Below are 115,343 nucleotides of genomic sequence, written 5' to 3'. Positions count from 1 at the left end.
TCCCGCTCCTCGGCCTCGGGGTCGGCGTCCACCCCGGCCTCGGACCGCTGCTCAGCGGTGATCGGCGTGGGCGCGCCCGTCAGCGGGTCGCCGCCCGATGCGGTCTTGGGGAAGGCGATGACCTCGCGGATGGTCGGCTGACCGGCCAGCAGCATGACGATGCGGTCCCAGCCCACGGCCAGGCCGCCGTGCGGCGGCGGGCCGAACTTGAACGCCTCCAGCAGGAAGCCGAACTTCGACTCGGCCTCGGCCTTGCTCAGACCGATGACGTCGAAGATCCGCTGCTGCATCTCGGCCCGGTGGATACGGATGGAGCCCGAGACCAGCTCGTAGCCGTTGAGCACCAGGTCGAAGGCGCGGGAGTCGGTGCTGCCCGGGTGGTCCTGGAAGTCGGCCTCGTCCTGCACCGCCGGGGCGGTGAAGGGGTGGTGCACCGGCTTCCAGGAGCCCTCCTCGTCGGCCTCCTCGAACAGGGGCATGTCGGTGATCCACAGGATCTCCCATCGGGAGGTGTCGATCAGGTCGCAGCGCCTGCCGATCTCCAGACGGGCCGCGCCCAGCAGCTCCTGGCTCGCGGTCCGGGCGCCCGCGGCGAAGAACACCGCGTCGCCCGGCGCGGCGCCGACCTGGGCGGCCAGGCCCTCGCGCTCGGCCTCGGAGAGGTTCTTGGCCACCGGGCCGCCCAGGGAGCCGTCCTCCTGGACGAGCACGTAGGCCAGGCCCTTCGCGCCGCGCGAACGCGCCCACTCCTGCCAGGCGTCCAGCTCCTTGCGGGTCTGGGAGGCGCCGCCCGGCATGACCACGGCACCCACGTAGGGGGCCTTGAAGACCCGGAAGGGGGTGTCGGCGAAGTAGGCGGTGACCTCGACCAGCTCCTGGCCGAATCGCAGGTCGGGCTTGTCGGAGCCGAAGCGGTCCATGGCCTCGGCGTAGCGCATGCGCGGGAAGCTCGCGGGCAGCTCGACCCCGCGCACCTCGCGCAGCAGGCGGGTGAACAGCTTCTCGCCGACGGCGAAGAGGTCCTCCTCGTCGACGAAGCTCATCTCCAGGTCGATCTGGGTGAACTCGGGCTGGCGGTCCGCGCGCAGGTCCTCGTCGCGGAAGCAGCGGGTGAGCTGGTAGTAGCGCTCCATGCCGCCGACCATGAGCAGCTGCTTGAACAGCTGCGGGGACTGCGGCAGCGCGTACCAGTGGCCCGGCTGGAGGCGGACCGGCACGAGGAAGTCGCGGGCGCCCTCGGGCGTGGAGCGGGTCATGTAGGGGGTCTCCACGTAGGTGAACCCCAGGTCGCGCATGACCTCGTGGGCGACGTAGGTCGCCTTTGAGCGCAGGCGCAGGTTGTCGGCCATCTCCTGGCGGCGGATGTCCAGGTAGCGGTAGCGCAGCCGGGTCTCCTCGGCCACGTCGGCGGCGCTGTCGAGCTGGAAGGGCAGCGGCGCGGCCTCGCTGAGCACCTCGATCTCGTCGGCGACGACCTCGACGGCGCCGGTGGGGATCTCGGGGTTCTCGTTGCCCTCGGGGCGGACCCGGACCGAGCCGGTGACCTTGATGCAGTACTCGGCGCGCAGGTCGTGGGCGAGGTCGTCCTCGCGGACGACGACCTGGACCACCCCGGAGGCCTCGCGCAGGTCGAGGAAGACCACCCCGCCGTGGTCGCGGCGGCGTGCCACCCACCCGGCGAGGACGACGGTCGCGCCTGCGTGCTCGGCGCGCAACGCACCTGCCTCATGCGTGCGTATCAACGGACTACTCCTTCAGCGTCTCTGTTCGTGTCAAGTGTGCCCGACCTGCGCTCGGGTGCGGGCCAGATCCTGCGCACACGGCCTCCGGGCACCCGGTGGGGGGAGGGCCGGGGGAAGGGCGTGCGAAGCCACCGGACGACCGCCCTCAGACGGCGCCGGTGCGGGTATCTCGTCCGCCGGGCGGCCGCGCGGGCGCGCTCGGGCGGCGGACGCCTCGGTGGTGTGGGGTGGTCATACGTCGTTCCCGCGGGACGGAGAGGGCGGCCTGGACACGGGGTCAGCCGGTGACGTCGCGCAGGTAGGGGTTGGTGGCGCGCTCGCGCTCGACGGTGGTGGCCGGGCCGTGGCCGGGCAGGATCTGGGTGGTGTCGGGACGGCCCAGCACGGCGCTGGCGAGGCTGCGCAGCATGGCGGCGTGGTCGCCGCCGGGGAAGTCGGTGCGTCCGATGGAACCGGCGAAGACCAGGTCCCCGGCGAACATCACGGGGACGCCGTCCTCGGTGGTCACCGTGTACACGACCGATCCGGGGGTGTGGCCGGGGGTGTGCTCGACCACGAAGTCCAGTCCGGCCAGGGTGAGGGTGTCGCCGCCGCCGACCTCGACCAGGTGCTCGGGCTCGGTGTGGGGGCCCGGGCCCAGCAGGGCGGACAGCTGCGCGGCGAAGCCGGGGTCCACCCCCGCGGCGGGCTCGGTGAGCAGACCTCGGTCCGCGGCGTGCAGGTGGACGGGCACGCCGTGGCGCGCGCACAGGTCGGCGGCCGACCACACGTGGTCGAAGTGGCCGTGGGTGAGCAGCACCGCGACGGGGGACAGCCCGTGCTCGGCCAGGACCTTGTCCACCTGTTCGGTGGCCTCCTGGCCGGGGTCGACGATGACGCAGTCGCCGCCCGGGGCCGGTGCGAGCACGTAGCAGTTCGCGGCGAGGGGCCCGGTGGGAAGTGCGGCGATGAGCACGGCGGATGTCGTCCTGTCCTCGGTCGGGTGCGCGGTCGCGGGGCGGCGGGTCCCGGTCCGGACGCAGCGTCCCCCGGGTGCAGCCTATCGAGGCGGGGCGGGGGCGGCGACTTGGTCGTCGTACCCGGGTACTCGTTTGATCACCATTCGATCACCGCGCGCGGCTGGCCTCTTTGCCAAACCGCGTGGTAATGCCATATTGGTCACCGTCCTTGGTGCACGCCGGGGCCCCGACCTGCGCCAGCGCTGGGCGGGAGGGCGGCCCGGCCCCATACCCGAGGGCGCGCGGACCCGCGTGATCTGCGCAGACGTGAATTCACGGCGCGGCGCCTCCCACCGGATCGCGGGGATATCGTGCTCAGCACGGTGGTTCCCATCGCGAACCGGCGAGGAGTGCGACGCGACGACCCGAACCCGCCCCACGGCCGGGTTCATGACAGCAGGAGGACACGGTGACCACGGACCCTTGGGGCCGCGTAGACGACGAAGGCACGGTCTACGTGCGCACGAGCGAAGGCGAGCGGGTCGTCGGATCGTGGCAGGCGGGGGCGCCGGAGGAGGCTCTGACCTTCTTCCGGCGCAAGTACGACTCCCTGGTCACCGAGGTGGAGCTGCTGGAGAACCGGCTCCGCAACACCGACCTGTCCGCCTCCGCCGCGATGTCGAACATCGACAAGCTGCGCGACGCGGTCCGGGAGGCCAACGCGGTCGGCGACCTTGAGTCGCTGATGGGGCGCCTGGACGCGCTGGCGGGCCGCGCCGAGGAGCGCAAGGTCGAGCAGAAGCAGGCCCAGGAGCAGGCGCGCGGCCAGGCCCGGGAGGTCAAGGAGCGCATCGTCGCCGAGGCCGAGCGGGTCGCGGTGGAGACGACGCACTGGAAGTCCGGCGGCGAGCGGATGCTCCAGCTCATCGAGGAGTGGAAGAAGGCCCCGCGGGCCGACCGGCCCACCGAGCAGGCGCTGTGGAAGCGCATGTCGGCGGCGCGCAACTCCTTCTCCAAGCGGCGCAAGGCCTACTTCGCCAACCTGGACCAGGAGCGCGAGTCGGTGCGCGTGGAGAAGGAGCGCATCGTGGTGGAGGCCGAGGCCCTGTCGGGCTCCACCGACTGGGGTGCCACTGCCCGCGCCTACCGCGACCTCATGCAGCGCTGGAAGCGCAGCGGCCGGGCGGACCGGGCGAGCGAGGACAAGCTGTGGACGCGATTCAAGGCCGCGCAGGACACCTTCTTCGACGCGCGCAACGCGACCTTCGCCGAGCGCGACGCCGAACTGCGGGTCAACGCCGAGGCCAAGGAGCGGATCCTGGCCGAGGCCCAGGCGGAGATCCCGAAGATCTCCGACCCGCGCCGGGCGCGTGCGCGGCTGCGCGACTTCCAGGACGCCTGGGAGGAGGCCGGTGAGCTGCCGCGCGACGTGCGCGACCAGTTGGAGGGCGCCTTCCGCCAGATCGAGGACGGCGTGCGCCGGGCCGAGGACGCCGAGTGGGAGCGCAGCAACCCCGAGGCGCGGGCCCGCGCCAGGGACACGGCCGCGCAGCTGGCGGCGGCGATCGCCGACCTGGAGGCCAAGCTCGGCAAGGCCAGGGACAGGGGCGACGAGCGCCGGGTCAGGGAGTACGAGGACGCGCTGGAGGCCCGCCGCTCGTGGCTGGCCGAGGCGGAGAAGGCCCTCGACGAGCTGAGCTGAACCCGCCGGACGGGCCGCGCCCGGGGCGCGGCCCGTCCGTTCGCGCGGCCCCGGGTCAGCCGCGCGGCCCGGCGACCGGTTCGGGCTCCTCCGCGGGCGCGTGCGCGGTCTCGGCGGGCACGGGCTCCGACCCGGACCGGGGACCGGCCTCGGGCCGTGCCCCGGTGTCGGGCACGCGTGCGGCCCCGTGCTCCCCTCCCTGGCCGCCCGCACCCGCGTCCGGTCCGGGCGCCTGGGCACCGCGCGCGGTCTCGGGGACGGGGTCGGGCGCCGCCCTGTGGACGATCAGCGTCTCCAGCACGATCCGCGGCCGGTCGGCGGTCCCCTCCGCCGCCGCGGCGGGTCCGGCCCCGGCGGGCTCCCGGGCCGCGCCCACGGTAGCCTTCTCCGATCCGCCGGCGTTCGCGCGGACGGGTGCCGTCCGCGCCTCGGGCTCCCCCTCCCGAGGGTCCCGGGTGCTGCGGTGGCGCGCCAGGCCGCCGACGCACAGCGCCACCGAGGCCGCGAAGGCGAGTCCCGTGACCACCCACACCGGCGGCACCGCCCCGTGGACGCGGTGCACGGCCGCGTCACAGGAGACCAGCACCGCTCCCGGCTCCGGGCGCGCGCAGACCGTGGCGACCGGGTGCTCTCCCCCGCCGCGGACCCCGGTGACCTCCCCGGTGAACCGCATGCTCGCGCGCTCCCCGGGCTCCAGGGACCGCGACCAGGTCACCCGCCCCTCCCCCGGCTCGGCTCCGGACGTCCCCGAGACGTAGCGCACGGTCGGGGGGAGGAACTGCACGACCTCGGCCCCGGCCACCGCCTCGTCACCGTCGTTGCGCACCTCGACCGTGTAGTGGATCCGGTCGCCCGGGCCCAGCCGCTGCGCTTCGGAGCGGGACTCCAGGGCCACGTGCAGGCTGTCCGCGCCGGGCACGACCTCCCCTCCGCCGCCTCCCGACCCGTCGGGTGCGTGGTGGGCGCCGGGCAGGGCGAGCAGGGCCGCCAGCCCCACCGCAGACACCGCCGTTGCTACGGCCATGGTCTCCTCCGCGTACGAGCACAGAAATGACATTACGTCTATACGGAATAACACGGAGTAGTCACTTCGATCGTGCGCCATGCGGAGGAACCCGGAACACGCGAAAGGGCGCGCACGGCCGGTGACGGCCGTGCGCGCCCCCAGCGCCGGGACCGGTGCCGCGGGTGCGGGTCAGGCGCCCACGAAGGAGCGCAGCGCGGCGGCGCGCTCGGTGCTCTCCCACGTGAACTCGGGCAGCTCACGGCCGAAGTGGCCGTAGGCGGCGGTGCGGGAGTAGATCGGGCGCAGCAGGTCCAGGTCGCGCACGATGGCTGCCGGACGCAGGTCGAAGACCTCCTTGACGGCCTTCTCGATCAGCTCCGGGGCGACCTTCTCGGTGCCGAAGGTCTCGATGAACACGCCGACCGGGTGCGCCTTGCCGATGGCGTAGGCCACCTGGACCTCGGCGCGCTCGGCGAGCTCGGCCGCGACGATGTTCTTGGCGACCCAGCGGGTGGCGTAGGCGGCCGAGCGGTCCACCTTCGACGGGTCCTTGCCGGAGAAGGCGCCGCCGCCGTGGCGGGCGTAGCCGCCGTAGGTGTCCACGATGATCTTGCGGCCCGTGAGGCCCGCGTCGCCCATGGGGCCGCCGATCTCGAACCGGCCGGTCGGGTTGACCAGGAGCCGGTAGTCGTCGGACTCCAGGCCGTAGGCGGCCACGACCGGCTCGATCACGTGCTCGCGGATGTCGGGGGCGAGCATCTCGTCGAGGTTGATGTCGGCCGAGTGCTGGCTGGAGACCACGACGGTGTCCAGGCGGACCGGGGTCTGGCCGTCGTACTCGACCGTGACCTGGGTCTTGCCGTCCGGGCGCAGGTAGGGCACCGTGCCGTTGCGGCGGACCCCGGCCAGGCGCTCGGAGAGGGAGTGCGCCAGCTTGATCGGCAGCGGCATGAGCTCGGGGGTCTCGCGGTTGGCGTAGCCGAACATCAGGCCCTGGTCGCCCGCGCCCTGCCGGTTGAGGGCGTCGTCCTCGTTGCCGACGCGCGCCTCGTAGGCGGTGTCGACGCCCTGGGCGATGTCGGGGGACTGCGCGTCGATGGAGACGTTGACCCCGCAGGAGTCACCGTCGAACCCCTTGGCGGAGGAGTCGTAGCCGATCTCGAGGATCTTTCCGCGCACGATGGCGGGGATGTCGACGTAGGTCTGGGTGGTGACCTCGCCCGCGATGTGGACCTGACCGGTGGTGATCAGCGTCTCGACCGCGACCCGGCTGCGCGGGTCGTGGGTGAGCATCGCGTCGAGGATCGCGTCACTGATCTGGTCGGCCATCTTGTCGGGATGGCCTTCGGTGACCGACTCGGAGGTGAAAAGGCGGCGGGACACGTTGCGTGACTCCTTGCAGCGGCTGCTGGCTGACATGTGCCGGTGCGGCACGGGCGCCCCCCGGCTGCCTGCCGGGGCGGCCAATACCGACCGACGGGGTTGGTTATCGGTCCACTGTAACGGGACTACTGGGGGCGGGCACCCCGCGGACGACCTCCCCGGTCGTCACGGGTGCACGTTGAAGTGTGACGTACTCCGCGGTGGGAATCCAGTCCTGGGAACCCGCGGTTCGGCCGGGCCCCGCCGGGCGGGCTCTTCAGCCCAGGCGCGGCAGGACCAGGTCCCAGACGCGGTCGGCGAGGTCCTCCTTGGGCCCGGTGGGCACGTCCACCGCGCTGCCGTCCGACCCCAGGATGACGGCCTGGTTGTCCTCGGTACCGAACGCGCGCCCGCCGCCGACCTGGTTGACCACGAGCAGGTCGCAGCCCTTGCGCGCCAGTTTGGCGCGGCCGTTGGCGATCACGTCGTCGGTCTCGGCGGCGAAGCCCACGACGGTCTGCGCCAGCCCCTCGGCGTCGCGGGAGGCGACCAGTCCGGCGAGGATGTCGGGGTTCTCGGCCAGCTCGATGGGCGCGGGGGCCGCGCCGGGCCTCTTCTTGATCTTGGAGGCGGCGCTGGCGACCGGACGGAAGTCGGCCACCGCGGCGCTCATCACGATCGCGTCCGCGCCGACGCGTTCGGCCTCCATGGCCTCGGCCAGCTCAACGGCCGAGCCCGCCCGCACGACGCGCACCCCGGCCGGGTCGGGCAGGGAGACGTTGGCGGCGACCAGGGTCACGTCGGCGCCTCGGGCGGCGGCGGTGCGCGCCAGGGCGTACCCCTGCTTACCCGAGGAGTGGTTGCCCAGGAAGCGGACCGGGTCGACGGCCTCGCGGGTGCCTCCGGCGGAGACCACCACGCGACGTCCGGCCAGGTCGGGGGCGGCGGTGCCGCGGCGCAGCACGAGGCGGGCGGCCTCGAACAGCTCGGAGGGCTCGGGCAGCCGCCCGCGTCCGGTGTCGGCGCCGGTCAGGCGGCCCACGGCCGGGTCGAGGACGACGGCGCCGCGCGAGCGCAGGGTGGCCACGTTGGCCTGCGTGGCGGGGTGCTCCCACATCTCGGTGTGCATCGCGGGGGCGAACACCACCGGACAGCGCGCGGTGAGCAGGGTGTTGGTGAGGAGGTCGTCGGCCAAGCCCGCGGCGGCCCGGGCCAGGATGTTGGCGGTGGCCGGGGCCACGAACACCAGGTCGGCCTCCTGGCCGATGCGCACGTGCGGGACCTCGTGGACCCCGTCCCACACGCCGGTGGCGACGGGCTGGCCGGACAGGGCGGCCCAGGTGGGCTCACCGACGAAGCGCAGGGCCTCGGCGGTGGGCACGACCCGGACCCGGTGGCCGGACTCGGTCAGGCGGCGCAGCAGTTCGCAGACCTTGTAGGCGGCGATGCCGCCGCCTACGCCGAGGACCACGCGGGGAACGTTTGTGTCACTCACAGAAAGGAGTTCTACCAGCCCCCGGCCGCCCCGCGCGCGCCAGGGGCGCGGCGGGCGGTCCCGAGCCCCGTGCGGGCTCGCGGGCACGCGGGGAAGGCGGGTCAGGAACCCTCGTAGGGCTCCGCGGTGAGCAGGCCGGACCTGACCTCGCGCAGCGCGATGGACAGCGACTTCTCCTGGACCTGGGTCTCCACCAGCGGGCCGACGTACTCCAGCAGGCCCTCGCCCAGCTGGGCGTAGTAGGCGTTGATCTGGCGGGCCCGCTTGGAGGCCATGGTGACCAGGCTGTACTTGCTGTCCACCAGCTCCAGCAGATCGTCGATCGGCGGGTTGGTGATGCCTTCGGCGACGGGCTCGGTACCAGCCACTTCATTACCCCCAGGAATGGTCCGCGGCTCGTCGCGGAGCCGCGGTGGACGGACGTTGGGGCGCCGTCGGGACGGTTCCCGGCGCGGCGCGGACGGCGCGGACCCTGCGGGCCCGGCCGCTATCACACCTTGGGCGCGGTGATCAACGCTAGCAGCTCGTCGCCCACTTCCTGCACGGACGTGTTGACGAGGGTGGTGTCGAACTCCTTCTCGGCGGCCAGCTCGACCCTGGCCACGTCAAGGCGGCGCTGGATCACCTCGTCGGACTCGGTGCCGCGTCCGGTGAGGCGGCGCACCAGCTCCTCCCAGGAGGGAGGGGCGAGGAAGACGTGCAGGGCGTCGGGCATGGACTCGCGCACCTGGCGGGCGCCCTGGAGCTCGATCTCCAGCAGGACGGGCACTCCGGCGCGCAGGCGCTCCTCGACGGGACGGCGCGGGGTGCCGTAGCGGTTGCCCGCGAACTGGGCCCACTCCAGGAGCTGGTCCTCGGCGACGAGGCGGTCGAACTCCTCGTCGGTGACGAAGTGGTACTGGACGCCGTCCTGTTCGCCCGGGCGGGGGCGGCGCGTGGTGACCGAGACCGAGAGCCACACGTCGGGGTTCTCACGGCGCAGGTGGGCCACCACCGTGCTCTTGCCCACACCCGAGGGTCCGGACAGCACGGTCAGCCGCTTCTGCGCCGGGCGGGACTGGGATCCGGGATCGGGCATGTGTGTTCGAGGCTTCCCTTCGGGCCCGCCCGCCACGGGCGGGGCCGTGGCCCTCGCGTCGCGCTCCGGCGGGCCGAAGCCGGTCCGGGCGCCGTCACCGTGCGGGCGGTCTGGTGTGCGGGGTGTCCGCGTACGGTCGCGGGAAGCTTCCTTTATACCACCGGGCAGCGGCACGGCCGACGGTCGTGACCCACCGCGCCCGGGGTAAGCCCAGGGCCGCGACACGGCCGACGGTCGCGACCCACCACGAAACCCACCGCGCCCGGGGTAAGCCCAGGGCCGCGACACGGCCGACGGTCGCGACCCACCACGAAACCCACCGCGCCCGGGGTAAACGCAGGGCCGCGGCGCGGCGGACGGTCGTGACCTGGGGCCATTCGTCCGCCGGCCGCGGCCCGGCCTGGCTCACCGGGGGTCGGCCGCTGTCGCGGCGTGGTGTGCGCCGCGACTGTGGGGGACGCGGCGGACCGGTGCACTGCGTTCAGGTGCTGCTCGGTACTGCTGGGTGTTGCGGGTACTGCCTGGTGCTACTTGGTGAGGTCGCCGAACTCGGCCTCGAGGGCGGCGCGCTGGTTGGTTCCCAGACCGCGGACACGGCGCGACTCGGCGATGTTGAGCCGCTCCATGATCTGCTTGGCCCGGACCTTGCCGACGCCGGGAAGGGATTCGAGCAGAGCCGAAACCTTCATCTTGCCGATGACGTCGTCCTTGAGGCCGTTGGAAAGGACCTCGGACAGCGAGATGCCGCCGTTCTTCAGCTTGTTCTTGACCTCCGCGCGCTCTTTTCTGGCCTTGGCGGCCTTGGCCAGAGCCGCGGTGCGCTGTTCGGGTGTCAGGGGAGGAAGGGCCACGCCGGGTCACCTCGGTTTTCTACTCGTTTGTAGAGGGCGGACGCCTGCGCAAGTTAGTAGGTCTGACCCCTGTTAGGCAACGCAAAGTGCCCTTTCAGCGGCTATTTCGTCGAACTAACTACTGAGAGTTGTTATTCGACTGCACTGCGAGACGAAAACCAGGACTTTGGTCCCGATTGAAGGCAGTGCGAAGGGTGCCACCAGCGCAGGTCACACAGGGGTGACGCGGGTCACTCTCGGCAGTGCTCGGCGAGTTTAGGACACGCCAAATTAGTGACCGACAGCGACACATAATCGGCCCTATCGAACCCCTGTGCACCGGTTCGTCTCCCCGATCCGTCGATCCCCTGCCCCAACACCTCCGGACACCGTCGAAGGGCGCCCGCGCGGCGCCCCGACCTTCGCTCCCTAGACGCGCACGCCCGCCCTGCGCACGGCCGCCGCGAGGGAGGCCGCCGCCGCCCCCGGGTCCGGCGCGCGGGTGATGGGGCGGCCGATGACCAACAGGTCCGCGCCCGCCGCCACGGCCTCCTCCGGGGTCGCCACGCGCGACTGGTCGCCCCTGTCCGCCCCCGCCGGGCGCACGCCCGGCGTGATGAGGGTGACGTCCGGCCCGACCTCGGAGCGGAGCAGGGCCACCTCCTGGGGCGAGCAGACCAGCGCGCGGGCTCCGGCGCCCACCGCCAGGACGGCCAGGCGCCGCACCGCGTCGCGGGCCGGACCGAGCAGCCCCACCTGCTCCAGGTCGCCCTCGTCCATGGAGGTGAGCACCGTCACGGCGGCGATCCTGGTCTCCGGCGCGGCCTCCACTGCGGCCCGGACCATGTCCGCCCCTCCCCCGGCGTGGACCGTCAGGATCGAGGGACGCAGGCCGGCGACGCTGCGCGCGGCGCCGGCGACCGTCGCCGGGATGTCGTGCAGCTTCAGGTCGAGGAAGACCCCCACCCGGCTGGCTCCGCGCACCGCGCTGACCACGTCGGGCCCGTAGCGCAGGTACAGCTCCAGGCCCACCTTGACCGTGCTCACGTGCGGCGCGACCGCGGAGGCCCAGGTGGCCGCGGTCTCCAGGTCCCTGGCGTCGAGCGCCACGGCGATGGGCGCGGAGGGCGCGGTGGTCTCGGTCATGTCGGTATCTCCCATCGTGTGCCGCCGACCGGGGTCGGCGCGTGCAAGGCACGGACGTACTTGCGGACGTGCTTACCGCGGCACCTGAGAATGCACGTTCGCTGTCATGTGCACACCATCAAGTGTGCGATTCCCCGGATGGGCCGCTTCATGCGCCCCATCCGTGTCACTTCCCCGTAACGGCCTCCCAGACGGCCGCAGACGGGACGTAGCGGTCAGGACAGTGGTAGAGACCAATTGCGCGTGTTTGGTCGCACAGCGCCATCTGAACGCCGTTCAGGCCGGTCAGGGCCCTTGTGCGTCGCGTGCCCGACCTGTCACGCCCCCACACCCGTCCGGTGCGCGGCGCCCACCAGGTCGGCGGCCCGCCTCAGCCCGCGGGCCTCCAGCAGCTCGGTGAACTCGCGGAGCACCCGGGCGCACGCCGAGGGGTCGGAGAAGTTGACCGTGCCGACCGCCACCGCGGAGGCCCCGGCCGCCATGAACTCCATCACGTCGGCGCCCGTGCGGACCCCGCCCATCCCGATGACGGGCACGTCCGGGAGCGCCTCGTGCACCCGGTAGACGCACCCCACCGCCAGCGGGCGGATCGCTGGCCCCGACAGTCCGCCCATCCCCCCGGCCACCGCCGGGCGCAGCGTGCGGGTGTCAACGGCCATCCCGCGCACGGTGTTGACCATGGACAGCCCGTCCGCGCGCGCCTCCACGCACGCGGCGGCCAGCTCCACCACGTCGGGGACGTCGGCGGCGAGCTTGGCCAGCACAGGCAGCCCCGAACGGGTGTGGGAGCGCACCGTGCGCACCACCGCCGCGGCCTGGGCGGTGTCGTCCACGTAACGGCGCCCGGCGGGGTCGGACGGGTCCGGGCTGGAGAGGTTGACCTCGATCGCGCTCACCCCGTCGGCGGCGGAGACGCGCCGGGCGAGTTCGCCGAACTCGGCCATGCCGGTGCCGGCCACGGAGACGATCGCCCGTCCGCCGCGGGAGAGCAGCCAGGGCAGGTCCCGTTGGAGGAACACGTCCACGCCCGGGCCCTGCATCCCCGTCGTGCTGAGCATCCCGCTGGGCGTCTCGGCCATGCGCGGGGACGGGCGCCCGGCGTGGGGCTCCAGCATCACCGACTTGGTGGTGACGGCGCCGATCGAGGCGATGTCGAAGAACTGGGCCAGCTCGCGGCCCGATCCTGCGCACCCGGCGGCGGTGACCACGGGGTTGGGCAGCTCCCAGCCGCCCAGCCGGGTCCTGAGGTCTGCGTTCAACTCTCTCACCCACTGTCTGGTGGTGGTCGGTCCCGGGGGCGGGGCCGGGCCCGTCAGGCGATGTCGCGGGCCGTCTCCGCGGCGCGGGCGGCGCTGGAGCCCTTCCAACCGGGGGCGCCCAGGGCGTCGAAGGGGATCGTGCCCACGTCGTCGAAGCGCACCTGCTCGCCCCGGAAGACCGGGCCGTCCACGCAGGAGCGGACCATGCGGGTGATCCCGTCCTCGCCCACCACCGGGATGACGCAGGTCATGCAGATCCCGGTGCCGCAGGCCATGGTCTCCTCCACCGCCACCTGGACGGGGATGCCGTGGCCGGCCGCCACGGAGGTGACCGCGCGCAGCATAGGCATGGGGCCGCAGGCGTAGACGGCGTCGGACCGGCACTCCTCGATCACCCTGCCCAGGACGTCGGTGACGCGGCCGCGGGTGCCGAAGGAGCCGTCGTCGGTGGTGAAGGCGGCCGTCTCGGCGATGCGGCGGGCGGTGATGGCGCTGAACACCCGGTCGGCGGAGGCGGCGCCCAGCACGAAGTCCACCCGGCAGCCGCGCCTGCGCAGCGACTGGGCCAGCGGGAACAGCGGGGCGCTGCCCGAGCCCCCGCCCACCAGCACGCAGTTGACCGGCTCACGGGGCAGCGGGAAGGGGCGACCCAGGGGGCCGACCACGTCCAGCAGGTCGCGCGAGCGTCGTTCGGAGAGCCAGGCGGTGCCGGTACCGCGCACCGAGAACAGGAACTCGACGGTGCCGCCGTAGTCGGGTTTGACGTCGTGGATCGCGAAGGGGCGGCGCAGCAGGGTGCTGGAGTGGTCGCCGCCGACGGCCACCGACACGAACTGCCCGGAGCGGAACCGCTCGGCTATGCCCGGGGCGACCACGGTGATGGCGTAGTAGGCGTCCACCCTGCGTACGTTCAGCACGGGGCACCTGGTCTGCACCGGTCCGTTGTCGCTCATCAGGTCGTGGCGCCCGAGCCCGGTGTCGCGGACACCGGGGCGTCGGCGCCGCCCTCCCCCCTCTGGGATTCCTGCGTCGTCCTGTGCGCCAACCGTATAGGCGGGGGCGCCGTGGACACACCGTCCACGGCGCCCCCGACCGCAGCTCCGCCACCGCCCCCGGACCGACGCGGAGCGGAGGCCCGAAGCCGAACGGCCTAAGGTCTGTTTTTCGAACCGGTCTCGGCTTGTGGGGGTCGGTTCGGGCGCCCACGGGGTCCTGGAGGCGCCGAACACGGACCGAAGCGGAGCGGAGGTCCGAAAAACACCGCCTAGGCCCGGCTGGCGGTGAGGGTGCTCGCGTGCTCCTGGAGGGAGCGCACCCCGAGGTCTCCGCGCACCCGCGCCTCGATGGCCTGGACCGCGGCGGCCAGGCCCTGCACGGTGGTCACGCTGGGCACGCCGCGCACCACGGCCGCGGTGCGGATCTCGTAGCCGTCCAGGCGCGGTCCGGCCTGTCCCGCGCTGCCGAAGGGCGTGTTGACGATGAGGTCCACGCCCCCCGAGTGGATGAGCTGCACGATGGTGGGCTCGCCCGCCGGGCCGCTGCCCTCGCTGTGCTTGCGCACCACGGTGGCGTGCACGCCGTTGCGGCGCAGGACCACGGCGGTGCCCTCGGTGGCCAGGATCTCGAAGCCGAGGTCGGCCAGGCGCTTGACCGGGAAGATCATCGAGCGCTTGTCGCGGTTGGCCACCGAGACGAACACCCGGCCCCGCTCGGGCAGGGAGTCGTTGAGGGCCAGCTGCGACTTGGCGTAGGCGGAGCCGAAGTCGGTGTCCAGGCCCATGACCTCGCCGGTGGAGCGCATCTCGGGGCCGAGGATGGTGTCGACCCCCTCGCCCTCCTTGTCGATGAAGCGGTTGAAGGGCAGCACCGCCTCCTTCACCGACACCGGGGCGTCCGCGGGCAGGTCGCCGCCGTCGCCGTGTGCGGGCAGCATGCCCTCCTCGCGCAGTTCGGCGATGGTGGCCCCGGCCATGACGCGGGCGGCGGCCTTGGCCAGCGGCACCGCGGTGGCCTTGGACACGAACGGCACGGTGCGCGAGGCGCGCGGGTTGGCCTCCAGGACGTTGAGCACGCCGGAGGCGAGCGCGTACTGGACGTTGATCAGCCCGCGCACGCCAGTGCCGCGGGCGATGGCCTCGGTCGAGTAGCGGATGCGCTCGATGTCCTCGCGGCCCAGGGTGATGGAGGGCAGGGTGCACGCCGAGTCGCCGGAGTGGATACCGGCCTCCTCGATGTGCTCCATGACCCCGCCCAGGTACAGGTCGCGGCCGTCGTAGAGGGCGTCGACGTCGATCTCGATGGCGTCGTCGAGGAAGCGGTCGATGAGCACCGGGTGCTCGGGGCTGACCTCGGCGTTGCGCTCGATGTAGTCGGCGAGCATCGTCTCGCTGTAGACGATCTCCATGCCTCGTCCGCCCAGCACGTAGGAGGGGCGGACCATGACGGGGTAGCCGATCTCGTCAGCGGCGGCCTTGGCCTCGGCGAAGGAGTGGGCGGTGCCGTACTTGGGCGCGGGCAGCCCTGCGTCGGCCAGGACCTTGCCGAACGCGCCGCGGTCCTCGGCCAGGTCGATGGCCTCGGGGCTGGTGCCGATGATGGGCACCCCGGCGTCCTTGAGGCGGCGGGCCAGGCCGAGCGGGGTCTGGCCGCCCAGCTGGACGATGACCCCGACGACCGGTCCGGCGGCCTGCTCGGCGCGCACGACCTCCAGCACGTCCTCCAGCGTGAGCGGCTCGAAGTAGAGCCGGTCGCTGGTGTCGTAGTCGGTGGAGACCGTCTCGGGGTTGCAGTTGACCATCACGGTCTCGTACCCGGCGTCGGAGAGGGCGAAGGAGGCGTGGACGCAGGAGTAGTCGAACTCCACGCCCTGGCCGATCCGGTTGGGACCCGAGCCCAGGATGACGACCTTGGGCCGGTCGCCCGTGGGGACCTCGGTCTCCTCGTCGTAGCTGGAGTACAGATAGGGCGTGCGGGCCTCGAACTCGGCGGCGCAGGTGTCCACGGTCAGGTAGACGGGGTGGACTCCCAGGGCGTGGCGCAGCTCGCGGACCACGTCCTCGCTGCGGCCGGTGATCTGGCCGATCTGGAGGTCGGAGAAGCCCAGCCCCTTGACCTGGCGCAGCAGGTCGGCGTCGAGCTTGGGGGCGTCGGCCAGGACGCGGGCCGCCTCCTCCAGGCGCAGCATCTGGTCCACGAACCAGGGGTCGATGCGGGTGGCCTCGTGGACCTCCTCGACGGTGGCCCCGGCGCGCAGGGCCTGCTGGACCTGGCGCAGGCGGTGTTCGGTGGGGGTGGCCGCCAGGCGCAGCAGCTCGTCCTTGTCGCCGGGCTCGCCCTCCCAGGTCAGGCCGACGCCCTTCTTCTCCAGGGAGCGCATGGCCTTCTGGAGGGCCTCGGGGAAGGAGCGGCCGATGGCCATGGCCTCGCCCACCGACTTCATTGTGGTGGTCAGGCCGGGGTCGGCGCCGGGGAACTTCTCGAAGGCGAAGCGGGGCACCTTGACGACCACGTAGTCGAGCGTGGGCTCGAAGCTGGCCGGGGTCTCCCGGGTGATGTCGTTGGGGATCTCGTCCAGGGTGTAGCCGACGGCGAGCTTGGCGGCGATCTTGGCGATCGGGAAGCCGGTGGCCTTGGAGGCCAGCGCCGAGGAGCGCGACACGCGCGGGTTCATCTCGATGACGATGACCCGGCCGGTGGTGGGGTGGACGGCGAACTGGATGTTGCAGCCGCCGGTGTCCACGCCGACCTCGCGGATGACGGCGATGCCGATGTCGCGCAGCTTCTGGTACTCGCGGTCGGTGAGGGTCATGGCGGGGGCGACGGTGATGGAGTCGCCGGTGTGCACGCCCATGGGGTCGAGGTTCTCGATGGAGCACACGACCACGACGTTGTCGTTGGTGTCGCGCATCAGCTCCAGCTCGTACTCCTTCCAGCCGAGGATGGACTCCTCCAGGAGCACCTCGGTGGTCGGGGAGAGCGCCAGGCCCTGCCCGGCGATGCGGCGCAGCTCGGCCGCGTCGTGGGCGAAGCCCGAGCCCGCGCCGCCCATGGTGAAGGAGGGGCGCACGACGACGGGGTAGGAGAGCTCCTCGGCCGCGGCCAGGCACTCCTCCAGGGTGTGGCAGATGCGCGAGCGGGCGGACTCGCCGCCGATGCGCTCGACGATGCCCTTGAAGCTCTCGCGGTCCTCGCCGGACTGGATGGCCTCGATGTTGGCGCCGATGAGCTCGACGCCGTACTTGGCGAGGACGCCCGCCTCGTCCAGGGCGACGGCGGCGTTGAGGGCGGTCTGCCCGCCCAGGGTGGGCAGGAGCGCGTCGGGGCGCTCCTTGGCGATGATCTTCTCGATCATCTCGGTGGTGATCGGCTCGACGTAGGTGGCGTCGGCGATCTCCGGGTCGGTCATGATCGTGGCCGGGTTGGAGTTGACCAGGATGACCCGCAGGCCCTCGGCCCGCAGAACCCGGCAGGCCTGGGTGCCCGAGTAGTCGAACTCGGCCGCCTGCCCGATCACGATCGGGCCGGAGCCGATCACGAGGACGGATGAAAGGTCACTACGGCGCGGCATGCTCTGCTTCCTCTTGCTACTTGGCAGCCGGAGCGGGCTGGGCGGACATCAGGTCGACGAACGCGTCGAAGAGTTCGGCGGCGTCGTGGGGGCCGGCGGCGGCCTCCGGGTGGAACTGGACGCTGAACGCGGGGCGGTCCAGCAGCCGCAGGCCCTCGACGACGCGGTCGTTGAGGCCGATGTGGCTGACCTCGGCCCGGCCGTAGGGGGTGTCGAAGGGCTCGTCGAGGGGGGCGTCGACGGCGAAGCCGTGGTTCTGGCTGGTGATGGCGACCCTGCCGGAGCGGGTGTCGATCACCGGCTGGTTGACGCCCCGGTGCCCGAAGGGCAGCTTGTAGGTGCCCAGGTCCAGCGCGCGGCCCAGGATCTGGTTGCCGAAGCAGATGCCGAAGAGCGGCCTGCCCGCGTCCAGGACGCCGCGCATGGCGGTGACGGGTGCGTCGGCGGTGGCGGGGTCGCCGGGGCCGTTGCTGAAGAACACCCCGTCCGGGTCCAGGGCGAGGATGTCCTCGGCGGTCGCGGTGGCGGGCAGCACCGTGACCCGGCAGCCCCGCTCGGCCAGGCGCTGGGGGGTCATGGCCTTGATGCCCAGGTCCACGGCGGCGACGTGGAAGCGGGCGGGGACGCCCTCGGGCGGCAGGACCTCGTAGGGCTCGCCGGTGCTGACCTCGGCGGCCAGGTCGGACCCGGCCATGGCGGGCTGCTGGCGCACGCGCTCCAGCAGGGCCCCCGGGTCGGTCTCGGTGGTGCTGATGGCGGCGCGCATGACGCCCTTGTCGCGCAGGTGGCGGGTGAGGGCGCGGGTGCCGGTGAGGGCGATGCCGACCACGCCCTGGCGGCGCAGCTCCTCGTCCAGGGTGCGCTCGGCCCGCCAGTTGGAGGTGATGCGGGCGGGCTCGCGCACGACGTACCCGGCGACCCAGACGCGGCCGGACTCGGGATCGTCGTCGTTGACGCCGGTGTTGCCGATGTGGGGGGCGGTCATCACCACGATCTGGCGGTGGTAGGAGGGGTCGGTGAGGGTCTCCTGGTAGCCGGTCATGCCGGTGTTGAAGACCGCCTCGCCGAAGGTCTCCCCGGTGGCGCCGAAGGATCGGCCGTGGAAGACCCGGCCGTCCTCGAGTACCAGAATCGCGGGTCCGCTCTCGGACACGTTCGCCCCCTCCTCCGCCGGGCCGTCGGCGGCCCGGGTGTTCTGTGCTGTGCTCACTGGATCTTCCCCTCCAGGACGGTCGGGGCGCCGCGCAGGAACGTGGCGCGCACCTGGCCGGGCAGGGTCATGCCCCGGAAGGGGGTGTTGCCGCTCTTGCTGACCATGGCCGCGCCGTCCACGTCGACGGCGGCGGCCGGGTCGTACAGGACCACGTTGGCGGGCTGGCCGACCGCCAGGTCACGCCCGTGGTCGTGGACGCGGCCGATGCGGGCCGGTGCCGCGGACATGCGGTCGGCGACGTCGGACCAGGTCAGCAGACCGGTGTCGACCATCGTGCGCTGCACGACCGCCAACGCCGTCTCCAGGCCGACCATTCCCATGGCGGCGGTGGACCACTCGGTCTCCTTGGCCTCCGCGGGGTGGGGGGCGTGGTCGGTGGCGACGATGTCGATCGTGCCGTCGGCCAGGCCCTCGCGCAGCGCTTGGACGTCGTCGGCGGTGCGCAGGGGCGGGTTGACCTTGTAGACGGGATCGTAGCCCTCCACCAGCTCCTCTGTCAGCAGGAGGTGGTGGGGTGTGACCTCGGCGGTGACGTCGCAGCCGCGGGCCTTGGCCCAGCGGATGATGTCGACCGAGCCCTTGGTCGAGACGTGGCACACGTGCAGGCGCGAGCCCACGTGCTGGGCGAGCAGGCAGTCGCGGGCGATGATCGCCTCCTCGGCGACCGCGGGCCAGCCGGGCAGGCCGAGGCGGTCGGAGACGCAGCCCTCGTTCATCTGGGCGCCCTGGGTCAGGCGCGGCTCCTGGGCGTGCTGGGCGATGACGCCGTCGAAGGCCTTGACGTACTCCAGGGCGCGGCGCATGAGCAGGGCGTCGGAGACGCAGATGCCGTCGTCGGAGAAGACGCGCACGCCGGCGGCGGAGTCGGCCATGGCGCCGATCTCGGAGAGGCGCTCCCCGGCCAGGCCGACGGTGACGGCGCCGACGGGGCGCACGTCGCAGTACCCCGCCTCGCGGCCCAGGCGCCAGACCTGTTCGACGACGCCGGCGGTGTCGGCGACGGGGTCGGTGTTGGCCATGGCGTGGACGGCGGTGTAGCCGCCCATGGCGGCGGAGCGGGATCCGGTGGCGACGGTCTCGGCGTCCTCGCGGCCGGGCTCGCGCAGGTGGGTGTGCAGGTCCACCAGGCCGGGCAGGGCGATCAGGCCGGTGGCGTCGACGGTCCGGACGTCCTCGGGGGCGTCCAGGTCCCGGCCGGTCGCGGCGATCCGGCCGTCGGCCAGGAGCAGGTCGACGGGGTCGCCGCCGAGGGGGCGGGCGCCGCGGATCAGGTGCGGTCCGTGGGTGTCGGGCATCGCGGTGTTGGCTTCCTCGTGTTCTGGGTCGGGGAGGGGCGGCGCGGGGTGCCGGGGCGCGCCGGTGGTCCGGGCGCCGCGGGGCCGCGGCCGCCCGGGCCCGTGGCGGGGCCTCGCGTCCCTCGGGTGCGGTGGTGCGGGCCGCGGCGGCCCGCGGCAGGGCCGTCAGGAGCCGCCGAGCAGCAGGTAGAGCACGGCCATGCGCAGGCTGACGCCGTTTGCGACCTGCTCGGTGACGGTGCAGCGGGGCGAGTCGGCGACCTCTGCGGAGATCTCCATGCCGCGGACCATCGGGCCGGGGTGCATGACGATCGCGTCCTCGGGCATGCGGGACAGGCGCTCGCCGTCCAGGCCGTAGTTGCGGCTGTACTCGCGCGTGGACGGGAAGAACGACTCGTGCATGCGCTCTGCCTGTACGCGCAGCATCATGACGACGTCGGACTTGGGCAGGACGTCGTCGAGGTCGTAGGAGACCTCGCACGGCCAGGTGTGCACCGAGACCGGCAGCAGGGTGGGCGGCGCGACCAGGGTGACGTGCGCGCCCAGGGTGGTGAGCAGCAGCACGTTGGAACGGGCGACCCGGCTGTGCAGGATGTCGCCGACGACGGCCACCCGCAGCCCCTCCAGGCGCCCCAGGCGCGAGCGCATGGTGAAGGCGTCCAGCAGGGCCTGGGTGGGGTGTTCGTGGGTGCCGTCGCCCGCGTTGAGGACGGACCCGTCCACCCAGTTGGCGAGGCGGTGGGCGGCGCCGGAGGCGCTGTGCCGGATGACGACGCCGTCGGCGCCCATGGCCTGGAGGGTCAGCGCGGTGTCCTTGAGGCTCTCGCCCTTGGAGACGCTGGAGCCCTTGGCGGAGAAGTTGATGACGTCCGCGGACAGGCGCTTGGCGGCCAGCTCGAAGGAGGTGCGGGTGCGGGTGGAGTCCTCGTAGAAGAGGTTGACCACGGTGCGTCCACGCAGGGTGGGCAGCTTCTTGACGGAGCGGTCGCCTACCTGGGCGAGTTCGGCGGCGGTGTCCAGGACGAGGGTGGCCTCGTCCCGGGAGAGGTCGCCGGTGGAGAGCAGGTGGCGCATCAGTCGTTCCCCTCGGTGGCGCCGGGGCGGGGGCGGGACGGGCCGAGCAGCACCGCGTCGTGTCCGTCGGTCTCCTCCAGGCGCACGGTGACGCTCTCGCGCAGCGAGGTGGGCAGGTTCTTGCCCACGTAGTCGGCGCGGATGGGCAGTTCGCGGTGGCCCCGGTCGACCAGGACGGCGAGCTGGACGGCGCGGGGGCGCCCCAGGTCGCCGAGGGCGTCCAGGGCGGCGCGGACGGTTCGGCCGGAGAAGAGGACGTCGTCGACGAGGACGACGACGCGGTCGTCGAGTCCGCCCTGGGGGATCTCGGTCCGGCCGAGGGCGCGGACGGGGGCGGAGCGCAGGTCGTCGCGGTACATGGTGATGTCGAGCGAGCCCGCGGGGACGGTGAGGTCCTCCACCCGTTCGATGCGCCGTGCCAGGCGGTGGGCGAGCGGGACCCCGCGCGAGGGGATGCCCAGGAGGGTGACGCCCCGGCCGCCCTTGGTGCGTTCGAGCACCTCGTGGGCGATGCGGGTCAGCGCCCGGTCGATCTCGCTGCCGTCGAGGACGGCGCGGGTGCCCTCGGGCACCTCGGGTGCGGGGGAACCGCCACCGGTGTCACCGGCCGTCGGTTTTTGCGCACGCAAAGTAGTGACTCCCTTCCCTGCCTCACTGAACAGGTCGTTAAAGGACGTCGATCGGAGCCACGCTACCAGCGGCGCTCGCGACCCCCGCGAGGCGGTCGATGACCCGAGGTCACTAATGTGACTCTGATCACACCACAAGCGAACGCTTACCCCCATAAATGTGGTCATGTCGTCACCCAGTGGATACGGCAACGAAGGGGCCGAAACCTGAAATACCCAGGAGGAACGGGCTTTTCGTGCCATCGTGACGCACGACTCGTCCTGTTCGGTCCTGACATGAGAGGTGTCTCACTTACGCACGGTTTGGCCACCGATTAGTCGCGTTTCACACCAACGGCTTGACCTGGAAGGCAGACCCCCCTACCGTCACTGTCTGTAACCACTGCCGGGTGGGGTTGCATCCCGTGACCATCCGCTGGACCGCCCAGGCGGCCCGCCGAGTTCGAGCGGACGTCCCCCCACCACGCCAGCCACTGTCACGGCCGGGAGCGACAAGAAGATGCCATCCGAATACGCGAAGTCCCTCGGTGCGCGACTGCGTGCCATCCGCACCCAGCAGGGCCTGTCCCTGCACGGGGTGGAAGAGAAGTCCCACGGCCGCTGGAAGGCCGTCGTGGTGGGCTCCTACGAGCGCGGCGACCGCGCCGTCACCGTCCAGAAGCTCGCCGAGCTGGCGGACTTCTACGGCGTGCCGATGTCGGAGCTGCTGCCGGGCGGCGCCGCTCCCACCCCGCTGGGCCCCACGCCCAAGCTGGTCATCGACCTGGAGCGCATGCAGCAGCTGCCGCAGGAGAAGGCCGGACCGCTGTCCCGCTACGTCGCCACAATCCAGAGCCAGCGGGGTGACTACAACGGGCGGGTGCTCTCCATCCGCCAGGAGGACCTGCGCTCACTCGCGGTCATCTACGACAAGTCGCCCGGGGACCTGACCGAGGAGCTCATCAACTGGGGCGTCCTCGACCCCGAGGCGCGCCGCGCGGTCGACGCCTTCTGACCGGTACCCGGACACCGGGACGACCGAACGGATCCGCACCCGCTCGACGAGAACCGGCGGCCCCGAGGGGGCGCCGGTTCTCGTCGTGTCCGCCCGGCCGGGGACTGGCCGGCGGACGGGGCCGGAACGGCGCGGCCGGACGTGGGGCTTCCCCTCCCCAACCCGACCGCGCCGCCCTCCCGCCGGAGGGGGGTCCGACGGAGTGCGTCGAACTCCTGTTCGACACGATCCAGTTAACCCCAGGCCGCCGGACCCGTCAAGGACCCCGCCCGGCGCCGCGCGCACCCCGCCCGCGCGCGAATCCGCAGGACCGCGGAAGGACCGGGGAACTACCCTTGGCCCGTGGTAGCCGATACCGAGTTGCGCGAGCTGGCCCCGCCTGCCTTCACGTACGCCGTCCCCGCGCTGCTCCAGGTGTACGAGGCCGCCATGCGGCCGCCACCGGAGCAGTTGCCCGGGCGCGCCTCCGTCATGAGGGGCCACGCCAGCAACCCGGGCTTTCGCGCGGTGGTGGCCGTGCGCGGCGGCCTCCCGGTCGGATTCGCCTACGGCTTCCACGGACGCGGCGGCCAGTGGTGGCACGACACGGTGGCGGAGGGGCTGCGCGCGGGCGCCGGGGCCCGCCGGGCGCGCCGCTGCCTGTCCGACGCGCTGGAGGTCGCCGAGGTGCACGTCCTCCCGGACGCGCAGAACCGGGGCGTGGGCCGCGCCCTGCTCCACGCCCTGTGCCGGGACAGGCCGGAGCGCACCGCGGTGCTGTCCACGCGTTCGGGACCCTCGGCGGCGCGCCACCTGTACCGCTCGTGCGGGTTCACCGAGGTGCTGGAGGACTTCCGCTTCCCCGGCAGTCCCGGTCAGCCCTTCTCGATCATGGCCGCCCGGCTCCCTCTGACGGGCTCCGGTGACCGGAGATCTCCCGGTAGATCTGCCTGGTGGCCGTGGACCGGTTCGAGGTGATGAAGTGGATGCCCGGCGCGCCCTCGGCCAGCAGCCGCTCGCACATGCGCTGGGCGTGCTCGATGCCGAAGGCCCGCACGGACTCGGCGTCGTCGCCGAAGGAGGCGAACCTCTCGGCCAGGTCGGCCGGGAAGGGGGCGCCGGAGAGCTGCTCCGAGCGCGGGATGAACGAGGTGCGCACCACCGGGAAGACCTCGGGGATGATCGGCACCTCGCAGCCGCGCGCGGCCACCCGGTCGCGCAGGCGCAGGTAGTCCTCGGGGTCGAAGAACATCTGGGTGATGGCGTAGTCGGCGCCCGCCTCGCACTTGCGCACGAAGTGGTCGGTGTCGGTCTCGACGTCGGCCGAGCGCGGGTGCTTGTAGGGGAAGGCGGCCACGCCCACGCAGAAGTCGCCGCTGTCCTTGATCAGGCGCACCAGCTCCTCGGCGTAGGTCAGCCCCTGGGGGTGGCGGATCCACTCCCCGTCCGGATCGCCGGGCGGGTCGCCCCGCACGGCGAGCATGTTGGACACGCCCGCGTCGGCGAGGCGGCCGACGAGGTGGCGCAGTTCGGCCACGGAGTGGTCGACCAGGGTCATGTGCGCGACCGGCAGCAGCGTGGTGTCGGTCGCGATGCGCTCGGTGGTCTCCACGGTCAGCCCGCGCGTGCTGCCGCCCGCGCCGTAGGTGACCGAGACGAAGGCGGGGCCGAGGGCCTCGATCTCCCTGATCGCGCGCCACAGGCGCTCCTGCGCCTGGGGCGTGCGGGGCGGGAAGAACTCGAAGGAGAACATCGGCTCGCCCGCGTCGAGGAGTTCGCGGATGTGACGCGGCCTGGGGGCCGGGCCTCGGGGCGCCACAGGGAGTGTCGGTGCAGCCAGCATGCGCACCAGCTTAGGTCAGACATCCCCGCGGCGGAGGAGTCGTCCCACCCTGTGAGACCCGTGGCGCGCGCCACTCCAGCGCGGCGCGACGTGCGGGGACACGGCATGGCCCCTCCCCCTCCCACCCTCCCCGTCCCCCGGTCGCTTCCGCTGTTCCGGGCCGCCCAGCTGCTGCGCCTCGGCCGGCTCCAGGCGCGGGCCTGCGCGTTCGCGGTGTGCATCTTCGCCGGGTTCGCGCTCTCGGCGGTGGCGCCGCCGCCCCCGCCCAGCTACGACGCCCTGCTCGTCTACGCCGCGGCGCTCACCGCCCTGATTCTGGGGCCTGCTCCTGGAGAGCGGCCGGGAGATCGCGGCGACCGCCGGCTTGCACGTGGGGGCCGGCCCTCGAGCTGTTCAGGGTGCGGATGGGCTCGCGGTCCCGCCCCGGGCCCGTCTGGACCGCGGTGTGGGGCGTACCGCTCTACAGCGGGGTCGAAAGCGAAAGAGCTCCGGCGTTGACGCCGGGATGGGTCAGTTTTCGACTCCGACTTTCTGCTTGGGCTCCGCCACGTTGAGCAACGATCGGTGGTGACGACCAAACCTCCGGGGGTGAACGTCGCCGAGGGGCGGCCGGAGACGTTAAACGCCTGTGGAGGCACGGTAAGACCGGGAACCCTGTTTCCGGCGCAGGCCGGTGAGGCAGGAACCAGCTGGTGCTGTGAGGCACGTGGCACCGCCGAGCTGCAAAGGTCGGCGGTAGTCCTCAGAGGCTTCTCTGCGGAGGACACCAAAGCGGGTTCGCGTACGCGGCTGTGAGTTTCCTTGTTCGCGCGCGTCCAGCGGTTGTCGGACCCGGGTCGGGTGGGCTGTCGTGGCGGCGATACCGTCGCCGCCACGACAGCCCGCGTCGGTTTGCTCTCCTGCTCTTCCTCGCTCGTGGGCGCTGCTGGTGACGGTGCCGTTCGTGGTGGCGGCCAATCGGACGCGGCCCGGACGGGCGGAACCGGACCGGGCCGCGTCCGACAGCCGATAACCTGCGGTCCATGGTGCCTTCCTCTTCCCCGTCCGCCTCCGCCGTCTTCGCGGTCCGCTCCGGCGTGGACCGCGAACTGACCTCCTTCTGCGCCGACCACCGGGCCCAGCTGATGGAGATCGGGGAGGAGCTGGCTCCGGCCATGGACGCGCTGGAGACGATGGTCTCCGGCGGCAAGCGCCTGCGGCCGACCTTCTGCTACTGGGGGTGGCGGGGCGCGGGCGGCGCGGCCGACGACGAGCGCGTGGTACGGGCGGCGGCCTCCCTGGAGTTCCTCCAGGCGTGCGCGCTCGTCCACGACGACGTGATCGACAACAGCGACACCCGGCGCGGCCTGCCCGCCACGCACAAGCGGCTGGCCAAGCTGCACGCCGACCAGGGGTGGAGCGGCGACAGCGAGGGCTTCGGCCAGGGCGCGGCGATCCTCATCGGCGACCTGTGCCTGGCCTGGTCGGACGAGATGTACCAGGCCAGCGGCTTCCCGACGGAGGTGCTGGGCCGGGGGCGGCGCCCCTTCGACGCGATGCGCACCGAGGTCATGGCCGGGCAGTACCTGGACACCCTGGAGCAGGTGCGGGGCACCGGCACACGCGAGGCGGCGCTGCGCGTGATGCGCTACAAGTCCGCCAAGTACACGGTGGAGCGTCCGCTGCACCTGGGCGCGGCCCTGGCGGGCCGCCACGAGGAGCTGGCCGGGGTCTACACCGGCTACGGCATCCCGCTGGGGATCGCCTTCCAGCTCCGCGACGACGTGCTGGGGGTGTTCGGCGACCCGTCCACCACCGGCAAGCCCGCCGGGGACGACCTGCGCGAGGGCAAGCGGACGCTGGTGGTGGCCGAGACCCTGGCGCGCGCCGGGGCGGCCGACGCAGAGCGGTTCCGCTCGCTGCTGGGGGCGCCGGACCTGTCGGTGTCCTCGGTGGAGTGGATGTGCTCCCTGATCGAGGGCTCGGGCGCGCTGGCCGTGTGCGAGGAGATGATCGCGGAGTACGCCGACCGGGCCGTCGCGGCCCTGGACGGCCCCGAGCTGGACGAATCCGCCCGCGAGCCGCTGCGCCAGCTGGTCGTGGCCGCCACCTCGCGCTCCTCCTGAGGGTCCTTCCCTAGGGGGCTTTCCCGGGTCCGCGCCCGCCGGGGACCTGTTGTGCCCGTCCGCCCGCTCCGGTTGAATCGCTGACACGACATATCGCGAAACCGGGGGGTCTCCCATGTCTGGGCACACCGTTTCCCGCGGTCCGGTCGGCGCGGGTGAGAGAGCCCTCGCACCGGACCTGGCGCGCGGGTTCATGCTGCTGTTCATCGCGCTCGCCAACACGGCCTGGTACCTGTGGGCGCTCCCGTCCAGCGGGGGCGGGGTCCATCCGGAGCCCGGCGGCGCGCTGGACCGGATCGCGCAGTTCACCATCGTGATGGCGGTGGACATGCGCAGCTATCCGATGTTCGCCTTCCTGTTCGGGTACGGCATGGTGCAGCTGGCCCGGCGCCAGGAGGCGGCGGGCTCGTCCGCACGGGAGGTGAACGCGCTGCTGCGCCGCCGCAACCTGTGGCTGCTCGCGTTCGGCTTCGTCCACGCCCTGCTGCTGTGGATGGGCGACATCCTGGGCGCCTACGGCCTGGCCGGGCTGCTCCTGGGCTGGCTGTTCCTGCGGCGCAGGGACGCCACGCTGCTGGTGTGGGCGGGGGTGTTCACCGGGCTGGCCGCCCTGCTCGCGGCGTTCAGCCTGCTGGGGCTGGCCTTCATGCCCGCGGACGCCCCCTCCTCCGCCGCGTTCGGCATGGACCGGACGGCCGCCAACATCGGCGACGCCTCGATCCTGGGCGCCGCGCTGGGCCGCGTCGCGGCCTGGCCGCTGATCACGCTGGGCCAGGGACTGCTGGGCATGGTCGTGCCCGCGGCGATCCTGCTCGGCTACTGGGCCGCGCGCCGCCGGATCCTCGAGGAGCCGGGCGCGCACCTGGGGCTGCTGCGCTGGACCGCGGCCCTGGGCGTCGGCGTGGGATGGCTGGGCGGGCTGCCCATGGCCCTGGCCCAGATCGGGGTCTGGGACCTGTCCCCCGCGCAGGCGGGCATGCTGACCATGCCGCACATGGTGACCGGACTGGCCGGCGGTCTGGGCTACGTGGCGCTGATCGCGCTGGCGGCGCACCGGATCCAGCGGCGCGGTCGCGCGCCGGGCGCGGTGGTCGGCGCGCTGTCGGCGACCGGCAAGCGCTCGCTGTCGGCCTACCTGGCCCAGTCGGTGCTGTGCGCGCCGCTCCTGGCGGCCTGGGGCCTGGGGCTGGGCGGCGGACTCGCCTCGTGGTCGATGGCCCTGTTCGCGGTGGGCGTGTGGCTGGTGACGGTGGCGGCGTCCTACGCGCTGGAGCGCGCGGGCAGGCGCGGACCGGCCGAGGCGCTGCTGCGCCGCCTGGCCTACCGCCGCCCGGTGGCGCGGGGCGCTCGGGAGGCGGAGGAGCCCGGGAGCGCGTCGGGTCGGACGGTCGGGCACGGACCGGCCCGGGGACCGGCGGACGGCGGGCGTCCCGCGCCCTGACCCCGGCGGCCCCGGGGGAGCCGAACCCGCCGCGCCCGACCCCGCGGCGCAAAAAGGCGCGTGCCGCTCAGCGTCCGGCACGACCTCGTAACGCAGGATGGGGTGTCATGGGCGACGATCACACGACAAACCACACCATAGGGGTGACGGGGGCGACGGGGGCGCTGGGCGGGCGGGTCGCCGCGCGGATCGCGCGGCTGGGCAGGCCCCAGCGGCTCATCGTACGCGACATCAACCGCGCTCCCGAGTACCCCGGCAGCAGCGCTGCGATGGCGGCCTACGAGGACTCCACGGGCTTCGAGCGGGCGTGCCGGGGGGTGGACACGCTGTTCCTGGTCTCGGCCACCGAGTCCGAGGACCGGATCGACGTCCACGTGAGCGCGGTGGACGCCGCGGTCAAGGCGGGGGTGTCCTGGATCGTCTACCTGTCCTTCCTGCGCGCGGGCCCGGCGTCCACCTTCACGTTCGCGCGCACGCACTTCTTCACCGAGGCGCACATCCGGTCCACGGGGGTGCGCTACACCTTCCTCAGGCCCAGCCTGTACCTGGACCTGCTGCCCGACTGGGTGGACGGCGGGGGCGCGGTGCGGGGCCCGGCCGGTGACGGCCGGATCGCGTGGGTCTCGCGCGACGACGTGGCGGACGTGGCCGCGGCCGTGCTGACCGATCCCGCGGCCGCGCGCGCCTCGCACGACACCAGCCACGACGTCACCGGCCCGGAGGCGCTGTCCCTGGGCGCGACGGCGGAGAGGCTGAGCGTGCTCACCGGTCGCTCGGTGCGCTACGTGCCGCAGACACGGGAGGAGGCGCTGGAGTCGCGCCGCGGCGACGCCCCCGACTGGGCGGTCGAGGGCTGGGTGACCTCCTACGCCGCGATCGCCGCCGGGGAGCTCGACGTGGTCTCGCCCGCCGTCCCCGACCTGACCGGCCATCCCGCCCAGTCCATCGAGGGCTTCCTGCGGCGCCACCCCAGCGCGCTGTCGCACGTCGCGGTCTGACCGCGGCCCGCCCGCGCGCCGCGCCGTGCGCCCGTGCGGGGCGGGCCCCCTGTGCCGTGGATCTCCCCCGACACCCGACCCTTGACCTCAACAAACATTGAGGTAAGAGGCTGAGCGGTGTCGGAGACAGGCAGTGCGCACCGAGGGAGAACGGCATGCGAGCGGTACAGGTCCGGGAGTTCGGCGGTCCGGAGGTCCTGGTGGTCAGGGACGTGCCCGAGCCCGAGGCGGGACCGGGACAGGCACTGGTGGAGGTCGCCGCGGCGAACGTGATGTACCTGGACACCCTGGTCCGCGGCGGCTGGGGGCTGGACTACTTCCCCGTGTCTCCCCCCTACGTCCCCGGCGCGGGCGTGGCAGGGCGGGTGGTCCGGATAGGCCCGGGCGTGGACCCGGGCTGGGAGGGGGCCGCGGTGGTCGCCGGCACCGGGCACACGGACGGGACGCCGGAAAGGCCCGCCCTGCCCGTGGACGGCTACGCCGAGCGGGCCGTGGTCCCGGAGTCGGCTCTGGTCAGGGTGCCCGAGGAGGTGGCGCCCCGGGCGGCGCTGGCCCTGCTGCACGACGGGCCGACCGCGCTGGCGCTGGAGCGGGCGGCGGGCTTCGGGCCCAGCACCGCGGTCCTGGTCGCCGCGGCCGCCGGAGGGGCGGGCAGCCTGGCCGTCCAGTTGGCCCGCAGGGCCGGGGCACGGGTCATCGGCGCGGCCAGGGGCGGGGCCAAACTGGCCCTGGTCCGCGAACTGGGCGCTCAGGAGACCGTGGACTACTCCGAGCCGGACTGGCCGGAGCGGGTGCGCGCGCTGACCGGCGGCGCCGGGGTCGACGTGGTCCTGGACGGCGCCGGGGGCGCGCTGGGCGCGGCGGCCTTCGCGACCCTGGCCGACGGCGGCCGGTTCGTCGGCTACGGCTCGGCGGGCGGAAGCTTCACGGATGTGGACGCGCGGGAGGCCGCGAGCCGCGGGATCGAGGTCCTGGGGCTGTTCGACCTCAAGAAGGCCGAGGACGACCGACGGGACGACCTGCGGCTGGTGCTGGAGATGGCCCGCATGGGCAGGATCACCCCGCACGTGGGCCTGACACTGCCGTTGGAGCGGGCCGCCGAGGCGCACGCCGCGCTGGAGGGGCGCACGGTGCTCGGCAAGGTCCTGCTGCTTCCCTAGGACCGGGCGGCACCGAACGGCCGGGCCCCGGCGGAGCGGCTCCGGCGGGCGTTCGGCGCCCGGCCGCCGGTCAGCCCCCGGCGCGGGCCGCCAGGCGCTGGCGCAGAGCGGCGGCCGCGGCCCGGGGGTCCTCCGCCTCCGTGATCGCGCGCACGACCACGACCCGGCGGGCCCCGGCGTCCAGCACGCGGTCGATGTTGTCGGCGTCGATCCCGCCGATGGCGAACCAGGGGCGGTCGGTGCCCAGCGCGGCCGCCTCCTCCACCAGCTCCAGCCCGGCGGCCGGGCGACCCGGCTTGGTGGGCGTCGCCCAGGTCGGTCCGACGCAGAAGTAGTCGCTGCCGGGCTCCTCGGCGGAGGCGGCCGCGGCGGCGACGTCGTTGTTGGAGCGGCCGATCACGGGGTCGGCGCCGATGATGTCGCGGGCCATGGGCACGGGCAGGTCCCGCTGGCCCAGGTGGAGGACGTCGGCGCGCACGGCGCGGGCGATGTCGGCGCGGTCGTTGACCGCGAGCAGGGCGCCGTACCGCTCGCACGCCTCCTTCATCACCTCCAGGGCCGCGATCTCCTCGCGCGCCTCCAAGCCCTTGTCCCGGAGCTGGATGATGTCCACTCCCCCGGCAAGGGCCGCGTCGGCGAACTCGGCCAGGTCGCCCCGGCCGGTCCGGGCGTCGGTGCACAGGTACAGAAGCGATGCGTCCAGGCGCTTGCGCAGGCTGGTTCCGTGGCTGGTCCTCACACGGTCCACCCTAGGCCCTGGCGCGTTGGGACCCAAGGGGGAGGGACGCGGCGGCGCGCCCCTCCCCAGCAGTTCACGAACGGGCCCGTGGGGCCGCGGACTAGAAGGCCAGGCTCTGGGCCCGGCGGCGCACCTCGGTGCCCCGGTTCTCGCGCATGGCCTGGATCGGCGTGCCCGGCAGGGAGTCGTCGGGGGTGAACAGCCAGCGCAGGGCCTCCTCGGAGGAGAAGCCCGCGTCGGTGAGCAGCAGCAGCGTCCCCGGCAGGCCCTTGACCAGGTCGTCGCCGTCGATGAAGGCCGCGGGGATGGAGAGTTCACCGTCGCGGACCACACCCATCATGCGGTTCTCGCGGATCAGCGTCTTGATCCGGTTCGGGCTCACGCCCAGCGGAGCGGCGGCCTCCTTGAGGGTCAGCCAGTCGCCGATCAGCGTGTCGATGTCGCGTTGTGTCACACCACCAATCTGCCACATCCGCGCACCTCCTTCCCCCCGGCACGGCGTGCGCCGGCCACGGGTCCTAGAATGGGGACGGACCCCTACATCCCGCGGGAGCCGGGTGGGACCCGGCTGAGAGGGAGGCTGTGAGCCTCCGACCGCACGAACCTGATCCGGATCATGCCGGCGAAGGGAGTGGAAGCCACAGCCGTGCGCACCTCCGACGATTCCCACCGCGACCGCGTCGTCGTGGTCGGCGGCGGCCTGGTCGGGCGGGTCACCGCCTGGCGGGCCGCCCAACGCGGACTGAGCGTCACCCTGGTCGAGTCCGACCCCGCCCGCGCCGCCTCCACCGTGGCCGCGGGCATGCTGACCCCCGCCACCGAGGCGGCGTTCGGCGAGGAGCCCCTCATGGAGCTGGGCATCCGCTCGGCCCGCATGTACGCGGACTTCGTCGCCGAACTGGAGGAGGCCAGCGGCCTGGACGTGGGCCACCGCGCCACCGGCACGCTGCTGGTCGCCTTCGACCGCGACGACCTGGCCGTCCTGACCGAACTGCACGCGCTCCAGCGGAGGCTGGGCATCGCCGCCGAGCGCCTGACCGGCCGCGAGTGCCGCCGTCTGGAGCCCATGCTCGCCCCGTCCGTGCGCGGCGGCGTCCTGGCCCCCGACGACCACTCCGTGGACCCTCGGCGGCTGCTGCGCGCCCTGGCCGCGGCGGGCGGGCGCGCGGGCGTCACCGAGGTCCGCGGGCTGGTCGGGGAGGTCCTCTCCCCCGGCCCCGGGGGCGCCCGGCTGGGCGTGCGCCTGGCCGGGGACGCCGCGGCGGGCCAGATCCTGCCCGCGCACCAGGTGGTGCTGGCCGCGGGCTGCTGGGGCAACGGCGTCGCGGTCCCCGAACCCGTGGTCCCGCCGCTGCGCCCGGTCAAGGGGCAGCTGCTGCGCGCCCGGGTGCCCGACGGGGAGCCGCCGCTCGTGGGCCGGACCGTCCGCGGCCTGGTCCGGGGATTCCCGACCTACCTGGTGCCGCGCGCCGACGGCGAGGTAGTCATCGGCGCCACCCAGGAGGAGCTGGGCCACGACACCTCGCTCACCGTCGGGGGACTCTGGCAGGTGCTGCGGGACGCGCGTGAACTCGTCCCCGGGGTGAGCGAACTGGAGGTCACCGAGACCTGCGTCGGGCTGCGCCCCGGCTCCCCCGACAACGAGCCCCTCCTGGGGCCCACCCGGGTCCCGGGACTGCACCTGGCCGCCGGGCACTTCCGGCACGGGGTCCTGCTGACCCCGGTGACCGGTGAGGCCATGGCCGGGGCCCTGACCGACGGAGACCTGCCCGAGTACGCCCGCCGTTTCACGGCACGACGCGCAAGTAGGTAGTAGCAGTGGAACTGATCATCAACGGCGACCGCCGCGAGTTCGCCGACGACACGACCGTGGAAGCGGTCGTGCGCGACCTGACCGGCGCCGAGGCGCCCGGCGGTGTCGCCGTGGCCGTCAACGACGAGGTGGTCCGCCGGACCGCGTGGGCCGCGAGCCCGCTCAACCAGGGCGACCGCGTGGACGTCCTCACCGCGGTGCAGGGAGGCTGAGGATGAACGACGACCTCGTTATCGCGGGAACCTCCTTCGGGTCCCGGCTCATCACCGGAACCGGCGGAGCCCCCTCCCTGGAGGTCCTGGAGGAGGCCCTGATCACCTCCGGCACCGAGCTGACCACCGTGGCGATGCGCCGGGTGTCCCCCGGCGCCCGGGGGTCGGTGTGGGACGTCCTGACCCGCAACAAGATCCGGGCGCTGCCCAACACCGCCGGGTGCTTCACCGCCGTCGACGCGGTGCGCACCGCCCGCCTGGGCCGCGAGGCGCTGGAGACCGACTGGGTCAAGCTGGAGGTGGTGGCGGACGAGCACACGCTGCTGCCCGACCCCGTCGAGCTGCTGGAGGCCGCCGAACAGCTGGTGGACGAGGGCTTCACCGTGCTGCCCTACACCAACGACGACCCCGTGCTGGCCCGGCGCCTGGAGCAGGTGGGCTGCGCCGCGGTGATGCCCCTGGCCGCCCCGATCGGCTCGGGGCTGGGCATCCGCAACCCGCACAACCTGGAGCTGATCGTGGAGCAGGCCGGTGTGCCGGTCATCGTGGACGCGGGGATCGGCACCGCCAGCGACGCCGCCCTGGCCATGGAGCTGGGGTGCGACGCCGTCCTGCTGGCCACGGCCGTGACCCGCGCCCAGGACCCGGTGCGCATGGCCGCCGCGATGCGCGACGCCGTGCGCGCGGGCCGCGGCGCGCGCCTGGCCGGCCGCATCCCCGTGCGGCGCTACGCCCAGGCCTCCTCGCCCTCCGTGAGTTAGGCCACCGGGCCCCGCTCCCCGTTCCGGCCCCGCCGACCGGTGCGTCCCGCCCGGGAAGTTTGGCGGCGTCCTCTACCGTGGAACGAGTGCGCGGCCCCGCAAGGGCGCATCCCGCACACCACGACAACCCAGGCGCGAGCGTCCCCACCGCCGACGGAGCGGGCCTCACCGGGAACGGGGCGACCCGACGACCGGTGGGTCACCCACCGCCGGAACCGGGAGGGCCCCGGCCGGGGCCCGTCCTCCGGGGAGACCGAACAGGCCTCCCCGGGGTCCCACCGGCCCCACCGACACCGGAACGGGACGGCGCGACCGCGAACCGCCGGGCAGACCTGGCGTGGGCTTCCGCTATCGTGTCGGTTCGACACCCGGTGTCGGGTACGCGCCACCGGCCGCGACAGCCCGCGCTCCCCGCAGCAAGGACACTACTCCGCCGTGGACATGACGACTTCCGACCCGCTCGTAGGCGCCACCCTGGACCGACGTTACTTCGTGGAGTCCAGGATCGCCGGAGGCGGGATGGCGACCGTCTACGTCGCCCACGACCTGAGGTTGGACCGACGGCTGGCCCTGAAGGTGATGCACCCTTCGCTGGCCCAGGACCCGACCTTCGTGCAGCGCTTCATCAACGAGGCGCACTCCGTCGCCAAGCTCTCCCACCCCAACGTCGTACAGGTCTTCGACCAGGGTGAGGACCAGGGGCACGTGTTCCTGGCCATGGAGTACGTACCCGGGCGCACCCTGCGCGACCTGCTCAAGTCCCGGGGCAGGCTCGGTGCCCACGACGCCCTGAACGCCATGGCCCCGGTGCTGGCCGCGCTCGGCGCCGCCCACCAGGCGGGCATGGTCCACCGCGACGTCAAGCCCGAGAACGTCCTCATCACCGAGGACGGCCGGGTCAAGGTCGCCGACTTCGGCCTGGCGCGCGCCGTGGAGCAGTCCAACCAGGGGCTGACCCGCACGGGCACCCTCATGGGCACGGCGGCCTACCTGGCCCCCGAGCAGATCGAGAGGGGCGTCGCCGACGCCCGCAGCGACGTGTACGCGGCGGGCATCATGCTCTACGAGCTGCTCACCGGCAGCCAGCCGCACACCGGCGAGACGCCCATCGCGATCGCCTACCAGCACGTCAACGAGGACGTCCCGCGCCCCTCGCACTTCCTGCCCGGCCTGCCCGCGGAGGTCGACGCGCTGGTCACCAAGGCCACCGAGCGCGACCCCAGGTACCGTCCCAGCAACGCGGGCCAGTACCTGGCCAAGGTCCTGGCGGTGCTCAACGGCCTGCCCGCGGGTCCCCCCGCCCCGGCCGCCGACCAGGCCCCGCTGACGCCCGTCGCCCCGGCGGCGGCGACCACGGCTTCGGTGACCGCGCCCCAGCTCATCGCCGGGGGCGCCGGTCCGGGCACCGAGAACGCGACCATGGTCGTGGACATGGCCTCGGCCGGGCTCGACGACGGCCGCTACGACGACTACGACCGCGGCAAGGACGGGTACGGCGGCGACGACGGGTACGACGACTACCGTGACGGCCCCGACGACCGGCGCCGCCGCAACCTGCTGGTCGGGATCGGCGCGGCGGTCCTGGCGATCGTCCTGCTCGGCGCGGGCTGGTGGTTCCTGGTCGGCCAGTACGAGAACGTCCCCGACGTGGTGGGCAGCGACCCCGAGGCCGCGAGCCAGATGATCCGCGACGAGGGCCTGCGCTACGACCTGTCCTCCGAGGCCGTCTACAGCGAGGCCGAGCCGGGCACGGTCGGCGAGACCGACCCGGAGGCGGGCGCCCGCCTGTCCCCCGACGACGTGGTCACCGTGTACCTGTCCAAGGGCCCGCAGACGGTGGAGATGCCCGACCTGGTCGAGATGGACGCCGCAAACGCCCTCAAGGAGCTGGAGGACCTCGGCTTCGACCCGGACAACATCGTCCAGGAGGACGTGAGCTCCACCGAGGTCGAGCCCGGCGCGGTGGTCTCCACCTCTCCCGAGGCGGGCGCGGAGGCCGACCGGGAGGAGCAGGTCACCATCACCGTCAGCCAGGGCATCCCGGTGCCCGCGGTGGTCGGCGAGGAGCTGGACACCGCCCGCCAGATGCTGGAGGGCGAGGGTTTGTCCGTCGAGGTGGTCGAGGAGGAGAGCGCGGACGTCGAGGAGGGCAAGGTCATCCAGCAGAGCCCCGACAGCGGCTCCAGCATCGGCTCCGGCGGTACCGTCACCCTGACCGTCTCCACCGGTCCGCCCGGCGTGGACATCCCCGACGTGGTCGGCATGCGGATCGACGAGGCGAGTGAGGCGCTGGAGGAGGCCGGTTTCAAGGTCAAGGTCGAGCGCGTCTTCGGCGGCCGCGAGGTGGCGCACCAGTCGCACACGGGCAGGGCGCCCGAGGAAACAGAGATCACGATCACCGCGACTCCGGGCGGCATCGACCTGGGCGACTTCGGCGAGGGCAACGGCAACGGCAACGGCAACGGCAACGGCGGCGACGATGACGACTGACCGGCCCGGGCGCGCGGGCTGAGCCGGAAGCGAGGGGGCGGGACCGTCGGTCCCGCCCCCTCGCCGTGTGCGGCCGCCCCGGCCGGGGGCACGGCCGCCGCCACCCGGCGGGGTCGGCGCGGCCCCTGCCCCCTTCCACCGCCTCGGTCGTCGGCCCGTGCCGTGGGCGCCGCCCGCCCGGGATAGGGTCGCCTGCATGGCGAGCGAGGCGATCCGGGTACTGGTGGTGGACGACCACCCCATGTGGCGCGACGCGGTCGCGCGCGACCTCGGCGAGGCCGGTATCGAGGTCGTGGGCACCGCGGGCGACGGCGCCAAGGCGCTGCGCATCGCTCCGGCCGCGCGCCCCACCCTGGCCGTCGTGGACCTGCACCTGCCCGACATGAGCGGAGTCGAGCTGACCGCGGGCCTGGTGGCGCTGTCCCGGCCGCCGCGGGTACTGGTGCTGTCGGCGAGCGGGGCCAGCGACGACGTCCTGGCCGCGGTGAAGGCCGGGGCCGCCGGTTACCTGGTCAAGTCGGCGGGGCGGGAGGAACTGCTGGACGCGGTGCGCCGGGTGCACGCGGGCGAGGCAGTATACACCCCGGGCCTGGCCGGACTGGTACTGGGCGAGTACCGCAGGCTCTCGTCGGCGGACCACTCCCGGGAGCCGGAGGCGCCGGAGCTGACTCCCCGTGAGACCGAGGTGCTGCGCCTGGTCGCCAAGGGGCTGGCCTACAAGCAGATCGCGCAGCGGCTGGGCATCTCCCACCGCACCGTGCAGAACCACGTGCAGAACACCCTCACCAAGCTCCACCTGCACAACAGGGTGGAGCTGGTGCGCTACGCCATCGACCGGGGCCTGGACGATTGACGCGGGGCGCGCCCTCCGCGCCGGGCGCGTTCACCGCGTATTCTCCTCCCCGGGTTGGCCCCGGATCACCGCTCCCACTATGGTCTAGACCATATGGCGCCATGCGTCGTAAAACACACAACGTCGAGGAGAATTCGTATGCGAGTCGGGGTGCTGACCGGCGGTGGGGACTGTCCTGGTCTGAACGCGGTCATCCGCGCAGTGGTCCGCAAGGGCATCAAGGACTACGGCTACGAGTTCATCGGCTTCCGGGACGGTTGGCGCGGTCCGCTTGAGGGCGACACCATGCCGCTGGACGTGACGGCCGTGCGCGGCATCCTGCCCCGGGGCGGCACGATCCTGGGCTCCTCGCGCACCAACCTCATGAAGATCGAGGGCGGCGTCGAGCGGGTCAAGGACAACATGGCCGGACTGGGCGTCGACGCCCTGGTCGCCATCGGCGGCGAGGACACCCTCGGCGTGGCCCGCCAGCTGCACGACCGCGGCGTCAACGTCGTCGGCGTGCCCAAGACCATCGACAACGACCTCAACGCGACCGACTACACCTTCGGTTTCGACACGGCCGTGAACATCGCGATGGAGGCGATCGACCGCCTGCACACCACCGCCGAGTCGCACCACCGCGCACTGGTGGTGGAGGTCATGGGCCGCCACGCCGGGTGGATCGCGCTGCACTCGGGCATGGCCGCGGGCGCCAACGTCATCCTCATCCCCGAGCGGCCCTTCGACATCGACGAGGTCGTCAAGCACGTCGAGAGCCGCTTCGAGACCCAGTACGCGCCGATCATCGTGGTCGCCGAGGGCGCGCACCCCAAGGAGGGCCAGATGGAGCTGGCCACCGGGGAGACCGACTCCTTCGGCCACGTGCGGCTGGGCGGCATCGGCCAGCGGCTGGCCGACGAGATCGAGCAGCGCACCGGCAAGGAGGCCCGATCGGTGGTCCTGGGCCACGTGCAGCGCGGCGGCACGCCCACCGCGTTCGACCGCGTGCTGGCCACCCGCCTGGGCGTGAACGCCATCGAGGCCGTGCACGACAAGGCCTTCGGCAAGATGGTCGGCCTCCAGGGCACGGACATCGTCCGCGTGAACCTGGCCGAGGCGACCGACACCCTCAAGACCGTGCCCTCCTCGCGCTACGAGGAGGCCGAGGTCTTCTTCGGCTAGGCACACCCCACGGCCCGGAGCCCGGGAACCGGATTGTCCCGGGGCTCCCCCGGAGGGACCGGCCGACGGCCACGCGCGCCGGCCCCCTCCGGAACGATCCGCGCCCCCTCCCAGCTCCCAGGGAGGGGGCGCGCCGCGTCCGGGGCGGCGGCCGTGTGCCCGCCGCCTCCCGCCCGTCCCGTCCGAAAACGGACGGAGCGGTGGACGGGATGTTCGATACTGGAGGACGGCGATGGACGCTCCCGGCCCCGTCCCGCCGCTCCCACCTCGCACCGGGACACGAAGGCATCCACCGGAGGTAGCACCATGTCCGCGTCGCTTGAGTCCGCGCCGCTCCCCGCAGCCCTGGCCGGGTCCGACGCCGGGCTCGGCGAGCTCTGCGTGCTCATGAAGCTCGGCGAGATCGTTCTCAAGGGATCCAACCGCAGGCTGTTCGAGCGGCGACTGCACAACAACATCCGCGCCTCCGTGCGCGACCTGGGCGAGATCCGCCTCTCCCAGCGCGGAGCGGGCGTGATCATCGTGCGCAAGCCCGAGGCCTCCGACCTGGAGGTCGCCGAGATCGCCGACCGCATGGCCAACGTCATGGGCGTGGTCCGGGTGCACCTGGTCCGCCGCGTGCCCAAGGACCTGGACGCCGTCACCGACATCGGCGTGCGCGTCATGGAGGGCCGCCAGGGCACCTTCGCCGTGCGCGCCCGGCGCCGCGACAAGCGCTTCGAGATGACCTCGTCGGAGCTGGCCGGGTACCTGGGCTCGAAGATCATCGAGGCACACGGCTACCAGGTCAACCTCAAGCGCCCCGACAACACCCTGTTCGTCGAGGTGGACAAGGACGAGGCGTTCGTGTTCACCGACGGCGTGCCCGGCCAGGGCGGCCTGCCCGCCGGGATGAGCGGCCGCGGCCTGGTGCTGATGTCGGGCGGGATCGACTCCCCCGTCGCCGCGCACCGGATGATCCGGCGCGGGCTCAAGGTCGACTTCCTGCACTTCTCCGGCATGCCGTTCACCGGCCCGGAGTCGATCTACAAGGCCTACAGCCTCGTCCGCCAGCTGGACCGCTACCAGGTGGGTTCGCGGCTGTTCGTCATCCCCTTCGGCAAGGCCCAGCAGCAGCTGAAGAGCTCGGGGATCGAACGCCTCCAGATCGTCGCCCAGCGCCGCCTCATGCTCAAGACCGCCGAGGCCCTGGCCGACGACCTGAACGCGGAGTGCCTGATCACCGGGGACGCGCTGGGCCAGGTGTCCAGCCAGACCATGACCAACCTGACCGCCCTGGACGACGCGGTGGACCTGCCGATCCTGCGTCCGCTCATCGGCATGGACAAGACCGAGATCATGGACCAGGCCCGCCGGATCGGGACGCTGGCCATCTCGGAGCTGCCCGACGAGGACTGCTGCACCATGCTGACCCCGCGCCAGGTGGAGACCGCCGCCAAGATCCCGGACCTGCGCCAGATCGAGAAGCGCCTGGACGCCGAGGAGCTGGCCGAGCACCTGGTCGCCACCGCACAGGTGCACAAGCCCAGTTTCCTGGGCGACGCCGCGCCCAAGCGCGTGGCGCCCGCGTCCGCTTCGGTGGCCGCCACCGCCTAGCGCGCGACGACGGCGCCCCGGCCGCTCCCCGCACGCGGGGCGGGGCCGGGGCGCCGTCGTGTTCAGCCCCGGGTCTCACAGGCCGGCCAGTTCGCGGCCCGGCGCCGGGGTCAGGGTGCGGCCCGTCAGGGCGGCCAGGGTCCCCGCCAGGTCGCGCAGCTCGCCCAGGTCCTCGTGCAGGAGGGCCTGCGGGCCGTCGCACAGGGCGTTCTCCGGGTGGGGGTGCACGTCGACGATGACGCCGTCCGCGCCGACCGCCACGGCCGCGCGCGAGAGCGGCAGCACCAGCTCGCGCTTGCCGCCCGAGTGGGACGGGTCGACGATCACCGGCAGGTGGGACAGGTTCTGGGCGACCGGGACGGCGCTGATGTCCAGGGTGTTGCGGGTGGCCTTCTCGAAGGTGCGGATGCCGCGCTCGCACAGGACGATGTCGAGGTTGCCGCGCTGGGCGATGTACTCGGCGGCCATCAGCCACTCCTCGATGGTCGCGCTCATGCCGCGCTTGAGCAGGACCGGCTTGCCCGCGTCTCCCACCGCCTGGAGGAGGGCGAAGTTCTGCATGTTGCGGGTGCCGACCTGGAGCATGTCGGCGTAGGAGGCGACCAGCTCCACGTCGGCGGCGTCCACGACCTCGGTGACGATGGGCAGGCCGGTCTCCTCGCGCACGTCGGCGAGGATCCGCAGGCCCTCCTCGCCCAGGCCCTGGAAGGCGTAGGGGGAGGTGCGGGGCTTGTAGGCGCCGCCGCGCAGCAGGGACGCCCCCGCCTCCAGCGCCATCCGGGCCGCGGCCAGGGTCTGCTCGGGGGTCTCGACGGCGCAGGGCCCGGCGATGACGGTGACGTTGTCGCCGCCGATCGGCACTCCGCGCACGCTGACGACGGTGCGGCTGTCGTGGTTCTCGCGGCTGACGAGCTTGTAGGGGGCGGAGATGCGCAGGACGTCGCTGACGCCCGGCTTGGCGGCCAGGCCCAGGTCCTGGAAGCGCTCGACGTCGCCGACGAGGCCGATGATCGTGCGGCTCACGCCGCGCGTCACGTAGGCCTCGCCTCCCGCGGAGGAGACCAGCTCGACCAGATCGTCGATGTTCTCGGGGGTGGCGTCCGGCGCCATCACGATGACCATGTGCGTTGTCCCTAGCTGCTTGTCGGTTGGGTGAACGAGCCGACCGGCGCCCGGAACGAGAAAAGCCCCGGGCTCTACCGGCCCGGGGCTCAAGTCGTCTGTGTCAGCGCAGCGCTCTACAGGCGACCGGGGTGTCGGGCCGGTAGCCATAAAAGCGCCAGAAGTTCCGCTGCATGGCTGGAACTATAGCGCACGGTCACCGCCTGTCCGCACACCCGGGGCGAGTGACCTGCCTCTCGTCGGCGCCTGACAGGATGGCCGCACGCACGTTCTCCCCACGGGGAAGGCGTTCGCGCGGCCGACCGGCCGGGCGCGCCGCGGGAGCCCACAGACGAGCAGGGGGACGGAAGTGTCCGAGGGAACGGACGAGGACGACACGGACGGGGCCCGGTCCCGGATGCCTCCCGGGCAGGCGGTGCGCCACGAGCACAAGCCGCTGCACTACGGGCCGGTGCCCGTCTTCCGCCCGCAGCGGTGGGACCTGCGGGTCACGGGGGCGACCGATGACCTGGGGGCGTACCGCTGGACGTGGGAGGAGTTCGCGCGGCTGCCGCGCACGGACTCGGTGAGCGACTTCCACTGCGTGATGCGGTTCAGCGCCCCGGACGTGCCCTGGCGCGGGGTGCGCGCCGCGGACCTGGTGGCCGCGGCCCCGCCCGCGCCGGAGGCCACGCACGTGATGGCGTGGGGCGAGTACGGATACGGCGCGAACCTGCGCATGGACGACTTCCTCGCGGAGGGTGTGCTGCTGGCGACCCACCGCGACGGCGAGCCCCTGGCCCCCGAACACGGCGCACCGCTGCGCCTGGTGGTGCCGCACCTGTACGGGTGGAAGAGCGTGAAGTGGCTGCGCGCGGTGGAGTACATGACCGCGGACCGCCGCGGTTTCTGGGAGGAGCGCGGCTACCACAACCGGGGCGACCCGTGGCGGGAGCAGCGGTTCTCCCACCAGGAGCAGGAGCAGGAGCAGGGCCGGGCTCCGCGGCGGTGAGCCGTGCGGGGCCCTCAGCGGCGCGGGACGCGCATCTCCACCTCGGTTCCCTGCCCGGGAACCGATACGTACTCGACGGTGCCGCCCAGGTCTCGCACACGGCCCAGCACCGACTGGGCCACGCCGATGCGGCCCTCGGAACGGGCCCGCTCCAAGCGGCCGGGCTCGATGCCGGGGCCCTCGTCGCGCACGGACACGGTCACCGCGTCGTCCTCGTCCTCCACCAGCACCCAGGCGCGCGCGCCCTCGGGGCAGTGCCGCTCCACGTTGTCCAGGGCGGCGAGCACGGCGGCGGTCAGTTCGGCGGCGGTGTGCGCGGGCAGGATGACGGGTGTGGCGGGCGCGGACACCGACACTCGGGCCGACTCGGCGCGGCGCAGCGGCTCGCGCAGGTCCACCGCGGCCCCGGACGCGGCCGCGCGCCCCGCGGGAGGCGGCGCCGCCGCGCCGGCTCCGTCCGCCCCGTCGGCGGTGTCCTGCGACGATCCGATCGCGACCAGCGCGCGCAGGCGCGCCTCCTGCTCACCGGCCATCCGGCCCAGTTCGGCGGCCTCTCCCCCGGCCTCGGCGCCACGCCTGCTCACCAGGGACAGCACCTGGAGCACCGAGTCGTGGATCGAGCGGGCCAGCTGCTCGCGCTCGCGGGTGCGCGCCTCCAGCGCGACCGCCTGCGCGAACCGCCGTTCGGCCCGCTCCGACATCCAGGACATGTACCCGACCGCCAGTCCGGCCAGGAGCAGCAGGACCACGCCGCGGGCGGTCGCGGCGGTCACGGCGGCGTCCATGACCGTGCGCAGGGTGAGGTCGGCGAGGCCGTAGAGCACGGCGACGGCCGCGGCGGCGCGCCCGCCCCAGATGACACTGGCCGCCAGGGCGGTGCCCGCGAACCAGTAGCCGCTCAGCGGCGGGGCCTGGGTGAGGTAGAACGGGGTGGCCGCCAGGGCGGTGGCGAACAGGCACGCGAAGGCCACCGCGAGGTCGGCGGTGAGCACGCGCCAGTCGCGCAGGTGCGGGCGGGCGTAGGCGCGGGTGGTGAACGCCGTCCACACGACCATGACCGCCAGCACCGTCCAGGCCAGCCAGGGCCGGGTCAGGTGCTCGTGGTGCTGGACGAGGAGGAACAGGGCGTAGACCAGGGACGCTGCGCGGAAGACGGCGAAGGCGCGCCAGAGGGGGAAGTCGAAGCCCAGGGGTCAGACCACCGCCCCGTTGTCGGGCCCGCCGTCTCCGGGCGGACGGGAGTCGGTCATGCGCAGGATGAGCACGACGAAGCTGACCAGGAAGGCCAGCACCGCGGCGAACATCAGCCAGTTGGGCAGGGAGACGCCGACGAACGCGGCCCCGAACACCAGCACCGGCGCGCCCAGCAGGCACAGCCAGGCCGCGATGCCCACCCGGTCGCCCTGGAGCAGGGGCGGCGGTGGCGGGGGCTCGTAGTGGCCCTCCAGGTCGGCCTCGGCCCGGCGCCGGGCCTCCTCCTCCGCCGTCTCGCGCTCCTCCCCGTCCCCGGCGCCGACGGTGCCGCCGGCCAGGATGTCGCCGCCGGAGGAGGCCTCCCCTGTCGGGGCGCTGAGGTTCTCGGCGTCGGGCCAGGCCGCGCGGCGGCGCTGTCCCCGGGCGTCGGCGTCGTCGTAGAAGCGGGCGACCAGGTCGTTCCAGACATCGTCCTCGTCCGCGGGCCGGGCGGGCGCGGCGTCGGGGTCGACGTTGTCGGGCGGGCCGTCCAGCAGGTCGCCGCCGACCGTGGCGTCGTGGGCCTCGTGCGCGGCGGCCTCCCCGCCCTCCTCGGCGTCGGCGTCGGGACGGGGCTCGCCGCGCGGCGCCAACAGGTCGGGGGGCGTCCCGTGCTGGCCGTCCAGGTCGGGCAGCTCGGTGCCCAGGACCCTCTCGGCCGCGGCCCGCTCCTCGGCGTCCACGTACAGGTGGTCGGTGGGCGGGTCGTCGGCCTGGCTGCCCGCGGGCTCCAGGACGTCCTCGTCCAGGGGCACGGCGTAGGCGGCGATGCCGCTGCGCCTGAGCGCCTCCAGCATGAGGTCGGCGTGCGGGGGCGCGAGCAGGATCAGCGGAACGTAGGCGTCGGCGAGCAGGCCGTTTCCCCGACGTTGCGTCATCGGTCGGCTCCTTCCCCGCTTCTACTGTGCTCTCGCACGAAGGCGAGGCTCCCGTCGAAGACGACGGCGGCGTCATGGTCGAGGGTCGCCACGTGGTAGCTGTCGTGGAGCAGGTGGATCGTCAGCCCGGTGTTGACCGCTCTCCTAGCGAGGATACGCAGACTGCGCGGTCCGACGACGTGGTCCTGGGTGCTCCGGTAGGCCAGGATCGGCGCTCGCAAACCGGACATGCCCTCCTGAACCTCGCGCCACAGCTTCGGGAGTGTCGCCGCGGCCGCGGTGGGGACGCGGTCGTACCCGCCCTCGGTGGTGTCGTCCTTGGAGACGTCGCAGCCCAGACCGGGCGTGGAGGGCATGATCCGCGAGACCAGGCGGCGGACGGGGGCGATGACGGGCAGGCGCCGGTCCTCCACCGCCAGGGAGGGGTTGACGAGCACGACCCCGCGCACGAGGCTGGGGTGCCTCTGGGCCAGGCGCAGGCTGAGGGCGCCGCCCATGGACAGCCCCATGACGAACACCTCCTCACAGCGCGAGGCCAGGTCCAGCAGGGCACGTTCGACCTCGGCGAACCAGTCGTCGCTGGTGGTGAGGTTCATGTCGTGCCAGACCGTGCCGTGCCCGGGCAGCAGGGGCGCCTCGACGCTGAGTCCGGCGGCGGCCAGGTGCTCGGCCCAGGGACGCATCGAGTACGGGGAGCCGGTGAAACCGTGGCAGAGCAGGACGCCCGTGCCCGACCCGCGGTGACTGAACGGCTCAGCGCCCGGGATCAGGGGAGGGGCGTCGGTCGGTCTCACGGAGCGGCTCCAGGGATCGTGCGGTGCGCGGGGGACGGGGGTCTGCGGCGACCGGAGCGGAGGCACGGGAAACCCTGGCTCCTGCCGTGAGGCTAGCCGTTCGGCGGTCCGTTCGCCATGAGTGCACACTAACGTTCCCGCCCCCGGGGAGCGGAGGCAGGCACCCGCCACGCGGGCCGACTGAGTATCCTCTTCTGCGTCGGGCCGACGGCCCGTTCGGGGGCGCTTTGGCACTCGCGCTCACACGGTGGGAGGATGGCGCACGTCAGGCGGCGGCTCCTCCCCCACTCTCCGGGCGCGAGCCCTCCTGACAATGTCGGCAGAGCGGGACGGTGAATCGTGGCAGACCCTGCCCAGTGCTCCCCGCGTGTGCAGGGGTGATCTGAGCGATGTTCTACTGGGTGGTCAAGGCGATCCTGGGGCCGGTCCTGGCCGTACTGTGGCAGCCGCGCGCCGAGGGCGTGGAGAACGTACCGCGCCGCGGTCCGGCGATCATGGTCAGCAACCACCTGTCCTTCTCCGACCACTTCTTCGGTCCGCTGCCGCTGCCGCGCAAGATCACCTTCCTGGCCAAGGCCGAGTACTTCACCGGCACGGGCGTCAAGGGGCTGCTGAGCCGGGCGTTCTTCACCGGCGTGGGGCAGATCCCCATCGACCGCTCGGGCGGCAAGGCCAGCGAGGCGGCGCTGCGCACGGGCCTGAGGGTGCTCAAGCGCGGCGACCTCCTGGGCATCTACCCCGAGGGCACCCGCTCCCCGGACGGCAAGCTCTACCGCGGCCGGACCGGTGTGGCGCGGCTGGCGCTGGAGGCCAAGGCCCCTGTGGTGCCGATGGCGATGATCAACCTGGAGAAGATCATGCCCCCCGGCCGCACGGTGCCCAAGCTGGGCGTGCGCCCCAAGGTCAAGTTCGGCAAGCCGCTGGACTTCTCCCGCTACCACGGCATGGAGAAGGACCCGCGCGTGCTGCGGGCCGTCACCGACGAGATCATGTACGCGCTGATGGAGCTGTCCGGCCAGGAGTACGTGGACCGCTACGCGCAGTCGGTCAAGGCCGAACTGGAGGCGGAGGCCAAGGAAGCCAAGCGCGAGCAGCACGCCAGCGACAAGGACCGCAGGCGGACCGAGCGCGAGCGGCGCAAGGCGGAGCGGCGGACGCGCCGCGAGGAGAAGCGGGCGGCACGCGCGAACGGGAAGGGCGGGGCCGCGGAGTCCGCGGACCCGACCGCCGCCCAGGAGTAGCCCGCGCGGCGGCCCCAGACAGACGCGGACGGCCCCCGGGGCCCCACGGTGGGGTCCTCGGGGGCCGTCCGCTCTTCGGTGGCCGGATCAGTGCCGGGCGAGGTCGCCGGCGCCGACGATGCCCGCCTCTCCGCCGAGTTCGGCCAGGCGCACATCGGCCATGCGGCGCCCGGGGCGGCCCGGGACGTTGCGCGCGAAGGCGGCGCGGACCGGGTCGAGCAGGATGGACCCGGCGTCGGAGACGCCGCCGCCCAGGACGAAGCACTCGGGGTCGAGGATGGCGGCCAGGTCTGCCAGGCCGTGCCCGGCCCACTCCCCGACCTTGGCGAAGCACTCCAGGGCGGCCCTGTCCCCTTCCAGCGCCGCCTGGGTGATGACATGGCCCTCCACCTGGTCGATGACGCCGTCGGCGAGCTTGAGCATGCGCTCGGCGGCCACGGGGTCGGTCAGCGCCAGGTCCTGGGCCTCGGCGACCAGGGCGCGGCCGCTGGCGTACTGCTCCCAGCAGCCGTGGTTGCCGCAGGCGCAGCGGCGGCCGTGCGGGACCATCCGGTAGTGCCCGACCTCCGCGGCCACGCCGTAGCGGCCGCGGTGCAGCGCGCCGTCGATGACCAGGCCGCCGCCGATGCCGGTGCCCAGGGTGATGCACACGATGTGGTCGCTGCCGCGCCCGGCGCCGAACCTGGCCTCGGCCCAGGCGGCGGCGTTGGCGTCGTTCTCGATGACCACGGGCATCCCGACGCGCTCCTGGACGTGGTCGCGGAGGGGCTCGTCGCGCAGGCCGAGGTTGACGGCGACCTGGACGGTGGCGCGGTCCTCGTCCACGAACCCCGCCACACCCACCCCGACGGCCCGGACGGCGCCGGCCTCCCGGCGGCCGCACAGCTCCCCGACGGCCCCGGCCACGACGTCGGCCAGGGCCTGCGGGTCGTTGGAGGGAGTGGGGTACTTGACCTTGTCGAGGATCTGCCCTTCGGGGTCGACGACCCCGGCGGCGACCTTGGTCCCGCCGATGTCTACGCCGATGGTCAGCATGGGGGCAGCTCCTTCGTACTTACGCCCGAACTCTGACATAAGTCTCAAGGTTCATGGCAAAGTGTTTTCAGATGATGTATGCCATCTGATTAAACCAGTCATGAGGCGACCCCCGACACCCCCGGAGTCGAACCGTGATCTCCTCCCGTTCACCCCGCGGTGACCTGGCGTTCCTCGCCTTCCGTCGCGCCTTCGCCACCCTGCGTCCGGCCCTGCGGACCGCGCCCCGCGGCGTCGTCGGCGCGGGTCTGCTCCAGGGAGCGCTCGACCAGGTCCCAGGTCCGGCCCAGGGCGCCGACGGCGGCCAGCCCGGCGCGGCCGAGGTGTCCGACGACCTCGGGGCCGGACGTGCGCACGATGTCGAGGAGCTCCTCCAGCGGGGGGCGCCGGTCGCCCGCCTCCAGGCGGATGGCCTCCTCCCACACGTCTCCCTTGCTCGGGGGCGGCGAGGTCACGGCGCCCACTCCGCGCTTGACCCCGGCCGTCAGCAGCCTGCGCTGGAGGGTGGTCACCAGCTTCAGCGCGTCGTCGATGAGGTCGGGGTCCTCGCCCCTGCCCGCACCCGGACCGCCGTTGCGACCGGTGTTCTCCGTCATGTCAGCTTCCTCCTTCGCGCCGCGTTCTGCTTCAAGGTAACCGGCCGTCCGGGCGCCGGGGAGGTTTCTCAGGGCAGGTTCAGGGGCGAATCAGGGACGCGGGCGCCACTACGGGGAGTGAGGCCAGGGGAAAGCGCAATGACCGCAAAAAAGCACAAAGGCCGCAAGATTCACATACAGTGCATAGTTCTCACAACGTGCGCAAACGCTACGCCGGGCGTATAGTCTCGCGTGCGTACGAGGGAAAGACCTGCATTCTTCCCCGCCCTCGCATCACCGCGTCCGCCGTGCCGGGCACGACCCAGGGTCACCGTTGGATACCGAACGACAACGTGTTCTACTCATGAGTAGGGTGGTGTTGTTACGGTCATCACGTCCCGTACTACCCGAACCCGTACACGTCCAGGAGCACCACGTGCGCGAATACAGCTCTCCCGCGAAGGCTGAGATCTCCGACGACGCGCGACTGACCGACACGCTCTACGCGCGCGCGACCAGCGAGCCCAACGCCGTCACCGCCCGTCGCCAGGAGTCCGGCCAGTGGCACGACGTCACCGTGGCGGAGCTGCACGCCGACATCGCCGCGTACGCCAAGGCCCTGATCGACGCGGGCATCGGGCACGGCGACCGCGTCGCCCTGATGTCGCGCACCCGCTACGAGTGGACGGTCGTCGACTACGCCATCTGGTCCGTCGGCGGCGTGACCGTCCCGATCTACGAGACCTCCTCCGCCGAGCAGATCGAGTGGATCCTCACCGACTCCGGCGCCAAGGCCGCCTTCGTGGAGAACGACGCCCACGCCGAGCGCGTCGAGTCGGTCCGCGCCCGCACCCCCGAGCTCGGCCCCGTCTGGCGGTTCGACGACCCCGGGTACGCCGAGCTGCGCTCCGCTGGCTCGGAGGTGAGCGACGAGGAGCTGGAGAAGCGCCGCACCGCGGTCAAGGCCGACGACCTCGCCACCCTCATCTACACCTCGGGCACCACCGGCCGCCCCAAGGGCTGCGAGCTCACCCACCGCAACTTCCTCTTCATCTCCCGCAACGCGCTGGAGGGCCCGGCCCGCCAGGTCCTGCGCAGCAAGGAGAACCCCTCCACGCTGCTGTTCCTGCCGCTGGCCCACGTCTTCGCCCGCTTCGTACAGGTCATGGTGGTCGAGGCCAAAGCCACCCTGGGCCACTTCCCCTCCACCGGCCCCGAGCTGATCGAGCAGTTCTCGGCCTTCAGACCCACCTTCCTGCTCGCGGTCCCCCGCGTGTTCGAGAAGGTCTACACCAAGGCCGAGCAGAAGGCCGCGGCCGAGGGCAAGGGCAAGATCTTCAACGCCGCCGCCGACACCGCCGTCGCCTACAGCAAGGCCCTGGCCACCGGCCGGATCCCCCTGAGCCTCAAGCTCAAGCACACGCTGTTCAGCAAGCTGGTCTACGGCAAGCTCCTGGCGGCCCTGGGCGGCAACGCCGAGTACGCCGTCTCAGGCGGATCCGCGCTGGGCGCGCGTCTGGGCCACTTCTTCCGCGGCATCGGCTTCACCATCATCGAGGGCTACGGCCTCACCGAGACCACCGCCCCCACCTCGGTGAACAGCCCCGAGTTCAACAAGATCGGCACCGTGGGCCAGCCGCTGCCCGGCACCACCATCAGGATCGCCGAGGACGGCGAGATCCTGCTCAAGGGCGACCACATCATGGTCGGCTACTGGAAGAACGAGAAGGCCACCAAGGAGGCCTTCACCGAGGACGGCTTCTACCGCACCGGCGACCTCGGCGCGCTGGACGACGACGGCTTCCTGAGCGTCACCGGACGCAAGAAGGAGATCATCGTGACCGCGGGCGGCAAGAACGTCGCCCCGGCCGTCCTGGAGGACCGCATCCGCGCCCACGCCCTGGTCAGCCAGTGCATGGTGGTCGGCGACAACCGCAAGTTCATCGCCGCGCTGATCACGATCGACCCCGAGTCGTTCGTCCAGTGGCGCGAGGCCAACGGCAAGAGCGGCGAGATCGCCGACCTGACCGGGGACCCGGACCTGAACGCCGCCATCCAGGAGGCCGTGGACAACGCCAACAACGCGGTGTCCAAGGCCGAGGGGATCAAGAAGTTCAAGATCCTGCCCAGCGACTTCACCGAGGAGAGCGGTCAGATGACCGCCTCCCTGAAGGTCAAGCGCCACGTGGTCAGCAAGCAGTGGAGCAAGGAGATCGACGACATCTACGCCGGCTGAGCCCTCCGCGGCCCGCACAGCACGCACGGGAGCCGACCGCCCTCGGAGTGGGGGCGGTCGGCTCCGGCGGTGTCCGGGACCCCGCTCCGCGAACACGACGGACCCGGCCGCGCCGCGGCCGGGTCCGTCACCCGCACGCGGGTGCGCTAGTGGTGGGCCGCCTCCTTCTCCGCCTCGGTGGAGGAGTGGTGCGGGTGGTGGCCGTTGAGCGCCTCCACCCCCTCCAGGGAGACGTCGTCCTTGGTGTACCAACGCGCCAGGGCCTTGCGGAGCCTGCCGCTGCCCTTGCGGGCCTCGGGGTTCTCCACACCCCTGCCGTCCGCGTCGGCGCCGTCCTTCAGCGCCGTCGAGGTGATGACCGGCTTGCTCTCCAGGACGTGCACCGTCTCCGGGGAGCTGTGCTTGTGCACCTCCACGAACTCACCGCTGGGCAGCTGCTGGATGGTGCCGCTCTCGTAGCCGTGCTCCAGGGTCTCCCGGTCACGGCGCTGCAGCCCCAGACAGATCCGCTTGGCGACGAAGAACCCCACCACCGGGCCGACGATGACCAGCACACGGAAGATGTACGTGGTCATGTACAGGCTGATCGAGAAGGTCTCCGAGATGATGTCGTTGGACCCGGACATCCACAGCACACCGTAGAAGATGATCCCGGCGACGCCCATACCGGTGCGCACCGGCGCGTTGCGCGGACGGTCGGCGACGTTGTGCGCGCGCTTGTCGCCGGTGATCCACTGCTCGATGAACGGCCACGCGCCCAGGGCGCCGAAGAGCAGGCCCATGATCCCCAGGCCGGGGACGAGCACGCCGATGATGAACGGGTAGCCCCCGATGGAGAAGTCGAACCAGTTCGGGAAGATACGCAGCGCGCCCTCCATGAAGCCCAGGTACCAGTCGGGCTGGAGCCCGGAGGTGATGGACGTCGGGCTGAAGGGCCCGAACAGGTGGATCGGGTTGATCTGCACGAACGCGCCCAGGAGCGTGATCACGGCGAAGGTGAAGAAGAAGAACCCGCCCGCCTTGACCGCGAAGGCCGGGAACATGGGTGTTCCGACCACGGTCTTGTCCGTGCGCCCGGTACCGGGGTACTGGGTGTGCTTCTGGTGCCACAGGATCATGAAGTGCGCGACGATCAGACCCAGCAGCAGCGCCGGCAGCGCCAGCACGTGCAGCATGTACAGCCGGGAGATGATGTCCTCGCCGGGGAACTCCCCGCCGAAGAGGAACATCGACAGGTAGGAACCCACCAGGGGGATCGCCAGGACCACGCCCTGGAGGACCCGCACGCCCATGCCCGAGGGCAGGTCGTCGGGCAGCGAGTAGCCGAAGAGGCCCTCGATGACGGCGATGGCGAAGATCGCGACGCCGATCAGCCAGTTGATCTCGCGCGGCTTGCGGAACGCGCCGGTGAAGAACACCCGGAGCATGTGCGCGGTCAACGCCGCGACGAAGATCAGCGCGGCCCAGTGGTGGATCTGGCGGACCAGGAGCCCGCCGCGCACCTCGAAGGTGATGTGGAGCGTGGAGGCGTAGGCCTCCGACATGGGAACGCCCTGGAGGCGTTCGTAGGAGCCGTCGTAGACGATCTCCAGCATGCTCGGCTTGAACCAGAGCGTGAGGAAGACGCCTGTGAGCAGCAGGATGATGAACGAGTACAGCGCGATCTCGCCCAGCATGAACGACCAGTGGTTCGGGAAGACCTTGCGCAGGTTCTTCTCGCCGGTCTTGGCCAGGTGGAAGCGGTCGTCGATGAAGTTGCCGACGCCGCGAAGCGCCTTGGGTGCTTGCGTGGTCTTACTCATCGGCTAGTCCTTCGCGTATTCCCAGAACGTGGGGCCCGTGGGTTCGTCGAAGTCGCCGGTCGCGATGAGGTAGCCCTCGTCGTCGACACCGATCGGCAGCTGCGGCAGCGGCCGGTGCGCCGGACCGAACACGACCTCCGCGGCGTTGGACGCGTCGAACGTCGACTGGTGGCACGGGCACAGGATGCGGTGTGTCGTGCGTTCGTACAGGGCCGCGGGGCAGCCCACGTGGGTGCAGATCTTGGAGTAGGCGACGATGCCGTTGTGCGTCCAGTTCAGGCGCGTCTGGCCGTCGGTTCCCTCGATCTCCTCGGTCATCCGCTCCTGCCAGTCCTCCTCGGGGATCTTGATCAGGATGATGACGGTCTTGGCCTGGTCGGTCAGTGAGAGGTGGTGGTGGTCGTCATCGGCGGCGGGCAGGGCCGAGACCATCGCGTTGGGGTCGTTCTCGAAGTCCTCGGGGCGGAGGGGACGGCCGGTCCCCTCCACGACGATGCGGCGACCGTGTTCCCACATCGTCTTCTTCATCAAGTCACCCGGAACCGGGCCGGTGTCGCGCAGCAGCACGATCGGCGCCAGCCCCAAGGGCAGCATCGCCAGGATGAGCGTGCGGCGCATCAGCGGACGCTTGGTGAAACCGCTCTCGTCCGCGCCCCGCATGAAGAAGGCGCTGAAGGAGCCCTTCTCCTTCTCGTCCGAGGGCAGCTCGTCGTAGGGAGAGGCCACCTCGTAGTGCGGCATCACCTGACGCGCCCACACCGTCATACCCGCACCGATGCCGAACATCGCCAGCGTCAGCGTGCCGCCCAGAAGCATGTTCGAGTACTGGGCGACCTGCGGGTCGGCGATCTCACTGGAACGGAACAGGAAGTAGGCGACCAGGAAGCCGATCCCGCCCAGGAAGGCGATCACGAACCACACCGAGGCGAGCTTCTCGCCCCGGCGCTGCGTCTCCTCCGAGCGCGTGTGCGTCTCGGAGGCCTTGTACGGACCCGTGTGCTCGTCCGCGTCGGCACCGGAGGCGTCGGAGACCAGCGGATTCCCGGCCTTGGGGGTACCGACGACGCGCTCGGGCTCGGCCCCGCCGGTCGTGGGGGTCTTGCTCACGCGCTCGGAGTGTGTGCCGTTCGTCTTCGGGGTGCCGACCACGCGCTCTGGCGTGGCCCCTCCCCCGCTGCTGTCGTTGCTGTTGTTCTCAGTCATGAGCTCGCTGCTTCGCGGTGATCCAGATCGCGCAGGCAATGATCAAAGCGAGTCCGACGACCCAGCTGATCAAACCCTCGGCGACCTGGCCGACACGGTCCAGATCGAAAATGCCACCGGCGTTGGGTTCGGCCTGGAGAGTCTTGATATAGGAGATCAACTCCTGCTTCTCCTCCGGCTCGATCACCGTGTCACTGAACATCGGCATCGCACCCGGACCACTGACCATCGCCTCATAGATCTGACGCGCGGACGCGTCATGAATCTCCGGAGCCCAACGACCATCCGTGAGCGCACCACCCCCACCAGACCAACCGTGGCAGTGCGCACAGTTGGTCAGGTACAGACGCATACCCATGTCGGTGTCGTCAGCGCCCTGGACGTAGGCCTCGTACTCGGCCTCGAACTCCTCAAGCGCGGCCTCATAAGAAGCCTCGTCCTCGAACTCCTCGCGCTCGGGCGCCTCACCCGGAACGTCATAAGGAACATCGGGACCACCGGTCCTGATCTGCGCGTCGTAGTACGCGATCAGGTCCTGCAGATCCTCCTCCGACATCGCCATCGGCTTGCGCGGCATCTGCGCGTCGGGGTTCATCGACGGCATACGCCCCGTGCTGACCTGGAAGTCAACGGCCGCCGCACCCGAGTCACGGATGTCAGGACCCCGGGTGTACTCCCCGTCCTCACCGTAGGTGCCACTGCCGTCGTAGTTGTGACAGGTCGCGCACGTCTGGTTGAAGATGTCCTCGCCGTTGGCCACATCGACCTCGTCCGCCGAGGCAGCAGCGTCAGCGGCCAGAGTCTGCGCCGGGCCTGGTCCGCGGTGGGCGCCAGAGCGGCGTACCCCACCCCGAACAGGGCTAGCGCGAGGATGACGACGACATACCCCGCCAGGGGATGCCGCCGCCGCGCGGTAATCCATTTCACGGTTTCCCCGTTTCGGGTTACTGGATGAAGTAGATGGTGAAGAACAAAGCGATCCAGACCACATCGACGAAGTGCCAGTAGTAGGACACGACGATCGCGCTGGTCGCCTGCTGGTGGGTGAAGCGCTTCGCGGCGTACGTACGTCCCAACATGATGAGGAACGCGATCAGCCCACCGATGACGTGGAGTCCGTGGAAGCCCGTGGTCAGGTAGAACATCGACCCGTAAGCGCTCGACTGAAGAGTCAGGCCCCCGTGGAAGATGAGCTCGTAGTACTCATAGGCCTGCCCAAGGACGAAGAACAGGCCCATGAAGAACGTGATGAAGAACCACATACGCAGCTTCTTGACGTCACCGCGCTCGGCGGCCCAGACGCCGGCCTGCGCGGTGAAGCTCGAAGCCACCAGGACCACGGTGATCGCCGACGCCCACGGCACGTTCAGGTGGGTGTCGGGCCACTGCCCCAGGTCGGGGTTTCCGTTGGTCACCGATCGGATCGTGAAGTACATCGCGAACAGCGCAGCGAAGAACATGAGCTCGTTGGCCAACCAAACGATGGTGCCAACGCTCACCAGGTCAGGACGCTTTGCCGCACCATGTGCTGGTGTCGGTGCTGATTTTGGGTTCGCGGTTGCTGTCGCCACGCCAGCATTATTACGGCATCCCGACAAGACCCGAATCCGCCCCCCTGTTATCGCCCCTCCGAGACGCGCCTGGGGAGCGGGACCGCCTACGCACACGGGCTTCCGGGCTCCGTGAGCCACAGAGGGAAACGGAAATTCGACACCTTCTAGGCATGAACAGCGCGCCCACTAAACACGCGTCACGCGCGCCCCAAAATTCACATAATCGTGCGCGCCAAAGGGGCGCCGCACACGAGAAAAAGAACGTCGCGGCTGGTCATCCCGCTTATGCCTCGGGCCCGTCCGGTATCGGGGAGCAGGCCCGGCGGACCTCCGGCACACGGGCGGGAGGGCTTCACGTCACACGGGCCGCGAGGAGCACCGAGACGGAACCGGTGTCGCTCACATGTCGTGCGACAACACGACGGACCCGGTCGCGGTGCGACCGGGTCCGTCGAGGAGGTGGGGGTGGGAGGCCCTAGTGGTGGGCCGCCTCCTTCTCCGCCTCGGTGGAGGAGTGGTGCGGGTGGTGGCCGTTGAGCGCCTCCACCCCCTCCAGGGACACGTAGTCCTTGGTGTACCAACGCGCCAGGGCCTTGCGGAGCCTGCCGCTGCCCTTGCGGGCCTCGGGGTTCTCCACACCCCTGCCGTCCGCGTCGGCGCCGTCCTTCAGCGCCGTCGAGGTGATGACCGGCTTGCTCTCCAGGACGTGCACCGTCTCCGGGGAGCTGTGCTTGTGCACCTCCACGAACTCACCGCTGGGCAGCTGCTGGATGGTGCCGCTCTCGTAGCCGTGCTCCAGGGTCTCCCGGTCACGGCGCTGCAGCCCCAGGCAGATCCGCTTGGTGATGAAGAAGGCCGCGATCGGACCCACGATGACCAGCACACGGAAGATGTACGTGGTCATGTACAGGCTGATCGAGAAGGTCTCCGAGATGATGTCGTTGGACCCCGCCAGCCAGAGCAGACCGTAGAAGGTGATGCCCATGACGCCCACGCCGGTGCGCACCGGCGCGTTGCGCGGACGGTCGGCGACGTTGCGCGCGCGCTTGTCGCCGGTGATCCACTGCTCGATGAACGGCCAGGCGGCCAGTCCGCCGAAGATCAGGCCCGGGATGACCAGGCCCGGCACCAGCACACCGGTCGGGATCGCGTAACCGAAGGGCGCGATGTCGAACCAGTTCGGGAAGATGCGCAGCGACCCCTCCATGAAGCCCATGTACCAGTCGGGCTGGAGCCCGGAGGTGATGGACGTCGGGGTGAAGGGTCCGAACAGGTGGATCGGGTTGATCTGCACGAACGCGCTCAGCAAGGCGATGACGGCGAAGGTGAAGAAGAAGAACCCGCCCGCCTTGACCGCGAAGGCCGGGAACATGGGTGTTCCGACCACGGTCTTGTCCGTGCGCCCGGTACCGGGGTACTGGGTGTGCTTCTGGTGCCACAGGATCATGAAGTGCGCGACGATCAGACCCAGCAGCAGAGCCGGAATCGCCAGCACGTGCAGCATGTACAGCCTCGTGATGATGTCCTCGCCGGGGAACTCCCCGCCGAAGAGGAACATCGACACGTACGGGCCGATGAGCGGCAGCGCCATCATCACGCCCTGGAGGATGCGCACGCCCATGCCCGAGGGCAGGTCGTCGGGCAGCGAGTAGCCGAAGAGGCCCTCCAGCATCGCCAGGACGAAGATCGCGACGCCGATCAGCCAGTTGATCTCGCGCGGCTTGCGGAACGCGCCGGTGAAGAACACCCGGAGCATGTGCACGACGAGCGAGGCCACGAAGATCAGCGCGGCCCAGTGGTGGATCTGGCGGACCAGGAGCCCGCCGCGCACCTCGAAGGTGATGTGGAGCGTGGAGGCGTAGGCCTCCGACATGGGAACGCCCTGGAGGCGTTCGTAGGAGCCGTCGTAGATGACCTCCAGCATGCTCGGCTTGAACCAGAGCGTGAGGAAGACGCCTGTGAGCAGCAGGATGATGAACGAGTACAGCGCGATCTCGCCCAGCATGAACGACCAGTGGTTCGGGAAGACCTTGCGCAGGTTCTTCTCGCCGGTCTTGGCCAGGTGGAAGCGGTCGTCGATGAAGTTGCCGACGCCGCGAAGCGCCTTGGGTGCTTGCGTGGTCTTACTCATCGGCTAGTCCTTCGCGTAGTCCCAGAACGTCGGACCGGGCGGCGCGACGAAGTCGCCGGTCGCGATGAGGTAGCCCTCGTCGTCGACACCGATCGGCAGCTGCGGCAGCGGCCGGTGCGCCGGACCGAACACGACCTCCGCGGCGTTGGACGCGTCGAACGTCGACTGGTGGCACGGGCACAGGATGCGGTGCGTCGTGCGTTCGTACAGGGCCGCGGGGCAGCCCACGTGGGTGCAGATCTTGGAGTAGGCGACGATGCCGTTGTGCGTCCAGTTCAGACGCGTCTGGCCGTCGGCGCCCTCGACCTCCTCGGTCATCCGCTCCTGCCAGTCCTCCTCGGGGACCTTGATCAGGAGGATGACGGACTTGGCCTGGTCGTTGAGGCTGATCCCGTGCGGGTAGTGGTCGTCGTCGATCGCGGGCAGGGCCGAGATCATCCCGTTGGGGTCGTTCTCGAAGTCCTCCGCGCGAATGGCGCGGTGGGTGCCCTCGACGTACATCCGACGGCCGTTCTCCCACGGCGTGGTCTTGAGCTTGTCGCCGGGCAGCGGGCCGGTGTCGCGCAGCAGCACGATCGGCGCCAGCCCCAAGGGCAGCATCGCCAGGATGAGCGTGCGGCGCATCAGCGGACGCTTGGTGAAACCGCTCTCGTCCGCGCCCCGCATGAAGAAGGCGCTGAAGGAGCCCTTCTCCTTCTCGTCCGAGGGCAGCTCGTCGTAGGGAGAGGCCACCTCGTAGTGCGGCATCACCTGACGCGCCCACACCGTCATACCCGCACCGATGCCGAACATCGCCAGCGTCAGCATGGCGCCCAGAAGCATGTTCGAGTACTGGGCGATCTGCGGGTCGGCGATCCGGCTCGGACCGAAGAGGAAGTAGGCGACCAGGAAGCCGATCCCGCCCAGGAAGGCGATCACGAACCACACCGAGGCGAGCTTCTCGCCCCGACGCTGCATCTCCTCCGGCCGCGCGTGCGTCTCGGAGGCCTTGTACGGTCCTTCGTGGACCCCCTCCGAAGTCGTGGAAGCGCCGGAGACCACGGGGTCTCCGGCCTTGGGGGTGCCGACCACGCGCTCTGGCGTGGCCCCTCCCCCGCTGCTGTCGTTGCTGTTGTTCTCAGTCATGAGCTCGCTGCTTCGCGGTGATCCAGATCGCGCAGGCAATGATCAAAGCGAGTCCGACGACCCAGCTGATCAAACCCTCGGCGACCTGGCCGACACGGTCCAGATCGAAAATGCCACCGGCGTTGGGTTCGGCCTGGAGAGTCTTGATATAGGAGATCAACTCCTGCTTCTCCTCCGGCTCGATCACCGTGTCACTGAACATCGGCATCGCACCCGGACCACTGACCATCGCCTCATAGATCTGACGCGCGGACGCGTCATGAATCTCCGGAGCCCAACGACCATCCGTGAGCGCACCACCCCCACCAGACCAACCGTGGCAGTGCGCACAGTTGGTCAGGTACAGACGCATACCCATGTCGGTGTCGTCAGCGCCCTGGACGTAGGCCTCGTACTCGGCCTCGAACTCCTCAAGCGCGGCCTCATAAGAAGCCTCGTCCTCGAACTCCTCGCGCTCGGGCGCCTCACCCGGAACGTCATAAGGAACATCGGGACCACCGGTCCTGATCTGCGCGTCGTAGTACGCGATCAGGTCCTGCAGATCCTCCTCCGACATCGCCATCGGCTTGCGCGGCATCTGCGCGTCGGGGTTCATCGACGGCATACGCCCCGTGCTGACCTGGAAGTCAACGGCCGCCGCACCCGAGTCACGGATGTCAGGACCCCGGGTGTACTCCCCGTCCTCACCGTAGGTGCCACTGCCGTCGTAGTTGTGACAGGTCGCGCACGTCTGGTTGAAGATGTCCTCGCCGTTGGCCACATCGACCTCGTCCGCCGAGGCAGCAGCGTCAGCGGCCAGAGTCTGCGCCTGGGCCTGGTCCGCGGTGGGCGCCAGAGCGGCGTACCCCACCCCGAACAGGGCTAGCGCGAGGATGACGACGACATACCCCGCCAGGGGATGCCGCCGCCGCGCGGTAATCCATTTCACGGTTTCCCCGTTTCGGGTTACTGGATGAAGTAGATGGTGAAGAACAAAGCGATCCAGACCACATCGACGAAGTGCCAGTAGTAGGACACGACGATCGCGCTGGTCGCCTGCTGGTGGGTGAAGCGCTTCGCGGCGTACGTACGTCCCAACATGATGAGGAACGCGATCAGCCCACCGATGACGTGGAGTCCGTGGAAGCCCGTGGTCAGGTAGAACATCGACCCGTAAGCGCTCGACTGAAGAGTCAGGCCCCCGTGGAAGATGAGCTCGTAGTACTCATAGGCCTGCCCAAGGACGAAGAACAGGCCCATGAAGAACGTGATGAAGAACCACATACGCAGCTTCTTGACGTCACCGCGCTCGGCGGCCCAGACGCCGGCCTGCGCGGTGAAGCTCGAAGCCACCAGGACCACGGTGATCGCCGACGCCCACGGCACGTTCAGGTGGGTGTCGGGCCACTGCCCCAGGTCGGGGTTTCCGTTGGTCACCGATCGGATCGTGAAGTACATCGCGAACAGCGCAGCGAAGAACATGAGCTCGTTGGCCAACCAAACGATGGTGCCAACGCTCACCAGGTCAGGACGCTTTGCCGCACCATGTGCTGGTGTCGGTGCTGATTTTGGGTTCGCGGTTGCTGTCGCCACGCCAGCATTATTACGGCATCTCTGAGAGGGCCGTACCCGACTCTCCGTAACAGGGCGGGTCAGGCCCGGTACGGGGCGCTCTGGGACCCCGCACGGCCTGCTGGCACCGGTTGATCGTGACTCGGGCGTTACTGTATCGGCTTTGCCCCTCCAGTCACACCAGTAACATACCCAGAGTGACCGAAATTCGGGATCCCCTGCGGCTAGGGCGATCCAGCGCCCCACGGGTGACACCCCGGCTTACGACAGGTTACGGCAAGGCATCAAGAAAATCACCTTTTGATAACAGGGCTTGGGGGTGGGGTTAGCCCGTGCTCTGAATGTGGTGGCCCAGGTCTCAGTACCCGGCACGCCCTCCGGCCCCTCTCCTGTGCAGCGGAGCCGTGAGGCAATACAGTCAGAGGGCATACAGCCAACGAACGCCCCGGCCGCACCCCCGCGGCGACGGCCGCGGACAGAAGCGATGGGACGGTTGCGCGATGGTGGTCAGCGGTACGGACACGGGTGCCAGGATGCGCGTGCTGGTCTACAGCGACGACGCCGACACCCGCGAGCAGGTGCGACTGGCGGTCGGCCGACGCCCCTCGGCCGACGTTCCCCTCGTGGAGTTCGTCGAGTGCGCGACCGCGCCCATGGTCCTGCGCAGGCTGGAGGACACCGACCCCGCCGCGCGCGTGGACGTGGCGATCTTCGACGGCGAGGCCTCCCCCGTCGGCGGGATGGGCCTGTGCCGCCAGGTCAAGGACGAGATCTACCGCTGCCCGCCGGTCCTGCTGCTGGTGGGACGGCGCGACGACGGCTGGCTGGCCACCTGGTCCCAGGCCGAGCAGGTCGTCAGCCACCCGATCGACCCCGTCGCGCTCGCCGAGGCCCTGGCCGAGCTCATGCGCCAGCGGGTCGCGGCGGCCCTGAACGGGTGACACGCGTGCGAGACGGTCTCGGAACGGGCCACCGCGGCGACGCGGAGCCGCGCCGCCGCCGCGCGGTGGGCGCGGCCCTGCACCACGGCGCCGACATCGGGCGATGGCGCGCTCACGCCGCGCCCCTTCCTCCCCGCGCCTGAGGGCGGCCCGTGCGCCGCACCCCCGGCTCCTTCCGTGCCCGTTCCTTCACCGTGGAGCAACCCAGATGAACGTCCCCGCAGCCAACCCTCCCGCCGGACCCGGAGCAGCGGACTCCGACGAGCCGTCCGCCGTGACCGAGCGGACCTGGTCCAACCTCATCACCGCCCTGCTGGGCGGACGGACGCTGAGCGCCGACGACACCGCGTGGGCGATGAACGAGATCATGTCCGAGGCCGCGACCGACGCCCAGATCGCCGGGTTCGCCATCGCGCTGCGCGCCAAGGGCGAGAGCGTGTCGGAGGTGACCGGCCTCGCCCGGGGCATGCTCGACAACGCCGTGCGAATCCACGTTCCCGGACCGACCCTGGACATCGTCGGCACTGGCGGCGACCGCGCGCACACCGTGAACGTGTCCACGATGGCGGCGATCGTGGCCTCGGCCGCGGGCGCCCGCGTGGTCAAGCACGGCAACCGGGCGGCGTCCTCCTCCTGCGGCACAGCCGACGTGCTGGAGCGCTTGGGCGTGGTCCTGGACCTGCCGCCGGAGCTGACAGTGCGGGTGGCCGAGGAGGCGGGCATCGCCTTCTGCTTCGCCCCGGTCTTCCACCCCTCGTTCCGTTTCACCGCCAAGCCCCGCCGCGAACTGGCGGTGCCGACGGTGTTCAACTTCCTGGGCCCGCTGACCAACCCGGCCCAGCCCACCACCTCGGCCATCGGGGTGTTCGACGAGCGCATGTGCGAGGTGATCGCCGGGGTGTTCGCCCGCCGCGGCTCCTCGGCGCTGGTGTTCCGGGGCGACGACGGGCTGGACGAGCTGACCACCACGACCACCTCCACCGTGTGGGTGGTGGGCGACGGCGCGGCCCGGCGCGAGAGGCTCGACCCCGCCGACCTGGGTATCGCCCGTTCACGGCCCGAGGACCTGCGCGGCGGCGACGTCGGGTTCAACGCCCAGGCCGTGCGGGACCTCCTGGCGGGCCGCACCGGCCCGGTGCGCGACGCCGTGCTGCTCAACGCGGGCGCCGCCCTGGCCGCCGTGGACGGCATCCGGGGCCCCCTGCTGGAGTCGGTGCGCGCCGGGTACGAGCGGGCCGCCGCGGCGGTGGACAGCGGCGCCGCCGAACGCGCGCTGGAGCGCTGGGTGGAGACCAGCCAGCAGTACGCCAAGTCGCTGTGAACACGCGCCGGGGGCGCGGCGGCGGGGCGACCCGGTGCCGCGCCCGCGGCGTTCCGCCCGCCCGCCGGGGCCGGTGGTCCGCCCGCGGCGGGGCTCAGGCCTCGAAACGACGCTGCCAGGGGGTCTCCACCGCACGCGGCGAGTAGTGCGCGCGGACGTAGGCGACCGCCTCGTGCGCGGGGACCCCGTCCAGCACCGCCAGGCACGCCAGCGCCGTACCGGTGCGCCCGCGGCCGCCGCCGCAGGCGACCTCGACGCGTTCGGATCCGGCGCGCTCCCACGCCTCGCGCAGGGCCCCGCCCACGGCCCCGGGGTCGGAGGGCAGCCCGAAGTCGCGCCACCGCAGCCAGCGCCCCTCCCGGGCCACGGGCGCCGGTTCGCGGCCCAGCAGGTACAGACCGAGGTCGGGCGCGGGCCCGGACGGCGGCGGGCGCCTCAGACCCCGGCCGCGCACCAGCCTGACCGAGGGCAGGGCGAGCACCCCCGCCTCCTCCGCCTTCCAGGTACCGGCCACGACCGGCTACCAGCCCAGGGCGAAGGCCGACTCCAGGTCGTGCCTGGAGTAGGCCTGGAAGGAGATGTGGGTGTCGGAGGAGAGCACGCCGGGCACCTTGTTCACCCGGCCGGGGATCACCTCGGCCAGGTCCTCGTGCTTGCGCACCCGCACCATGGCGATGAGGTCGACGCCGCCGGTGACCGAGTAGACCTCGCTCACCCCGTCGATCTCCGCGATCGCCCCGGCGACCTCGGGGATGCGGTGGACGTCGGCCTTGATCATGACGATCGCGGTGATCACTGTGCCTCCAGGGCGGTTCCTCGGAAAATGTCGGGACGGGCGCGGCGACGGGGCGGGGGCGCACCAGGGCGTATGCCTAGTAGACGTCGGACAGCCGCGTCCCGGAGCGCCATCGCAGCCGGTAGACCACCAGTCCCACGACCACCCCCGCGACGAACCCGTACACGTGCGCCGCGTAGGCGACGCCGCCTCCGGCACCGGGGGCGCTCGATGTGGTGACGTAGAGAAGATACTGAAGAGCGAAGTAGCTGCCCACCACGGCCCACCCGGGCAGGCGCATCGGGATCACCCCGAACACCAGCGTGGTCACCCGGCTGCGGAACTGCACGACCAGGTAGGCGCCCAGCACGCCCGAGATGGCCCCGGACGCGCCCACCATGGGCGTGGCGGCGTCGACGTCGGTCAGCGCGAAGCCGTAGGCGGCGGCGACCCCGGTGGCCAGGTACAGCCCCGTGAAGCGCAGCTTGCCGATCCGGTCCTCCACCACGGGACCGAACACGAACAGGTACACCAGGTTGCCGATCAGGTGCCCGGGCCCGCTGTGCAGGAACATCGAGCTGAACACCGAGAACCACACCGGCTTGCCGTCGAGCTGCCCGCACTCGGGGACCGCGTGCGGCGCCAGGTCGGTCCGGCCCGTGATCTCGGCGGGCACCGCCCCCCAGTACATGAAGTAGTCCTGGATCGCGCAGAAGCGCTCGAACATGTCCGCCGGGTACCACACCGCGGTCAGCGCCTGCGGTGAGACCAGGTAGACGAGGACGTTGACCGCGACCAGCGTGTACGAGACGACGGGGACGCGGCGGACGGGGTAGTCGTCATTGAGCGGAAGCGCGGCCATGGGCCCAGTGTGTCATCCCGGTGTGCGCCTCGGCGCTGCGCAACGGGCATGTCCACTCCCCGTCGATCTCGACCAGCCGCGTGGCGGGGTCGGCGAGCCAGTCCAGGACCAGCTCGGTCTCCCCCGGGAGCGCGCCGGGGCTGGGCCCGCGCCCGGCGGGCACGTACTCGGCGGTGGCCACGAGGGACGCCAGGAACGCGGCGGGGTCGGTGCCCGGGCGCAGCACGGCGCTGGCGGCCAGGCGGCCGTGGCGAACCACGCAGGTCTCCCAGCCCGCGGCGGTGCGGCGGGAGGCGACCAGGTGCGCGACCGCGGCGATGGCCGACAGGCGCTGGGCCCGTCGGGCTCCGCGCAGGAACGCGGTGAGGCGGTCGCGCAGGTGCGCGGCCTCCTCGTAGCGCAGGTCGGCGGCGAGTTCGCCGATGCGCGCGGTGTGCGCGTCCACCACGGCGGCGGGGTCCCCGGTCATCGCCAGGCGCGCCGCCTCGGCGTGCACCGCGTACTCGGCCTCGCTCTCGCTGCCGTCGCAGGGCGCGCCGCAGCGGCCCAGCTGGGCCACCACGCACGGGCCCGTCCACCGCGCGCCCGAGGTGACCACCTGCGGGGCGACGCGGGCCCCGCCGCCGCTCCCCCCGACGGCCGCCTCAAGGGGCCGGAAGGTGTGCGTGCACTGGCGCAGCGGGAAGACCTGGAGCAGCGCCTCCCTGGCGCGCTCGGCCTCGCGGGGCGAGGCGTAGGGCCCGATGTGGGCCGCTCCCTCGCCGCCGACCGTGCGCACCACGGACAGGCGCGGGAAGGCGTCGGCGGTGAGCCGGACCCAGGAGGCCCGCTCGGGATTGCGCGAGCGACGGTTGTAGGGCGGTTTGCGTTCGGCGATGATGCGCAGCTCGCGGACGGAGGCCTCCAGCTCACTGGAGCACACGATGGGGGTCACGCCAGCCACCAGGCCCGCCATCTCACGGATGCGCTGGCGGCTCTCGGCCGCGGTGAAGTAGGTCCGCACCCGGCGGCGCAGGTTCTTGCTCTTGCCGACGTAGAGGCTCTCCCCGCGGGCGTCGGTGAACACGTACACGCCCGGCTCCTCCGGCAGGTCCTCGGCCAGGTGGCGCCTGCTGCGCTGGGCCTTGGTGGGCGGCTTGGTGACCGCGCGCAGCTCCTCCACGCTGGACACGCCCATGGGGCGCAGGCGCTCCACGAGCCCGTGCAGGACCCCGACGGTGGCGCGGGCGTCCTCCAGGGCTCGGTGGTTGGGCGCGACCGGAACCCCGAAGTAGGCCGCCAGCGTGGCCAGCCGGTGGTTGCGCGTCTCGCCGCGCGCGAGCACGGCGCGGGCCAGGCGCAGCGTGTCCACGACCGGGTAGCCGGGCCAGTCCGTGCCGTGGCGCTCGCACGCGGCCTTGAGGAAGCCGGTGTCGAAGGGCGCGTTGTGTGCCACCAGCACGGTGTCGGGTTCGGCGTCCAGGAAGGCCAGCAGCCGGGGAAGGACCTCCTCCATCGGCGGGGCCGAGGCAACCATCGACTGGGTGATCCCCGTCAGGAGGGTGATGTTGGCCGGTATGGGGGTACCTGGATCCACCAGGGTGGCGAACTCGCCGACGACCTCGCCGCCGCGCACCCTGACCGCGCCGACCTCCGTGATCCGGGAGCCGCTCGCGCTGGTTCCGGTGGTCTCCAGGTCCAGCACCACGAAGGACGCCGCGGCCAACGGCGTACCGAGGTCGCTGATGCTGGTTTGGACGCCGGCGGGCGCCGAGGACTGTCGAACCACCCGGTCAGGGTAGTCGGCGGCTGGGACAACCCGTCGGAATACGGCCTGACCTGCCCGACATGCAAAGATGTGGATCATCGGGGCGGCGGCCGGGCCGCCGCCCCGCCAGAGCACCAGACGAGGGAGGAACCGTGGGGATCGCGATGCCGGGTGACAGTGAGCGGTGGCGGTGCACCGGATGCGGCAATCTCACACGGTTCGACGTGACCCGCACCGTGCGCTCCCAGGACTACGTCCACCTGGATCTGGCCGGTGAGGGCGGGGTCGAGGAGCGCACCGTGCTCTCCGAGACCATCGAGCGGGTGCGGTGCCGCTGGTGCGGAGCCACCGACAGCGTCGAGATCATCGCCCGCCCCGACGCCGACCGGTCGGTCCCCGGTTCCTCGGCGGAGAGCCCGACGGGTCGGGCATGAGCGCCCGCCCCGGTGCGGGCGGCGACTCCGACGGCGGCGACCCGCTCGACGGTGGCGACCACCCGGCGCAGGACGGCGGCCGCGGCGTCGGCGATGACGGTGGTGACGGCAACGGCGGTGACGGCGGTGACGGCGGCGAACGGCTGGCCCGGCCGCTGCCAGAGCAGGTGCGCGCCCGGGTCGTCGAGTACGGCTCGGACGTGCTCGGCGGCATGCGCGCGAGCGACCTGCCCCCGCTGCTGCGCAGGGTCGCCAGGTTCGAGCCGCGCCGCAGGGCCCGGCTCGCGGGACCGCAGATCGCCGCCCAGCTGGAGAACGACGAGGCCTTCCGCGGCATGGTCGCGGCCCGCGTGGACCAGGTGTGGCCCGAGCTGGCCGAGGGCCTGCGCTCGGGCGTGGTGCCCCCCGCGGCCGACCCCGTGGCCGTGGCCGCCTCCGCCTACCTGCTGCGGCCCCCGGGATGGCCCGGCATCGTAGAGGACGTCCACCGGGAGTTGGAGCGCCAGACCAGCGCCAAGGAGGCGGACCAGGCCGCGGAGGCCCTGGACGCCGCCCGCCGCCAACTGGACGAGACCCGGCACGGCCACCAGGAGGAGCTGGAGCGGCTGCGGTCCCAGATCAGGGCCCAGCGCACCGAGATCGCCGAGCTGCGCCGCAAGGTGCACACCGAGCGCCAGCGGGCCAAGGAGGCCACCGAGCGGGCCTCGCGGGCGCTGACCGAGACGGCCGGACGCGAGTCGGAGTCGGCCGCGCGGGTCGGCGCGCTGGAGTCGCAGAACCGGCGGCTGAGATCGAGGCTGGCCGCCGCCGAGGCCCAGCTGGACAACGCCCGGCGGGCGGTGCGCGCCGGACGCAACGCCGACGAGGCGCGGCTGCGCGTGCTGCTGGACGTGCTGGTGGAGGCCTCCCACGGCCTGCGCCGCGAACTGGCGCTGCCCACCGTCCTGGACAGCCCCGCCGACCTGGTTGCCGAGACCGAGCAGCAGCGGCGGGTGTCGCTGGGCGGTCTGCCCGACGACGACCCCGGCCTGCTGGAGCACCTGCTCACCGCACCCCGCGTGCACCTGCTGGTGGACGGCTACAACGTCACCAAGACCGGCTACGGGACCCTCCCCCTGGCCGACCAGCGCACCCGGCTGATGAACTCCCTGGAGGGACTGGCCAGCCGGACCAAGGCCGAGATCACGTGCGTGTTCGACGGCGCGGACGTGGACACCCCGCCGGTGATGGCGGCGGCGCGCCGGGTGCGGCTGCTGTTCAGCGCGCCCGGGGAGACCGCGGACGAGCTGATCGTGCGGCTGGTGCGCGCCGAACCCCCCGGGCGGCCGATCGCGGTGGTCACCTCCGACCGCGAGATCGTGACGGCGGTGCGCCGCGCCGGGGCGCGCGCCGTGCCCTCGACGATCTTCCTGCGCCGCCTGGAGTCGCACGGCTGACGGGGGCCGGGCGCCCGCCGCACGTGCGGGCGCGCCCCCGCCCCGGCGCCGCGGGGACACACCGACCCCAGACGTTACCTCTTCGTTACCGTGCTCGGCCCGCGGCTCCCTCCCAGCAACGACGCGCGTGCCGCGGACCGCGGCACGCGCTGTGAAGACCGGCACGTACGGGGTCCCGTGGTTGAGCTGTGCAGAACGGTCCGCTAGGTTCTTCCCGGAACGTGAGTGCTCCACCGGACAGCAAGGCCGTGACTGAGCCCGCCGGTCGGGACCCGCACACTCACCCGCGCCCGCGCCCCCGCGCGGGCCCCGTCACTGTTCTCCCCGCACCCCTATGCGGACTTGCCCGACCCCAAGGAGCGTGGACCGCCATGAAGAACCCCGGTGGACGACGTACGGCTCGCCGATTCGCCGCCACGACCGGAATCAGCGCGGTCGTCGCGGGCACCATGCTCGTCCCGGGCACCGCCTACGCGGAGCCGACCCAGGACGAGGTCGAAGACAAGATCGAGGAGCTGCGCGAGGAGGTCTCCACCGCGGTCGAGGAGTACAACCAGGCCAAGGAGGACTACGACGTCGCCGAGACCCTCTACGAGGACCTCGACGAGCAGGTCGGCGACGAGGAGGAGCGCTACGAGGAGCTCCGCGGCAAGGTGCAGGAGCTCGCCAGCGCCACCTACCAGTCCGGCGACCTGGACTCCATGACCAACATCCTCTCCTCCGACGGCCCCGAGAGCCTGCTGGAGCAGAACGCCGACCTCAACTACCTGTCGGAGGCCCAGAAGGCCCAGCTCGACGAGTTCGGCGCCTCCCACGAGCGGCTGTTCGCCCTCAAGGACGAGGCCGAGGAGGCCCTGGAGGAGGCCGAGTCCGCGCTGGAGGAGGCCGAGGAGGCCAAGACCGGCGTCGAGGAGAAGCTGGAGGAGCAGGAGACGCTCCTGGCCCAGTTCCCCGACTCCGACCCGGCCGCCGAGGGCGCCGACGGCAGCGGCGGCCAGTCCTACACCGGCTCCGCCTCGGGCAGCGCGGGCGCGGCCCTGGACTTCGCCTACTCCAAGGTCGGGCTGCCCTACGTCTGGGGCGGCACCGGCCCCAACGGCTACGACTGCTCCGGCCTGGTCCAGGCGGCCTGGCGCGCGGGCGGCGTCGACCTGCCCCGCACCACCTACGCCCAGGCCGAGGTCGGCAACCGCATCTACGACATGAACGCCCTCCAGCCCGGCGACATCATGTTCTTCTTCGGCGGCCTGAGCCACGACGGGCTCTACGCCGGAAACGGCCAGATGGTGCACGCGCCCAGCAGCGGCCGCAACATCGAGGTCGTCGGCCTGGCCGCGTACTGGGCAAGCGAGTTCCAGTTCGCCGTCCGCCCGTAGAGGCGACCGGAGCACGCAGGGCCGTCACCCGCAGGGTGGCGGCCCGCCGCCGTTTAACGGACAACAACCCGGTTTTCGGACACGCAGCACCAACCGGTGGAACATCACGAAAAGGTTGAGAGCGACCCGGCGGATGCACTAGTGTTCATCGCCGAGCGCGGTCGCCACCTCATTCACCGCCCCCTGGCGGTGACGGCCGCGCCCCGGTCGGGCCGACCCACCCCGCGGGTCACGGCCCCGCATCCTCCCGGCCCCGCCCGGAAGGCCCCCAGCCCCCGCCCGGCGCATCCCTCGACCCTTCCCCACGGCATGGGACAAGGGGAGAAAGGTCTACCACGTGTTGGCATCCCGTCGCGTCCGCAGGCGCCGCACCGCGGCCCTGTCCTCCCTGACCGCCGCAGCCCTTCTGCTGCCCACCGCGGTGGCCCACGCCGATCCGACGGCCGAGGAGGTCCGCGAGGAGATCGAGGCCCTCGAAGAGGAGTACATCGAGCTCAACGCGGCCTACAACGAGGCCAAGGAGACGCACGAGGCCGCCCAGGAGGAGCTGGAGGGCATCCTGGAGGAGATCGAGGCCGCCGAGGAGAAGGTCGCCGAACTCGGCCTGGGCGCCCGCCGACTCGCCAGCTCCACCTACACCGGCGTCGACTTCACCTCCTTCCACCAGCTGCTCAGCTCCACCGGACCCGAGGACGCCCTGACCCACCAGGCCGACCTGGACTACCTGTCGGCCCAGAACGACGGCAACCTCGCCCAGTACGTCGCCGAACTGGAGAACCTGGAGATCCTGGAGGCCGAGGCCAGCGCCACCGAGGAGGAGGCCGCCGAGGCGCTCAAGCAGGCCGAGGAGGCCACCGAGGCGGCCGAGGAGGCCATCGACGAGCAGGAGGGCCTGCTCGAGGAGCTGACCGCGGAGGAACAGGCGATCGCCACCCAGAACGTCGGCCAGACCGGCGGCGGGGGCAGCGGTGGAAGCAGCGGAGGCGGAGGCGGCGGCAGCTACACCGGACCCGCCTCGGGCAACGCCAGGACCGCCCTGGACTTCGCATACGACCAGATCGGCAAGCCCTACGTCTGGGGCGGCACCGGACCCGGCGGCTACGACTGCTCCGGCCTGACCCAGGCCGCCTGGGCCGCCGCCGGGATCAGCCTGCCCCGCACCACCTACCAGCAGGTCAACGCGGGCCAGCGCGTCTCCTGGGAGAACAAGCAGCCCGGCGACCTGCTGTTCTTCTACCCCGGCGGCAGCGGCCCGGAGCACGTGGGCCTGTACGCGGGCGACAACGTCATGGTGCACGCCTCCACCTCGGCCCGCCCCATCGGCAGGGTCACCCTGAACGACTACTACCGCGCCAACTTCGTCACCGCCGTCCGCCCCTGACCGGCGCCCGGCCCCGGTGCCCCGCGACTGCGCGCGTCGCGGGGCACCGCCGTCTTCCGGCCCCGCCCCGCGCCGCGGCCCGACCCGCGTGGAACACCGCCCGCCGACCCAGCCGCGCCTAGACTCGCCCCTGTGCCGCGAACTCTGATCATCACCAACGACTTCCCGCCCAAGCCCGGCGGCATCGAGGCCTTCGTCCACGAGATGGCCCTGCGCCGCCCCCGCGGATCGGTCGTGGTCTACTGCTCCTCCCCCGCCCGGGCCGACGCCGCCGCCGACCCGCACTTCGACCTGCGCCAGCCCTTCCCCGTAGTGCGCGACGCCGCCCGCGTCCTGCTGCCCACGCCGCGGGTGGCGCGGCGGGCACGCGCCATCGCCGACTTGGAGGGCTGCGACACGGTGCTCTACGGCGCCGCCGCCCCGCTGGGACTGCTCGCCGCCGGACTGGGCGAGGGCACCTCCGTCAAACGCCAGGTGGCCATCAGCCACGGCCACGAGACCTGGTGGGCGACGATGCCCGGATCCCGCGAGGCGCTGCGCCGCATCGGCGACACCACCGACACCGTCACCTACCTGGGCGAGTACACCCGCCGCCACCTGGCCCGGGCCCTGTCCCCCGACGCGGCCGCCCGCATGCGCCGACTGACGCCCGGCGTGGACACCGAGGCCTTCCGGCCCGGCGTCGGCGGCGAGGAGGTCCGCGCCCGCCTGGGCCTGGGAGACCGCCCCGTGGTGCTGTGCGTGTCCCGGCTCGTGCCCCGCAAGGGCCAGGACACCCTGATCCGCGCTTGGCCCCGCGTCCTGGCCGAGGTGCCCGACGCGGTCCTGCTCGTCGTCGGCGACGGCCCCCACCGCCGGAGCCTGCTCTCGGCCGCGCGCGGAACGCCGTCAGTGGTCTTCACCGGCTCGGTCCCCCACCGCGACCTGCCGCCCTACTACGACGCCGCCGACGTGTTCGCCATGCCCTGCCGCAGCCGCAAGGGCGGCCTGGAGGCGGAGGGACTGGGCATCGTCTACCTGGAGGCCTCGGCCTGCGGCCTGCCGGTGGTCGCGGGGGACTCCGGGGGCGCACCCGCCACGGTCCGGGACGGCGAGACCGGCCTGGTCGTGGACGGCTCCCTGCCCGGCCCCTCCGCGCGCGCCCTCATCGCCCTGCTGAAGGACCCCGGGCGCGCCGCCCAGATGGGCGCACGCGGCCGCGCGTGGGTGAGCCGCTCCTGGACCTGGGAGCACACCGCCAGGCGTCTGGACGCCCTCCTGGAGGGCTCCCCGGAGCTGTCCGCCTAGATCGTCGATGGTGGTCTTCTGAATCTCCTGCGGACATAGCGAAGGGCGTCGAGGACCGGTGTGTCACGACCAACCCTGACGCCCTTCTGACCGCACTCTACGTGCACCTGGACGACCACGTCCTGCCTTCGCGCGAACGACCCGTCAAACGCGGCCTAGAGCCCCTCGCCGTGCACGGAACCGGGGGTGCCCGAACCGTCGGTCACCTGCGGCTCACCGGTCGCGCTCTGGCCCAGCCACTCGTCCCAGGACCGCTGCCAGAAGCCCCAGCCGTTGTCCCACTCCAGCTCCCGGTCGGTCCCGGTGGTCTCCAGGACGTCGCCCATGAGGGAGTTCTCGTAGAACCAGCGGGCGTCCTCCACCGACATGTTCGTGCAGCCGTTGGAGGTGTCGGCCGACCCGATCCGGTCGTTCCAGGGGGCGGCGTGGGCGAACTCGCCGCTGTTGGAGGTGCGCACCGCCCAGTCCACGTCGAGCTTGTAGTAGTCGGGCGAGTCCTCGGGGATGCCCAGGGTGGCCGCGTCCATGACCAGGGACTCGTACTTCTCCATGGTCAGGTGCGTCCCCGAGGTGGTGGTGTTGAAGCGCTTGGAGGCCTCGCCGTTGCTCACGGGGATGGTGCGCGCGGGCTCGCCGTCGATCTCCACCAGCATCTCCTGGTCGGGCACGTGCATGGTCGAGACCATCTCGCGGCCGACCTCGAACTCCAGGCGGTGGTTCCCGATCCCGTAGACGCCCTCGGAGGCCTCCACCCCCGACAGGCGCAGGTCCACGCTCACCTGCTGGTAGGGCTCCCAGTACTCGCGGGGGCGGAACACCGCGGTCTTGTCGCCGACCCAGTTCCAGGCGCCCTCCGCCCCCTGCTCGGAGGTCACCTCCATGGAGTTCTCCACCTGGGCCTTGTTGGTCACCGGCAGGTCGAAGTTGACGATGACCGGCATGCCCACGCCGACGGTGTCGCCGGAGGTGGGGAAGTTGGAGGCCAGTTCCAGACGCCGCCCGGGCACGGCCTCCTCTGTGGAGAACTCCACAACCGCCTCGGAGGTCTCCCCGGAGTCGTCCTCGGCGGTGGCGCGGACGGTGACCGCGGAGCCCGGGGCCAGGTTCCAGTCGCTCACCCACCGGGTGCCGTCCTCGCTCAGGGCACCGGTGAACTCCCACTGCTCGGCGTCCCCGGCCGCACCGGCGTCCTCGCCCTCCTCCACGGCGGGGGACTGCTCGACGCGGACGTCGGTGAGCGAGCCCTCCTCCACCGACACCCGCACCGGGGTGTCGGGGGCGACGGAGGAGGCCCCCTCCTCGGGGGTGACGCTGATCCGCGGCCCGGTCTCGGCCTCCTCGCTGGGAGCCGCGGCGGGCTCCTGCTGGGCGGGGCCGGTGCAGGCCGTCGCGGCGAGCGCGACCGCGGCGGCGGCCGCCGCCAGAGCGCGGGGTGCGCGAACTCGTCCCTTCACGACAAGGACCTCCAGCGTCCGTTGCGACGGGACCTCGGCGCGCGGGGCGCACCCGTGTCCGCGGTGCCCTGTCAGGTCAAGTGCAGGAAAACCCTACCCCGCTGAAGGGTCACGACACCGGGCGCCCGGACGGGAGTGCGCGAGGTCATGACGCGAACACCCGGGGGTGCCGACGGCCGCGCCACACGCGGTCCGGGCCGTGGCGGGAAAAACGGCCGGACGCGTCCCGGGGACGCGTCCGGCCGTCGGCGGGGGCCGTCGCGCGGTGCGGCGGCCAGACCCCCTAGTGCTGGAACTCGTTGCGGTAGTACTCGAAGATCCAACCGATGGCGGTGAGGATGATGGCGAAGGCGCCGATGAACACCATCCACCAGCCGATCGCCACGCCCACCGCGGTGAACGCCACGGCCAGCGCCACCCACAGCGGCCAGGCGCTGTGCGGGCTGAAGAAGCCGTACTCGCCGGAGTTCTCGGAGATCTCCCCGTCCAGCCGCTCCTCCGCGGGGAGCCCGTGGAAGTGCTCGCTGCGGCGGGCCGCCTGCCAGAGCCAGAAGCCGATCATCCAACCGAAGCCGATGGAGACCACCAGGGCGGTGGTGCCCGTCCACTCGATCGTGCCGGTGTCCTGCCAGGACCAGTACACGTACAGGGCGGCGGCCAGACCGAAGAAGGTCGAGACGCCCATGAACAGATAGGCCTGCGTCTTCATTGCGCCCTACTCCTTCGTGGCGCCCACCGGGACGGCGCCCGGGGCCGCGGCGTGCGGGTGGTTCAGGTCGAACGCGGGACGCTCGGAGCGGATCCGCGGCAGCGACGTGAAGTTGTGCCGCGGCGGCGGGCAGGACGTGGCCCACTCCAGCGAGCAGCCGTAGCCCCACGGGTCGTCCACGGTGACCAGCGGCGCCTTCTTCGAGGTGATGTACATGTTCCAGAAGAAGATCAGCGTCGAGGCCGCCAGCACGAACGAGGACACCGAGGAGATCTGGTTCAGCTCGGTGAAGCCGTCACTGGGCAGGTAGTCGGCGTAGCGGCGCGGGAAGCCGGCGGCGCCCAGCCAGTGCTGCACCAGGAACGTGCCGTGGAAGCCCAGGAACAGCAGCCAGAAGTGGAACTTGCCCAGCTTCTCGTTGAGCATCTTGCCGGTGAACTTGGGCCACCAGAAGTAGAAGCCCGCGAACATCGCGAACACCACCGTGCCGAAGACCACGTAGTGGAAGTGGGCCACCACGAAGTAGGAGTCGGTGACGTGGAAGTCGATCGGCGGGGAGGCCAGCAGCACACCGGTCAGACCGCCGAACAGGAAGGTCACCAGGAACCCGATGACGAAGAGCATCGGCGTCTCGAAGGTGATCTGGCCCCGCCACATCGTGCCGATCCAGTTGAAGAACTTCACACCGGTCGGGACCGCGATGAGGAAGCTCATGAACGAGAAGAACGGCAGCAGCACCGCACCCGTCGGGAACATGTGGTGCGCCCACACCGTCACCGACAGGCCGGTGATGGCGATGGTCGCCGCGACCAGGCTCTTGTAGCCGAAGATCGGCTTGCGGCTGAACACCGGGATGATCTCGGTCACGATGCCGAAGAACGGCAGCGCGATGATGTACACCTCGGGGTGGCCGAAGAACCAGAACAGGTGCTGCCACAGGATGGCACCGCCGTGCTCGGCGTTGAACACCTGGGTGCCGACCATGCGGTCCGCGCCCAGCGCGATCAGGGCCGCGGTCAGGACCGGGAACGCGATGAGCACCAGCACGCTGGTGAGCAGGGTGTTCCAGGTGAAGATCGGCATGCGGAACATCGTCATACCGGGCGCGCGCATGCACAGGCCGGTGGTGATGAAGTTGACCGCGCCCAGGATGGTGCCCAGACCCGAGACCACCAGGCCCAGGATCCACAGGTCACCGCCCAGACCCGGCGAGCGCACCGCGTCCGACAGCGGCGTGTAGGCGAACCAGCCGAAGCTGGCCGCGCCGCCCGGGGTCAGGAACCCGCTGATGGCGATGAGGCTGCCGAACAGGAACAGGTAGTAGCTGAACAGGTTCATCCTCGGGAACGCCACGTCGGGCGAACCGATCTGCAACGGCATGATCACGTTCGAGAACCCGACGAACAGCGGCGTCGCGAACATCAGCAGCATGATCGTGCCGTGCATGGTGAACAGCTGGTTGAACTGCTCGTTGGACATGGCCTGCATGCCCGGGAAGAACAGCTCGACGCGCATGAGCACCGCGAGCAGACCACCGAAGAGGAAGAACACGAAGGAGGTGATCAGGTACATGTACCCGATGACCTTGTGGTCGGTGGACGTCATCCATTTGACGATCATCGACCCCTTGCGCGACGGTGCCTGACCGCCCGCGAGAGTGGGGCTTGACGTGGTGGTGCTCATGACTGCTCATTCTCCTCGGCGTCGGACGCGCCGGAACCGGTGTCCTGCTCGTCGGCCTCGGAGCCGCCGCTGCCGGTGCCCTCCTCGTCGGTGCCGGCGCCCTCGGCGCCCGCGCCCTCGGCACCGGAGCCCTCACCGGAGGCCGGCTGGTCGCCGGTGTCGGCGGCCTCGAGCTCGGCCTCCTCGGCGGCCTGCTGCTGCTCGGCCGCCCAGGCGTCGTACTCGTCCTGGGGCAGGACCTGGACGTTGAAGAGCATGCGGGCGTGGTCCACACCGCACAGCTCGGCGCAGCGGCCCACGTACTCGCCCGCGGTGCCCTCGTTGATGTCGGCCTGGAAGGCGTTGTCCCGACCGGGGATGACGTCCATCTTGAAACCGAACTCGGGGATCCAGAACGAGTGGATGACGTCCGGCGAGTGCAGGTCGAAGTGGACGGTCGCGCCCTCGGGCAGCACCAGGGTCGTCTGGGTGGAGGGGTCGGCGGTGCCGTCCGGGTTGGGGATACCCGTCTCGGCGAAGAGCACCTCCCCGCCGTTCTCCTTCTTGTCGTCGAGGTAGTTGAACTGCCAGGCCCATTGGAAGGCCACGACCTCGATGTTGACGTCCGCCGGCTCGTCGGTGTCGAGCAGGATCGCCTGGTCCCGGGCGGTGAAGAAGAACAGCACCGAGATGATGACGATCGGCAGCACGGTGTAGAGCGCTTCGATGGGCATGTTGTACCGCACCTGCGGCGGCAACTGCTCAGAGCGCTTGCGGTGGAAGATGACCGACCAGACGATCAGCCCCCACACGAGAATGCCGACCGCGAAAGCCGCCACCCAGGAGCCCTGCCAGAGCGAGAGAACACGCTCGGCCTGGTTGGTGATCGGCTCCGGCATGCCCAAACGAGTGAGATCGTTCGACGCGCAGCCGGTCGCGGCCAGCCCCAGCACGGCGAGCGCGGCGCCGCGTGGTGCCCATCGGCGCAGGTTGCGGCGCCGATTCTCTTGGCGGGTCGGACTCACGGATTGCCTTCCCAGCGGTGTAGCCCGTGGAACCTCCACGGGCGGCCTAAGTATCCAAAGCTTTTCAGGGGGAAACATTATCGCGAACCGCCCAGCGGCCAGTTCAGGGGCTTGCCTGGTCAGCGTGTTGCCGACCCCCCTGGGCGGAGCTGGCGGCGGTACGTGGAGCCGGGCCCGTTCGCCCGCGGAGGATACCCTCCCGGCTGGCTACGGAGCGCGGCCCGGCGTTCCCCCGGGCCCTCTTCCCGATCGCGCCCCTTCCGCCTCTCGGGGGCGGCGTGGACGTTTCACGAGGAGAGAACAAGGTGAGCGTATCGCTGGATTTACGACGCCCTTAACCGGGTTCGCCTTAGGGACGGGACCAGGTCAGGATGGTCGTCACCAGACGACGACACACGGGGGTTTTCCGTGCCCGAGTACCCGCCCCGGCCTCCCCTGGTCACCGTGGAGGCGGTGGGCCGCAAGTGCCCGATCCCGATCATCATGCTCGCCGCCAGGCTGCACGAGGTGCCCATAGGCGCGGTCATCGCGGTCACCGCGGACGACCCCGCCGCCAGCGCGGACATCCCCGCCTGGTGCCGGATGAAGATGCACGAGTTCGTCGCGGAGCGGCCGCTGGCGCGAGGCAGCGCCTTCCACATCCGGCGCATGTACTGACCCGGCCCGGGCGGTCGTCCCGCAGCCGGGGGTGGGGCGGGGACCGCGGCTGGACCGGCAGGTAAGAGGAGGACCGAAACCCCGCGCCACGCGGCTCGGGGTTTCCGGTTCCGGTGCGATAACGATTCGCACCCCGCCGAATCCTGGGCGTGGCGCGTTCCACACCACCCCGGACACGGCGAGGCCGCGCGGACCGGGTCCGCGCGGCCTGACCTGCTCCGCGTCGGCCGCCCCCGGGGAGGAGGCGGCCGCGCACACGCCGAGGCGGGTGACTAGCGGGCGTAGAACTCCACGACCAGCTGCTCGTCGAAGGGCACCGGGATCTGCTCGCGCTTGGGGCGGTCGACGACCGCGACGCGCAGGTCCTTGTGGCTCACGGCGAGGAATCCGGCGATCTTGTCGTCGGCGTGGACGCCCTCGGCGGCCTCGACGAACGGCACCATGCTGCGGGACTTCTCCCGAACACTGATGATCTGACCCGGCTTGACCTGGTACGACGGGATGTCGACCTTCTTGCCGTCCACGGTGATGTGACCGTGGTTGACGAACTGACGCGCGGCGTAGATCGAGGCGGCCAGACCGGCGCGCAGCACGACCGTGGCCAGACGCAGCTCCAGCTCGGCGAGCATCTCCTCACCGGTGCGCCCCGTGCGCTTCTTCGCGCTCTCGTAGACGCGCAGCATCTGCTTCTCGGTCAGGTCGTAGTACCAGCGCACCTTCTGCTTCTCCGCCTGGCGGACCGCGTAGTCGCTGCTGTTGCGGCGGACGCGGCGGCCGTGCTCGCCGGGCGGGTAGGGACGCTTCTCGAAGTAGCTGACCGCCTTACGGGTCAGCGGGGTGCCGGCGCGCCGGGACAACCGCACCTTCGGTCCGGTGTAGCGCATGCAATGTCCTTTCCGGATGAATCCGGGGAATCCCAGGTAAGGCTGGCCTAGATCTGGGAGGCGCTCAACGCGCCCGAGTCCGCGCGGGCGCGCCGGAGCACGCACAGCGGGACAGGTTCCCCAACCGTCGCGGCGACCCGGCGCGGACGGCTTGGGCTGGGTAACCGGCACGCGTTTCAGCGCACCGGCGGGCACGGGGCTCCCCGTGCGGGACACCGGCTCCCAGGGAGCGGCGGCCGTGCGGGGCGCGGCCCGGTCCGGCAGGCGGACACGGGTCGTGCGGGTCGCGACTACCCACTCTACGGGCTCGCGGACACCACCCCGACCCGTCGACTACACGAAGGGCGCGACCTCGGCCGAGGCCTCGGCGCCGTAGGACTCCTCCAGACGCGCCAGGAGCGAGGCCCCCGTCAGGGTGTACTCCTGCGGCCCGTCGGCCTCCAGGCAGTGCACCGCGGTCGCGTTGCCCACCTGAGCGGCCCGCTCCAGCGACAGCCCCCACGAGTGCGCCGCCAGGAAGCCCGCACGGAACGCGTCCCCCATGCCGGTGGGGTCGACCAGCTCCCCCACCGCCGCGGCCGGCACGTGCACGCTCGGCTCCCCCACGCGGTCGATACGCGCGCCCTTGGCGCCCAGCGTGGTGATCCGGGTGCCCACCCGCTCCAGGACGTCGGCGTCGGACCAGCCCGTCTTCTGCTCGGCCAGCGCCTTCTCGTACTCGTTCGTGAACAGGAAGGCCGCACCCTCGATCAGGCCGCGCACCTCGGGCCCCTCCATCCGCGCCAGCTGCTGGGAGGGGTCGGCGGCGAAGGCGATGCCGCGGGTACGGCACTCCTCGCTGTGACGCACCATCGCGGCCGGGTCGTCCGCCCCGATCAGCACCAGGTCCAGCCCGCCCAGGCGGTCCGCGATCGGCTGGAGCTCGATGTTGCGCGCCTCGGCCATGGCCCCGGCGTAGAAGGACGCGATCTGGTTCTGGTCCCGGTCCGTGGTGCAGATGAACCGGGCGGTGTGGCGCAGCTCGGAGATGTAGACCGCGGAGGTGTCCACACCGTGGCGGTCCAGCCAGGCGCGGTAGTCCTCGAAGTCGGCCCCGGCCGCACCCACCAGCACCGGGTTGAGGCCGAACCCGCCCATCCCGAAGCAGATGTTGGCCGCGACACCGCCGCGCCGCACGTCCAGCTCGTCGATCAGGAAGGACAGCGACAACTGCTGGATCTGGTCGGGGATGATCTGTTCCGCGAAGCGGCCCTCGAAGGACATCAGATGGTCGGTGGCGATGGATCCGGCAACCGCGATACGCACGGGACGAAGACTCCTTGGTCGGGAGGTGTCGGTCTGCTGACCGGACGGGGCTGCGGGCATGGCAGAGGACGTGCCCGGTTCGGACTGCCCCAGGTTAGTGCAGCGCGCCCGCGGCCCAACGGACAACCGCCCCCAACCGCCCCATCCCGCACACGGGAAACCCCGCGCACGACGAAGGGGGAGGGCGGCACAAGCCGCCCTCCCCCGAAGAACCGCGTCCCCGGCCGACCCGGACCCCGGGGCCCGGCCCGCCCGACGACCGCACCCGGGACGCCTCACGCCCCGGGGCGCGTCCACCGCGGCACCCCGGGCCCACCGACCCGGGAGCGCACGGCGGGACGGCGCCCCCTAGTTGAAGGAGTCACCGCAGGCGCAGGAACCGGTGGCGTTGGGGTTGTCGATGGTGAAACCCTGCTTCTCGATGGTGTCGACGAAGTCGATCGTGGCGCCGATCAGGTAGGGGGAGCTCATCCGGTCGGTGACCACCTCCACACCGCCGAAGTCGCTGACCACGTCGCCGTCGAGCTCGCGCTCGTCGAAGTAGAGCTGGTAACGCAGCCCCGAGCAACCACCGGGCTGAACGGCCACGCGAAGACGCAGGTCGTCCCGCCCCTCCTGCTCAAGGAGCGCCCTGACCTTGCTGGACGCCTCGTCGGTGAGGATGATGCCCTCGGTGGTCTCGCTCTGAACCGTCATGCTGGAAAGCTCCTCTGGAAAGGGGTAGCGGCTGGCCGGCGACCCCCTTGGTCGCGTCTGGACCGGCCCGCCGCGGCGGGTCCCGTCCTCTTCAACGGTTCTCAACGCCCGACACCGGTACCGCATTCCTCGCGCACCGGCGGACACGGGCGTCACAGCGCCGCTGTGTTCTCCCCCGCCCCCGACCCGCACAGCGGACGGGGCCGCGGACGGGCACGGACGTGCCCGTCCTCCCAGGGTAATTTGTCCCGACCCGGGACGCCATCTCCCGCCCGGACCTGTGCACGAAGCCACCCGGCGCCCCGCCGCGCCCCGCGCAGCGGAAAGGGGCGGAGCCCGCCACGGGCCCCGCCCCTCCCCCACCGCGGCTCAGCCCTTGGCCAACGTGCCCAGGTACAGCTCGATCACGTTCGGATCGTTCAAAAGGTCCGCACCCGTACCGGTGTAGGCGTTGCGCCCCTGGTCCAGAACGTAACCGCGGTCACAGATCTGCAGACAGCGGCGCGCGTTCTGCTCCACCATGACCACCGACACACCAGTCCGGTTGACCTCCTTGACCCGCTGGAAGACCTCCTCCTGGTAGATCGGCGACAGACCCGCGGTCGGCTCGTCCAAAAGCAGCACCGACGGCTCCATCATCAGCGCACGCCCCATGGCCACCATCTGGCGCTCACCGCCCGACAGCGACCCGGCCTTGGCCTTGCGCCGGTCCGCCAGCAGCGGGAACAGCTCCGCCACCGCCGCGAACCGCTTCGTGAACGACCGCGGCCGCAGGAACGCCCCCATCTGGAGGTTCTCCTCGATGGTCAGCGACGGGAACACGTTCTGCGTCTGCGGAACGTAACCCACGCCCCGCTCCACCAGACCGTGCGCCGGCAGACCGGCGATGTCGGCCCCCCGCAGCGTCAGAGCGCCCTCCCGCACCGGGATCAACCCGAACACCGTCTTGATCAGCGTGGACTTACCCGCCCCGTTCGGGCCGATGATCGCCACGACCTCGCCCTCGGACAACGTCAGGGTGCACCCGTTGAGGATGTTCACCCCCGGCACGTACCCCGCCACCAGCTCACTGGCCAACAGCAGGTAGTCCTCCGGGCCGCCCACCGGCGCCGCCTCACCGGCCTGCTCCAACACCTCCTCACGGTGCTCCTGCACGGCGGCGGCCTCCTCGGCCTCCACCGGAACCTCGTCCGAAACCTTCGCCACCTTCTCCGGACTGGGCTTCGCGCTCTCAGTCATCACCACTCCCCGGGGCCTCGGCCGTCTCCTCCTGGGCACCCAGGTAGGCGTCGATCACCTGCTGGTTGGACCGGATGTCCGAAGGACGGCCCTCCGCGATCACCTGCCCCTGCGCGAGCACCACGATCCAGTCGCTGATCCCCATGATCACGTCCATGTCGTGCTCCACGAAGAGCACCGTCTTGCCCTCGTCGCGCAACGACGTGATGTGCCCCAGCAGCGACTGCACCAGCGCCGGGTTCACCCCCGCCATCGGCTCGTCCAGCATGATCATGGTCGGATCGGTCATCAGCGAACGCGCCATCTCCAACAGCTTGCGCTGACCGCCCGAGAGCGAACCCGCCATGTCCTCGCGCTTGTCGATGAGCTTGAAGCGCTCCAACAGGTCCAGCGCGCGACGCGTGTTCTCCTTCTCCTGCCCCTGCCACACCGGACGCAGGAACGCACCCGCCATCCGCTCACCGAACTGACCCGGCGCACCCAGCAGCATGTTGTCCAACACCGTCATCCGGGTCAGCGCCTTGGTCAACTGGAAGGTCCGCACCATCCCCGCACGCGCCACCTGGTGGCCGCGCCTGCCGTTGATCGGCTTGCCCTGGAAGGTCCAACGCCCCCCGTCCACCCGGTCGAAACCGGTCAACAGGTTGAACAGCGTCGACTTACCCGCACCGTTCGGACCGATCAACGCCGTGATCGTCCCCCGCTGCACCTCCAGGTGACCCACGTCCACCGCGGTCAGACCGCCGAAGGAACGGCGCACACCGTCCGCCACCAGGATCGGGTCCGGCTTCGCCGAACCCGGCACCGGCTCCGCACCGGCCACGCGGTCGACCCCGACCCCGGACCCGACGCCGCCGCCCACCTTGTCACTTGACATTGATCAGCATCTCCTTGCGGTCGCCGATGAGACCCTGCGGCCGGAAGACGATCAGCAACACCAGCAGCAGACCCACGAAGGCCAACTGGATCGCACCGTAGTCCGGACCGTCCAGGAACGGCAGCCACCCCATCGAGCCGAAGCCCTGGAGCACACCGTCGGTGAAGTTCATCAGGAACCAGAACGCCATCGCGCCCAGCACCGGACCGAACACCCGACCGGCACCGCCCAACAGCAGGATCACCCACAGGAAGAACGTCACCTGCGGCTTGAACTGGTCCGGCTGGATCGACGCCTGGTACACGGCCAGCATGCACCCCGCCAGGGCACCCACCAGACCACCCAGCACCAGCGCCTGCATCTTGTACGCGAACACGTTCTTGCCCAGGCTGCGGACCGCGTCCTCGTCCTCCCGGATGCCCTTGATGACACGCCCCCACGGACTGTGCATCAGCATCCACGTCAACCCGACCATCAACAGCACCAGGCCCCACGTCACCACCAGAACCCACAGGTGGTTGCCGTTGTAGGACAACGCCCCGAAACCGTAACGCTCACCCCCCTCGAACGGGTTGATCGCACGGAAGTCCGCCGCCAGGTTCTGCAACCCGTACACACCACCGGTCAACGGCTCGGCGAAACCCGCCCGGTACACCAGACGGATCACCTCCGCCGCCGCGATCGTGGTGATCGACAGGTAGTCCGCCCGCAACCGCAGCGTCGGAATGCCCAGCAACAGGGCCATCACGAACGCGCACAGCAGACCGACACCGAAACCCACCACCAACGGCAGGTCGAACACCGCCACACTGATGCCCACCCCGTAGGCGCCCACCAGCATGAAACCCACCTGGCCGAAGTTCAACAGCCCGGTGTAACCGAAGTGGAAGTTGAGGCCGACCGCCGCGAGCGCGTAGATCGCCGCGATCGGGCCGAGCGCCGACCGGGTGGACTCAGCGAGGATCGAAAGGATATCCATCGTCTTCTCTCCTAGCCGACCCGCTCACGCCGACCGAGCAGGCCCTGGGGCCTGACCAGCAGCATGAGGATCATCAGCGCCAGAGCCCATGCCTGCATGAGCTGGGACGGGAACCACAGGGTGGACAACATCGCCACCAGGCCGACCGCCAGGCCGCCGACCATCGCACCGTAAGCCGTACCGAGACCGCCCAGGATCACCGCGGCGAACATCATCAGCAGCAGACGGAAGCCCATCTCGTACTCGACCACCTGGTTGAGCCCGTAGAGCACACCGCCCAGAGCGGCGAGACCGCCACCGAGCCCCCACACGTACAGCGTGACCCGGTCCACGTCGATACCCGACGACTCCGCCAGGTCCCGGTTGTCCGACACCGCGCGCATCGCCTTGCCGATCCGGGTGAACTGCAACAGACAGGCCACCCCCACCAGCACCACGATCGCCACCGCCATGACCACCAGGTCGCGCGGCGGCATCGACACCGGCCCCAGACGCACCATCTCCTGCAGCTGGAAACCCGCGTAACGCTCCCGGCCCGCCCCGAAGAGCACCAGGATCACGTGCCGCACCACCAGCGCCAGACCGATCGAGACGATGAACATCTGGATCATCGCCACGTTGCGGTGCCGCAGCGGACGCCAGATGTAGCGCTCCATCGACCCGCCCAGGACAGCGCCCATCAGGACCGCGACCACCGCCGCCAACCACAGCGGCACGCTCCAACCGACCTCGTCCCCCATCACACCGAGAACCGTCGCCAACGCGATACCCGCGAAGATCGACAGCCACTGCGCGACGACCAGCGCCGTCCGCGACAGCCTGGTCTCCAGGAAGGCGCCGATCAGCACCGCCGCGCCCAGCCCCAGGAAGAGCGCCAGCAGCGCGTTGCCCATACCCGCGGCACCCGTGCTGAAGAGCAGCGCGATCATCGCACCGAAGGTCACCAGGTCGCCGTGGGCGAAGTTGATCAGCTTCGTCGTGCCGAAGATCAACGAGAGCCCGATCGCGGACACCGCGATCACCAGGCCGAACAGCAGACCCGCCGCGGTGAGCTGGAGCACCCGGTCCCCGAACGAGCCACCGGCGTCGGTGTTGGGAGCCAACGACTCCTCGTCGGCCGCCTCCCCGCCGGAGGAGCCCTCCGTCTCCTCCTGCGAGGGCGAGGCCGATTCCTCCTCGGCCGCGCCCGCCGCCTCCAGGGCGACGATCAGCGGCCGCCGGTCGTCCGCCTCGACCTCCACCTCGGTCTCGCCGTCGACGAAGAGGGCCTCGATCACCGCGAACTCCCCGGGGACGGACTCCTGGTCCACCACCACGCGGTAGGTGCCCGGTTCGGGCAGGCCCACTTCCCACATTCCTTCAGAGTCGGTCTCCGCCGCCCCGACCTCGTCCTCACCGTCGTAGACCGTGATCATGATGCCTTCGACACCCTGGTCCCGGTTCTCCGGATGGAGGATCTGACCGTGCAGCGCTTCACCGCCCTGTTCGTCTGCCGTCGCCGCTGGCCCCGGGATCACCAGGATGGCGGTGATCAGGGCGAGCAACACGGTCACAAGACGTGTGCGCACGCGCGCTCCTTGCGCATCTGAGGGTGGCGGTGGCGAATGCGCGCACGCGCCACCGCTGTCCTTTGCTGTTCGGTGCGGTGAGTTTAGCCCGATTTAGGCAAGTTGTTCAGATGCGCTAATGCCACGTGACCCAACCGTCACCCCATCGTGCGCAAACGAGACCAAGCCGGTACACCTGGCGCATTGACCCTGGACATCTGTCTCGTTTCCACCGCGTTAAGCGCCCGAACTGCATAGTTTCTCCACATACGGCGCACCGGAGTGACCACGGGGAGCCGCGAGGAGAAGGCACGGGCGGAGACGACGAAGGGGGCCGCACCCGGCTCGGGTGCGGCCCCCTTCGTTCAACCTGTCCAGTCCGACTGGCGCGGACGCGTAAGCGCCGCTTACCGGTGTCGGCTCACTGCTTGCCGCCGAGGGTCTCCACGACCGTCTCGGCGACCCTGCGCATGGTCAGCCGCCGGTCCATGGAGTTCTTCTGGATCCAGCGGAACGCCTCGGGCTCGCTCATCCCGTGGCGGCTCTGGAGCAGACCCTTGGCCTGTTCGACCAGCTTGCGGGTCTCCAGGCGCTCCTGGAGGCTGGAGACCTCCGACTCCAGCGCGGACAGCTCCGCGTAGCGCGAGGTGGCCATCTCGATGGCGGGCACGAGGTCGGCCTTGTTGAACGGCTTGACCAGGTAGGCCATGGCCCCGGCCTCGCGCGCCCGTTCGACCAGCTCCCGCTGGGAGAAGGCGGTCAGGATCACCACCGGGGCGATGCGCTCGGCGGCGATGCGCTCGGCGGCCGAGAGGCCGTCGAGCACGGGCATCTTGATGTCGGTGATCACCAGGTCGGGCTTGAGCTCCTGGGCAAGGCGGATCACGGTCTCACCGTCACCGGCCTCGCCCACGACGGCGTAGCCGTCCTCCTCAAGCATCTCCTTGAGGTCCAGGCGGATCAGGGCCTCGTCTTCCGCGATCACCACACGGCTCTGCGTCCTCGTCACGTACACGAGGTTACCGAGATCAGCTAGGATGCTGGACGTCGGGACGGGCATGCGCGTCAATCGTGATACCACTGTTGACGGAGCAACCCCAACCGAACAGGTAGATGGACACCAGCCAGGATGTCCGTTTCACCTAAAAAAGCCCTGATACCCCAATCGGCAGAGGGAAATAGCTCAAACCTATTACAGTGTGGGTTCGAGTCCCACTCAGGGCACAACACCCCAGAGCCGCCCCATTCGGGCGGCTCTCTTCATTTGGAGCACATCAACCCACGGTAGTCATACTATCGACGGAATGTCACAGGCGTGAGCAACTATTCATGTCATGTACTCACGTGACGTAGTAGACGAAACCTTCCGCCTCAAAGCCCTGGGCCTGACCGACAAAGCCATCGCGGCACAGTGCGGCGTCTCCGTGCAGGCGATCAGGCACTGGCGCTACGGCAACAGGCGTACGCCCGCGACAGAGGGAAGGCGCCGAGACCGGACGACCTACTGCCCCAAGTGCCATAACGCGCGTCTTGATGACAACGCCTACGCCTACCTACTGGGGCTCTACCTCGGAGACGGTCACATCACCGCCTCAAGGCGCGGGGTGTACGTTCTCTGGATCTTTTGCGACAACAAGCACCCGGGACTGATGGACCTCTGTGGCGATGCCATGCAGAAGGTGTTCCCGATCACCTCTTTCCGTGCCAGCCGCGGCGAGGGTGCACGGCTGTCAGAGCCGCCTCCGAACACTGGCTCCGCCTGTTCCCCCAGCACGGACCGGGCCACGAGCACTCCGGGAGGATCGCCCTGGAAACCTGGCAGCAGGAAGTCGTCGACCACCATCCCGAGCTGTTCGTCCGGGCCCTGGTTCACTCCGACGGATGCCGTGCCCTCAACCGGATACGCAAGAGGGGCAGGAGGGACGAGTACCACGAGTACCCGCGCTACCACTTCTCCAACACGTCGCAGGACATCGTGGACCTCTTCACGTCGTCCCTGGAGCGGCTCGGCAATCCCTGGACGAGCCACATCCAGCGCCAGCCCCCGTTCAAGGACGAGACCGCCGTCTCGGTGTCGCGGAAGGAGGCCGTGGCGCGCATGGACGCCTTCATCGGGCCCAAGCACTGAGGGACCGGACAGACGGGCCAGAACCTGCGTAACTACCCAGCCGGTACCGCCCTAAATAGGCCCTTTGTCACTTTATGCCGGGGCAACCCGGCGGAACCGGTCACATCACGGCCACAACCTGAGTACAACCCGTGAGTTCGGTCGCCTCCGCGGGCGCACGTCCTTGATCCTGGAGTTCCAGAAGCGATTTCTCAGGAGAGGAGCAGCGGGTGCTGACCGCGGTGGCCGGGATCGTCGGCGCACTGGTTATCGGCGCCTGGGTGGTGGTGGCGTGGGGTTCCCAGCGCCGCCAGCCGTGGCTGCTGACCCCCGTCGCGCTGCTCATCGTCCTTCTCGTGGCCGTCGGCCAGCCGGGCTGGGCGTTCGTGCCCGTCGTGGCGCTGGTCGCCGGTTCCTTCGCCGAGCTGGTGGTGGGCTCGCGCGAGTCCCCCACCCTGCGCACCAAGGACCCCGACGCGCCGTTGAGCACGGAGCGCTGGGCGGCGGCCGTGGCCGCGCCGTTCCGGGTGGCGTTGGCCGAGCCCTGGGACGTGGTGGCGCGGCCGTCGCTGCGCCGTCCCTACCAGCGGATGCTGGAGCGCCAGTGGGGGGTGACCGACCGCGAGTCGCTGCTGGAGGCGGTGGACGCCCTGTTGGAGGAGCTGCGTACGGGTCCGAAGCTGGATCTGGTGGTGGATCTGAGTGCGGGGGTGGCCAGGTCGCGGCTGCCGCGTGAGCGGGGCGGGCAGGTGACGGGCGCGCACGTGCGGCTGAGCGAGGAGCAGGTGGCGCGGTTGCGCGCGGTCACGGGGGTGGCCGAGGCGGACGAGACGGTGCTCATCGGCGCCTACCAGTGGTGGAAGTCGGTGCACGTGATCCGGCTGGTGTGCGGGGGCGCGTCGTTGGACTGGTTGAGTCCGGTGGAGACGCAGACGCTGTTGCGGCGGGTGGCCTCGGACCTTCAGCGGCGGTACGCGTCGTGGCAGCAGTTGTCGATGGCCTTCCACGCGGGTTACCTGTTGTGGCCGGAGAAGGGCGTGGAGGGCGACCACGGCGGTACGGACCGGGTGTGGGCGGCGCTGGGTCTGCTGACGGAGGACGAGCGCAGTCCGTGGAACCTGTTGCCGTGGGACATGCCGTTGGAGCGTGTGCTGCCGGAGGGGGGCTCGGCTGCCGGGCCGGAGTCGCGCGGGGACGTGCGCGGGGAGTCGGCGGCCTGAGGTGGTGCGGCGGGGCCGCACCTGGTCCTGACCCGGTGGGCGGCGCGGCTCATACGCCGTGTCCTCCGGGCCGGACCTGATGCGGCACGTCGGGGGCGCCCGGTGCGGGGCGCCCTGGTGGTTCTACCGTGCCGCGAGGGCGACGGCGTCTCCGAGGCGGTGGACGCGCAGGGAGTTGGTGGAACCGGTGGTTCCGGGCGGGCTGCCGGCGACGATGACGATCTTGTCGCCCTTGTGGTAGTCGCCGAGCTGGAGGAGTTCGGCCTCCACTTGGCGGACCATGTCGTCGGTGTTGTCGACCCAGGGGACGATGTTGCTCTCGACTCCCCAGGTGAGGGAGAGCACTCCGCGGGTGGTCTGCTCGGTGGTGAAGGCCATCAGCGGGATGGGTGAGCGGTAGCGGGCCAGGCGCCGGGCGGTCTCGCCGGACATGGTGAAGGCGACCAGTGCCTTGGCTCCGACGGTGGCGCCGATCTCGGCGGCGGCGCGGGCGATGGCTCCGCCGGTGGTCTCGGGCACCCGGTTGAGGATGTGCGAGGCGCGCAGGGATTCCTGTTCGGCGGCGCTGACGATGCGGGCCATGGTCTCGACGGTCTCGACGGGGTACTTGCCGACGCTGGTCTCTCCGGAGAGCATGACGGCGTCGGCGCCGTCGAGGACGGCGTTGGCGACGTCGGAGGCCTCGGCCCGGGTGGGCCGGGGTGATCCGATCATGGATTCGAGCATCTGGGTGGCGACGATGACCGGTTTGGCCTTGTCGCGGCAGCGTTCGACGGCGCGTTTTTGCACCATGGGGACGTTTTCGAGGGGGAGTTCGACGCCGAGGTCGCCGCGGGCGACCATGACTCCGTCGAAGACCTCGATGATGTCCTGGAGCCGTTCGACGGCCTGGGGTTTCTCGACCTTGGCGATGAGGGGGACGGTGATGCCCTCCTCGTCCATGATGCGGTGGCACTCCTCGGCGTCGGCGGGGCTGCGGACGAAGGAGAGGGCGACCATGTCGACGCCCTGGCGCAGGGCCCAGCGCAGGTCCGCCTCGTCCTTTTCGGTGAGTGCGGGGACGCTGACGGCGACGCCGGGGAGGTTGAGTCCCTTGTGGTTGGAGACGGTGCCGGCGACGACGACGCGGGTGTGGACGTCGGTGCTGGTGGTCTTGGTGCACTCCAGCGCGATGCGGCCGTCGTCGATGAGGACGCGGTCGCCGGGGCGTACGTCGGCGGGGAGTCCCTTGTAGGTGGTGGAGACGCGGTGGGCGTCTCCGGGGACGTCGTCGGTGGTGATGGTGAATTCGTCGCCGACGTTGAGGTCGACGGGGCCGTCGGCGAAGGTGCCGACGCGGATCTTGGGCCCTTGGAGGTCGGCGAGGACGCCGACTGCTCGTTGTGCGGCCTCAGCGGCGCCTCGCAGGTTGGCGAGGTTGGCGCTGTGGTCGTCGTGGGTTCCGTGGCTGAGGTTGAGTCGGGCGACGTCCAGTCCGGCTTCGACGAGCTTGCGGAGGACTTCCGGGCTCGAGGTGGCGGGACCGAGGGTCGCGACGATTTTTGCTCGACGTGTCACGCTTAACACTCTAGAGCGTCTGGAGGATGGAGTGGTCTAAACCAGGTTGCGAATGGACGTATGTGGGGCTGCGGGAAGTCGAACGGCGGACACCCTGGGTGACGTTCGGTGGCGTTGCGTGTCGGGGTGTCTTCGCTGGTGGGGTTGGCGGGTCGGTGCGGGGGACCCGGCCTCGGCGGGGTCCGGCGCCCGTGGGGCTTGGTCTTGGCCGGGGCTGGTGGGGCCGGGTCGGGGGTGTCAGCCGTCGCGGCGGCGGGGTGGGATGTAGCACTGGAGGCGGCCGTAGGCGCAGAGGATGCGCAGGCGTTGGACGGTGCGCATGCCTTCGCGTTCGAGGGTGGCGGCGGTGTCCCAGTGCTGCCAGGTGGCGTCCCAGCCGCCGTCGGCTCTCTGGGTCTGTTCGAAGAAGTCGAGGTTGCGTTGGATCTCGGCGTCGGTGAACAGGGGTCGGGCGATGTGGTCGGGGTGGGTGGCGATGTCGAGTGCGGTGTGGGTGTGTCGGTTCGGGTTGGGTTTGGGGTGGGTGTCGATGACGGCGCGGATCATGGGGTGGAGGCGGCTGGTGGTGCGTAGGGCGCGGTCGCGGTCGGGGGCGTGTTGGAGGAAGGTGCAGATGCCGATGGCCTGGTGGGGGTCGGTCCAGTGCAGGGCGTCGATGCGCTTCCAGCAGTAGGCGGTGGCGTTGTCGCGCCAGGTGTGGCTGATGTTGTGTTTGTGGAGGTATCCGGCGAGGAGTGCGGTGAGTCCGAGGTCGCTGGTGAAGTCGTGGTGCTGTTGCCACCAGGGGGCGGATTCGGTGTGGCGGACGTTGGGTCGTACGCAGGGCAGGCCGCCGTCGGGGTTGGTGACGGTGGTGAGGTAGCGGCAGATGCCGGTGCCGAGGGTGGTGGGAATGGGGCCGAGGTCGTCGAGGTAGCGCAGGGCGATCTCGGTGGCGGCGGGTTGGCTGGTGTGTCCGCGCAGGTCGGGGTCGAGTCCGTTGCCGTAGCCGCCGTCGAGGTTGCGGTAGGCGGAGAGCGCGGAGCGAACGGGTTCGGTGGGTCCGTTCTGGAAGAGGTGGGCGAAGCGGAGCCGGTCGATGAGCCGGGCGTTTCGCATGGTGAAGTGTTCTGCGGCGCGAAGGGAGTCCCAGGTCACAACGGTCATGTCTTCGACGGTACGTCCGTGTGCGGGGCGGGGAAATGGTTGGCGGGCCAATCCATTCGCGATCTTTACGCGCGGTTCGGGGTGGTGTTGCGTGTGCGTCTTCGGGTGAGGATGAGGAGTCCCGCCCAGGAGGCGAGGACGGTGAGGGCGACGGCGAGCTGTGCGGTGAGCAGGTGTTCGGCGGGGTAGACGATGCCGGTGAGGTAGTGGTCGATGAAGCCTTCGGGGGGCAGTCCTTGTTGTCCGGCGCGTCGGCGGGCCCAGTTCTCGACGTGGGTGAGGGGGCAGGGCCATCCGATGAGGGTGATGGCGAGTCCGTAGAGGGCGCAGCCGAGGTGGGTCCACAGGGTGCGGGGCCATTTCCAGGCGAGGAACCCGCCGAGGGCCAGGTAGGCGAGGAAGGCCAGGTGCGTGACCATGGCGGTGTCGGCGATGAGCCGGTAGGTCATCGTCTGGCCTCCTGGGCGCGTGGTGGGTGTTGCTGGTTTCCAGTATCCGCGCCGTCTCCCGGGCGGGCCAGGGGGTGTCGGGGGCTGTGGACGATGCGGGTGGAAACCCGGATGGCTCTTCACCCGGCGGTGGACACGGCGACGCGCCGGGTGCGGAGGGTGTCCTCCGCGCCCGGCGCGCGTGTGTGCCTGGTTGCGGCTAGACGAGCGGTCGCGCGGTCGGCGGGATGGTGACCGGCAGGGTGCTGTCGTCGTTGAGGTAGCGGTCCACTCCTGCGGCGGCGGAGCGGCCCTCGGCGATGGCCCAGACGATGAGCGACTGGCCGCGGCCCATGTCGCCGGCGCAGTAGACGCCGTCGACGGTGGTGCGGTAGTCGGTGTCGCGGACGACGTTGCCGCGTCCGTCGAGTTCGACGCCGAGCTGGTCGAGCAGGCCCTCCTTCTGGGGTCCGACGAAGCCCATGGCGAGGGTGACGAGTTCGGCGGGGATCTCGCGTTCGGTGCCCTCGACGGGTTCGAAGCCCTTGTCGGTGCGCTTGACCTCGACGAGCTTGAGGGCGCGGACGCGGCCGTTGTCGTCGCCGAGGAACTCGACGGTGTTGACGGAGTAGATCCGCTTGCCGCCCTCCTCGTGGGCGCTGGTGACCTTGTAGAGCATGGGCATGGTCGGCCAGGGCTGGTTGTCGGGCCGCGTGGCGGGCGGCTTGGGCATGATCTCCAGCTGGGTGACCGACGCGGCGCCCTGGCGGTGGGCGGTGCCGACGCAGTCGGCGCCGGTGTCGCCGCCGCCGATGACGACGACGTGCTTGCCCTTGGCGCTGATGGCGGGCGTGTCGTAGTCGCCCTCCTGGACCCGGTTGGCCAGGGGCAGGTACTCCATGGCCTGGTGGATGCCGTCGAGTTCGCGGCCCTTGGCGGGCAGGTCGCGCCAGGCGGTGGCGCCGCCGCTGATGACGACGGCGTCGTGGTCGGCGCGCAGCTGGTCGGCGGTGATGTCGGTGCCGACGTCGACTCCGGCGCGGAAGGTGGTGCCCTCGGCGCTCATCTGGGCGAGGCGGCGGTCGATGTGCCGCTTCTCCATCTTGAACTCGGGGATGCCGTAGCGCAGGAGGCCGCCGATGCGGTCGGCGCGTTCGTAGACGGTGACGTCGTGTCCGGCGCGTGTGAGCTGCTGGGCTGCGGCGAGTCCGGCGGGGCCGGAGCCGACGACGGCGACCTTCTTGCCGGTGCGGGTGGCGGGGGGCAGGGGCTTGACCCAGCCTTCCTCCCACGCGCGGTCGATGATGGAGACCTCGACGTTCTTGATGGTGACGGCGGGTTGGTTGATGCCGAGCACGCACGCGGATTCGCACGGGGCGGGGCAGAGCCTGCCGGTGAACTCGGGGAAGTTGTTGGTGGCGTGCAGGCGTTCGATCGCCTCGGCCCAGTCGTGGGTGTGGACGAGGTTGTTCCACTCGGGGATGAGGTTGCCGAGGGGGCAGCCGTTGTGGCAGAAGGGGATGCCGCAGTCCATGCAGCGCGAGGCCTGCTTGGTGACGGTTCCCCGGTCGAAGTCCTCGTAGACCTCGCGCCAGTCCTGGATGCGCACGTCGACGGGTCGGTGCTTGGGGAGCTCTCGCTCGGTGGTCTTCAGGAAGCCCTTGGGGTCGGCCATGTGCCTTCCTCCTCTCGTGTCAGGACTGTGCGGAGGCCATGACGGCCTCGTTGACGTCGCGGCCCTCGCGTTCGGCCTCGGCCCGGGCGAGCAGGACGCGCTTGTAGTCGCGCGGCATGATCTTGGCGATGCGGTCGAGTCCGGCGTCGCCGTCGGTGAGGACGCGGTCGGCGACGGCCGATCCGGTCTCGGCTCGGTGGCGGGTGAGGACGTCGGTGAGGAACGCGCGGTCCTCGTCGGTGAGGGCCTCGACCTCGACCATCTCGGTGTTGACGCGTTCGCGGTCCAGGTCCAGGACGTAGGCGATGCCTCCGGACATGCCGGCGGCGAAGTTGCGTCCGGTGCGGCCCAGGACGACGGCTCGGCCGCCGGTCATGTATTCGCAGCCGTGGTCGCCGATGCCCTCGACGACGGCGAGTGCTCCGGAGTTGCGGACGCAGAAGCGTTCGCCGACGACGCCGCGCAGGAGGATCTCTCCGGAGGTGGCGCCGTAGCCGATGACGTTTCCGGCGATGATGTGGTCCTCGGCGACGAGCTGGGAGGCGTTGTCGGGGCGGACGATGACGCGTCCGCCGGACAGGCCCTTGCCGACGTAGTCGTTGGCGTCGCCGGACAGGCGCAGGGTGACGCCCCTGGGCACGAAGGCGCCGAAGGACTGGCCCGCGGATCCGGTGAAGGAGACGTCGATGGTGTCGTCGGGGAGGCCGTTGGCGCCGTGGCGCTTGGTGACCTCGTGTCCGAGCATGGTGCCGACGGTGCGGTTGACGTTGCGTACGGGCAGTTCGAGGCGCACGGGCTGGCCGAAGTCCAGGGCGCCCTCGCTGAGCTGGATGAGGGTGTTGTCCAGGGCCTTCTCCAGACCGTGGTCCTGGAGGCGCTGTCGGACGCGGTGGTCGCCGGCGCGGGGTTCGACCTCGTGCAGGATGGGCGACAGGTCCAGCCCCTGGGCCTTCCAGTGGGTGACGGCGTCGGCGGTGTCGAGCAGGTCGATGGAGCCGATGGCCTCGTCCAGGCTGCGGAAGCCGAGCTGGGCGAGGTACTCGCGGACCTCCTGGGCGATGAACTCGAAGAAGTTGACGACGTACTCGGCCTTGCCGGAGAAGCGCTCGCGCAGGAGCGGGTTCTGGGTGGCGACGCCGACGGGGCAGGTGTCCAGGTGGCAAACGCGCATCATGACGCAGCCGGAGACGACGAGGGGCGCGGTGGCGAAGCCGTACTCCTCAGCGCCGAGCAGGGCGGCGATGACGACGTCGCGGCCGGTCTTCATCTGGCCGTCGGCTTGGACGACGATGCGGTCGCGCAGGCCGTTGAGCAGCAGGGTCTGCTGGGTTTCGGCGAGGCCGAGTTCCCAGGGGGTGCCCGCGTGCTTGAGGGAGGTCAGCGGCGAGGCGCCGGTGCCTCCGTCGTGGCCGGAGATGAGGACGACGTCGGCGTGTGCCTTGGACACGCCGGCGGCGACGGTGCCCACGCCCGCCTCGGAGACCAGTTTGACGTGGACCCGGGCGGAGGGGTTGGCGTTCTTGAGGTCGTGGATGAGCTGGGCGAGGTCCTCGATGGAGTAGATGTCGTGGTGGGGCGGCGGGGAGATGAGTCCGACGCCGGGGGTGGAGTGGCGGGTCTGGGCGACCCACGGGTAGACCTTGTGGCCGGGCAGCTGGCCGCCCTCGCCGGGCTTGGCGCCCTGGGCCATCTTGATCTGGATGTCGTCGGCGTTGGTGAGGTAGTGCGAGGTGACGCCGAAGCGGCCGGAGGCGACCTGCTTGATGGAGCTGCGCCGCAGGTCCCCGTTGGCGTCGGGGGTGAAGCGGTCGGGGTCCTCGCCGCCCTCGCCGGTGTTGGACTTGCCGCCGAGGCGGTTCATCGCGATGGCGAGGGTCTGGTGGGCTTCCGCGGAGATGGAGCCGTAGGACATGGCTCCGGTGGAGAAGCGCTTGACGATCTCGGCGACGGGTTCGACCTCGTCGACGGGCACGGGCTCGCGCACGCCGTCCTTGAAGCGCAGGAGACCGCGCAGGGTCATGAGCTTCTGGGACTGGTCGTCGATCTGGGAGGTGTACTCCTTGAAGATCTCGTACCGGCGGGTGCGGGTGGAGTGCTGGAGCTTGAAGACGGTCTCGGGGCTGAACAGGTGCGGTTCGCCCTCGCGGCGCCACTGGTACTCGCCGCCGACCTCCAGGCGCCGGTGGGCGCTGGGGTTGGGGGTGTGGGCGCTGCGGTGGCGGATGGCGACCTCCTCGGCGAGGACGTCGAAGCCGACGCCGCCCAGGCGGGAGGTGGTGCCGGTGAAGCAGCGGTCGATGACCTCGGCGCCCAGGCCCAGGGCCTCGAAGATCTGGGCTCCGGTGTAGGAGCTGACCGTGGACACGCCGATCTTGGACATGATCTTCAGGACGCCCTTGCCGAACGCCTTGACGGTGTTGCGGACGGCCTGGTCGGCGTCGACGCCGCCGAGGCGTCCGCGTTCGACGAGGTCGCGGACGGTGGCCAGCGCCAGGTAGGGGCTGACCGCGGAGGCGCCGTAGCCGATGAGCAGGGCGACGTGGTGGCATTCGCGCACGTCGGCGGCCTCGATGAGGAGGCCGACCTCGGTGCGGGTCTTCTCGCGGACGAGGTGGTGGTGGACCGAGCCGGTGAGCAGCAGCGACGGGATGGGCGCGCGGTCGGCGTCGGCGCCGCGGTCGCTGAGCACGAGGATGTGGGCGCCGTCGGCGATGGCGGCGGAGACCTCGGTGTTGATCTGCTCCAGGCGTGCGGAGAGCGCGTCGCCGCCGCCTTCGACGGGGTAGGTGCCGTCGACGGTGAAGGTCTTCAGGGCCGGGTTGTCCTGTCCGGCGGCGACGATGGCGGCCAGTTCGGCCTGGCCGACGACCGGGGTGGGCAGGACGAGGCGCTGGGTGCTGCCGGGTGCGGCGTCGAGGATGTTGTGCTCGGCGCCCAGGAGGGTGGCCAGGCTGGTGACCATCTCCTCGCGGATGGCGTCCAGGGGCGGGTTGGTGACCTGGGCGAAGTTCTGCGAGAAGTAGTCGAAGAGCTGGCGGGAGCGCTCGGAGAGCGCGGCCACCGGGGTGTCGGTGCCCATGGAGCCGATGGGTTCGGCGCCGGTGCGGGCCATGGGTGTGAGGATGACGCGCAGTTCCTCCTCGGTGTAGCCGAAGACCTGCTGGGCGCGCTGGAGTTCGGTGACCGGGACGGGCTGGGCGTCGGGCAGGTCGGCCAGGCGCAGGACGCCTGTGTCGATCCACTCCTGGTAGGGGTGCTGGGCGGCGAGTTCGGCCTTGATCTCCTCGTCCTCGACGATGCGCCCCTGGGCGGTGTCGACGACGAAGATGCGGCCGGGCTGGAGGCGTCCCTTGCGCACGACGGTGGCGGGGTCGATGTCCAGGACGCCGGCCTCGCTGGCGAGGACGACGAGGCCGTCCTCGGTGACCCAGTAGCGTCCGGGGCGCAGGCCGTTGCGGTCCAGGACCGCGCCGACGACCGTGCCGTCGGTGAAGGACACCGAGGCGGGACCGTCCCAGGGCTCCATGAGGGTGGAGTGGTACTCGTAGAAGGCCCGGACGGCCGGGTCCATCTCGGTGTGGTTCTCCCAGGGCTCGGGGATCATCATGAGCACCGCGTGCGGCAGGGAGCGTCCGCCCAGGTGGAGCAGCTCCAGGGCGTCGTCGAAGGAGGCGGTGTCGGAGTCGTCGGGGTCGACGATGGGGAAGATCCGGTCGAGTTCGCCGGGGATGAGGTCGCTGGCGAGCTTGGCCTCGCGCGCCCGCATCATGTTGCGGTTGCCCTTGACGGTGTTGATCTCGCCGTTGTGCGCGACGTAGCGGAACGGGTGGGCGAGCGGCCAGGACGGGAAGGTGTTGGTGGAGAAGCGGGAGTGGACCAGGGCCAGGCCGGAGGCGTAGCGCCGGTCGGACAGGTCGGGGAAGAACGGCTCCAGCTGCGGGGTGGTGAGCATGCCCTTGTAGGCGATGGTGCGCGGTGACAGGCTCGGGAAGTAGACGTCGCTCTCGTGCTCTGCGCGCTTGCGTACGCAGTAGGCGTGGCGCTCCAGCTCGATGCCGGTGAGGCCTTCGGTGGCGGTGCCGGGGGTGCCCGTGATGAAGAGCTGCCCGAAGTAGGGCATGGCCTGGCGGGCGGCGGGGCCGCTGTACTGGGGCTCGAAGGGCAGTTCGCGCCAGCCGAGCAGGGTCAGGCCCTCTTCGGCGACGATGGCGTTGATGCGTTCGACGGCGGCGGCGCGCTCGGCCGCGTCGGCGGGCAGGAACCCGATGCCGGTGGCGTAGGCGCCCGCCTGGGGCAGGGTGAAGTCGCAGACCTCGGTGTAGAACTCGTGCGGGATCTGGGTGAGGATGCCCGCGCCGTCTCCGTCGTCGGGGTCGGCGCCGGAGGCTCCGCGGTGGTCGAGGTTGCGGAGTACGGTGAGCGCCTTCTCGACGATGTCGTGGCTACGACGTCCAGTGAGGTCGGCGACGAAGCCCACACCGCAGGCGTCGTGCTCGAAAGCGGGGTCGTACAGGCCCTGGGAAGTGGTCTCGGGGTTCGTTCGGACGGACGAACGCCGCACCTGGCCAGCAGGCATCTACCCTCCTGTCGTCTTGCGTCGGCTTCGTGAAAAGCGCATCCGGGACGACGTTGGCCCTGCTGCGTGCGGATGGAGTTGTGTCGCCGCGTGGTGCGGCGGTGACCGTCGTCGGGCGCCGTGGCCGCCTCCGTCGTGCGGCCACGTCCTCGTGGCCGCCGGTGGCGGGTGGGGTCCGCCCGTGACGGGCGGGTTCTCTTATACATGCCGGTCCAGCCGCGACGTTAATCGCAGGTCTAGACCATGTGGCGCCGCGGTGCGCCGGTGGCCCCTGGCCTCGCCCGTGTGTGTGCGGGCTCGGGCGCGGTCCGGGAGAGGTTCCCGGTGCGGGCTGGCCTAGCGGGTTTTTCCACGAGGGAACCCCGCTAAACCTCCCAAAGAGGCCGAAACACCAACCTTTGGGGTCGGGAACGTTACTTCGGGCATGCGGGCGCAACACGCCGCACGCCCACATTACCCCGGTGTTAACCGCGTCCCCAAGAGGGTGAGGGGCGGGTCCGCGAGTGATATCCCCCTCACCGGGGGGCGCCGCTGACCTGGGTGGCGGCGGGCCGCGCGCCGCCACCGCGCGCGTGGGACGATCGGTGCATGCACGCGACTCATCCGGGCCCGGACGGCCCCCCTTCCGCTGCCTCCGGGCGGGTACCGGTCGCGGACGGCGACTCCGCCCGCGCCGACCGCCCCCTTGACGGCCCGCCGCCCCTGCCCGAGCCCGCCGCGGAGCTGCTGCGCGGCCACGGCGTGGACGCGCCCCGGCTGCGCCGCGTGCTGGCGCTGCTCTCGGACGGGCGCGAGTGGGAGGCGAACGCGCTCGTGCGCGCCAGCGGCGTCGCGTACGCGCTGGTGTCCTCCCTGGTGGCGGCTCTGACGGAGGCCGGTGAGCTGGCGCCCGGGGACGGGCGGGGCCGGGTGCGCCTGGTGCGGCCCGAGCGCTACGCGGGCGCGGCCGGGGAGGAGCCCGCGGACCCGGTGGCCCACCTGCTCCCCCGATACTCCCGGGCGCTGGCGGAGCTGGCGCGGGCCGTGGAGGAGGGACCCGCCTCGGACCTGGACCTGGACCACGTCGCCGCGACGGCCGAGACCGCGCTGCGCCGGGCGCTGCTGCTGTCCACCCGGTTCGACCTGCGCGAGCGCACGCTCCTGTGCGTGGGCGACCACGACCTGACCTCGGTGGCGCTGACCCTGGTCTGCCCGGACGCCCGGGCGCAGGTCGTGGACATCGACGAGCGGGTCCTGGCCCACATCGACGCCCTGGCGGCCGATCTGGGGCTGGCGGTGCGCACGCACGCCGCGGACCTGCGCCTGGGGCTGCCGCCCGCGGTGCGCGGCGGCGCGGACGTGGTGTTCACCGATCCCCCCTACACGCCCGACGGGGTGGAGTTGTTCGTGCGGCGCGGTGTGGAGGGGATGGCCGATCCCCGCCGGGGCCGGGTGCTGGTGGCCTACGGGGCCAGTGAGACCACGCCGCGGCTGGCCGCGGCCACGCAGGCGCGGCTGGTGCGGATGGACCTGCTGCTGGAGGCGGTGTGGCCGGACTTCAACCGCTACCACGGGGCCGAGTCGATCGGTGCGGCCTCCGACCTGTACGTGCTGCGGCCGCTGGCGCGCACGCTGCCCGCTCCCTCGGGCGAGGTGGCGCGCGTGTACAGCCAGGGGGTGAACGCCAAGGAGGCCCGGGGCGGTCTGGACGCCGACCGGGCCCGCGCCGTGCTGGACCGGGTGGCCGAGGAGACCGCGGGTACCGGTGGAGCCGGGGAGGCCTGCGCTGACCGCGCGCCGACGCTGGTGGGCGCGTGGCCGGGCGAGGTGGCCGGGTCGGGGCGGGTGCGCCTGTCCACGTGGCTGGACGCGCCCGGGCAGGGCGGCGGCCGCGCGGTGGTCAATCTCACGGGCGGGTGGGACCGCTGGGCGGCGCGCGCGGCCCTGGCCGCCGCCGGGGACACCGTGTACGCGCTGGTGCCGTCCTCGGCGGCGTGCGTGCGCGACGAGGCGGGCCAGCGTGGGCTGCGCGCCTTGGTGGAGCCGCGCTTCGGGGTGCGGTTCCTGCGCGGGTTCGGCGCGGACGGACTGACTGCGGTGCGGCTGACCCGGCGCCCGGACGCGGACTCGGCGGTGGAGCGGCTGCTGGTGTACGTGCAGGAGAGGGCGCACGGCACGCTCACCGCGACCCTGCGGGCGGGGCTGGTGGAGGTGTCGGCCCGGCTGGAGAAGCCGGTCAACAAGCGCACGGCGCGCCACGCGGTGGCCGCCGCGCCGGAGTGGGTGTCCGGGCACACCCTGCTGGACCTGCCCGAGCACCGGTTCGGTGAGCTGCGCGGGGTGGCGGCGGACCTCCTGGAGCGGGTGGGGCGCCCCCCGGCCTGACGCTGTACCGGCCCGCCCCTGGGCCGATGGCGGGTCGGAACCCTCACGTCGTACCAGCAACGGTTCCGGCCAGCCAACGGACTGCCGCGTGCTCGTCCCGGAGACGGCGAAGGGGCCGCGGCGGTGCCGCGGGCCCCTTCGTGTGTGCGGGGGAGGCTCAGCCGGTGCCGGTGGTCCCGGGCAGCTCCGCGCCGGTTCCCTCGTTGCCGGTCACACCCTCACCTTCGACGCCGGTGCCGTCGGTGCCCGTTCCGTCGGTGCCCAGGCCCTCGGTGCCGGTGCCCGTGCCCTCCGTGCCGGTTCCCCCGGTCCCGGTGCCCTCGGTGCCCTCCGTCGTTCCCTCGGTCCCGCCGCCGGTGGTGCCCTCCTGCTGCACCATGCGCCGGTAGAGCGGGTCGCGGAAGTTGGCCAGCGCCACGAGCGGCCCGGACAGGCTGACCCTGTCCTCCACCGACTCCGAGTCGGTGGGCTGCACCCACACCAGGACCAGGTAGTGGCCGCTGACGACGGCGTCGCTGGCGCTGTAGCCGCTGCCCAGGCGGTCGAAGGGCTCTGCGCCGGACGGCGAGAGCACGAAGCCGGGGTCCTGCGCGCCCTCCCCCTCGGGTTCGGCGAGGGCCGCGGCGACCGCCCGGCTGCCCTCGACGTCGGCGAGGTTGAACACGGCCACGACGCCGAAGTAGGTGTCGGACACGTAGGTGGCGCGCCCGGCCTGGGTGCAGTCGGCCTCGGCCAGGGCGGCCTTGGCGGGCTCGCCCCACACCGCGGCGGCGCAGTCCTCGGCCAGGGCCGATTCGCCCAGGGTGAAGTCGATGCTCTGGCTGGAGATCTCGGCGTTGCGGTCCCCGAAAAGCTCGTTCTCGTTGAGGGGGCGGCTGTCGGCCTCGCGGGTGGCGAGCACCTCGTTCATGCTGCCGGCGTCGACGACCCGGTACACGGCGGGACGGGTCTGGGGGGCTGCCTGCCCCTCGCCGCCCTCCCCCGCGTTGAGGTACAGGACCACGCCGAGGGCGATCAGCGCCACGACCAGCACTCCGGCCACGATGGCGATGAGGGGGCCCAGGCGCCTGGACTCCTTCTTCCTGCGCCCCCCGGCCCGTCGGCGCCCGCCCTCCCGGGAGGAGCGCCCCTCGGGCTCGGTGTCGGGCTCGCTGGTCTTCCTCCGGCGCCCCGCGGGTCCGGACGCCGACGGTTCAGAAGGGGACACCCAATGGACCTTTCCTCGGATGCGGTCCGGCCCGCGCGTACGCGGGCCGGACCGGTGTGTTCGGGGGTGTGTGAGGCCGGGAATCCTCGCCGCGCCTCGTGTGACCTCGGGTCGGTCTGTCGCAGATCCTATCGGGGCCTCCGACAAGCCGGGACAGACTACTCCTCGGCCTGCTCCGCCGCCTGGTTCACGGCCACGACCTCCTCGTAGACGTAGCGCGCCGCGTTCATGGAGGCCACGCTCAGCGTCGCCATGTCGGTGTTGTCCCCGGGCGGGGAGCCGTCGGTGTCGGCCACCCAGAACACGGCCAGGTAGTGGCCCATGACCTGGGTCGTGGCCTGGCTGTAACCGTCCCGGAGGCCGGGGACCTCGTCGCCGGTCTGCGTGAGCAGGAACCCGGCGCCGCTCTCGGCGTTGGTCGGGTCCAGCTCGCGCTCGACCTCGACCGCGGCCTCGGCGTTGGCCAGGTCGAACAGGGTGAACTGGGCCACGTACTGCTCGTCGCCGTCGGTGTACACGCCGGAGGCGGCCTGGACGCAGTTGGCGTCGATCAGGCTCTGGCCGAGCTCCTCACCCCACACCAGGGAGGTGCAGGAGTCGGTGATCGAGCCCTGGCGCAGTTCCAGGTTCACGTCGTCCAGGCCGATCTCGCGGACCGGGTCGAAGACGCTCTCCTCGGTCATCGGTTCGGTGCCCTCGGGGCGCTCGTTGATGGCGCCGAAGACGTCCTCGCGGTTGGGCTCGGAAAGGTACAGCTCCGGGGTGAGGGTGCTGTGCCCGTCCGGCGGGGCCACGACCGTGTCGTCCCCGCCCGCGACGGCGCCGCCGTTGCCGGCGAAGAGCTGGTAGGACAGCAGGCCGAGGAGGGCGACCAGCGCGATGCTGAACGCTCCGAGCAGGAGGCCGAGCACGGCTGTGCCGCGCTTGCGCTTGCTCTGCTCGGCGAGGGTGTACACGATCTGGTTGGGGCGGTCGCCCAGGACCGAGACCCTCTTGATCGCGGCGGCGGAGAAGGCGGAGACCTTGTTCACCCCCGTGGCTCCGGCCCGCCTGCCTCCGGCGGCCCGGTTGCCCGGGGCCCCGCGGCGGGAGGAGCCGCGGGCCCCGCGCCCCTTCCTGCGGCGCGAGGCGCGGCCGCCGGTCTCCTCGGCGCCGCCCGCTTCGGCGCCGTCGGCGCCCTCTTCCTCGTCGTAGGCGTCCTCGTCGTAGGACGCGTCGTCGTAGGGTCCGTCGTCGTAGCCGTCGCCGGCGGGGCGGGTGTGGCCGTACTCCGCGGAGAAGTCCTCCTCGGGGTCGTACCCCTCCTCGTCCCGGTCCAGGATCTGGTCGTCGGCGCGGTCCTCGGTGCGGGCGCTTTGGGCGCGGCGGCCTCTGCGGCCGTACCCGGACTCAGCTCTGCTCACGGTCTTTCTCAATCGTCAACCCGTGGTCTGCTCGAAAGGTACAGGGGCCCAGATGCGTGTCCGGACACGGCCGGTCCACGTGGCTTCCCTGTGTCTACTCGGGCTTCGTCCCGGGTTCGGTTCCCGTGTCCCCGGCGTCCCTGTCGGTCGAGCCCTCGCTACTAGATCGTTCAGGGCTCGGGTGGTATTCCGTCCCCGCCTCCCGTGAGCTGGAGCTTTGCGAACCGACACGCGATTCCTCGCTGTCCAGGGCGCTGTAGACGGTGCTGTCGTCGCGCGTCTCACCGTCGGTTGTGGGCCCGAACACCTGGGTTCCGGCGTCGTGGCCGTGGGGGACGACGGCGCTGGAGAAGGAGTCGATGCGCCGTCCCGCCCACACGAAGTAGGCCAGGGCCGTGAGGAGGACCAGGAGGGAGGTCCAGTTGTTCAGGCGCAGGCCCAGGAAGTCGTTGGCCGGGTCCACGCGCAGGTACTCGATCCAGAACCGGCCAGCGCAGTAGCCCGCGACGTAGAGGGCGAACAGGCGCCCGCCCTGGAGGGAGCGCTCGTAGCGCCGTCCCGCCCAGGCCAGCAGGACGGCCAGGCCCAGGCACCACAGGGACTCGTAGAGGAAGGTGGGGTGGTAGGTGCTGACGCCCAGTTCCATTCCCGGGCGCAGGGCGCCGTTGGGGTAGGGGGTGATCTCCACGGCCCAGGGCAGGTCGGTGGGCCTGCCGAACAGCTCCTGGTTGAAGTAGTTGCCCCAGCGGCCCAACGCCTGGGCCAGGGGGAGGGTGGGGGCGATGGCGAAGGAGAGCTTGGACATGGACAGGCCGCGCCTGCGGGCCACCAGCCACACGCCCAGGGCGCCCATGGGGATGGCTCCCCAGATGCCGAGCCCGCCCTCCCAGATGTACAGGGCGCGGATGGGCTCGCGGCCCTCGGCGAAGTACAACTGGGCGTCGCTGACGACGTGGTAGAGGCGTCCGCCGATCAGGCCCAGGATCACGGCCCACACGGCCATGTCCATGATGGTGCCCTTCTCACCGCCCATGGCGGCCCAGCGCCGCTCGCTCCACAGCACCGCGACGATGACTCCGGCGAGGATGCACAGGGCGTAGAAGTGGATCTGCAGCGGCCCGATGGGGATGGAGTTGACCTGCGGGCTGGGGAAGGCCGCGAGGGCCCGGCCGAACTCGACCGCGCCCTCCGTGGCTGTCGACGACAATGTCACTGGTCTGCTCTCGGGTTCGCCCCGCGTGCGGGGGTGTCTTCGGGGATGGCTACTCCGCGCCACCCCCGTCGCCTGTGGGTTGGGTGTCGACCTCGCCGGGCTCCGCTGAGGCGATCGCCTCGTTGAGGCCCCGGGCGGTCATGGCGGTGTCGTTGTCGAGCAACTCACCGTTGATGTAGACGGAGGGCGTTCCGCGGAAGGCGTTGTCTCCGCTGTAGCGAGTGTAGGCGTTCCCGGTGGCTTCGATGATCTGGCCCGTGTACGTCCCCTCCAGGAACGAGGGGTCGTGGCCGTGCTCGGCGCCCCAGGCGAGCAGGTCGGACAGCACCATGGTGGCGAGGGTCTCCTCGCCGATCTGCGCCACGGCGTCCTCGGTCAGGGCGGGCAGGAACTCCTCGGTGAACCGGGAGACCACGGCGGCCTCGTCGTCCACCCGCTGGTCGAACCGCTCCTGCTGCTCCGGGGTGGGGTCGGTCTCGGCGAACCACTCCTTGAGCTGGTCGACGGTGAAGCCCTCGGTGCGCTCGGTGGGCTGGTTCTCGAAGAGGATGTCGTTGTAGCGCACGAACCGGTCGTGTTCGGCGGCGGCGCGGGCGGCGGCCCCGGCGCGCAGCGAGTTGCTGCTCAGGGGCACCGGCTGCTGGGCGAAGATGCTGACCGGCCGGTAGTGGACGATGGCCTCGCCCTGTGCGGCGTTCTCCTTGAGGACGCCGCCGTTGAGGAGTTCGAACTGGCGGCAGGCGGGGCACTGGTAGTCGGCGTAGACCTCGACGACGGGGGCCGAGGCGCCGTCCTGGGCCATGACGACGCTGCCGTCCTGCTGGAGGGTGCTCGGCGCCAGGGCCCCCTCGTACTCGCCGCTGCGGCGGTCGGCGTTGAGGGCGGCGTAGCCGATGCCGACGATGAGCAGCACCACCGCGGCGGCGGCGCCCACCACGACGAGGGTCCTGTTGCGCTTGGCTTTGCGCTTGTCCCTCTCCCTCTGCTCCTTGAGTTTCTCGCGGGAGCGCCTGCGCGCTTCACTGCCCATGTCTTCCCCTGTTCCTCAATGCTGGATACGGTCGGCCGTCCGGGGTCACCGGAAGAGGCCGAGGGCGCGGTCGACGGCGAAGGGCGAACGCGGCCAGACCGCGACGAAGGCGCCCATCGCCGCGAAGGCGATGTCGCGGGCGATGGAGAGCCCGTAGGTGGTCTCCTCCGGGTCGACCTGGCCGCCGCCGCCGAAGCAGCCGCAGTCGATGCTCAGGCCCCGGGCCATGGCGGAGAGGATCCCGGCGATGAAGACGACCATGAGCAGCGCGCTGACGGCGCCGACGTAGCGGGTGGCGAGCCCGACCAGGAGCAGGGCGGCCAGGGCGAGTTCGAACAGGGGGAGGGTGTAGCCGATGAACCGCGCGACCTCGGCGGGGAAGAGGTCGTAGGCCTCGACCGCCTGGACGGACAGGGCCGGTGGGAACTTGGAGACGGCGGCGAAGACCAGGACACCGGCCAGTCCGACGCGGCAGGCGAGGCTGAGCCAGGGCTGGGCGGCCTCCCAGCGCGATCCGGGCGCGGGTCGGCTGGCGGTGGTCTGTTCGGTGGTGTCCATCACTGCGGCCTCCGTGGAGAGAGCGGGCGGGTCATCGGATGTGCGGGGCGGGCGCCCCCGTCTGCGGGCGGGAGCGGGAGCCCCTGCCTCCTTCCGTTCTGTGCGGCCGTGGCCGTGGCGCCCGCCGGAGCGGACGCGGGCCCTTCCATGGAGTCGTCGCCGGGCCGTACGGGGTTCCCGGGATGCGGGGATGTGGTCACCGCCACCGCGCGCCGCCGCCCCTCCCGTGCGCGTCCGGGCGGACACGGCCCGAAGGGGCGGTCGGGCGGACGTCGGAGGAGGGAGACCCGGCGACCACGCTGCGTGGGCGGTCCGTCGCCCTTCGCGTCGGGTCAGATCCTACTGCTTGTGTTGAGCGCGTGACGCTGTGTCCGGGATTTCGGGCGCAGTGAGCGCCCCCGCCCGGGGCGGAGGGCACCCCTCCCCCTTCATGAGTACCTGGTCAGAGGGGTGGCGGGAGGCTCTCCGGGGGCTCTCTCACCCGATTCTCACCGGCTTGACCATCGCCTTGCTCTGCGCGGCGGCGCGGGGCCCGCGGCGCACGACGAGGGCGGGGGCCGTCCCGTGGACGGCCCCCGCCGGTGTTCACTCGTCCCGCCGGCCGCGGGCCCCCGGGGTCAGGTGCGGCCCGAGCGCACGCCCTCCGCCAGTTCCTGGGCGAAGGAGCGGACCGCGACGAGCCCGGTCTCCAGGTCCGGCGCGTCCAGGACGCGCTGGCAGAACCCGGCGCCGACGATCACGCCGTCGGCGTAGGCGGCCACCTCGGCGGCCTGGGCGCCGGTGGAGATGCCCAGGCCCACGCAGACGGGCAGGCCGGAGTCGCGGGTCGCCTCGCGGGTGCGCCGCACCAGCGCGGCGGCGGTGTCGGCGACCTGGGTGCGGGTGCCGGTCACGCCCATGAGCGAGGCGGCGTACACGAAGCCGGTGCACTCGCGCGTGGTCAGGGCCAGGCGCCGGTCGGTGGAGGAGGGCGCGACCAGGAACACCCGGTCCAAGCCGCAGGAGTCGGAGGCGGCCACCCACTCCTCGGACTCCTCGGGGATGAGGTCGGGGGTGATCACTCCGGCCCCGCCCGCCTTGGCCAGGTTCGCGGCGAAGCGCTCGACCCCGTAGCGCTCGATGGGGTTCCAGTAGGACATCACCACGGCGGCGGCGCCGGTGGCGGCGGTGGCCTCCACCACCCGGAACACGTCGTCGGTGGTGGTGCCCGCGGCCAGGGCGCGGTCGGCGGCCCGCTGGATGGTGGGGCCGTCCATCATGGGGTCGGAGTAGGGCAGGCCGACCTCGACGACGTCGCAGCCCCCCTCGACCATGGCCTGGATGACCCGGACGGAGGACTCCACGTCGGGGAACCCGGCGGGCATGTAGCCGATCAGGGCGGCGCGTCCGGCCTCGCGGGCCTCGGCGAGCTTGGTCTGCAGTGCGGTGGCGCTCACGCCTGTCCCTCCGTGTCGACGAGGCCGAAGTAGGCGGCCGCGGTGTCAACGTCCTTGTCGCCGCGCCCGGAGAGGTTCACCAGGATGACGGCGTCCGGGCCGAGGCGCTCGCCGAGCTTGCGGGCGCCGGCCAGGGCGTGCGCGCTCTCGATGGCGGGGATGATGCCCTCGGTGCGGCACAGCAGCCGGAAGGCCTCCATGGCCTCGGCGTCGGTGACCGGCTCGTAGGCGGCGCGGCCGGTGTCGGCGAGGTAGGCGTGCTCGGGGCCCACCGCCGGGTAGTCGAGTCCTGCGGAGATGGAGTGGCTGGGCAGGGTCTGGCCGTACTCGTCCTGGAGCACGAAGGTGCGCGCCCCGTGGAAGACTCCGGGGCTGCCCGCGGTGATCGAGGCGGCGGTGCGGGACGTCTGCGCCCCCTCTCCCCCGGCCTCGAAGCCGTACAGGGCGACCTCCTCGTCGGGGATGAAGGCCGCGAAGACGGCCATCGCGTTGGAGCCGCCGCCCACGCACGCGGCGACCGCGTCGGGGAGCCTGCCGACGCGCTCCAGAACCTGTTCGCGGGCCTCCTGGCCGACGACGAAGTGCAGGTCGCGCACGAGCTTGGGGAAGGGGTGCGGTCCGGCGACGGTGCCGAACAGGTAGTGGGTGCGGTCGACGTTGGCCACCCAGTCGCGGAAGGCCTCGTTGATGGCGTCCTTGAGGGTGCGGCTGCCGATGGTGACGGGGACGACCTCGGCGCCGAGCATGCGCATGCGGGCGACGTTGAGCGCCTGGCGGCGGGTGTCCTCCTCGCCCATGTAGATCACGCACTCCAGGCCGAGCAGGGCGCAGGCGGTGGCGGTGGCCACGCCGTGCTGTCCGGCCCCGGTCTCGGCGATGACGCGGGTCTTGCCCATGCGTTTGGTGAGCAGGGCCTGGCCGAGGACGTTGTTGATCTTGTGCGATCCGGTGTGGTTGAGGTCCTCGCGCTTGAGCAGGATCCGCGCGCCGCCGCAGTGCTCGGAGAAGTTGCGGGCCTCGCTCAGGGCGCTGGGGCGCCCGGTGTAGTCCTTGAGCAGTTCGGCGAGTTCGGCCTGGTACTGGGGGTCCTGCTTCGCCTTCTCCCATTCCGCGGCCACCTCGTCAAGGGCGGCGACGAGGGACTCGGGCGCGAAGCGGCCGCCGAAGCGGCCGTAGTGCCCGAGCTGGTCGGGCAGGGGTTGGTCGTGGCTCATTGCACGCTCTCCTGGGAAGGGCCGAGCGCGGGGCTCCCCCGGCCTCGCGCCGCGGGGTCCGCGCGCCGACCGGCTGTGCGCCGCCCGGCTCCGGCGGCGCGTTCTGACTGTGGGTCAACGCGGCGGCGGGAACCCGCGGCTCACTGGCGCGGGTTCCCTAGAGCCATCGCCATCCGCGGACGGGGCGCGTCGTGGCCGCGTCCGCCGGTGCCTGCGTCAACCCTCTCACGGTCTGTGCCCCTAGTTCCGGTCCCGCAGGGCGGGGTGGGCCCCGGCGGTGACCAGGTCGGCGACGGCCTCGCGCGGGTTGCGGCCGCGGACGAGGCTCTCGCCGACCAGGACGGCTCCGGCTCCGGCTCCGGCGTAGGCCAGCAGGTCGTGCGGGCCGCGGACACCGGACTCGGCGATCTTGACGACGTCGGAGGGGATGAGGGGGGCGAGCCGGGAGAAGGTGTCCCGGTCCACCTCCAGGGTCTTGAGGTTGCGTGCGTTGACGCCGACGACGGTGGCCCCGGCGTCGAGTGCGCGCGCGACCTCCTCCTCGTCGTGGACCTCCACCAGCGGCATCAGGCCCAGCGAGCGGGCCCGCTCCACCAGGGAGACCAGGGCCTCCTGGGGCAGGGCCGCGACGATGAGCAGCACGGCGGAGGCGCCGAAGACGCGGGCCTCCCACAGCTGGTAGGAGCTGACCACGAAGTCCTTGCGCAGCAGCGGGGTGTCGACCGCCTTGTGGACGGCCTGGAGGTCGGCGAGGCTGCCGCTGAAGCGGCGCTGCTCGGTGAGGACGCTGATCAGGGCGGCACCGCCGGCCTCGTAGTCGCGGGCCAGGGCCGCGGGGTCGGTGATGGCCGCGAGGGGGCCCTTGGAGGGGCTGGCCCGCTTGACCTCGGCGATGACGTGCACGCCCGGGCGGCGCAGGGCGGCTTCGGCGTCCTTCGGAGTGGGCGCCGACCCGGCCTGGGCCTTGAGGCGGTCAAGGGGCAGGTCCTCCTGCCGCTGCGCCAGGTCAGCGCGTACTCCGTCGAGGATCTCGTCGAGCACGCTCACCAGTTACTGCTCCCTCGTGAAAGTGGGTCGGCACGGCGGTCGGCCCGGGGTGCGGGCTCATCGCGCGGCGGGATCGGACACCGCCGCACCGTGTTGCTGGTCATGGTATCCACCCGTGGGCGCCACGGGGCCGCCGACCCCGGCGTGACACTCCGCGGAGGGGCCCGCGCGGCCGGGAACGCTCCGCCCGGACTCGCCGGGGCGGAGCGCCGGGGCCGCGTTAGGCGTTCGCTGCGACCACGCCGAACATGACCACGAAGAACAGGATGTACAGCACGAGGATGACGGCGCAGACGATGAAGCTGACCAGGCCGATGATGCCCAGGATCTTGGCGGTGTCGGAGGCGGATTGCGCTCCGGCGTAGTCGCCCATCTCCCACTTGCTGTTGACCTGGAGGGAGAAGATCAGGCCGATGATGCCGATGACGGTGCAGCTGAGGATGCCGAGGATGTTGTACATCAGGTAGTTCTTGGGCGGCCCGCCGGGGGGCGGGCCGCCGTATCCGCCGGGGGGGCCGTAACCACCGGTGTGCGGAGGACCGTAGCTCATGTGATGGCACCTTTTCGGGACGTCGTGGTCGTGTGCTGCGGCGCGTGGCCGGATTCGCCGGGTAGGACTGCGGCGGAGCCGTCCTGGTTCTGCTACCAGCCGGGGAAGAGCGGTGTCCCGGGGGCGAGGAAGGAGAACCAGGGGAGGTTGCGCAGGACCCAGTGCGCGGTGACGACGATGAGGAACAGCCACAGGAACCAGCCCGGCGTGAGCTTGGGCGGGCTCTCGGGCGGTCGCACGGAGCGGTAGAGCCAGAGCCCGTAGGTCCAGGCGATGTAGGGGGCCAGCAGCCACAGCAGGGGGTTCATGCTGATGGAGGCCAGGATCTCACCGTGTGTGAGCAGGGCGATCGCCCGCATGGTGCCGCAGCCGGGGCAGAAGGTGCCGGTGAGGAGCAGCCAGGGGCAGGTGGGGTAGATGCCGGGCTCGTTGGGGTCCACGAAGTGCAGGAGGGTGGCCCCGGCCAGGCCGAGGACGCCCAGTCCCACGGGCCAGACGGCGGGGTGCAGCGCCCGGAGCCGGTTGCCGACCCGGTCCGTCAGGGAGCGTGCGGCCGGGGGCGCGGGGGGCGAGCTCTGCGGCGGCTCGCTGGACTGTGGGTAGGACACGTGACCAGCTTAGGGGTTGGGAGCCGGGGCTTGGGGGCCGAGAAAGCGCGCCCCCGAGCGCCGGAGCGCTCGGGGGCGGAGGGAGGGCGCGGGCAGGGGCCCGGACCCCGTCCGTCAGTACGTCGTGTAGGTCGGGGCGGTGGCGGCGCCGATGCCCAGGACCACCACGAAGATCATGTAGATGACCCACAGGGCGATCCAGATGCCGCCGAGGATGAAGGCGATCTTCGTCCACTTCTTGGACTGCTTTTGGGCTTCCAGAGCGCCGGCCTGGTCACCGCGGTTCCACAGGTCGTTGACCTTGGTGGCGTTGACGATGGCCGGGATGGCGAAGGGCCAGCAGCAGAAGATGGCGACGATGGCCCAGACCAGGCCGTTGTCCGGCGGAGGACCGCTGGGGGCGCCGTAGCCGCCGGAGGGCGGACCGTAGCCGCCGCCCCCGGGGGGACCGTAGCCGCCGCCGGGGGGCGGGCCGGGGTTGCCGGGGGGAGGGGGACCGTAACTCATGCTCGGTACAACTTTCCGGAAGAGGACAAGGGATTTGCGCGGCGCACGCGGGAACACTCCGGCCCAACACGGGGCAGGGTTGGGTCACCGGATCGCATACACCGCGGGCAGAAAGGAATGATGCCAGATCGGTGAGACTCCCACCGAACCGAACCGACGCGGCAGTCGTGGCCGGTGGGCCGAATCTACCCGCCCCGTGGGACCTTCGTCCATATTTCCGTTATTCACTCGTTGTGAGCTGCGGTTTCCCCGGCGCTCCGTGCCCGTCAGGCCTTGGTCGCGTCGGGGTCCAGGACGGGACCGGGCTGCGCGGCGGCGGGCTCGGGCTGGGCGACGGCGGGCTTGCGGCCGGCTTCCCACTCCTCGCGCGTGGGCGGAACGGGGCGGGGCTCCTTGCGGCCGTAGCCCGCCTTCTTCATGACACCGGCGATCGCGGCGAGCACGACGCTGGCGACGAGGGCGACGGCGGTCCACAGCAGCAGGTCGCCGCCGAGGAAGACGATGACGAAGGCCGCCACGGACCACGCCACGATCCAGGACACGGTGAGGAACCAGGCGGACGGGGTGTTGCCGTGGTCGTCGTGGTGCTCGTCGGCCATCAGGTGTTCTCCTTAGGTTCGGCTGGGCGTGCTGCCCGCGGTGCGTGTGCGGCGCCGTCGGAGTCCGCGGGCGCGGCGCCCGGGGACTCGGCGTCGAGTGTGGGGTCGTCACCGGCGTCCAGCGACCTCCACAGGTCGGAGGGCGTCTCGGACCGGGTCGCGCGCGGTGCGGCGTCCCGATCGTACCGGGTGCCCATACCAGGCCAGGCAGGGGCTCGCAGTACCGCGACCAGCCCCGCCGCGACCAGGAGGAGCGCTCCGGCCACGGCCATGGCGGGCCCCAGGGCCAGCAGGCGGGGGTCGGCGGCCACCTGCGCGGCCCCGGCGGTGTCGGTGGTGCTGTCGGCCATCGCGTCCAGGAGCGCACCGGGTCGGGTGGCGCCCCAGACGGCGTTGAGGGCGGCCGCTCCGCCCAGGGCGACGAGGAGGCCGACCGCCCGGCGTCCCCAGCCCCTGGCGGCGTACAGGCCCGCGATCCCGGCCAGTCCGGCCCAGCCGAAGCCGCCCAGGGCGCCGGTGAGGTCGGTCCCGGTTAGTTCCACGGACACGGGGGCGACCGGCCCCGGCGCGGTGAGTTCGCCGGTCGCCCACTGGCGTCCGGCGGCGGCGAGCAGGAGTCCGGCTCCGGCGGCCAGGGCGAGCATGGCCAGGCCGTACTCCCGGCGCGCGCGGGGCGAGGAGTCCGAACTCACAGGAGTCTCCCGGCGTCGAAGCAGGTGTGGTCGCCGGTGTGGCAGGCGGCGCCCTCCTGGTCGACGCGGACCAGGAGGGTGTCCCCGTCGCAGTCGAGTGCGACCGACACCACACGCTGGGTGTGTCCGGAGGTGGCGCCCTTGACCCAGTACTCGCCCCGGCTGCGCGACCAGTAGGTGGCGGAGCCGGTGGTGAGGGTGCGGTGCAGGGCCTCGTCGTCCATCCAGGCGAGCATGAGGACCTCCCCGGTGTCGTGCTGCTGCACGACGGCGGGGACGAGGCCGTCCGGGTTGCGCTTGAGTCGGGCGGCGATGCCCGGGTCGAGGCTGGTGACGCTCATGCACTCCAGGTTATGGCCGCCGCCGGAGCGTCCCGCACCGGGTGCCCCCCCCCGGCGCCGGGGACGCGTGTCGGGACGGTGCGGGGGCTGTTCGGGACGGGACGGCGGGGAGGGCGGGGTCGGGGGGACGGTGGGCGGCGGGAGCCGGGGGCCGCGCATGTCCTAGAGTTCGTGCGTCGTCCCTCGCCCTGCCTTCGTACCCTGGGGGTTTCGTGACCGCCGAGTCCCTGTCCCGCGACCTCGCGGGCAAGCCCGAGGCGCTGATCCGGCTCGCCGAGCGCTTCCCGCGGTGGGATCCCTACGCCGCGCTGCCCGCGCTGCTCGACGACGAGCCCGCCGCGGTGCGGTTCCTGGGCCTGGGGACGGCGCGGCACGCGTGCGAGGTGGCGGCGGCGCGGCTGCGCCGGGCGGGGATCGCGGCGAGCGCGGACTTCTCCTCGTCGGCGGAGGAGCCGCCCGCGGGTCCCGAGACGCTCGTGGTCGCGGTGAGCCTGGGCGGTGGTCAGCGCGAGCTGTACACGGTGCTGGACCGCTACGTGGCGCGGTCGCCGGTGATCGTGCTGGCCCCGTCGGTGGACTCGGTGGTGGGGCGGCAGGCGGATCTGGTGGTGCCGCTGCACGCGGGCGAGGAGGCGAGCGGTGTGGGCTGTCGCGCCTACCAGCACGCCCTGGCCCTGCTCCTGTTGCTGGGGCACCGTCTGGGCGCGCCCGCGACGGGCGGCAGCCGGTCCCTGCCGGGGCTGCTGCGCCGCGCGGCGAACGCGACGGCGTCGCTGCTGGAGAGCGCGCCGGGGTGGATGCCCGAGGTGGCCCGGGTCCTGGAGTCGCCGCACGGTGTGCACATGGTGGCCCCGGCCGAGCGTATGGCGTCGGCCTGGCAGGGGGTGCGGGTGCTGCGCCAGGGGCCGGTACGGGTGGCGCACGCGTGTGAGACCGGGGAGTGGTCGCACACCGACCGCCATCTGGCGGCGGTGACGGACTACCGGGCGCTGCTGTTCGCGGGTTCGGCCTACGACGAGCGCTTCGCCCAGCACCTGGGGCAGCTGAGGGGGGCCTTCGTGGCGGTGGGCCCCACCCCCGGCCAGGAGCGGATGCCGGAGGCGGAGCTGACCGTGCGCTACCCGGGTGACACCGACCAGGACGTGAGCCTGCTGGTGGAGCCGCTGGTGGCGGAGCTGCTGGCGGCGCACTGGTGGCGCGGCCGGTAGGCGTCCACAGGCCCGGTCGGGGCGTTGCCCCGGTTCGGGCGGTCCGGGGAGAATGGACCCGGGGGCCGCCCCCCACTGTCGGGACGGACGCGGCGCCCCCGGATCAACGGTAGCCCGGCGGCCGCGCGGGCGCACCCCCTCCCCTCGGCCTGTGGACGGCCGCGGTCAGGCCGAGGAGCGCACCCAGGAGGCGTACAGGTCGGCGTACACGCCGGGCCTGTCCACCAGTTCGGTGTGCGGACCGCTCTGCGCGATGCGCCCGTCGTCGAAGACCAGGACCCGGTCGGCGGCCTCGGCGGTGGAGAGCCGGTGCGCGATGGCCACGGAGGTGCGCCCGCGCGTGAGCCGGTCCAGGGCGCGCTGGATGCGCACCTCGGTGTGGGGGTCCACCGCCGAGGTGGCCTCGTCCAGCACCAGCAGGTCGGGGTCGGCGACGTAGGCGCGCACCAGGGCGACGAGCTGCCGCTCCCCCGCCGAGAGCGACTCACCGCGCTGGCCCACGGGGGTGTCGAGTCCGTGGGCGAGGCTGTCGAGCCACTCGGCCAGCCCCAGTTCGGTGACGGCGGCCTCCAGTTCGGCGTCGGTGCTCTCGGGGCGGGCGAAGCGGATGTTGTCGCCCAGGGAGCTGTCGAAGAGGAAGCCCTCCTGCGGGACCATCACCACGCGGCTGCGCAGGGAGGAGAAGGCCACCTCGCGCAGGTCGACGCCGTCGAGCCGGACGGTGCCCTGGGCGGGGTCCATGAGGCGGGTGAGCAGTTTGACGAAGGTGGTCTTGCCCGAGCCGGTCTCGCCCACCACGGCCACGCGGGTGCCGGGGGTGATCTCGACGTCGACGTCGTCGAGGACGACGGGGCCCTCGGGGTAGGAGTAGGTCACCCCGTCGAAGGAGACCCGGACCGGTCCGCGCGGCAGCACCCGGCCCGCCTCGCCGGGGTCGGCGATGTCGGGGGCGGTGTCGAGCACGCCCAGGACCCGGCGCCAGCCCGCGATGGCGTTCTGGGCCTCGTTGAAGATCTCGGTGGCCATCATCATCGGCTGGATGAACAGGGTCATCAGGAACAGGAAGGCGATGAGCTGCCCGGCGGTCAGGCCGCCGTCCAGGCCGAGCCAGACGCCGATGAGGACGACGGCGGTGTTGCCCAGGGCCGCGATGATCTCGGCGAAAGGCGAGACCGCCATGGACAGCCGCTGGGCGCGGACCTGGGAGCGGCGCGTGGTCAGGACGGTGGTGTCGATGCGCTCGGCGGTGCGCGCCTCGGTGCCGTGGGCGCGGATGACGGAGGCGCCCATGACGGTCTCGCCGATGACGCCGAGCATGTCGCCGGTGTTCTCGCGGACCTTGAGGTAGGCCTTGGAGAGCAGTTTCTGGAGCCAGCGCACGCCGAACAGCAGCGGCAGGAAGCAGATCCACACCACGAGGGTGAGCTGCCAGGAGTAGACCGCCATCAGGACGGTGGCGACCAGGAGCTGGCCGCTGCTGACCAGCAGGAGCAGGCCGCCCCACTGCATGAAGGTGCTGATCTGGTCGACGTCGCTGGTGACGCGCGAGACCAGGGCGCCCTTGCGCTCGCTGTTCTGGGTGAGCACGGACAGGTCGTGCACGTGCCGGAAGGCCTTGCGGCGCAGTGTGGCCAGGCCGGACTCGGTGGCCCGGTACAGGCGCACGTTCATCAGGTAGGAGCAGACCATGGTGACCACGAGCAGGGCGGCGCAGACGGCCACCATGCGGGTGACGAAGCCCAGGTCGGGCCCGTCCGCCCCGGTCAGCCCGTTGTCGATGATCTGCTGGACGGCGATGGGCACGATGACCTTGCCAGCGGTGGCCACGACGGCGAAGGCCAGGGTGAGCCACAGGCCGCGGGCGAACTCCGGGGAGAGCCGCAGGCCGCGCTTGAGCGTGTCCATCGCCCCCTCGGAGGAGCGGTGCAGGGAGACGGCGGGGTCGTCGGGGGCGCGGCCGGGCCGCTCCCGCCCCTCCCGCTCTCGCTGCTCGTCGCGGGTGGGCGCGCTCATCGGGTGGCCTCCTCGGCGGCGTCGTCACGGGTGGGGCGGGCGGGTTCGAGGGGTCCGGGTTCCTCGGGCAGCGGGGCTCCTTCGGCCTGCCCCTCGGCGGAGGCGCGCTCGTAGGCGGTGACGAGCCTGGTGTAGCCGGGCGAGGTGGTGAGCAGTTCCTCGTGGGTGCCCCGGGCCAGCACGCGTCCGCGCTCCATGTAGACGACCTCGTCGGCGAGTTCGATGGTGGCGCGGCGGTAGGCGACCACGACCACGGTGGCGGCGTCGTCGCGTTCGCGCAGGCCAGCCAGGATCTGCGCCTCGATCTGGGGGTCCACGGCGGAGGTGGCGTCGTCCATGATGAGCAGCCTCGGGCGGCGCACGATCGCGCGGGCCAGGGCCAGGCGCTGGCGCTGCCCTCCGGAGAGGGTGGTGCCCTTCTCCCCGAGCCGGGCGTCGAGTCCGCCCTCCAGATCGCGGACGAAGCCGTCGGCCCGGGCCAGGCGCAGGGCGGCCCAGACCTGGTCGTCGTCGGCGTCGGCGCCCAGGGTGATGTTGTCGCGGACGCTGTCCTCGAACACGAAGGTGCCCTGGGGCACCAGGGCCGCGTGCCTCGGGATCTGGTCCCGGGCGAGGTCGCGCACGTCGACGCCGTCGAGGGTGACGGTGCCCGTGTCGGCGTCGACCAGCCGCATGAGGACGGTGGTGAGCGTGGACTTGCCCGACCCGGTGGGGCCGACCAGTGCGACGGTGCGTCCGGGGGCGATGTCCAGGTCCACGCCGTTGAGGACGGTGGTGCGCGGCGCGGTGTCGGCGCCGCCGTCCATCAGGTCGCGCGAGCCGCCCCGCGCGTCGTAGGAGTCGGCGTAGGAGAAGGTGACGCCGCGGGCGCTCAGGGCGATGCCGGTGGGGGTGTCCTCCAGGGTGCGGGCGCCGTACTCCATGGCGCCGCCGGAGTTAAGCACGGACTGGACGCGGTCCCAGCCCACGACGCTGCGGGGCAGGTCGCCCAGGATCCACCCGAAGGAGCGGATGGGCAGGGCCAGGAGGGTGAACAGGAAGGCGATCTGGACCAGGTCGCCGGCGTCGATGGCTCCGGTGGACAGCCGCCACATGC

Annotated in this window: 99 protein-coding genes, 1 tRNA gene and 1 riboswitch (2 of these 101 only partly in view); of the genes, 30 read left to right on the top strand and 70 right to left on the bottom strand. The window is 71.6% G+C overall.

The features are described 5' to 3' along the window. Positions 1–1,742, bottom strand: partial view of an aspartate--tRNA ligase gene (gene aspS / locus KGD83_RS10165; protein WP_212643548.1) — the 5' portion only. The gene continues 13 nt to the left of window position 1, outside the view; only the first 1,742 of its 1,755 coding nucleotides appear in the window; the start codon lies at positions 1,740–1,742; the stop codon falls past the left edge of the window. Between the two features lie 277 nt (positions 1,743–2,019). Next, the gene (locus KGD83_RS10160) at positions 2,020–2,697 is read right to left on the bottom strand and encodes an MBL fold metallo-hydrolase (RefSeq protein ID WP_212643547.1); all 678 of its coding nucleotides are present in this window, start codon (positions 2,695–2,697) and stop codon (positions 2,020–2,022) included. 452 nt (positions 2,698–3,149) lie between these two features. Between KGD83_RS10160 and KGD83_RS10155 the strand changes: the two genes are divergently transcribed. Next, the gene (locus KGD83_RS10155) at positions 3,150–4,382 is read left to right on the top strand and encodes a DUF349 domain-containing protein (RefSeq protein ID WP_212643546.1); all 1,233 of its coding nucleotides are present in this window, start codon (positions 3,150–3,152) and stop codon (positions 4,380–4,382) included. A 55-nt stretch (positions 4,383–4,437) separates the two neighbouring features. Here KGD83_RS10155 and KGD83_RS10150 read toward each other — a convergent pair whose 3' ends face one another. From KGD83_RS10150 to pyrR, 14 genes are all read right to left on the bottom strand, one after another. After that, positions 4,438–5,406, bottom strand: a complete 969-nt coding sequence (locus KGD83_RS10150) for a DUF11 domain-containing protein (protein ID WP_212643545.1) — start codon at positions 5,404–5,406, stop codon at positions 4,438–4,440. A gap of 171 nt (positions 5,407–5,577) precedes the next feature. Beyond that, positions 5,578–6,771: a methionine adenosyltransferase gene (metK, locus tag KGD83_RS10145; RefSeq protein WP_013154110.1), complete on the bottom strand. Its 1,194-nt coding sequence runs from the start codon at positions 6,769–6,771 to the stop codon at positions 5,578–5,580. A gap of 256 nt (positions 6,772–7,027) precedes the next feature. Next, positions 7,028–8,221, bottom strand: coding sequence for a bifunctional phosphopantothenoylcysteine decarboxylase/phosphopantothenate--cysteine ligase CoaBC (gene coaBC, locus KGD83_RS10140; RefSeq protein ID WP_212643544.1), 1,194 nt, complete (start codon positions 8,219–8,221; stop codon positions 7,028–7,030). A 125-nt stretch (positions 8,222–8,346) separates the two neighbouring features. Then, positions 8,347–8,613, bottom strand: a complete 267-nt coding sequence (gene rpoZ, locus KGD83_RS10135) for a DNA-directed RNA polymerase subunit omega (protein WP_013154112.1) — start codon at positions 8,611–8,613, stop codon at positions 8,347–8,349. Positions 8,614–8,735: 122 nt separating this feature from the next. Further along, complete coding sequence (gene gmk, locus KGD83_RS10130) at positions 8,736–9,323, bottom strand: guanylate kinase (protein WP_013154113.1); 588 nt, start codon at positions 9,321–9,323, stop codon at positions 8,736–8,738. A gap of 527 nt (positions 9,324–9,850) precedes the next feature. After that, complete coding sequence (mihF, locus tag KGD83_RS10125) at positions 9,851–10,174, bottom strand: integration host factor, actinobacterial type (RefSeq protein WP_017565056.1); 324 nt, start codon at positions 10,172–10,174, stop codon at positions 9,851–9,853. Positions 10,175–10,582: 408 nt separating this feature from the next. Then, complete coding sequence (gene pyrF / locus KGD83_RS10120; protein WP_212643543.1) at positions 10,583–11,299, bottom strand: orotidine-5'-phosphate decarboxylase; 717 nt, start codon at positions 11,297–11,299, stop codon at positions 10,583–10,585. A 317-nt stretch (positions 11,300–11,616) separates the two neighbouring features. Then, a complete protein-coding gene (locus tag KGD83_RS10115) occupies positions 11,617–12,558 on the bottom strand; it encodes a dihydroorotate dehydrogenase (RefSeq protein ID WP_212643542.1) in 942 nt (313 codons plus the stop codon). A gap of 53 nt (positions 12,559–12,611) precedes the next feature. Then, on the bottom strand, positions 12,612–13,511 hold the full coding sequence (locus KGD83_RS10110; RefSeq protein ID WP_212643541.1) for a dihydroorotate dehydrogenase electron transfer subunit: 900 nt from the start codon (positions 13,509–13,511) through the stop codon (positions 12,612–12,614). Between the two features lie 311 nt (positions 13,512–13,822). Continuing rightward, positions 13,823–17,125, bottom strand: a complete 3,303-nt coding sequence (carB, locus tag KGD83_RS10105; protein ID WP_212643540.1) for a carbamoyl-phosphate synthase large subunit — start codon at positions 17,123–17,125, stop codon at positions 13,823–13,825. Positions 17,126–17,141: 16 nt separating this feature from the next. Beyond that, on the bottom strand, positions 17,142–18,278 hold the full coding sequence (gene carA, locus KGD83_RS10100; protein WP_212644360.1) for a glutamine-hydrolyzing carbamoyl-phosphate synthase small subunit: 1,137 nt from the start codon (positions 18,276–18,278) through the stop codon (positions 17,142–17,144). Positions 18,279–18,331: 53 nt separating this feature from the next. Then, positions 18,332–19,633 (bottom strand): dihydroorotase, encoded by a 1,302-nt coding sequence (locus KGD83_RS10095; RefSeq protein ID WP_212643539.1) that lies wholly within the window; start codon positions 19,631–19,633, stop codon positions 18,332–18,334. Between the two features lie 165 nt (positions 19,634–19,798). Further along, positions 19,799–20,707 (bottom strand): aspartate carbamoyltransferase catalytic subunit, encoded by a 909-nt coding sequence (locus tag KGD83_RS10090; RefSeq protein WP_212643538.1) that lies wholly within the window; start codon positions 20,705–20,707, stop codon positions 19,799–19,801. Then, positions 20,707–21,336: a bifunctional pyr operon transcriptional regulator/uracil phosphoribosyltransferase PyrR gene (pyrR, locus tag KGD83_RS10085; RefSeq protein WP_275956956.1), complete on the bottom strand. Its 630-nt coding sequence runs from the start codon at positions 21,334–21,336 to the stop codon at positions 20,707–20,709. The genes KGD83_RS10090 and pyrR overlap by 1 nt, the downstream gene beginning before the upstream one ends. 499 nt (positions 21,337–21,835) lie before the next feature. On the opposite strand from pyrR, the gene bldD reads away from it, so the two are divergent. Both bldD and KGD83_RS10075 read left to right on the top strand, forming a co-directional pair. Continuing rightward, the gene (gene bldD / locus KGD83_RS10080) at positions 21,836–22,330 is read left to right on the top strand and encodes a transcriptional regulator BldD (protein ID WP_013154123.1); all 495 of its coding nucleotides are present in this window, start codon (positions 21,836–21,838) and stop codon (positions 22,328–22,330) included. Positions 22,331–22,672: 342 nt separating this feature from the next. Further along, on the top strand, positions 22,673–23,287 hold the full coding sequence (locus tag KGD83_RS10075) for a GNAT family N-acetyltransferase (protein ID WP_212643537.1): 615 nt from the start codon (positions 22,673–22,675) through the stop codon (positions 23,285–23,287). Here the strand turns inward: KGD83_RS10075 and metF are convergent. Continuing rightward, entirely contained in the window at positions 23,199–24,128 is a 930-nt protein-coding gene (gene metF / locus KGD83_RS10070) for a methylenetetrahydrofolate reductase [NAD(P)H] (protein WP_212644358.1), read from the bottom strand. The genes KGD83_RS10075 and metF overlap by 89 nt on opposite strands. A 1,046-nt stretch (positions 24,129–25,174) precedes the next feature. Between metF and KGD83_RS10065 the strand changes: the two genes are divergently transcribed. The 4 genes from KGD83_RS10065 to KGD83_RS10050 all read left to right on the top strand — a co-directional run bounded on the left by KGD83_RS10065 (position 25,175) and on the right by KGD83_RS10050 (position 29,856). Then, positions 25,175–26,257 carry a polyprenyl synthetase family protein gene (locus KGD83_RS10065; RefSeq protein WP_212643536.1) on the top strand — a complete coding sequence of 361 codons (1,083 nt, stop codon included), beginning with the start codon at positions 25,175–25,177 and terminating at the stop codon, positions 26,255–26,257. Positions 26,258–26,372: 115 nt separating this feature from the next. After that, complete coding sequence (locus KGD83_RS10060) at positions 26,373–27,698, top strand: DUF418 domain-containing protein (protein ID WP_212643534.1); 1,326 nt, start codon at positions 26,373–26,375, stop codon at positions 27,696–27,698. A gap of 107 nt (positions 27,699–27,805) precedes the next feature. After that, positions 27,806–28,696: an SDR family oxidoreductase gene (locus tag KGD83_RS10055; RefSeq protein WP_212643533.1), complete on the top strand. Its 891-nt coding sequence runs from the start codon at positions 27,806–27,808 to the stop codon at positions 28,694–28,696. 155 nt (positions 28,697–28,851) lie between these two features. Then, on the top strand, positions 28,852–29,856 hold the full coding sequence (locus tag KGD83_RS10050; RefSeq protein ID WP_212643532.1) for a zinc-binding dehydrogenase: 1,005 nt from the start codon (positions 28,852–28,854) through the stop codon (positions 29,854–29,856). 70 nt (positions 29,857–29,926) lie between these two features. On the opposite strand, the gene thiE is transcribed toward KGD83_RS10050, so the two are convergent. Next, positions 29,927–30,595, bottom strand: coding sequence for a thiamine phosphate synthase (gene thiE / locus KGD83_RS10045; RefSeq protein WP_212643530.1), 669 nt, complete (start codon positions 30,593–30,595; stop codon positions 29,927–29,929). A gap of 100 nt (positions 30,596–30,695) precedes the next feature. After that, the gene (locus KGD83_RS10040) at positions 30,696–31,049 is read right to left on the bottom strand and encodes an Rv2175c family DNA-binding protein (RefSeq protein ID WP_019610781.1); all 354 of its coding nucleotides are present in this window, start codon (positions 31,047–31,049) and stop codon (positions 30,696–30,698) included. A gap of 82 nt (positions 31,050–31,131) precedes the next feature. Then, a riboswitch (TPP riboswitch) is annotated at positions 31,132–31,243 on the top strand. Between KGD83_RS10040 and thiO the strand changes: the two genes are divergently transcribed. The 7 genes from thiO (at position 31,212) to thiI (ending at position 39,484) form a co-directional block, all read left to right on the top strand. Further along, positions 31,212–32,408 (top strand): glycine oxidase ThiO, encoded by a 1,197-nt coding sequence (thiO, locus tag KGD83_RS10035; protein WP_212643529.1) that lies wholly within the window; start codon positions 31,212–31,214, stop codon positions 32,406–32,408. (Overlaps the previous riboswitch by 32 nt.) Before the next feature lie 5 nt (positions 32,409–32,413). After that, positions 32,414–32,620 carry a sulfur carrier protein ThiS gene (thiS, locus tag KGD83_RS10030; RefSeq protein ID WP_013154133.1) on the top strand — a complete coding sequence of 69 codons (207 nt, stop codon included), beginning with the start codon at positions 32,414–32,416 and terminating at the stop codon, positions 32,618–32,620. 2 nt (positions 32,621–32,622) lie between these two features. Continuing rightward, positions 32,623–33,381: a thiazole synthase gene (locus KGD83_RS10025; RefSeq protein ID WP_212643528.1), complete on the top strand. Its 759-nt coding sequence runs from the start codon at positions 32,623–32,625 to the stop codon at positions 33,379–33,381. 435 nt (positions 33,382–33,816) lie between these two features. Next, positions 33,817–35,871 (top strand): Stk1 family PASTA domain-containing Ser/Thr kinase, encoded by a 2,055-nt coding sequence (gene pknB / locus KGD83_RS10020; protein WP_212643527.1) that lies wholly within the window; start codon positions 33,817–33,819, stop codon positions 35,869–35,871. Positions 35,872–36,067: 196 nt separating this feature from the next. Beyond that, a complete protein-coding gene (locus tag KGD83_RS10015; RefSeq protein ID WP_212643526.1) occupies positions 36,068–36,724 on the top strand; it encodes a response regulator in 657 nt (218 codons plus the stop codon). Positions 36,725–36,862: 138 nt separating this feature from the next. Further along, positions 36,863–37,888, top strand: a complete 1,026-nt coding sequence (locus KGD83_RS10010; protein WP_013154137.1) for a 6-phosphofructokinase — start codon at positions 36,863–36,865, stop codon at positions 37,886–37,888. 306 nt (positions 37,889–38,194) lie between these two features. Beyond that, positions 38,195–39,484 carry a tRNA uracil 4-sulfurtransferase ThiI gene (gene thiI / locus KGD83_RS10005; RefSeq protein WP_212643525.1) on the top strand — a complete coding sequence of 430 codons (1,290 nt, stop codon included), beginning with the start codon at positions 38,195–38,197 and terminating at the stop codon, positions 39,482–39,484. 75 nt (positions 39,485–39,559) lie between these two features. Here thiI and aroF read toward each other — a convergent pair whose 3' ends face one another. After that, positions 39,560–40,606, bottom strand: coding sequence for a 3-deoxy-7-phosphoheptulonate synthase (aroF, locus tag KGD83_RS10000; protein ID WP_212643524.1), 1,047 nt, complete (start codon positions 40,604–40,606; stop codon positions 39,560–39,562). A gap of 397 nt (positions 40,607–41,003) precedes the next feature. On the opposite strand from aroF, the gene KGD83_RS09995 reads away from it, so the two are divergent. Next, on the top strand, positions 41,004–41,597 hold the full coding sequence (locus tag KGD83_RS09995; RefSeq protein WP_212644357.1) for a molybdopterin-dependent oxidoreductase: 594 nt from the start codon (positions 41,004–41,006) through the stop codon (positions 41,595–41,597). 14 nt (positions 41,598–41,611) lie between these two features. Here KGD83_RS09995 and macS read toward each other — a convergent pair whose 3' ends face one another. From macS to KGD83_RS09980, 3 genes are read right to left on the bottom strand one after another with little or no spacing between them, the layout of a single operon-like run. Continuing rightward, positions 41,612–42,733 (bottom strand): MacS family sensor histidine kinase, encoded by a 1,122-nt coding sequence (gene macS / locus KGD83_RS09990; protein ID WP_394358114.1) that lies wholly within the window; start codon positions 42,731–42,733, stop codon positions 41,612–41,614. A 57-nt stretch (positions 42,734–42,790) separates the two neighbouring features. Continuing rightward, complete coding sequence (locus KGD83_RS09985) at positions 42,791–43,708, bottom strand: hypothetical protein (protein ID WP_212643522.1); 918 nt, start codon at positions 43,706–43,708, stop codon at positions 42,791–42,793. Continuing rightward, a complete protein-coding gene (locus tag KGD83_RS09980; protein WP_212643521.1) occupies positions 43,705–44,502 on the bottom strand; it encodes an alpha/beta hydrolase in 798 nt (265 codons plus the stop codon). The genes KGD83_RS09985 and KGD83_RS09980 overlap by 4 nt, the downstream gene beginning before the upstream one ends. A gap of 389 nt (positions 44,503–44,891) precedes the next feature. Here KGD83_RS09980 and KGD83_RS09975 point away from each other — a divergent pair, with 389 nt between their 5' ends. Beyond that, complete coding sequence (locus tag KGD83_RS09975; RefSeq protein ID WP_212643520.1) at positions 44,892–45,743, top strand: lysophospholipid acyltransferase family protein; 852 nt, start codon at positions 44,892–44,894, stop codon at positions 45,741–45,743. Between the two features lie 87 nt (positions 45,744–45,830). Here KGD83_RS09975 and KGD83_RS09970 read toward each other — a convergent pair whose 3' ends face one another. Beyond that, the gene (locus tag KGD83_RS09970) at positions 45,831–46,778 is read right to left on the bottom strand and encodes an ROK family glucokinase (protein ID WP_212643519.1); all 948 of its coding nucleotides are present in this window, start codon (positions 46,776–46,778) and stop codon (positions 45,831–45,833) included. A gap of 149 nt (positions 46,779–46,927) precedes the next feature. Then, on the bottom strand, positions 46,928–47,374 hold the full coding sequence (locus KGD83_RS09965) for a hypothetical protein (RefSeq protein WP_212643518.1): 447 nt from the start codon (positions 47,372–47,374) through the stop codon (positions 46,928–46,930). 415 nt (positions 47,375–47,789) lie between these two features. On the opposite strand from KGD83_RS09965, the gene KGD83_RS09960 reads away from it, so the two are divergent. After that, a complete protein-coding gene (locus tag KGD83_RS09960; RefSeq protein WP_212643517.1) occupies positions 47,790–49,589 on the top strand; it encodes an AMP-dependent synthetase/ligase in 1,800 nt (599 codons plus the stop codon). A gap of 146 nt (positions 49,590–49,735) precedes the next feature. Here the strand turns inward: KGD83_RS09960 and qcrB (KGD83_RS09955) are convergent, their stop codons facing one another. From qcrB (KGD83_RS09955) to ctaE (KGD83_RS09920), 8 genes are all read right to left on the bottom strand, one after another. After that, on the bottom strand, positions 49,736–51,391 hold the full coding sequence (gene qcrB, locus KGD83_RS09955) for a cytochrome bc1 complex cytochrome b subunit (protein WP_212643516.1): 1,656 nt from the start codon (positions 51,389–51,391) through the stop codon (positions 49,736–49,738). A gap of 3 nt (positions 51,392–51,394) precedes the next feature. Continuing rightward, positions 51,395–52,594, bottom strand: a complete 1,200-nt coding sequence (gene qcrA, locus KGD83_RS09950) for a cytochrome bc1 complex Rieske iron-sulfur subunit (RefSeq protein ID WP_249352258.1) — start codon at positions 52,592–52,594, stop codon at positions 51,395–51,397. After that, the gene (qcrC, locus tag KGD83_RS09945) at positions 52,587–53,354 is read right to left on the bottom strand and encodes a cytochrome bc1 complex diheme cytochrome c subunit (RefSeq protein ID WP_449411825.1); all 768 of its coding nucleotides are present in this window, start codon (positions 53,352–53,354) and stop codon (positions 52,587–52,589) included. Before qcrC (KGD83_RS09945) ends, qcrA (KGD83_RS09950) begins: the two co-directional genes overlap by 8 nt. Before the next feature lie 184 nt (positions 53,355–53,538). Further along, positions 53,539–54,165 (bottom strand): aa3-type cytochrome oxidase subunit III, encoded by a 627-nt coding sequence (ctaE, locus tag KGD83_RS09940; protein ID WP_013154151.1) that lies wholly within the window; start codon positions 54,163–54,165, stop codon positions 53,539–53,541. A gap of 457 nt (positions 54,166–54,622) precedes the next feature. After that, a complete protein-coding gene (qcrB, locus tag KGD83_RS09935) occupies positions 54,623–56,278 on the bottom strand; it encodes a cytochrome bc1 complex cytochrome b subunit (RefSeq protein ID WP_212643515.1) in 1,656 nt (551 codons plus the stop codon). A 3-nt stretch (positions 56,279–56,281) separates the two neighbouring features. Beyond that, on the bottom strand, positions 56,282–57,403 hold the full coding sequence (gene qcrA, locus KGD83_RS09930; RefSeq protein WP_212643514.1) for a cytochrome bc1 complex Rieske iron-sulfur subunit: 1,122 nt from the start codon (positions 57,401–57,403) through the stop codon (positions 56,282–56,284). Next, on the bottom strand, positions 57,396–58,331 hold the full coding sequence (qcrC, locus tag KGD83_RS09925; protein WP_212643513.1) for a cytochrome bc1 complex diheme cytochrome c subunit: 936 nt from the start codon (positions 58,329–58,331) through the stop codon (positions 57,396–57,398). Before qcrC (KGD83_RS09925) ends, qcrA (KGD83_RS09930) begins: the two co-directional genes overlap by 8 nt. Positions 58,332–58,348: 17 nt before the next feature. Next, positions 58,349–58,975 (bottom strand): aa3-type cytochrome oxidase subunit III, encoded by a 627-nt coding sequence (gene ctaE / locus KGD83_RS09920; RefSeq protein ID WP_013154151.1) that lies wholly within the window; start codon positions 58,973–58,975, stop codon positions 58,349–58,351. A 479-nt stretch (positions 58,976–59,454) separates the two neighbouring features. Here ctaE (KGD83_RS09920) and KGD83_RS09915 point away from each other — a divergent pair, with 479 nt between their 5' ends. Both KGD83_RS09915 and trpD read left to right on the top strand, forming a co-directional pair. Continuing rightward, entirely contained in the window at positions 59,455–59,895 is a 441-nt protein-coding gene (locus tag KGD83_RS09915; protein ID WP_212643512.1) for a response regulator transcription factor, read from the top strand. A gap of 208 nt (positions 59,896–60,103) precedes the next feature. Further along, complete coding sequence (gene trpD, locus KGD83_RS09910; protein ID WP_212643511.1) at positions 60,104–61,216, top strand: anthranilate phosphoribosyltransferase; 1,113 nt, start codon at positions 60,104–60,106, stop codon at positions 61,214–61,216. Positions 61,217–61,310: 94 nt separating this feature from the next. Here trpD and KGD83_RS09905 read toward each other — a convergent pair whose 3' ends face one another. The 4 genes from KGD83_RS09905 to KGD83_RS09890 all read right to left on the bottom strand — a co-directional run bounded on the left by KGD83_RS09905 (position 61,311) and on the right by KGD83_RS09890 (position 64,621). Then, positions 61,311–61,730 carry a phosphatase domain-containing protein gene (locus KGD83_RS09905; RefSeq protein WP_212643510.1) on the bottom strand — a complete coding sequence of 140 codons (420 nt, stop codon included), beginning with the start codon at positions 61,728–61,730 and terminating at the stop codon, positions 61,311–61,313. 6 nt (positions 61,731–61,736) lie between these two features. Next, positions 61,737–62,012 (bottom strand): Lrp/AsnC family transcriptional regulator, encoded by a 276-nt coding sequence (locus KGD83_RS09900; protein ID WP_013154155.1) that lies wholly within the window; start codon positions 62,010–62,012, stop codon positions 61,737–61,739. Between the two features lie 76 nt (positions 62,013–62,088). Beyond that, complete coding sequence (locus KGD83_RS09895; protein ID WP_212643509.1) at positions 62,089–62,853, bottom strand: rhomboid family intramembrane serine protease; 765 nt, start codon at positions 62,851–62,853, stop codon at positions 62,089–62,091. Next, positions 62,831–64,621, bottom strand: a complete 1,791-nt coding sequence (locus KGD83_RS09890; protein WP_212643508.1) for a DEDD exonuclease domain-containing protein — start codon at positions 64,619–64,621, stop codon at positions 62,831–62,833. The genes KGD83_RS09895 and KGD83_RS09890 overlap by 23 nt, the downstream gene beginning before the upstream one ends. 131 nt (positions 64,622–64,752) lie before the next feature. Here KGD83_RS09890 and KGD83_RS09885 point away from each other — a divergent pair, with 131 nt between their 5' ends. The 5 genes from KGD83_RS09885 (at position 64,753) to KGD83_RS09865 (ending at position 70,514) form a co-directional block, all read left to right on the top strand. Beyond that, positions 64,753–65,034 (top strand): hypothetical protein, encoded by a 282-nt coding sequence (locus KGD83_RS09885; RefSeq protein WP_013154158.1) that lies wholly within the window; start codon positions 64,753–64,755, stop codon positions 65,032–65,034. Then, positions 65,031–66,470 (top strand): NYN domain-containing protein, encoded by a 1,440-nt coding sequence (locus tag KGD83_RS09880; protein WP_212643507.1) that lies wholly within the window; start codon positions 65,031–65,033, stop codon positions 66,468–66,470. The genes KGD83_RS09885 and KGD83_RS09880 overlap by 4 nt, the downstream gene beginning before the upstream one ends. 371 nt (positions 66,471–66,841) lie before the next feature. Continuing rightward, positions 66,842–67,846: a C40 family peptidase gene (locus KGD83_RS09875; protein WP_212643506.1), complete on the top strand. Its 1,005-nt coding sequence runs from the start codon at positions 66,842–66,844 to the stop codon at positions 67,844–67,846. Positions 67,847–68,183: 337 nt separating this feature from the next. Beyond that, entirely contained in the window at positions 68,184–69,227 is a 1,044-nt protein-coding gene (locus tag KGD83_RS09870) for a C40 family peptidase (RefSeq protein ID WP_212643505.1), read from the top strand. Between the two features lie 132 nt (positions 69,228–69,359). Beyond that, on the top strand, positions 69,360–70,514 hold the full coding sequence (locus KGD83_RS09865) for a glycosyltransferase family 4 protein (RefSeq protein ID WP_212643504.1): 1,155 nt from the start codon (positions 69,360–69,362) through the stop codon (positions 70,512–70,514). A 155-nt stretch (positions 70,515–70,669) separates the two neighbouring features. Here KGD83_RS09865 and KGD83_RS09860 read toward each other — a convergent pair whose 3' ends face one another. From KGD83_RS09860 to ctaC, 4 genes are all read right to left on the bottom strand, one after another. Continuing rightward, entirely contained in the window at positions 70,670–71,968 is a 1,299-nt protein-coding gene (locus KGD83_RS09860; RefSeq protein ID WP_212643503.1) for a L,D-transpeptidase, read from the bottom strand. A gap of 283 nt (positions 71,969–72,251) precedes the next feature. Then, positions 72,252–72,677 carry a cytochrome c oxidase subunit 4 gene (locus KGD83_RS09855; protein WP_013154164.1) on the bottom strand — a complete coding sequence of 142 codons (426 nt, stop codon included), beginning with the start codon at positions 72,675–72,677 and terminating at the stop codon, positions 72,252–72,254. A gap of 6 nt (positions 72,678–72,683) precedes the next feature. Beyond that, the gene (ctaD, locus tag KGD83_RS09850) at positions 72,684–74,360 is read right to left on the bottom strand and encodes an aa3-type cytochrome oxidase subunit I (RefSeq protein ID WP_212643502.1); all 1,677 of its coding nucleotides are present in this window, start codon (positions 74,358–74,360) and stop codon (positions 72,684–72,686) included. After that, positions 74,357–75,364, bottom strand: coding sequence for an aa3-type cytochrome oxidase subunit II (ctaC, locus tag KGD83_RS09845; protein WP_444960688.1), 1,008 nt, complete (start codon positions 75,362–75,364; stop codon positions 74,357–74,359). The genes ctaD and ctaC overlap by 4 nt, the downstream gene beginning before the upstream one ends. Before the next feature lie 408 nt (positions 75,365–75,772). Between ctaC and KGD83_RS09840 the strand changes: the two genes are divergently transcribed. Continuing rightward, entirely contained in the window at positions 75,773–76,021 is a 249-nt protein-coding gene (locus KGD83_RS09840) for a sulfurtransferase TusA family protein (protein WP_212643501.1), read from the top strand. A 272-nt stretch (positions 76,022–76,293) separates the two neighbouring features. On the opposite strand, the gene rpsD is transcribed toward KGD83_RS09840, so the two are convergent. The 8 genes from rpsD to KGD83_RS09800 all read right to left on the bottom strand — a co-directional run bounded on the left by rpsD (position 76,294) and on the right by KGD83_RS09800 (position 84,536). Further along, on the bottom strand, positions 76,294–76,905 hold the full coding sequence (rpsD, locus tag KGD83_RS09835) for a 30S ribosomal protein S4 (RefSeq protein ID WP_047872013.1): 612 nt from the start codon (positions 76,903–76,905) through the stop codon (positions 76,294–76,296). A gap of 333 nt (positions 76,906–77,238) precedes the next feature. Next, positions 77,239–78,210, bottom strand: coding sequence for a carbohydrate kinase family protein (locus tag KGD83_RS09830; protein ID WP_212643500.1), 972 nt, complete (start codon positions 78,208–78,210; stop codon positions 77,239–77,241). Between the two features lie 348 nt (positions 78,211–78,558). Continuing rightward, on the bottom strand, positions 78,559–78,906 hold the full coding sequence (locus tag KGD83_RS09825; RefSeq protein ID WP_013154170.1) for a HesB/IscA family protein: 348 nt from the start codon (positions 78,904–78,906) through the stop codon (positions 78,559–78,561). 369 nt (positions 78,907–79,275) lie between these two features. Beyond that, the gene (locus KGD83_RS09820) at positions 79,276–80,145 is read right to left on the bottom strand and encodes an ABC transporter ATP-binding protein (RefSeq protein WP_212643499.1); all 870 of its coding nucleotides are present in this window, start codon (positions 80,143–80,145) and stop codon (positions 79,276–79,278) included. After that, on the bottom strand, positions 80,138–81,022 hold the full coding sequence (locus tag KGD83_RS09815) for an ABC transporter ATP-binding protein (protein ID WP_212643498.1): 885 nt from the start codon (positions 81,020–81,022) through the stop codon (positions 80,138–80,140). The genes KGD83_RS09820 and KGD83_RS09815 overlap by 8 nt, the downstream gene beginning before the upstream one ends. After that, positions 81,012–82,001, bottom strand: coding sequence for a branched-chain amino acid ABC transporter permease (locus KGD83_RS09810; protein WP_212643497.1), 990 nt, complete (start codon positions 81,999–82,001; stop codon positions 81,012–81,014). Before KGD83_RS09810 ends, KGD83_RS09815 begins: the two co-directional genes overlap by 11 nt. An 11-nt stretch (positions 82,002–82,012) precedes the next feature. Beyond that, positions 82,013–83,569 carry a branched-chain amino acid ABC transporter permease gene (locus KGD83_RS09805; protein ID WP_212643496.1) on the bottom strand — a complete coding sequence of 519 codons (1,557 nt, stop codon included), beginning with the start codon at positions 83,567–83,569 and terminating at the stop codon, positions 82,013–82,015. Between the two features lie 400 nt (positions 83,570–83,969). Continuing rightward, positions 83,970–84,536, bottom strand: a complete 567-nt coding sequence (locus KGD83_RS09800; RefSeq protein ID WP_019610955.1) for an ANTAR domain-containing response regulator — start codon at positions 84,534–84,536, stop codon at positions 83,970–83,972. Positions 84,537–84,698: 162 nt separating this feature from the next. Between KGD83_RS09800 and KGD83_RS09795 the strand changes: the two genes are divergently transcribed. The 3 genes from KGD83_RS09795 to KGD83_RS09785 all read left to right on the top strand — a co-directional run bounded on the left by KGD83_RS09795 (position 84,699) and on the right by KGD83_RS09785 (position 86,875). After that, positions 84,699–84,772 (top strand) — tRNA-Leu (locus KGD83_RS09795). Positions 84,773–85,523: 751 nt separating this feature from the next. Further along, on the top strand, positions 85,524–85,676 hold the full coding sequence (locus tag KGD83_RS29095; RefSeq protein WP_338036952.1) for a hypothetical protein: 153 nt from the start codon (positions 85,524–85,526) through the stop codon (positions 85,674–85,676). Positions 85,677–85,885: 209 nt separating this feature from the next. Next, a complete protein-coding gene (locus tag KGD83_RS09785; RefSeq protein WP_212643495.1) occupies positions 85,886–86,875 on the top strand; it encodes a DUF1266 domain-containing protein in 990 nt (329 codons plus the stop codon). 123 nt (positions 86,876–86,998) lie between these two features. On the opposite strand, the gene pyk is transcribed toward KGD83_RS09785, so the two are convergent. From pyk to gltB, 5 genes are all read right to left on the bottom strand, one after another. Further along, a complete protein-coding gene (gene pyk, locus KGD83_RS09780; protein WP_212643494.1) occupies positions 86,999–88,432 on the bottom strand; it encodes a pyruvate kinase in 1,434 nt (477 codons plus the stop codon). Positions 88,433–88,669: 237 nt separating this feature from the next. Then, positions 88,670–89,569 carry a prenyltransferase gene (locus KGD83_RS09775; RefSeq protein WP_212644354.1) on the bottom strand — a complete coding sequence of 300 codons (900 nt, stop codon included), beginning with the start codon at positions 89,567–89,569 and terminating at the stop codon, positions 88,670–88,672. A 74-nt stretch (positions 89,570–89,643) separates the two neighbouring features. Next, positions 89,644–90,027 carry a DUF2784 domain-containing protein gene (locus KGD83_RS09770; RefSeq protein WP_212643493.1) on the bottom strand — a complete coding sequence of 128 codons (384 nt, stop codon included), beginning with the start codon at positions 90,025–90,027 and terminating at the stop codon, positions 89,644–89,646. 199 nt (positions 90,028–90,226) lie between these two features. Beyond that, complete coding sequence (locus KGD83_RS09765; protein ID WP_212643492.1) at positions 90,227–91,681, bottom strand: glutamate synthase subunit beta; 1,455 nt, start codon at positions 91,679–91,681, stop codon at positions 90,227–90,229. A gap of 19 nt (positions 91,682–91,700) precedes the next feature. Beyond that, positions 91,701–96,257: a glutamate synthase large subunit gene (gene gltB, locus KGD83_RS09760; RefSeq protein WP_212643491.1), complete on the bottom strand. Its 4,557-nt coding sequence runs from the start codon at positions 96,255–96,257 to the stop codon at positions 91,701–91,703. A gap of 588 nt (positions 96,258–96,845) precedes the next feature. On the opposite strand from gltB, the gene KGD83_RS09755 reads away from it, so the two are divergent. Continuing rightward, positions 96,846–98,621 (top strand): bis-aminopropyl spermidine synthase family protein, encoded by a 1,776-nt coding sequence (locus KGD83_RS09755; protein WP_212643490.1) that lies wholly within the window; start codon positions 96,846–96,848, stop codon positions 98,619–98,621. A gap of 157 nt (positions 98,622–98,778) precedes the next feature. Here KGD83_RS09755 and KGD83_RS09750 read toward each other — a convergent pair whose 3' ends face one another. From KGD83_RS09750 to hisI, 14 genes are all read right to left on the bottom strand, one after another. Further along, the gene (locus KGD83_RS09750; protein ID WP_249352257.1) at positions 98,779–99,828 is read right to left on the bottom strand and encodes a hypothetical protein; all 1,050 of its coding nucleotides are present in this window, start codon (positions 99,826–99,828) and stop codon (positions 98,779–98,781) included. Positions 99,829–99,986: 158 nt separating this feature from the next. Continuing rightward, complete coding sequence (locus KGD83_RS09745) at positions 99,987–101,231, bottom strand: hypothetical protein (RefSeq protein WP_212643489.1); 1,245 nt, start codon at positions 101,229–101,231, stop codon at positions 99,987–99,989. Between the two features lie 94 nt (positions 101,232–101,325). Continuing rightward, positions 101,326–102,438, bottom strand: coding sequence for a prolipoprotein diacylglyceryl transferase (lgt, locus tag KGD83_RS09740; protein WP_212643488.1), 1,113 nt, complete (start codon positions 102,436–102,438; stop codon positions 101,326–101,328). A 55-nt stretch (positions 102,439–102,493) separates the two neighbouring features. After that, positions 102,494–103,474 carry a DsbA family protein gene (locus KGD83_RS09735; protein WP_212643487.1) on the bottom strand — a complete coding sequence of 327 codons (981 nt, stop codon included), beginning with the start codon at positions 103,472–103,474 and terminating at the stop codon, positions 102,494–102,496. Between the two features lie 45 nt (positions 103,475–103,519). Beyond that, positions 103,520–104,032 (bottom strand): MauE/DoxX family redox-associated membrane protein, encoded by a 513-nt coding sequence (locus tag KGD83_RS09730; protein ID WP_212643486.1) that lies wholly within the window; start codon positions 104,030–104,032, stop codon positions 103,520–103,522. Positions 104,033–104,649: 617 nt separating this feature from the next. Beyond that, entirely contained in the window at positions 104,650–105,468 is an 819-nt protein-coding gene (gene trpA / locus KGD83_RS09725) for a tryptophan synthase subunit alpha (RefSeq protein ID WP_212643485.1), read from the bottom strand. Then, positions 105,465–106,682, bottom strand: a complete 1,218-nt coding sequence (gene trpB / locus KGD83_RS09720; protein WP_212643484.1) for a tryptophan synthase subunit beta — start codon at positions 106,680–106,682, stop codon at positions 105,465–105,467. Before trpB ends, trpA begins: the two co-directional genes overlap by 4 nt. A 240-nt stretch (positions 106,683–106,922) precedes the next feature. Next, positions 106,923–107,729 (bottom strand): indole-3-glycerol phosphate synthase TrpC, encoded by an 807-nt coding sequence (gene trpC, locus KGD83_RS09715; RefSeq protein ID WP_212643483.1) that lies wholly within the window; start codon positions 107,727–107,729, stop codon positions 106,923–106,925. A 220-nt stretch (positions 107,730–107,949) separates the two neighbouring features. Next, on the bottom strand, positions 107,950–108,279 hold the full coding sequence (locus KGD83_RS09710) for a CD225/dispanin family protein (RefSeq protein WP_212643482.1): 330 nt from the start codon (positions 108,277–108,279) through the stop codon (positions 107,950–107,952). Between the two features lie 92 nt (positions 108,280–108,371). Continuing rightward, on the bottom strand, positions 108,372–108,887 hold the full coding sequence (locus tag KGD83_RS09705) for a DUF2752 domain-containing protein (protein WP_212643481.1): 516 nt from the start codon (positions 108,885–108,887) through the stop codon (positions 108,372–108,374). Positions 108,888–109,001: 114 nt separating this feature from the next. Further along, the gene (locus KGD83_RS09700; protein WP_212643480.1) at positions 109,002–109,394 is read right to left on the bottom strand and encodes a CD225/dispanin family protein; all 393 of its coding nucleotides are present in this window, start codon (positions 109,392–109,394) and stop codon (positions 109,002–109,004) included. 266 nt (positions 109,395–109,660) lie between these two features. Then, positions 109,661–109,993 carry an HGxxPAAW family protein gene (locus KGD83_RS09695; RefSeq protein WP_212643479.1) on the bottom strand — a complete coding sequence of 111 codons (333 nt, stop codon included), beginning with the start codon at positions 109,991–109,993 and terminating at the stop codon, positions 109,661–109,663. After that, entirely contained in the window at positions 109,993–110,685 is a 693-nt protein-coding gene (locus tag KGD83_RS09690) for a Trp biosynthesis-associated membrane protein (RefSeq protein WP_212643478.1), read from the bottom strand. Before KGD83_RS09690 ends, KGD83_RS09695 begins: the two co-directional genes overlap by 1 nt. Then, positions 110,682–111,026, bottom strand: coding sequence for a phosphoribosyl-AMP cyclohydrolase (gene hisI, locus KGD83_RS09685; protein ID WP_212643477.1), 345 nt, complete (start codon positions 111,024–111,026; stop codon positions 110,682–110,684). The genes KGD83_RS09690 and hisI overlap by 4 nt, the downstream gene beginning before the upstream one ends. A gap of 212 nt (positions 111,027–111,238) precedes the next feature. Here hisI and KGD83_RS09680 point away from each other — a divergent pair, with 212 nt between their 5' ends. Next, positions 111,239–112,234 carry an SIS domain-containing protein gene (locus KGD83_RS09680; protein ID WP_212643476.1) on the top strand — a complete coding sequence of 332 codons (996 nt, stop codon included), beginning with the start codon at positions 111,239–111,241 and terminating at the stop codon, positions 112,232–112,234. 165 nt (positions 112,235–112,399) lie between these two features. On the opposite strand, the gene KGD83_RS09675 is transcribed toward KGD83_RS09680, so the two are convergent. Together KGD83_RS09675 and KGD83_RS09670 are read right to left on the bottom strand one after the other, a co-directional pair. Beyond that, positions 112,400–114,247, bottom strand: coding sequence for an ABC transporter ATP-binding protein (locus KGD83_RS09675; protein WP_212643475.1), 1,848 nt, complete (start codon positions 114,245–114,247; stop codon positions 112,400–112,402). Continuing rightward, positions 114,244–115,343: the 3' portion of an ABC transporter ATP-binding protein gene (locus tag KGD83_RS09670; RefSeq protein WP_212643474.1), read on the bottom strand. It continues 916 nt past the right edge of the window; 1,100 of the gene's 2,016 nt are visible here — the last part of the coding sequence; its start codon lies beyond the right edge, outside the window — the gene reads right to left on this strand; it ends in the stop codon at positions 114,244–114,246. The genes KGD83_RS09675 and KGD83_RS09670 overlap by 4 nt, the downstream gene beginning before the upstream one ends.

The organism is Nocardiopsis akebiae, from assembly GCF_018316795.1.
Classification (GTDB): domain Bacteria; phylum Actinomycetota; class Actinomycetes; order Streptosporangiales; family Streptosporangiaceae; genus Nocardiopsis; species Nocardiopsis dassonvillei.
The sequence above is the reverse complement of the archived record's forward strand: the minus strand, read 5'-3'. Positions and strand labels throughout refer to the sequence as shown.

Excerpts from the sequence above, each read along its gene's own strand:
- KGD83_RS09755 (WP_212643490.1), top strand. The coding sequence starts at position 96,846 with ATGCACGCGACTCATCCGGGCCCGGACGGCCCCCCTTCCGCTGCCTCC.
- KGD83_RS09875 (WP_212643506.1), top strand. The coding sequence starts at position 66,842 with ATGAAGAACCCCGGTGGACGACGTACGGCTCGCCGATTCGCCGCCACG.
- KGD83_RS09965 (WP_212643518.1), bottom strand. The coding sequence starts at position 47,374 with ATGACGGAGAACACCGGTCGCAACGGCGGTCCGGGTGCGGGCAGGGGC.
- gltB (WP_212643491.1), bottom strand. The coding sequence starts at position 96,257 with ATGCCTGCTGGCCAGGTGCGGCGTTCGTCCGTCCGAACGAACCCCGAG.
- bldD (WP_013154123.1), top strand. The coding sequence starts at position 21,836 with ATGCCATCCGAATACGCGAAGTCCCTCGGTGCGCGACTGCGTGCCATC.
- KGD83_RS09770 (WP_212643493.1), bottom strand. The coding sequence starts at position 90,027 with ATGACCTACCGGCTCATCGCCGACACCGCCATGGTCACGCACCTGGCC.
- KGD83_RS09995 (WP_212644357.1), top strand. The coding sequence starts at position 41,004 with ATGCCTCCCGGGCAGGCGGTGCGCCACGAGCACAAGCCGCTGCACTAC.
- hisI (WP_212643477.1), bottom strand. The coding sequence starts at position 111,026 with ATGAGCGTCACCAGCCTCGACCCGGGCATCGCCGCCCGACTCAAGCGC.
- KGD83_RS09915 (WP_212643512.1), top strand. The coding sequence starts at position 59,455 with ATGGTGGTCAGCGGTACGGACACGGGTGCCAGGATGCGCGTGCTGGTC.
- trpD (WP_212643511.1), top strand. The coding sequence starts at position 60,104 with ATGAACGTCCCCGCAGCCAACCCTCCCGCCGGACCCGGAGCAGCGGAC.
- KGD83_RS10065 (WP_212643536.1), top strand. The coding sequence starts at position 25,175 with ATGGTGCCTTCCTCTTCCCCGTCCGCCTCCGCCGTCTTCGCGGTCCGC.
- KGD83_RS09765 (WP_212643492.1), bottom strand. The coding sequence starts at position 91,681 with ATGGCCGACCCCAAGGGCTTCCTGAAGACCACCGAGCGAGAGCTCCCC.
- pyrF (WP_212643543.1), bottom strand. The coding sequence starts at position 11,299 with ATGACCGAGACCACCGCGCCCTCCGCGCCCATCGCCGTGGCGCTCGAC.
- KGD83_RS10060 (WP_212643534.1), top strand. The coding sequence starts at position 26,373 with ATGTCTGGGCACACCGTTTCCCGCGGTCCGGTCGGCGCGGGTGAGAGA.
- KGD83_RS09825 (WP_013154170.1), bottom strand. The coding sequence starts at position 78,906 with ATGACGGTTCAGAGCGAGACCACCGAGGGCATCATCCTCACCGACGAG.
- gmk (WP_013154113.1), bottom strand. The coding sequence starts at position 9,323 with ATGCCCGATCCCGGATCCCAGTCCCGCCCGGCGCAGAAGCGGCTGACC.
- KGD83_RS10015 (WP_212643526.1), top strand. The coding sequence starts at position 36,068 with ATGGCGAGCGAGGCGATCCGGGTACTGGTGGTGGACGACCACCCCATG.
- KGD83_RS09970 (WP_212643519.1), bottom strand. The coding sequence starts at position 46,778 with ATGCTGACCATCGGCGTAGACATCGGCGGGACCAAGGTCGCCGCCGGG.
- KGD83_RS09675 (WP_212643475.1), bottom strand. The coding sequence starts at position 114,247 with ATGAGCGCGCCCACCCGCGACGAGCAGCGAGAGCGGGAGGGGCGGGAG.
- KGD83_RS09855 (WP_013154164.1), bottom strand. The coding sequence starts at position 72,677 with ATGAAGACGCAGGCCTATCTGTTCATGGGCGTCTCGACCTTCTTCGGT.
- trpB (WP_212643484.1), bottom strand. The coding sequence starts at position 106,682 with ATGAGCCACGACCAACCCCTGCCCGACCAGCTCGGGCACTACGGCCGC.
- thiI (WP_212643525.1), top strand. The coding sequence starts at position 38,195 with ATGTCCGCGTCGCTTGAGTCCGCGCCGCTCCCCGCAGCCCTGGCCGGG.
- KGD83_RS10055 (WP_212643533.1), top strand. The coding sequence starts at position 27,806 with ATGGGCGACGATCACACGACAAACCACACCATAGGGGTGACGGGGGCG.
- qcrB (WP_212643515.1), bottom strand. The coding sequence starts at position 56,278 with ATGAGTAAGACCACGCAAGCACCCAAGGCGCTTCGCGGCGTCGGCAAC.
- KGD83_RS10095 (WP_212643539.1), bottom strand. The coding sequence starts at position 19,633 with ATGCCCGACACCCACGGACCGCACCTGATCCGCGGCGCCCGCCCCCTC.
- KGD83_RS10050 (WP_212643532.1), top strand. The coding sequence starts at position 28,852 with ATGCGAGCGGTACAGGTCCGGGAGTTCGGCGGTCCGGAGGTCCTGGTG.
- thiO (WP_212643529.1), top strand. The coding sequence starts at position 31,212 with ATGCCGGCGAAGGGAGTGGAAGCCACAGCCGTGCGCACCTCCGACGAT.
- qcrA (WP_212643514.1), bottom strand. The coding sequence starts at position 57,403 with ATGACTGAGAACAACAGCAACGACAGCAGCGGGGGAGGGGCCACGCCA.
- KGD83_RS09735 (WP_212643487.1), bottom strand. The coding sequence starts at position 103,474 with ATGGGCAGTGAAGCGCGCAGGCGCTCCCGCGAGAAACTCAAGGAGCAG.
- KGD83_RS09695 (WP_212643479.1), bottom strand. The coding sequence starts at position 109,993 with ATGGCCGACGAGCACCACGACGACCACGGCAACACCCCGTCCGCCTGG.
- KGD83_RS10090 (WP_212643538.1), bottom strand. The coding sequence starts at position 20,707 with ATGCGCCACCTGCTCTCCACCGGCGACCTCTCCCGGGACGAGGCCACC.
- KGD83_RS10110 (WP_212643541.1), bottom strand. The coding sequence starts at position 13,511 with ATGAGCGACAACGGACCGGTGCAGACCAGGTGCCCCGTGCTGAACGTA.
- KGD83_RS09815 (WP_212643498.1), bottom strand. The coding sequence starts at position 81,022 with ATGTCAAGTGACAAGGTGGGCGGCGGCGTCGGGTCCGGGGTCGGGGTC.
- ctaD (WP_212643502.1), bottom strand. The coding sequence starts at position 74,360 with ATGAGCACCACCACGTCAAGCCCCACTCTCGCGGGCGGTCAGGCACCG.
- KGD83_RS10025 (WP_212643528.1), top strand. The coding sequence starts at position 32,623 with ATGAACGACGACCTCGTTATCGCGGGAACCTCCTTCGGGTCCCGGCTC.
- KGD83_RS09710 (WP_212643482.1), bottom strand. The coding sequence starts at position 108,279 with ATGAGCTACGGTCCTCCGCACACCGGTGGTTACGGCCCCCCCGGCGGA.
- KGD83_RS09880 (WP_212643507.1), top strand. The coding sequence starts at position 65,031 with ATGAGCGCCCGCCCCGGTGCGGGCGGCGACTCCGACGGCGGCGACCCG.
- KGD83_RS09895 (WP_212643509.1), bottom strand. The coding sequence starts at position 62,853 with ATGGCCGCGCTTCCGCTCAATGACGACTACCCCGTCCGCCGCGTCCCC.
- carB (WP_212643540.1), bottom strand. The coding sequence starts at position 17,125 with ATGCCGCGCCGTAGTGACCTTTCATCCGTCCTCGTGATCGGCTCCGGC.
- aroF (WP_212643524.1), bottom strand. The coding sequence starts at position 40,606 with ATGGTCATCGTGATGGCGCCGGACGCCACCCCCGAGAACATCGACGAT.
- KGD83_RS10010 (WP_013154137.1), top strand. The coding sequence starts at position 36,863 with ATGCGAGTCGGGGTGCTGACCGGCGGTGGGGACTGTCCTGGTCTGAAC.
- KGD83_RS09975 (WP_212643520.1), top strand. The coding sequence starts at position 44,892 with ATGTTCTACTGGGTGGTCAAGGCGATCCTGGGGCCGGTCCTGGCCGTA.
- KGD83_RS10150 (WP_212643545.1), bottom strand. The coding sequence starts at position 5,406 with ATGGCCGTAGCAACGGCGGTGTCTGCGGTGGGGCTGGCGGCCCTGCTC.
- KGD83_RS09820 (WP_212643499.1), bottom strand. The coding sequence starts at position 80,145 with ATGACTGAGAGCGCGAAGCCCAGTCCGGAGAAGGTGGCGAAGGTTTCG.
- KGD83_RS09985 (WP_212643522.1), bottom strand. The coding sequence starts at position 43,708 with ATGACGCAACGTCGGGGAAACGGCCTGCTCGCCGACGCCTACGTTCCG.
- qcrA (WP_249352258.1), bottom strand. The coding sequence starts at position 52,594 with ATGACTGAGAACAACAGCAACGACAGCAGCGGGGGAGGGGCCACGCCA.
- KGD83_RS09730 (WP_212643486.1), bottom strand. The coding sequence starts at position 104,032 with ATGGACACCACCGAACAGACCACCGCCAGCCGACCCGCGCCCGGATCG.
- rpsD (WP_047872013.1), bottom strand. The coding sequence starts at position 76,905 with ATGCGCTACACCGGACCGAAGGTGCGGTTGTCCCGGCGCGCCGGCACC.
- KGD83_RS09810 (WP_212643497.1), bottom strand. The coding sequence starts at position 82,001 with ATGGATATCCTTTCGATCCTCGCTGAGTCCACCCGGTCGGCGCTCGGC.
- qcrB (WP_212643516.1), bottom strand. The coding sequence starts at position 51,391 with ATGAGTAAGACCACGCAAGCACCCAAGGCGCTTCGCGGCGTCGGCAAC.
- KGD83_RS09700 (WP_212643480.1), bottom strand. The coding sequence starts at position 109,394 with ATGAGTTACGGTCCCCCTCCCCCCGGCAACCCCGGCCCGCCCCCCGGC.